We start from the raw sequence: 114,388 nt of genomic DNA on the forward strand, positions 1-114,388 counted from the left end.
ACAGGAGTTCAGCACCAAGCGCTTGCAGCGCGTCAGGCACGAAGTCATGGCGCCCCATGGAAACCGCGCCCGTACTGACGATCAGGTCCGCGCCCGCATCGCGTGCGCGCAGCACGGCATCGCGGTAATGGCTGGCGGTGTCATCCAGCGTCTCGCAGGACAGGACCTGCACGCTTGATGCCGCCAACGCCGCCATCAGATAGGGACCGTTGGAAGAGTGGATTTGCTCGTCGGCGAGTGGCCGGGTCGGGTCCGCCAGCAATTCCTTGCCGGTACCGATGATCGCGACGCGCGGCCGGCGCACTACCTCGACCGACGTCACGCCGAGCGCTGCCAGCAACATGACATGGGCAGGATCGATGCGCGTACCGGCAACGGCCACCACCGCGCCCCTGGCGACATCGCTGCCGGCATAGCGCACGTTGTCGCCGACGGCGAGCGCATCGAGCAGTCGAATGCGCGCGGGCATGCCGTCGTCGCCGCGCGCCAGCAATTGAGTACGCTCTACCGCAACCACCGCGTCCAGGTCGGCGGGCAGGCGCGCGCCGGTCATGATTTCGCAGGCGTTGCCCGAGGACGCAGGCGCCGCATCGCCGGCAGCCTGGGAACCCACGACGGCATGCTCCGAGCCGGCGGCGAGCGGCTCGCGTGCACGCAGGGCATAGCCGTCCATCGCCGCATGATTGAACGATGGCAGGTCTATCGGACTGACCACATCACGGGCCAGCACGCAGCCCAGCGCGTCGACCGGCGTACGGGACTCGGCCGGCAGTCGACGGGCGCGGGCCAGCAGTCGTTCCAGGGCCTGGTCATAACTGATCATGGTGCGAGGCAACGCATCCTGCCTACCTGAGCGGGGAGACCCGCATGCTCGACGCGCACGCCCGGCGATGCAAGAGGCGGGCAAGCTTTTGCGCCAACGCGTTGCGGTGCAGCAACCAATCGAGCGCCAAAGGCCTGATGATCGGCCGTGGGGAAGTCAGTGCACACGGTAGCCGGGCGTTCGACTTAAGTAGAGTGGCGCGCCGGGCGCGTCCGCTCGACTATCGCGCCGGTCGCCAGACTATGGGGTCGTCTTACACACTGGGGGGAGATGCTTGTGAATAGCGTACCTGCAGCAGACGTTCTGAGCCCGGCGCCAGGAAGCGCGCCCGGAGTACTGTCGAGGGAACGCACCATCGCAGGATCCCGCTTCAATCGCTGGCTGGTGCCACCGGCGGCCCTGGCCATCCATCTCAGCATCGGCATGGCCTACGGCTTCTCGGTGTTCTGGCTGCCGATGACCAAACTGGTGACCGAGGCCGATCCGGCCATGTGCGCCAACCTGGGCTTCTTCGCCCAGCTGTTCAGCACCGCCTGCAACTGGACCGTGCCCGCGGTCAACCACATCTTCGAAACCTTCATCGCCATGCTCGGCATTTCCGCCGCGATCTGGGGCGGCTGGCTGGAGCATGCCGGGCCGCGCAAGGCCGGCTTTATCGCCGCACTGTGCTGGGGCGGCGGACTGGTGATCGGCGGCATCGGGGTCTCGATGCATCAACTGTGGCTGGTCTATCTCGGCGCCGGAGTGCTGGGAGGCATCGGCCAGGGCCTGGGCTATATCTCGCCGGTCTCCACCCTGATCAAATGGTTTCCCGACCGGCGCGGCCTGGCCACCGGCTTCGCCATCATGGGCTATGGCGGTGGCGCGATGATCGGCGCGCCGATTGCCGTCGCCCTGATGCAGAAGTTCACCCAGGGCAGCGTACCGGGCGTGGCTGCCACCCTGGTCTGCATGGGCGTGATCTACTTCATCGCCATGTGCGCCGGTGCCTTCGGCTTCCGCGTGCCGCCGACCGGTTGGCGCCCGCTGGGTTGGACGCCGCCGGCGGAGTCGTCCAACAAACTGATCACCCATCGCCACGTGCACCTCAGCCGCGCGTGGAAGACGCCGCAGTTCTGGCTGATCTGGATGATCCTGTGCATGAATGTGACGGCCGGCATCGGCGTGCTGTCCATGGCCAGCCCGATGTTGCAGGACGTGTTTGGCGGACGCCTGCTCGGACTCGATAGTTCGACGGTACTGAGCACGGCGCAGAAGGCTGCCATCGCCGCCTCCGCCGCCGGCCTGGTCGGACTGATCAGCCTGTTCAACAGCCTGGGCCGCATCTTCTGGGCATCCACTTCCGATTTCATCGGCCGCAAGACCACCTACTTCGTGTTCTTCGCGCTCGGCGTGCTGTTGTATTGCAGCCTGCCCAGCCTGGGTCATCTGGGGCTGGCCGCCGCCTTCGTGGCGGCGGTGTGCATCATCCTGTCGATGTACGGCGGCGGCTTTTCCACGGTGCCCGCCTATCTGTCCGATATCTTCGGCACCCAGATGGTGGGCGCGATCCACGGCCGGCTGCTTACCGCCTGGTCGGTGGCCGGCGTTGCCGGCCCGTTCCTGATCGCGGCCGTGCGGCAAGCGCAGCTCGATGCCGGTGTGGCCAAGAACCTGGTCTATGACCGCACGCTGTACATCCTGGCGGTGCTGCTGGTGGTGGGCATGATCTGCAATTTCCTGGTCAAACCGGTCAAGGAGAATGCCCTCATGACCGAACAGGAACTGGAGCACGAACGCTCGCTGCAGCACGAGGCGGCGGCCATCTCCGCCCATGCGCAGGACGCGGCGCGTGGGCGCTTCGGCGCCACCGGTCTCATCGCCTGGACACTCGTTGGCATTCCCTTCCTGATCGGAGTATGGATAGCCATTACCAAGGCCGCAGCATTGTTCTGAAAGGCGCTCGCACGGTGAACCCATGAAACGCGCAGTGAATAGCGCCGCGATGCCGAACATCCCGGACCATGTCCGGGATGTCGTGCTCGAAGTCACTGGCCGCTTGAAAGACACGCCCGGTGCCCTGCTCCCGGTCCTGCACGGCGTGCAGGCGGCGCTGGGTTACGTACCGGAGCAAGCCGTGCCGCTGATCGCCCGCGAGATGAACCTCTCGCGGGCCGATGTGCACGGCGTCATCAGCTTCTATCACTTCTTCCGCCAGCAGCCCGCCGGACGGCATGTCATCTACCTGTGCCGGGCGGAATCGTGCCAGGCCATGGGCGCCGCGACGCTGGAGCACCATGTCAAGCAACGGCTGGGGGTGGACTTCCATGAGACTACCGCCGATGGCAGCTACACGCTGGAGCCGGTCTATTGCCTCGGCAACTGCGCCTGCTCGCCGGCGATGATGGTCGACGGGGATTTACAGGGGCGCATGACCCCCGAGCGCTTTGACGCCTGGCTGAAGACGGAGGCGCCATGAGCATCACCGTCTATGTGCCGCTCGATGCCAGCGCGCTCTCGCTGGGCGCCGAGGCCGTCGCCAAGGCGATAAGTGCCGAGGCCTCGCGGCGTGGCGCCGACGTGCGCCTGGTTCGCAACGGTTCGCGCGGCATGTATTGGCTGGAACCGCTGGTCGAAGTCGAAACGACGGCTGGCCGCGTCGCCTACGGCCCGGTGCAGGCGGAGGATGTGCCCTCGCTGTTCAATGCAGGCTTCCTGCAGACGGCACAGCATCCACTCGCCCTCGGGCCGACCGAATCGATCCCGTATCTGAAGCGCCAGCAGCGCCTGACCTTCGCCCGTGTCGGCATCGTCGATCCGCGCAGCCTGGATGATTACCGTGCCCACGGGGGTTATCGCGGCCTGGCGAACGCGCTGCGCATGAGCGGCATCGACATCGTGCAAAGCGTGCTCGATGCCGGGCTGCGCGGCCGTGGCGGCGCAGCGTTCCCTGCCGGCATCAAATGGAAAACCTGCCTGGACGCGCCCCCCGGGCAGAAGTACATCGTGTGCAATGCGGACGAAGGCGACTCCGGCACCTTCTCCGATCGCATGATCATGGAAGGCGACCCCTTCGTGCTGATCGAGGGCATGACCATCGCCGGCCTCGCCGTCGGCGCCACCCGCGGCTACATCTATCTGCGCGTGGAATACCCGCACGCACAGCGTGCCCTGCTGGCGGCCATCGCCGCTGCCGAGTCGGCGGGCTATCTGGGCGACAACGTCTGCGGCAGCGGCAAGGCATTCCAGCTGGAAGTCCGCATGGCCGCTGGTGCGTATATCTGTGGCGAGGAAACCTCGCTGCTCGAATCGCTGGAAGGCAAACGCGGCCAGGTCCGCTTCAAGCCGCCGCTGCCGGCGATCCAGGGCCTGTTCGGCAAGCCGACGGTGATCAACAACGTGGTCACGCTCGCCTCGGTGCCGATCATCCTGGATCGTGGTGCCGGCTTTTACCGCGACTACGGCAGCGGCAAGTCGCGCGGCACCTTGCCGATCCAGCTGGCCGGCAATCTGAAGCAAACAGGTCTGGTGGAGTTGGCGTTTGGGGCCACGCTACGCGAGCTGATCGAAGATTTCGGCGGTGGTACCGCCAGCGGTCGTCCGCTGCGGGCGGTCCAGGTCGGCGGTCCGCTCGGTGCCTATATTCCCCCGTCGCGGCTGGACACGCCGATCGACTACGAAGCGTTTGCCGCCATCGGCGGCATGCTGGGTCACGGCGGCGTGGTGGTCTTCGACGACACCGTCGACATGGCGGCGCAGGCGCGTTACGCGATGGAGTTCTGCGCCATCGAGTCTTGCGGCAAATGCACGCCATGTCGCATCGGTTCCACCCGCGGCGTCGAAGTGATCGATCGCATGCTTGCCGGCAACGCCATCGAGCGCGAACGCAACGAGGTCCTGCTGCGCGATCTCTGCCAGACCATGATCGACGGTTCCCTGTGCGCCCTCGGCGGCATGGCGCCTTTCCCGGTGCTCAGCGCGCTGGACCATTTCCACGAGGATTTCGCAGGCGCCGCCGACAAAGCGGCGCACTGAGGAGGTAACGCACCATGCTGTCCATCGTCGAGATCGACTACGGCACGCCAAAAGCGACGTCCACTACGATGGTCGAGCTGGAAATCGACGGGCGTAGCGTGCAAGTGCCGGAGGGCACCTCGGTGCTGCGCGCGGCCGCGCAGATGGGCATCGGCATCCCCAAGCTCTGCGCCACCGACATGCTCGAGGTGTTCGGCTCGTGCCGGCTGTGCCTGGTGGAAATCGAGGGTCGCAAGGGCTACCCGGCTTCCTGCACCACGCCGGTCAGTCCCGGCATGAAAGTGCATACGCAGACGTCCAGGCTGGCCGAGATCCGGCGCGGGGTGATGGAGTTGTATATCTCCGATCACCCACTCGATTGCCTCACCTGCCCCGCCAACGGTCATTGCGAGTTGCAGGACATGGCGGGCGTGGTCGGCCTGCGCGAGGTGCGCTACGGGTACGACGGCGCCAATCATGTCCATGCCGAGAAGAAGGACGGCAGCGCCAATCCGTTGTTCGCAGCCAAGGACATATCCAACCCCTACTTCACCTTCGACCCATCCAAATGCATCGCCTGCTCGCGCTGCGTGCGCGCTTGCGAAGAGGTCCAGGGCACGTTCGCGCTGACCATCCAGGGACGCGGCTTCGAGTCCAAGGTGGCAGCCAGCCAGGACAACCGCTTCCTCGATTCCGAATGCGTCTCCTGCGGCGCCTGCGTACAGGCCTGCCCGACCGCGACGTTGTCCGAGAAATCGCTGATCGACATGGGCCAGGCGGAGCACAGCGTCGTCACCACCTGTGCGTATTGCGGCGTCGGCTGCAGCTTCCGCGCCGAGATGAAAGGCCAGGACATCGTGCGCATGGTGCCGAACAAGGATGGCCACGCCAATCACGGCCACTCCTGCGTCAAGGGACGCTTCGCCATTGGCTACGCCACGCACCCCGATCGCATCACCACGCCGATGATCCGCGCCCGCATCTCCGATCCCTGGCGAGTGGTCAGCTGGGACGAGGCGATTGCCCATGTCGCCAGCGAGTTCAAGCGGCTGCAGGCGCGCTACGGCAAGCACTCGGTAGGCGGCATCACTTCCTCGCGCTGCACCAACGAGGAAACCTACCTGGTGCAAAAGCTGGTACGCGCCGGTTTCGGCAATAACAACGTCGATACCTGTGCGCGCGTCTGCCATTCACCCACCGGCTACGGGCTCAAGGCAACCATGGGCGAGTCGGCCGGCACGCAGGATTTCGACTCGATCGAGGCTACCGACGTCGTGCTGGTGATCGGTGCGAATCCCACCGACGCCCACCCCGTGTTCGGCTCGCAGATGAAACGCCGCCTGCGTGCGGGCGCCAAGCTGATCGTGGTCGACCCACGCCGCATCGACCTCGTGCGCACGCCGCATATCCAGGCTGACTACCACCTGCGCCTGCGGCCAGGCACGAATGTAGCGGTGCTCGACGCGCTGGCCCACGTCATCGTCACCGAGAACCTGGTCGACGAGGCCTTCGTCGCCCAACGCTGCGAAGCAGTGGCGTTTGCCAAGTGGCGCGCGTTCGTGGCGCAGGACAAGTACAGCCCCGAAGCGATGGAGTCGGTGACCGGCGTGCCAGCGTCCATTGTGCGCGGCGCCGCGCGGCTGTACGCCACCGGTGGCAATAGCGCGATCTACTACGGCCTGGGCGTCACCGAACATGCGCAGGGTTCCACCGCGGTGATGGCGATTGCGAACCTGGCCATGGCGACCGGCAATATCGGCCGTGAAGGCGTTGGCGTGAATCCGCTGCGCGGACAGAACAACGTGCAGGGCTCCTGCGACATGGGCTCGTTCCCGCATGAGTTCCCCGGCTATCGCCACGTCGGCGACGATGCCGTGCGTCACTCGTTCGAACAGGCCTGGGGCGTGCCCCTGCTCAGCGAACCGGGCCTGCGCATCCCCAACATGTTCGAGGCGGCTCTCGACGGCAGCTTCAAGGGGCTCTATATCGAGGGCGAGGACATCGCCCAATCCGATCCCGACACCCAGCACGTCACCGCGGCCCTCACCGCGATGGAATGCATCGTGGTGCAGGATCTGTTTCTCAACGAGACCGCCAAGTACGCCCACGTCTTCCTGCCGGGCAGTTCGTTCCTGGAGAAGGACGGCACCTTCGTCAACGCGGAGCGGCGCGTCTCCCGCGTGCGCAAGGTGATGGAGCCCAAGGGTGGCTATGCCGACTGGGAGATCACCCAGCTGCTCGCGCAGGCCATGGGCTACCCCATGAACTACACGCACCCGACGCAGATCATGGATGAGATCGCGCAACTCACGCCCACCTTCCACGGCGTCAGCTTCGACAAGATCGACCAGCTGGGTTCGATCCAGTGGCCGTGCAATGACCAGCATCCGCTCGGCACGCCGGTGATGCACGTCGACGAGTTCGTGCGCGGCAAGGGCCGCTTCATGCTTACCGAGTACGTACCGACCGCGGAAAAGGTCAACGCCGAGCATCCGTTGATTCTCACTACCGGCCGCATCCTCAGCCAATACAACGTAGGCGCGCAGACCCGGCGCACGGCCAATGTGATGTGGCACGACGAGGACCGGCTGGAAATCCATCCGCATGACGCCGAGGAGCGTGGCATCAACGAAGGCGACTGGGTCGGCATCCAGAGCCGTGCCGGCGACACCGTGCTGCGCGCGATGATCTCCGAGCGGATGCAGCCAGGCGTGGTCTACACCACCTTCCACTTCCCCGGCTCCGGCGCCAACGTGATCACCACCGAGAACTCCGACTGGGCCACCAATTGCCCCGAGTACAAGGTCACCGCCGTGCAAGTGACCCGGGTCACCCAGCCGTCCGATTGGCAGAAGCGCCATCGCGCCTTCTCGGATGCGCAGGAAGCACTGCTGAACCCGTCGACGAAGCCGGCCTGATGAAGCCGTTGCCTGATGCAGCGCAGGCGGGTTTCGTGCTGCGGCCCGTCGAACGCTGGCGCCACGGCACCGTCATCCGCGAGGACGATTGCATCGCCGAGGAAGTACCGGTAGCCATGGTCTACAACGGCGCCACCTTCGCCGTGATGATGGCCACGCCGCACGACCTGGACGACTTCGCCCTGGGCTTCTCGCTCAGCGAAAGCCTGATCGATGATCCGGCGCAGCTGCTCCAACTCGAGCAGAACTCATTGCTCGAGGGGATCGAACTGGCGATGCAGGTCGCCGAGGATGCCCCCGGCGCGCGCATTGGCCCCGAGCGCGAACGCCTGCTGCCTGGGCGTAGCGGCTGCGGCATTTGCGGCACGCGCGAACTGGAACAGGCGATCCGGCAACACCCGCCGGTTGGCGCCGGCCGCACCTACACGCGCGACGCGCTGGAGCGCGCACAACGGGAACTGCAGGCTCGGCAACCAATGAACGAGGCCACCGGTGCGGTGCATGCCGCGGCCTGGGCCACGCGCGACGGCGAGATCGCGCTGGTGCGCGAGGACGTCGGGCGCCACAACGCTCTGGACAAGTTGATTGGCGCCATGCGCCGCGCCGAGATCGACCCGGAGAACGGCCTCGCACTGGTCACCAGCCGCGCCAGCTACGAAATGGTCACCAAGGCAACCAGCGCCGGCATCACCATGCTGGCCGCGATCTCCGCGCCGACCGCCCTGGCGATCGAGCTGGCGCGCAGTGCGGGGATCACCCTGGTGGGCTTTACGCGTCCCGGCAGCCACAACGTCTACACCCATCCCGATCGCCTGCTCCCGGTGGCAGGACAGGAGTCGCCATGAACATCGAACGGCTCGTCACCATGGCGAACGACATCGCGACCTTCTTCGAGGTCGAGCCCGATCACGAGCTGGCGGTGAGCAGCGTGCGCGACCACCTCAAGCGGTTCTGGGACCCGGTCATGCGCCGCCAATTGAAGGTCCATCTTGGCGCAGGCGGTGAAGGCCTGCTGCCGCTCGCCAGGGAAGCCGTGGCCGGACTGGACGTACCACCGGCAGACGCTGGCTGATCAGGGCTGGTCCGTCGACGAGCCGTCGACGATCTCGATGGCAGCGACGCTGCGAACCCAACGCGCGGGACGCTGATCGCCGCCAACCACCAGCCGAAAAGGTCCGTCCTCGGCCAGTGGCTTGCCGTCCTTCTGGTCGGCCAGGATCACCTGCGTGTTGCCCAGCGACGGATCGAGGTCGGCAAGGCCAAACACCACCTGGTAGTGATCGGTCGCCGTCACCCGCACGAAGTTCGCCAACGCCTTGCCGCGCAGCGGCTTGTCCAGCGGCACGCCCGCGCGCAGCAGGATGTCCCGCAGCGCCACGCCACGCCAATCGCTGGGCGACTCATCGTGAGCCGCCGCCCGGATGCCGGTATGCGGCATGGCGGCGAGCGCAGACGCCTCGAGCGTCAGTGCCGGCTTGCCTGGCAGCAGCAGGCTGACCGCCTGAGCCCGTACGACCGGTGAAGTTGGCTCCGCGGCGCTTACCGCAAACGCAAGCAGGCAACCGATCGCCAGCCATCCACTTCGAAACGACGCCACCGCCTTGCTCGCCATTCGTCATCCTCGCAGGAAAAGGTTCACATGACTTTCACGCACCGCAGGGCAACTCCCTGCAGGTGTTCGCGGCACTCTATATCGAACGTCCTGCGCCTGGGTCCGCGGCATCAATCGAATGCGTCAAAACGCCGGAGAAAGCCAGGGAGCGGCGATGTACACTGGCGTAACGGTTTCCGCCGCGTCTTCTCTGCCTCGCCGAGGTCCAGATGGAAGCGTCACCCGAGACGATTACAAAACAGCAGGAGCGGACGGTTTTCCTGGTCCTGACTGTGGCCTTGTTCCCTGCCCTGGCAGTGGCGATTGTCGTTTCCTATGGGTTCGCCGTCTGGGTGTGGCAAATGTTCAACGGCCCGCCGGGAACTTGAGCATGATCGTCGACGCCTCTTCCCATGCAAGCTACCTCGCGACATCGGTTGCGCCGCAAGTGCGTGCAAACGCGACAGCTTGTCGAGCCCAGGCAGGTGCCGCGCCATGAACGACGAGCAACATATTTCCAGCCTCGTGCTGCTGCATCGTCATGAAGCTTTGCCGGCCATCAAGGCGCTGGTGGAGGCGCATGCTGGACTTGAAATCGCGGCGCAAGGCGATTGCCGTTGCGTCGTGCTCTGCGAAACGAATGATCAACGCGCACTGATGGACCATATTGACGCGCTGGAATTACTGCCTGGCGTGCTGAACGTGTCACTGATTTATCACCATGTGGAATCGCTTGGCGAGCTTGACCAGCCGATGGAGCCTGGCTTGTCGAGTTGAGGAGTCGACGTATGACCATGACGCGACGGGAATTCATCCGCAACACCGCCGTGGCGGTTGCGGCGAATGTGGCGGGACTGGCATTGCCGGCCGCGGCGAGCAATGTGCTGCTGGAAGGCGACCTCACCCAACTGAAATGGAGCAAAGCGCCCTGTCGCTTCTGCGGCACCGGATGCGGCGTCAACGTGGCCGTGAAGAACGGTCGCGTGGTGGCCACCCACGGCGATGAGCTGGCCGAAGTCAATCGGGGCATCAACTGCGTCAAGGGCTACTTCCTGTCAAAAATCATGTACGGCGCGGATCGCCTGACCCAGCCCCTGCTGCGCAAGAAGAATGGCACGTACGCGAAGGACGGCGACTTCACGCCGGTGACGTGGGACGAAGCCTTCGATGTCATGGCGGCGCAATTCAAGCGCGTGCTGAAGGAAAAGGGGCCGGAAGCGATCGGCATGTTCGGCTCCGGCCAATGGACGATCTGGGAAGGCTACGCCGCCAACAAGCTGTTCAAGGCCGGCTTCCGCAGCAACAACCTCGACCCGAATGCACGCCACTGCATGGCCTCGGCCGTGATGGGCTTCATGCGCACGTTCGGCATGGACGAGCCCATGGGCTGCTACGACGACATCGAAGCGGCCGATGCGTTCGTGCTGTGGGGCTCCAACATGGCGGAGATGCATCCGATCCTGTGGACGCGCGTCACCGATCGCCGCCTGTCCAATCCCCACGTCAAGGTCGCGGTGCTGTCCACCTTCGAGCATCGCAGCTTCGAACTGGCCGACCTGCCGATCGTGTTCACCCCGCAGACGGATCTGGTCATCCTCAACTACATCGCCAATCACATCATCAAGAGCGGCCGCGTCAACAAGGACTTCGTCAACCAGCACACCAGCTTCAAGCGCGGCAATACCGATATCGGCTATGGGCTCCGCCCCGACAATCCGCTTGAGCTGAAAGCCAAGAACGCCAAGGACCCCAATGGTGGCGAAGTCATCGACTTCGACCAGTTCGCTGCCTTCGTCGCGCCTTACACCATCGAAAAGGCGGTGGAGATGACCGGAGTGGAGCGTGGCTGGCTGGAGAAGCTGGCCGAACTCTATGCCGACCCCGCGATCAAGGTGACGTCGTTCTGGACCATGGGCTTCAACCAGCACACGCGCGGGGTGTGGGCCAACAATATGGTCTACAACCTGCACCTGCTGACCGGCAAGATCGCCCAACCCGGCAATAGCCCGTTCTCGCTGACCGGACAACCGTCGGCCTGCGGCACCGCGCGCGAAGTCGGCACCTTCAGCCATCGCCTGCCGGCCGACATGGTGGTGACCAATCCGGAACACCGCAAACACGCGGAAGAGATCTGGAATATTCCCCAGGGCATCATCCAGCCCAAGCCCGGCTTCCACGCGGTGGAACAGAACCGCAAGCTCAAGGACGGCGTGCTCAACGCCTACTGGGTGCAGGTCAACAACAATATGCAGGCCGGCGCGAACCTGATGCAGGAGACGTATCCGGGCTATCGCGATGCAAGAAACTTTATCGTCGTATCCGACGCCTATCCCACCGTCACCGCGCAGGCAGCCGACCTGATCCTGCCCGCTGCGATGTGGGTGGAAAAGGAAGGCGCCTATGGCAACGCCGAGCGGCGCACCCAGTTCTGGCACCAATTGGTCCAGGCACCGGCGGAGGCGAAATCGGATCTCTGGCAGCTGATGGAGTTCTCCAAGCGCTTCACCACCGACGAATGCTGGCCCGCAGAAATCTTGGCAGCGAATCCGCAGTTCAAGGGCAAGACCCTGTTCGACGTGCTGTACCGGAACGGCAAGGTGGATCGATTCCCCGTGTCGCAGATCGAGGAGGGCTACCAGAACGACGAGTCCGCTGCGTTTGGCTTCTACGTGCAGAAGGGCTTGTTCGAGGAATACGCCGAGTTCGGCCGTGGCCACGGGCATGACCTCGCCTATTTCGACGAGTATCACAAGGCACGCGGCCTGCGCTGGCCGGTCGTCGAAGGCAGGGAGACGCGCTGGCGTTATCGCGAGGGCAGCGACCCTTATGTGAAGGCCGGCACCGGCTTCCAGTTCTACGGCAATCCCGACGGGCGCGCGGTGATCTGGGCCCTGCCCTATGAACCGCCGGCGGAGATGCCAGACGCCGAATACGATCTATGGCTGTCAACCGGCCGCGTGCTCGAACATTGGCACTCGGGCTCCATGACCATGCGAGTGCCCGAGTTGTACCGGAGTTTCCCCCAGGCGGTCGTGTTCATGAATCCCGACGACGCCAAGGCGAGGGGCTTCAAGCGCGGCGACGAGGTGAAGGTGGTCTCCCGTCGCGGTGAAATGCGCTCGCGCATCGAGACCCGCGGCCGCAACCGCATGCCGCGCGGCGTGGTCTTCGTCCCCTGGTTCGACGCGGGACAGTTGATCAACAAGGTCACCCTGGACGCGACCGACCCGATCTCCAAGCAGACCGACTACAAGAAGTGCGCCGTCAAGGTGCTGGCGGTCTAGGAGGACACAGACATGCGCGACAAGCCTCTCATGCTCATTGCTGGTGTGGTCGTCGTGGTGGTGGCCGCCATCGCCTTCGTGGCCGGGGAAAAGCTGGGGCACAGCGACAGGAGCGGATCGCATGCCATGGTCGGCATGCCGGCATCGGCGCCGCGGCCTGCAGCCCCTGCAGCGCCTGAAGCGCCGCCGCCAGGCCAACAGATCGATGCGCTGCGCCGTGGCGTACCGATCAGCGAGGAAGGTCCGCCACCGCCGATGGCGCGCGTGGAGAATACGGATATCCGGCGCAACCGCGCTTATCCCATGCAGCCGCCCACGATTCCGCACTCGATCGACAACTACCAGATCGACAAGAATTCCAATCGCTGCCTGCTCTGCCATGCGCGCGCCAATGCGGACAAATTCCAGGCGCCGCCGGTCAGCGTCACTCATTACATGGATCGCAACGACCAGTTCCTCGCCACCATCTCGCCGCGCCGTTACTTCTGCAACCAGTGCCATGTGGTGCAGACCGACGCCAAGCCCCTGGTCGCGAACACGTTCAAGGACATCGACACCGTGCTCTCCGAAGCAAAGGGGAACTGACCATGTGGGCGCGGATCAAGCCGTGGGTGGCGACGTTCTGGCGCATTCTGCGCAAACCAAGTGTCCACTACAGCCTCGGCTTTCTCACTCTGGGCGGCTTCATTGCTGGCGTGGTCTTTTGGGGCGCATTCAACACCGCACTTGAAGCGACCAACACCGAGGCGTTTTGCACCGGCTGCCACGAAATGCGTGACAACGTGTTCCAGGAGCTGAAAACCACGATCCACTACAGCAACCGATCCGGCGTGCGCGCCACCTGCCCCGATTGCCACGTACCGCATAACTGGACCGACAAGATCGCGCGCAAGATGCAGGCGTCCAAGGAGGTCTGGGGCAAGATATTCGGCACGGTGAACACGCGCGAGAAATTTCTCGACCACCGCCTCGTGCTCGCCGAACACGAGTGGGCGCGACTAAAGGCAAACGATTCGCTGGAATGTAGAAATTGCCACAACTACGCATCAATGGATTTGACCCGACAATCGACGCGAGCCGCACAGATACACCAGCGCTGGCTGGTCACGGGCGAAAAGACCTGCATTGATTGCCATAAGGGCATCGCACATCACCTGCCTGATATGACGGGGATACCGCAGGGCTGACGACTCTTGCTCTGGAGTCCCGTAGAGCTTTCGGACGCGATCCTCACCCCAAGCAACGTCAAAAGACTCGTCATTCCCGCGAAAGCGGGAATCCAGCGACTTTCAATCCGTTGAAAACTAAGGCACTGGATTCCCGCTTTCGCGGGAATGACGATCAAATGCATGCTCTTTCCCAATTCGCTTTGGCTGTGTCAGGCATGTTACAGCGCACGCCGTCGCTACGAGTTATTCAGTCCTCGACTTGAATAAAAAAAGTCCTCCAAGCACACGACTGATTCAAGATTGAAACATATAGACGTCCAAGGCCATCGCCATGGAAATATTGCCAATTGACGGGTCAAAATGCAGCGCGTAGCGTGAAAATCACCAGCTCAATCACCCCGATCGAGGAGATGACCCGTGAAGCGCATCACCATGCTTTTCATGTCGCTGCTGATTTTCGCCGCCGTGGGATCGGCCTATGCGCAGGATGCGAAGGCTTATAAGGAGGGCCACGTAACTCGGGTCAGTTTCGTCAAAGTCAAACCCGGGCAATTCAATAATTACATGAAATATCTGGCCGGGCCTTATAAAGCCCAAATGGAAGCGTTGAAGAAGGCCGGCCTGATCACCGGTTACGCGATTTACAGCGAGGAAGCGCGCACGCCGCAGGATGCCGACCTGGTCTTGACCATCACCTACCCGAACATGGCCGCGCTCGATCGCACCGATGAGTCCGACGCCATCGCCACCAAGACACTCGGCCCCATGGACGCACGCGACAAGGCCAGCATGGACCGGGAGTCGATGCGTGAACTCCAGGGCAGCTTGTTGACGCGCGAGTTGATCCTCAAATAATCGCGCGGGCGGCTGATGCCGGCAGGTCGACATCAGCGCAAGGCTCCATCGCGCTTCGGAGAGGCCCTCGCCTGGCGAGGGCCTTCAGCCCATCTCAACGATGGCCGTCGATGGACCTCAGCGAAGCGGACAGGAAGCGCCCACCGTTAAGCACGCTCTGCACCGCGTCGACCAGCTCCTCGCCCGCAGACGCCTTCAGCACGTAACCTCGGCCAATATCGAGCGCCTTGCGCACCAGGGCCGGATCGTCGTGCACCGTCACGAAGACCACAGCGAGTGCCGGGCGCTCGCTGATCAGCTCGCGCGCCGCCTGCATGCCATCCATGCCCGGCATGCTGATATCGGTGACCACGACATCCGGGTGCAGGCGCAGCACAGCCTTGACCAGGGCTTCGCCATGCCCGACCACGGCGAGCACGTCGAAATCCTCCGCAAGCAGATGGCACATCTGCTCGGCGATCGGAGGGTGGTCTTCCGCCAGGATGATCGTGGCTCGACTCATGCCGCTGCGCACGCTTGCTATCGCAATAACGTGAGCATCAGCGAGTTCTTGCCAAATTCCTAGCGAAAATGAACCGTGTCTTCACTAAGTAGAATTACGCCGCTTGCGTAGGCAGCCGTGTGAGACACGGGCTGAAACGGCTGGATATACCGTCTCACAGCAAAAGACCCAGCTCCTCCGAGCGCCTCACCAGCTCCATGGTGGAATGGACGCCGAGTATCTGCATCATCACGTACTTGTGCGCCTCGACCGTACGCACGGACAGCTTCAACTCATCCGCGATCTGCTTGGAGCGCATGCCGCAACCCACCAGTCGCAAGACTTCGCGTTGCTTCACCGTGAACTGTTGCAGGTCCTGGATGCGGCTGCTGATGAAATGCGCCCCCAGGGACGGCGTGACATAAGTGCCACCGGCAAGCACCTGGTGGGCCGCCGTCAGCAAGTCCTCGCCGGCTGCATTCTTGAGCACGTACGCACTGGCGCCGGCCCGCATGGCGGAGGCCGCGAGCGCGGGTTCCGCATGCATGGTCAGGAACACGAACACCGTGCGATCGCCCTGCTGGCGCAGCCGCTTCAGCACGTCCAGGCCGTTCGTGCCTGGCATGTTGATGTCGGTCACCACCAGGTCGGGGCTCAACCGGCACACCGCCTCGAACAGGGCATTGCCGTCGGACTCGATCTCCAACAGCTCGAAGTCATCACCGAGAATGCGTTGAATGCCCTCGGCGACCATGCGGTGGTCGTCCGCAATGATCAGCCTGGGACGGATGCCTCTGGGTGCCGTAGCGGAATACGAATGCATAGCTGCGTCCCTTTCCCTAGTGTCGACATCAAATGAAGTTCGCCATCCAGCGACCTCACTCGTTCATCCATGCTCAAGAGGCCAAGCCCCTTGGCCATTTCCCCATGCTCATCCCCGGATAGTTCAAAACCCTTCCCATCATCCATGACGTCCAGTTCCACGTGGGTCACGTTCATATCCACGGCAACGCTGATGCAGCGGGCGTGGGCGTGACGCACGGCATTGCTCAAGGCCTCCTGCGTCACCCGATACAGACACAAGGCCACGTCCTGCGATAGTTCGCCGACGTGCGGGGAAACCCGCAGGTCGACCCTCGGTCCATTGCGCTGGCGCTGCGCATGGCAGAGTTCGGCAAGTGCAGCGGTCAAGCCCGTATGACTAAGCATGCTGGGATGAAGGTCGTGTGAAAGATGTCGCACATCGTCGGACAGTGCGATCAGCTCGTGCTGCAGGTGACTGATGTCGTCCTGGCTGTCCTTGCCGACCTTGCGCCGGATCGCACTTAGCTGGATCGAGGCCAGGGCGAGCCGCTGGTTGATGTCGTCGTGCAAGTCGCGCGCGATACGCGCCCGTTCCTGTTCCTGGGCCACGATCAAGCGGCCCGCCAGCTCGCGAATCTGCCCGCTACTGTCGAGCAGCGCGCGCTGCGTCATGCGTCGCTGTTCCACCAGGGCGGCAAGGAACAGCCCGGCCAGCGACATGCCCAGCGTCCACAACTGCACGCTCAACGTCGTCGTCGCCATATCCGTGCCCAGAAACGGCCCGCGCCCTTCCAGGCTGATCTGCATGGCGACCACGCCGAACAGCAGTATGGCCACGCTGGTTCCGGGTATCTGTGTGCGCAAGGCGGCGAAGATCACCATCGTCAGTGGCAGCAGCAACAAAAGTGGTCGCAGCAAGGGGGCGTGCCCGAAATAACGCCATGCCAGCCACAGCAGCGCGAACGCACCGATCGCCGCCAAGGTGACCAGCCAGCCCGGCGTGCCCTCCTTGCGGATGATGGATTTCGGATCCGCCAGACTGATCAAGGCAGGTACCAACAGCACGTAACCCAGCGCGCCGGCGAGCGCCAGATGCATCCAGCTATGCAGCGGTCCCGCTTCACCGGGAGTCAGGGTTTGCTCCAGGCCAGCGATGACGAGGGCCGAAAAGAACGGTAGCGCAAACCCGCCAATCGCGAAGAACGCGGCGAGCCGCCCGAAGTCGTCGATGCGACGCCCTGGGCACACCCTTCGCAGCAGCCAGGCCGCGGCCAGGATCAGCGCAACCAGCGGCAAGGTCACTGCGGCGAGGTTGGCCAGCGTCCGCGGAAATGCCACCGACGACGCCAGCAGCCCGATCACCCAGCCCCCGACGCAAGCGGGCCAGAACGTCTCCTCCTGACATAGCAGCGCGGCCAGCAGGACGCCTCCGGTAAACCACACCATCGGCGCGTCGCTTTGCTGGCTCCATAGCACCGCGGAAATCAGCTGTGCCCCGAGGCTCCCCGCGAACAGTAGAGCCGCTTTCGTGACCTGCGGAGGAACTCCCTTTGCAGTGCTGCGTAGCATGCGCCCCCAATCACCACGTCACCATGTTGTGGCGCTTAGCCAGTTCTCCCCTCTCTGCCTTCATAGAACCAGCCGCGTGAAGAGGCGATGATTCCCGAGCTCGACGGCCAGCCCTGATTTCGGAAATAGACGCTTTCTTTCATGCAGTTACACGACATTCCTGAGACCTTCGAGCGGCCCGTCGATGCGTAGAATTACCGGCAAATCAACGGTATTTCCTCCACGTACCGTCGAACGCCATGCCGGCGACGACGCCATCGCGCCAGCCGCGCGAACTTCGCAGGGCCGTCTCATGCCGCACGCGCCCGTGCGACTCCTGCCTGAAGTGTCTAAGTAGAAATACGCAGAAATAGACCGTGCTTCTTCGCTGCCAAAAGCGCGCCATTGCGGCCAGACTTGCTGTCGCAGCGTACGCCGAGCCCAACCTGTTCACCCGACCGTCAACCATGCCGGAAAGTGGTGCTGATGCGCATACGATCATTCCTGCCATGGATCGTCGCGTGGGTTGCGATCGGGTCATCGAATGGCCGCGCAGAGTCGCCACCGGCGCGACCACCGCCTGAACCCGGCTGCATCGGCCTGGTGCTCGGCGGCGGCGGCGCTCGCGGCGCCGCCCATATCGGTGTGCTGCAAGTACTGGAACGCGAGCACATACCCATTTGCCGCGTCTCGGGCACCAGCATGGGCGCCATCGTGGGCGGGCTCTATGCCGCCGGCTACAGCCCGGATGAAATGGCCCATATCGTCACCACGCTGGACTGGAAGGACCTGTTCTCCGACGATCCGGCGCGCGTGGACATGCCCATGCGTCGCAAGGATGCGGACTATCGCTACCTGCTGAACTTCGAAGTCGGTTATCGCGACGGACGCATCATCACCCCCGCAGGCTTCGTACAAGGACAGAAACTGCTGCTCCTGCTGCGACGCCTGCTGATTTCCACCTGGGATGTCCACGACTTCGACCAGCTCGCCATTCCTTTCCGCGCCGTAGCCACCGACATCGTGGCCGGCAAGCCTGTGGTGTTTGGCAGCGGCGAACTGCCGCTGGCCATTCGCTCCAGCATGTCGGTGCCCGGTGCCTTCGCACCGGTCAATGTGGAAGGCCAGCTGCTGGTGGATGGCGGCGTGATGGACAACGTGCCGATCGATGTGATTCGCGAGATGGGCGCGCAGCGACTTATCGTGGTGGACGTAGGTTCCCCGCTTTCAACACGGGAACAACTCACCAATCCGGTGGCCCTGCTCAGCCAGATGGTGAGCGCGCTGATGGATGAGAAGACACGACGCCAGCTGGCCACGCTGACGCCAGACGACATCCTCATCCGCCCCGCCCTGGGTGATATCACCGCGGCGCAGTTCAATCGTGGCGAAGAGGCCATTGCGATCGGCAAGGCGGCCGCGGAAGCCGCACTGCCGCGACTGCGCACACTGACAGCCTCGCCAGCCGACTGGCAGGCATTCGAGGCCCGCCATCGCATGCGCGACTTCGATCCGGCCTTGATCGCATTCCTGAAGGTCGATGGCACGAACACGCAGACCGCGCCGTTCGTCAAGAACAGCATGGCCTCCGAGGTGGGCAAGCCGTATGACGCGGATCGGCTCGATAACCAGATCGGCTCCGTCTATGGGCGCGGCAACTACCAACAGATCGACTATCGCTTGCAGGAGCAGGACGGGCAACGCGGCCTGCTGATCATTCCGGCGGATAAACCCTGGGGCCCGGTCTACGGACGCGTGGGACTGCAACTCGACAACGATTTCAACGGCAACAGCCAGTACCTGGTCTCCGGCGAAATCAACGCCACCAATATCAACCGTTACGGAGCCGAATGGCGCAGCACCCTGTGGGGCGGACGCATCGGCGGCATCGCCAGCGAGTTCTACCAACCCCTGGGCCAGAACGCGACCACCTACGTGCAACCCTTCGTCCTGTTCCGCAAGGAGGATCTGCCCATCTTTGACAGCAGCGGTAGCCGCCAATTGGCCGACTATCGTGTTCGGCGCGACAAGCTGGGGCTGGAAGCCGGCTGGTCACCGGTCAGTTACTGGCGGCTGCTGGCGCAGTTCACCCGCGGATACGATAGCGCCAACCTGACCGTCGGCAGCCCCACCGACTTTCCCGCTCAGACGTCCAATTACTCGATGTTCAAGGTCGGCGTGGACTGGGACAGCCTGGACAGCGCGCAATTTCCGACACAGGGCGCGCACGTTCAACTGGGCTACGAAATGTATCGGACGGTGCTCGGCGGCCAGGTCAGCGGCGACGTCGCGCGCCTGACTGCCGATTGGGTGCCGCGTTTCTGGGAGCCGGACAGTCGCTACCACCTGCTGCTCGGCATGCGCGTGTCCAGTGCGGTCGACAACGCGAACGTCTTCGAGACGCAGGACTTCCTGGGTGGCTTCCTCAATCTTTCCGGCTATACGGAACGTGCCCTCTACGGCAACCAGTCGGCCTTGTTGCGCGCCGTCATCTACCGCCGCACCGGGCGAATGGATGCGATTTTCTCGACGCCGTTCTATATCGGCGGCAGCCTCGAGGCCGGCAATACCTGGCATAGCAAGAACGACGTGCGGCTGGACTCGTTGATCTACGCCGGCAGCATTTTCGCGGGCCTGCAGTCACCCCTGGGCCCGGTGTTTCTCGGCTACGGCTATGCCGACGGTGGGCATAGCGCGATCTACCTCACGTTCGGCTCCCTGCTGCGCCCCCGCCCCTGAGCCTGCCGGGGGGGGGCTTCCGTAGTTTTACTGGAAAACTACCAGTGGAAATTCGCTTACCAGGCGGGCGCGATCGGGCCAATCTTGCGCTGGGTGACCGCGACCAGCGACGAGGGATCACTTCATGCCAAGACGACCTCTGCCCGCCCTGCTGGTTGCCCAGTCGCTCGCCGCCGCCAGCCTGTCGCTGGCGACCGAACCCGCGACATGAGCATCTCGCTCTAGGCCATGCATAGCTCCCGCCGACAGCACGGTCGATACGGACGCAAACCACGGCTGCTGCTGGCCGACGATCACCGCTGCATTGCCGAGGGGCTCGCCGGCCTGCTCGCCCCCATCACCGACTCCGTGGCCATCGTGCATGACGGCGAGTCGCTGGTGGACAGCGTGCTGGCCGGAAACATCGACATGGTCGTCTCCGAGATCGGGCTGCCCTTGCTTGGCGGCATACAGGCCCTGGGCAAGCTGCGTACACAAGCTTGTCACGTCCCCTTTATTGTACTTACCGCGCACGATGAGCCATTGATCGTCCGCCAGGCGCTGGAGACGGGCGCCAACGGCTATGTGCTCAAGCAATCGGCCAGTGCGGAGCTGTACGCGGCGATCGCGGCTGTCGCGGGCGGCGAGCACTACATCAGTCCGAGCCTGATGGCATCACTGCTGCAGGAACCGGTGATGTCCCGCACGCTCACCCATCGTCAACGACAAGTGATCGATCGCATGGCAGGAGGACGACGGACTACCGAGATCGCTGCGGAGCTTGGCATTTCCGTCCGCACCGTCGAAAGCCACCGGCAGGCCCTGCTCGGCCTGCTTGGCGTGCATAGCAGCGTGGCGCTGATCCGCGAAGCGGAACGCCTCGGCCTGATCGCCCCCGGTTCATCAGACGAAAGCAACCCAGCGCCTTTCGCGACGGACTTACTGGATGAGTAGCTAGCGTTTTTTCGCCTTTGCCTATCGCACGACTAAAGCCGCCAGCGGATGGCAGCCCCGTTTTCTCTTGCGAGTCACACCATGAGAACCAGAGGATCACGGCCATGAAACTGCTAAGCGTCGCTGCATTGGGCCTGCTCATTGCGCTGGCCGGGTGCTCAACGTTACGAATCACCAACGAATGGCGCGACCCCGGTTGGCCCGGTCCGCCCGCTACTCATATCGCGGTGATCGGCATTTCCAATAGCGACAGCACGCGCCGGGTGTTCGAGGACACCTTCGTGCAGGAGCTACAGACCGCCGGCGTCACCGCGACGGCCAGCTATACGCAGATTGGACCGAACGATACGTCCGTCAATGTCGAGAATCTGATCAAGTCCTCGGGGGCCGATGCCATCCTGGTCACCCGCGTGCAAAGCGTGGAGCAACGGATCAACGTCAGTCCGGGTGCGCCGGGACGTGCCTGGGGCAGCCCCTGGGGCGGTCCAGGCTGGGGTGGTCCTGGCTGGCGGGGCCCGCCCGGCCGTCGTGGCTTCTATGGCTGGTATGGCAACGCCTGGCAACAGGCGCCGGTGGTCACCGTCACGGAACAAGTCACGCTTGAAACCAGCATCTGGGATGCACGCACAGAGACCGTGGTGTGGGTGGTCTCGACCCAGGGCGTTGCCAGCAACAACGTCCCGCGGATGACCCGCAACCTCGCCAGCACCCTCATCCCGCGGCTCAGGCAGAACGGCATCATCCACTGATGGCGACATCGTGCGGACGCGCCCGCCCGTCCCGGATCGGACCATGGTCATACAGAAGCCATGGCGGGCGCATCCACTAGCCTTCATGGCTGCTCCGGCGTCAGCGCCGGTGGAGCAGGCTGGTTGCAGCGTCCATGCGCACTCGGTAGCAGAGCGGTCAAGCAAGTGGCTTCACGGATCGGCGAGTTGCCAATGAGCTTTACCGACAGCGTGGGCTACCGACTGGCCTCCCACAGCGCTGGGCCACATGGAGGTGCTTACCGCTTCGTCATCACCGCGCTGCTTTCCGCGCGAGCACAGGAGCCGGACCATGCATACCTCACTGAAACTTCTCACCGCCCTGCTCGTCTGCGGCACCAACGTGGCCATAAGCGCCCAGCAGCTCCCCGCAGCCTACCCCGCCCAAGGCCAGAATGCCGAGCAGCAGGCTGCCGATAAAAATGCCTGCGCTTCATGGGCGCAAAGCAACGCCGCCACCCAACCCGTACCAGCACAGCAGACCGGACCCGCGGTCGGTGGTGGCCAGCGCGTCGCGGGCGCCGCCCGCGGTGCGGCCGCCGGCGCCGTCATCGGTGGTGCCGCCAATGGCGATGCCGGACATGGCGCCGGTGTCGGTGCAGCGGCAGGCGTGGTCGCCGGCGGCGTGCGCGCACGACAACAGCGCCGTGCCGACAACGCAGCCTCGGCGAACACGCAAGCGCAGAATTCAGCAGCCTACGGCCAGGCATTTGGCGCCTGCATGAAGGGCAAGGGCTATACCGTCAATTGAATGCGCTCCCTGCATGCATGCGACGCGGTCCTTGCCTGCATGCACTCGATTCAGCTCCCTGGCCAGTTCGGCTCGACGAAGGGTAGCTTCTATCCACCCAAGCTACCCCTTGCGCGCGCCGGCTCCATCGTCACTTCTCGTCGTCCTTGACTTCCTCCCAGCTGCTGTCCGGGTCAAAGCGCTTGATGGTCTGCACCAGTTTGTCGGTGTCCTTGCCGAGATCCTTTTCGAAGGTCTCGCCATCGTGGCTGACCATGAAAGTCATCACACCGGTTTCGCCGTATTTGATCGGCCACGCCACCAGGGCGAAACCACTCGTCATGCGGCCGCCCACGATGTAGTTGTAGGCACCACCGGGCGCAGAAGGACCCTGCGCCGTGAGGATGCGATAGCGATACCCGTGATAGCCCTGACCTGGCGTGACCTCTGCGAACAGCGGACCCAGCGGGCTTTCGGGTTCGTCGCCGCTGACGGGCCAATACAAGCCATCGTGCTTGCCTTGCGTGCTCATGAACTTCTGCGCGTACTGCAACACGCCATCGCCCATGCGATCCTTCGACGCGAAGTCGCGTTGCGCGTCGTAGTACGCAAGCATCGCCTTCTCTGTCGCCAGCTCATTCGCGCCGATATGCCGCGTGCGGATCTCGCCCTGCGCCGTCTTGACGTCGAAGTGCCAACCGGACGGCCCCTGCACGATCGGAATCGGCAAGGTCCAATCGTCCTTGCCTACGGCGAGATGTCCGCTCTTGGCGTCGCCGTCGATCCGATGGGCTTCATCGAATCGGGCAAGAAACACATCCACGTCGGAACGATCGATGCCGTCCGTGGGGATGTAATCCTTCCAGTTGGCGCCGAGCACCTTGGCCAGCGCGACCTTGTCGTTATTGCGCAAGGCGTCCACGAAGGCCTTCGCCGCTGCATCGGCGCTGGGATAGTTCGCCTCTTGCGCGAGCACGCCGGCTGAAAGCGCGCAGCCAACGGCCAACGCGAAGCAAAGGCAAAGGCCACGTCCGGAGAGTGTCAGATTCATGGTCATGCTCCCAATCGCCGACGACCGCCACCGCCGCCACGGCTAGGTGCTGGACGTGACATTTGCCGCCCGCCGCCACCGCCGCCGCGCGAACTACCCATGGAACGCTGGCTCGACTGGCCGCGATTCATTTGCGTGCGCGAGCTACCTGGTGACTGCACGCCACCGAACGCGTTGTCCCGCGCCTGCGGCCTGTTGCCGCCACCGCGCTGGCCAAAATTGCCGCCGCCACCACGGTCCCCACCGCCGACGCCGCCCGCGCGATTGCCGCCTCCAGCATTGCGATCCCCAAGCCCGCCTGCCCCCTGGCCACCTCGGTCGAAGCCACCATTGCCAGCCATCCGATCACCGGGTGCTGCCCTGGCAGGTCCGGCTGCACCACCATTTGCTCCGCGCCGCGCAGACGGCGACGAACCGTTGTTCGTCGTGCGATCAAAACTCTGCATCGCGCGCTGCCGATCGGCGTTTGCCGCGCCGTCGCGACCGCGGAATCCCTGCCGCTGATCGGCACCACCTACGCCTTGACCAAAACGATCCCGGCTGCCCGAGTCGCGGTAAGGCGTGCCGCGTCGATTCTGCGGATTGTGGTTCCAACGCGTATTGCCACTACCGCTGATGCGATTGCTCGAGCGGTTGATGTTGTTGTAGCGGTTGGTGTTGATGTTGACGTCGCCGCCGCCCCAGTTGAAGCCGCCCCATAGCGAATTGGTGATCGCGATGCCGGCACCAAACATCAGGCCCGCCGCCAGGGCGCCACCGTAGGGGTAGTAAGCCGCCGGTGGTGGCCAGTAGTAAGGCGGATAGCCTGGATACGCCCAACTGCCGTACACCACGGTGGGATTGTAGGAAGGCACGTAAACCACTTCAGGATTGGTCGGCTCGATTTGGATGATCGTGGTGCTCGGCGCGGCAGCCTCCGCAGGCGCCTGTTGCACCACGACTTTCTGTTGGTCGTTCGATTTCAGGTTGCCGGCCTGTTGTGCCTTCGCGCGCAAACGCTGCACCGAAGCCATCACCTGATCCGGCTCGGCAAGGAAGGCATCGCCGACGTTCTGCACCCAATCGGGACGATCCTTCATCTGTATCAGTACCTGGGGAAAGGCGACCAGTGACTGCACACTGGGATCCCATGGCTTGTCCTCCACCTGCTTCACCGCCGCGTCGCCTTGCGCCTTGGGGTTGGCTGCCGACCAGGCGGCGGCCTCGGCCACGTCGCCGGGATAGGTGGTCGCCATCAGGATTTGCGACAGCAAGGCGTCCGGATACAGGGCTACCGGCGCCAGCATCTGGTCGAGCTGCTCAGGCTTGAATACCTGCTGGCTGCCTTGCGCCGGCTGGCCACCCTGCGGTGGCGGCGCATTCTGGGCGACCGCCCAGCCTGTAAAAAATACCCACACCGGCAGCAGAAAAAACTGCACCCATCTAGACCGAGTCGCCGTTTTCATTGCGTCGCTCCCGGAAATCGCGCACTTCCCAGCTTGCCACCAACGCGCACAGGCGCACAGCGCATTTATGCGGTGTTTGCACTAAGCAAAAGTACCTAGTCGCTACGAAGGGCGCGCACCGCGGCAGGCGACTTCGTAATTCTACTGAGTTGCAGCTAGGTAGTAGTTCGCTGGGCAGCGCGGACAAGACACCTCACTATGCAAGCGGGCTTGACTTCAGGAAGAGCTGCCATGCAACCCCGTCTCATTTCCCGCACTGCCCCGCGCATCGCCGCGCTCGCCCTGGCCCTGTTCTTCGCGGGCATCGGCTGCGCTCAGGCCGACCAACCGGATCTGTGGGATGGCAACTGGCATTTCTCCCTCACTCCCTACGTCTGGTTACCGGGTATATCCGCGAGTACGCGTTACCAGGTGCCGGGAACCGGCACCGTGGAGAACAGGACGAATAACGACATCTTCAGCTACCTCAGCGGTGCGTTCATGCTCGAAGGCGTGGCGCGCAAAGGGCAATGGGGCATTTACAGCGATGTCGACTGGGTCAATTTCACCAATGAAAAAGGCCACTTCACCCAGGTCGGCGGCGCCCGTTTCGGAGGCAGCGCCTCACTGAATACGAGTTGGGATCTGAAGGGCGGCCTGTTCAACGTGGCCGGCCTTTACTCGGCGGCACATGGACAGAACGGCTTCATCGATGTCCTGGTTGGTCTGCGTTATCTCTGGCTAAAGGGCAATGTCGACTGGGATTTCACCCTTAACGGCAACGCTGGACAAGTGAATCTGGCCAACAGCGGTCGTCTGCGTGGCCAGACCAATCTTACCGACGGCATCATCGGCGTACGCGGTATCTGGACACCGTTCGCCAATAAGGACGTCTTTTTCCCCTACTACGTCGACATCGGCAGCGGTGGGTCAGACACCAGTTACCAGGCCAAGCTTGGCGTGGGTTATGCCTTTCATTGGGGTGCGATCGCGCTGGTCTATCGCGATGTCGAATACCACCAGAGCGGGGGCGACAACTTCCTGCGCAAGGCGCGGCTGAGCGGCCCCTCACTTAGTGCAACGTTCCAGTTCTAGGCGCTCGACTTCGGCCACTTTCGACCGTCCACGATGGTTAGCTGCCGCCATCACTCGGTGCGCGCGACGCAACGATGAGCGTGTTGCGTGCTAATCCACGATCGGCCACGCCATGGACGCCGCCTTCATTGATCGCTCGACCGGATCAAGGCGAGCCCTGCCGGCGTGAGCTCGAGTGGCACGGCGCTTTCAGCGATCCGCTCCGGCTGGCGCACGAGTCCGGCGCTGCGCAGACGCTCCAGCGACGCTTCCGAAACAAGGTCCGGCCTGCCGACGGCTACCCAGCCGAGGCATTCGAGATCTCTAGAGTCCAGGTTGGTGAAACTCGTCATCGTGGTTTATCCGTAGCAACTTGAAGCGCGAGCCACATGGGTACAGCCCCACCACCCGCGGACCACACCCAACCAGCGCAGGGTTGAACATGACTGAGACCGATCATACGGTACGCGCGCGCCCTTACGAACCCACCGGCCATGCCCCCAACCCAGCGCCTATGGGGCGCTGCTCCTCGCCCCAACCACCGGGCAAGCGGAAGCTGCCCGCGCGGCGGCGTTTCACGTCTCGGTAAAGCTGCCAAGAGCAGCATTTACCGTGCCTCCCGCCGTGAGAACCTCGCCGTGAAGAGATGCTCCTGTACAGGACGCCACACGCGGTCACGCCGGGAAACCGGACGGGCCTAGGGAGAGACTGGCGATGAGCGCACGCAAGACGGGGTGGGCAATCTTCATTGTCGCGTGCCTGGTGGCCGTGGGTGGCCATGCACTGGCACACCATGCGCTGGGCGAATGCACCCGGGACACGGTCGATGAACTGACCCGGGACCAGGTTACCGGCCTGACCATGGACGGCGCACCCATACCAGCCGACAAATTTCCCGTTTCGGCCAAGGTCGCCCTGCCCTTCGTCGTCGACGTGTACTACGACGTGCCGCTTGGCATCCGCACCATCCGGCGCGGCAATCGTTATTTCGTGCTGCCTGGATACACGATCAAGAGGCCGCTTCCCATGCTCCGCTCCCTGCCACTTTCGGCCCAGGGCGGACAACTCTAGCCAGGCGACGTCTCGGCGTCCTGGCGTCTAGCCATCCAAACCCGTGGCAGAATCACGCGCACGATCCACCGTCGCCGTTACTGGGGATACGCTGATGCGCATCGCAAGCATGGGACATGCGGTCTTTGCGGTAACCATGATCGCGCTCGGCATCCTGGGCCTGAGCACAGGCGATTTCACCCCTGTATGGGCACCGGTACCGAAGGATGTACCCGCACACGCGATGCTGGCCTATCTTTGCGCCTTCATCTCGCTCGCCTCGGGCCTGGGCCTGCTCTGGCAGCACGCAGCTACATCCGCGGCCCGCGTGCTGCTCGCGTGGCTGGTGCTCTGGTTGCTGCTATTCAGGGCAGTCGCCCTCGTACTCGCGCCCACGTCGCAGGACTCCTGGTCGGGTTGCGGTGAAACCGCCGTGGTCGTGGCCGGCGCCTGGGTACTGTATGCATGGTTCGCCACCGAGCGGGATCGGCGACGCTTTGGCTTCGCCACTGGCAACAACGGCCTGCGCATCGCCAGGGTGCTCTACGGTCTGGCCATGATCCCTTTTGGCCTCGCGCATTTCCGCTATGCCCGCGAGACTGCCGCGCTGGTGCCAGGCTGGCTGCCATGGCACCTGACCTGGGCGTATTTCTTCGGCTGCACCTTCATCGCGGCTGGCGTGGCGGTGCTCATCGGTGTGTATGCGCGACTGGCCGCCGCGCTGTCGGCACTACAGATGGGCATCTTCACGCTGCTGGTATGGATACCGATCGTGGCGGCCGGCGCCAATGCGTTCCAATGGAGCGAGACTGTGATCTCCTGGGTGCTCACGGTCAGCGCCTGGGTGGTGGCCGATTCGTATCGCGGCACGCCGTGGCTCGCCGTGCGCGTGCGCCAGTGCTGACAACGATGGTGCTGCGCACGCCTGGGCGAGCCGCTTGAGCCCTCCGCGACGACGTGACACGATCGATGCGATGACCAGCAAACCTGCCAGCGCGCCATCACTGCGTGACCTCGCACGACTGCGGCGCGTGCGCGACCGCATCGACCGGGAGTACGCGCAGCCGCTGGATGTGGAGGCGTTGGCCCGTGGCGCACATATGTCGGCCGGCCACCTCAGCCGCCAGTTCAAGCTCGCTTACGGCGAGTCGCCTTACGCCTATCTGATGACACGGCGCATCGAGCGGGCGATGGCCTTGCTGCGCCGTGGCGACCTCAGTGTCACCGACGTGTGTTTCACCGTCGGCTGCGCTTCGCTGGGCACCTTCACCACGCGCTTCACCGAGCTGGTCGGCATGTCGCCGGGCGCCTACCGGCGCCAGGAGGCGCAGGCGACCGCGGGGATGCCGTCGTGCCTGGCGCGACAGGTGACGCGACCGATCAGGAATCGAGAAGCGCCCGCCCGCGAGCCGGAACTAGACTGATCGCCGTGGACCTCACCACCTATCGAGAGAGATTGCCTTGGACATCACCATTCACTCCAGTTTCCTCCCGCAGAATGACCCGGACGCGGCCCTGGCCTTTTATCGGGACACCCTCGGCTTCGAAGTCCGCGGCGACGTCGGCTACGGCGGCAAGCGCTGGATCACCGTCGGCCCGGCGGGCCAGCCCGCCACGTCCATCGTGCTGTATCCGCCGGAAGCCAGTCCCGGCATCACCGACGACGAACGCCGCACCATCGCCGAGATGATGGCCAAGGGCACCTTCGGCATCATCCTGCTGGCCACCCGTGACCTCGCCGGCACCTTCGAACGCTTGCAGGCCAGCGACGCCGATATCGTGCAGGAGCCGACCGACCAGCCGTACGGCGTTCGCGACTGCGCCATCCGCGATCCTGCCGGCAACATGATCCGCATCCAGCAGCTGCGTTGAGTTTTGAACTGAGGGAGGTCGGGGCTTAGTACGCCTTCTTTTGCTCGTCATCCCAGCGAAGGCTGGGCTCTCAACAGCCGAAGGGCTGGTCATCCAGCGCCTTCGGCACCCAACAAAGACACTGGATCCCAGCTTTCGCTGGGATGACGAGTCAATTAAACGCCCTAACCCATTGCCATTCGATTTGACGAACAGAGTCAGGGAGACGCCATGAATCCATCGGAACGCATCGACCAATTGATCGCAGGCATCACGGACTGGCGCGGCAAGACCCTCGCCGAAGTCCGCAAGGTCATCCTCGACGCTGACAAGGCCATCGTCGAGGAGTGGAAATGGATGGGAAGCCCGGTGTGGAAGCGCGATGGCATGATCGCCGTCGGCAACGCCCACAAGGAAAAGGTCAAGCTGACCTTTTCCCACGGCGCGAAGCTCGCGGATCCCGACCAGTTGTTCAACGCAGGGCTCGACGGCGGCACCTGGCGTGCCATCGATTTCTACGAGGGCGACAAGGTCAACAAGCGCGCACTGAAAAACCTTGTCCGTGCTGCGATTGAGTACAACCTGACGAAATTGAAGAAGAACGCACCCGCGAGCGCTCGTACCAAGGCGAGCAAAAGCAAGACAGCGTAAATGCATGGCATGGTTTCGCCCATTGCGAAAGCCACACGGAAAGCATGCAGGTGCAAATCCAAGTGCCAACGGGATTTGCACCACCGTGCCATGCCCACCCATGCAACAGCCGCGATCCAGCTACATAACGATACAAATCTGTTGATAACACCTTGATCCCGGTGGGCTATAGTACGTTGGCCATGTCCGGACGTTTCCACCTCAATCGCCGTCGCCGCATCCTCTGGATTGGGACGGCGCTGTTTTGCCTGCTGTTCCAACAGCTGGCCATGGCGAGTTACATCTGCACGCTACCGGCCGTGCCGGCAGATGCGGCATTGACCGGCGACTGTGCTGCGATGGGCATGGCCGCGAAGGTGCCGTCTGCATCCAGGCACACTCCTGCGAGTCCGGATCCTCGGTGCACCGAGCACTGCAGCAGTCACGTGACGTCGACGCCTGACGCGCGCGTACCAACGGTTCCGCCGCTGCTGTTGCCGCCGGCATCGCCCATGCTGGTAGGCACGATCGTGCATACACCTGGGCAAGCCGCCTTGCCGGATCTTGCGCTGCTTCGTCATGGTCCACCACCCACGTTGCAGTTCTGCTCGCTGTTGATTTAGCCCTCGATCGCTGACCACTTCACGGCCATGCCTGCGCGCTTGGCCCGTACGGTTTTGTGATCGGAGCTCGTCATGTTTTCGCATCGAATGTTGACGCGTGCCTTGCCGGCACGCCGCTGGCTGTGCCATGGGTGCATAGCCCTGTTTCTCGTCGCCTCTTCCGCCTGGGCGGACCAGCCCACAACGGCCCTGTCATTGGAAGCCGCGACGCGGCGGGCGACGGAGCACGCGCCCCTGCTGGATGCGCGCCTTGCCTCGCAAGATGCCGCCCGCGAGGAAGCAGGACGCGCAGGTGCCTTGCCGGATCCCCAGCTTGCCGTCGGCATCGAGGATCTCGCCATCCATGGGCCGGGCGCGTTTACCGCCGGCGGCGACCCCCAGACCCAACGCACGGTCGGGCTTACCCAGGTGCTGCCGTCGCGGGCCAAGCGGCAGGCACAGCGAGACCTCGCCGGCGCCCATGTCGAACAAGCCACGTCGACCACGGTAATGACCCAGCTCGCGATCAAGCAACAGGTCGCCGCCGCCTGGATCAACGCGTGGGGCGCTCACCACGAAATCGAGATGCTGCAGGCCATGCGGCGCGAGTGGGCGGTAGACGTCGCGGTCGCCGAAGCACGATTGCGGGGCGGCACCGGCTCTGCCGCCGACGTGCTGGCCATGCGCACGGAAGCGCTGGATCTGGAAAACCGCATCGATGATGCGACCTCGCGTGAATACCAGGCTCGCGCGGCCTTGGGGCGATGGCTGGGTACGCCGGTCAAGGAGCCGCTGGCCGACGCGCCGGACTTCAGCGTGCTTCCGCACGACGAAGCTTCCTTGCTGGCCAGCCTCGATCAGCAAGGCAACCTGCTCGACTGGCCCGCTCGCGAACACGCTGCCGAAGCTGCCGTGGAGGTGGCCAAGGCCGAGAAGCATCCCGAGTGGAGCGTTGGTTTCACCTACGGCTCGCGTGTTCGCGGCCTGTCCGACATGGTGTCGTTGCAGGTCGGCGTGAGCTTGCCCTTGTTCACGCACAATCGACAGGACCGCGGCATCAGTGCGCGTGCTGACGACCTCGATGCCGTGCGTGCCGAGCACGACGATGCGCGGCGGCAGCAGGCCGAAGCGGTGCAGGCCGCCTGGGCGCAATGGGACGCACTGGGCCGGCAAGCGCGTCGGCACCTCGACCAACTTTTGCCGCAAGCAAACGATCGCGCTGCGCTGGCCTTGGCTACGTATCGCGGTGGCGGTGACATCCAGCCCTTGCTGGAAGCGCGTCGCGACGAAATCTCCCACCACACCGACTATGCCCGCATGCTGACCGAATACGGTCGCGCCTGGGCAGCCTTGACCTATCTGCTGCCCGAGGGGAATACCCCATGAAACGCGCACTCTTGATCCCCTTCACGCTCGCCGTGCTGCTGGTCACCGCCATCGTCGCCTACTGGGCTGGCCGCCACGGCAACGGTTCGGCAGCAACTTCCGCCGATCAGTCAGCCAGCACTGGATCGCCAGCGCCGGCTGCAAGCGCCAAGCCGTTGTACTGGTACGACCCGATGATTCCCGCCGAGCATCACGACAAGCCTGGCTTGTCGTCGATGGGCATGAAGATGATCCCCAAGTACGCCGATACCGGTGCCGACCAGGGCGTCGTACGCATCGATCCAGCCACCGTGCAGAACCTGGGCGTGCGCATCACGGCGGTCGAACGTCGTGCCTTGCCAGCGAGCGTGCAGGTGCCGGGCACGATCAGCTGGGATCTGCGCCAGGCCGTCGTCGTCAGCGCACGCGTGGACGCGGTGGTGAGCAAGCTGTATGCACGCGCGCCGTATACGAACGTCGCTGCGGGCGCCCCACTGGCCGATTTGCTCGCCCCGCAATGGAGCAGCGCCGTGGCCGAATCACAGGCCTTGCAGCACGTGCAATCGGACGAGGCCAAAGCATTGCGCGGCGCAGCGCAACAACGACTGCAGGCCCTCGGCCTGTCGCCAGCCGATGGCCGATCGATCGGCCGTGGCGGCCAGATCACCTTGCATGCACCGCAAGCAGGCGTGATCAGCACGCTGGACGTGCGTGAGGGCCAACGCGTCAACGCCGGGCAAACACTGATGACAATCAACGGACTATCCACCGTGTGGGTCGAGGCAGCCTTGCCGCAAGCCGTGGCTGGCACGGTGCACGCGGATACACCCGTCACCGTCCACGTCGATGCCCTGCCCGGACAAGTGTTCCACGGCCACGTCGAAACGCTGCTGCCCGATATCGACATGACCACGCGCACGCAGCGCGCACGCATCGTGCTCGCCAACCCGGATGGCGCGCTGAGTCCCGGCATGTTCGCCACCGTGCAGCTCAATCCGAGTCCGGGCCAGGCGGTGCCGGTCGTGCCCGACGATGCGCTGATTTCCACAGGCGAGCACGCGCGGGTCATCGTCGCCGAAGACGGCGGACGCTTTCGCGCCGTCGCCGTACACGCCGGACGTGCAGCCGGCGGCTATACCGAGATTGTCGATGGCCTCACCGGTGGCGAGAAGGTGGTGATATCCGGCCAGTTCCTGATCGATTCGGAGGCCAGCTTGTCCGGGGCGCTGGATCGCTTGAATGACCCCGCGGCGAAGCCCGCACCCGCGACCGGTGCACCGATGCCGGGAGACCACCCATGATCGCCGCCCTCATCCGTGCCGCGATCAAGCATCGCGTGTTCGTGCTGCTGGCCGCCCTGGCGTTGGCGGTGGCCGGCGTGTTCGCGGCGACGCAGACCCCGATCGATGCCCTGCCCGATCTGTCCGACACCCAGGTGATCATCCAGACCAACTGGTCGGGCCAGTCACCCCAGGTGATCGAGGATCAGGTGACCTATCCCCTGGCCACCACCATGCTCTCGGTACCTGGTGCCAAGACGGTCCGCGGCTTTTCGTTTTTCGGCGGCTCCTACGTCTATGTGTTGTTTGACGACAACACCGATCTCTACTGGGCGCGCTCACGCGTATTGGAGTACCTGAGCCAGGTCCGCGATCGCTTGCCAGCCGGTGTCAGCCCTTCGCTGGGCCCGGACGCCACCGGCCTGGGCTGGATCTACGAATACGCCCTGGTCGATCGCACGGGGCAACACGACCTCGGTCAGCTGCGCGCCTTGCAGGACTGGTTCTTGCGCTACCAGCTCAAGACCGTACCGGATGTGGCTGAAGTCGCCAGCCTGGGCGGCATGGAGCAGGCCTGGCAGGTCGTGCCTGACCCGCAACAGCTGGCCGCGCGCAATGTCACGGTGACCCAACTGGTCGAGGCCATTCGTGCCGCCAATGGCGCGAACGGCGGCTCGGTGATCGAGCAAGCCGAAGCCGAATTCATCGTGCGCAGCGAAGGCTACCTGCGCAGTCGCGAGGACTTCGAACGCGTACCGATCACCGCCAACGCCGGTGGCGTGCCGGTCCTGCTACGCGATGTCGCCTCGGTGCGACGCGGCCCCAGCTTCCGGCGTGGCATCACCGAACTGGACGGCCAAGGCGAAGTCGCCGGCGGTGTGGTCGTGTTGCGTACCGGCAAGAACGCCAAGGCCGCGATCGCCGCCGTCAAGGCCAAGCTCACCGAACTCAAGCACAGCCTGCCGCCCGGCGTGGAGATCGTGCCGACCTACGATCGCTCACAACTGATCGATGCGGCCGTGGAGAACCTGTGGGGCAAGCTGCTGGAGGAATTCATCGTTGTCGCCCTGGTCTGCGCGCTGTTCCTTGGCCACATGCGTTCAGCCCTGGTGGCCGTGATCACGCTGCCGCTTGGCGTACTGGCCGCCTTCATCGTGATGCACCTGCAAGGCGTGTCGGCGAACCTGATGTCGCTCGGTGGTATCGCCATTGCCATCGGCGCGATGGTCGACGCGGCGGTGGTGATGATCGAAAACACCCACAAGCATCTGGAGCATTGGCGTGATGCGCACGCTGGACAGGAGCCCCAGGGCGCCGCGCACTGGACCCTGGTGGCCGAGTCCGCAGCCGAAGTGGGTCCGGCACTCTTCGTCAGCCTCCTGATCATCGCGCTGTCGTTCGTGCCGGTGTTTGCGCTGCAAGGCCAGGAAGGCAAGCTGTTCAAGCCACTCGCCTTCACCAAGACCTATGCGATGGCCGCAGCCGCCGGCCTTGCCATCACCCTGGTGCCGGTGCTGATGGGTTATCTGGTGCGGGGACGCATTCGTGCCGAGCGCGACAATCCGCTCAATCGGGGCCTGATCGCGCTGTATCGACCGATCCTGGAAGCCGTGCTGCGTTATCCGAAGGCAACGCTGTTACTGGCTGGCATCCTGTTTCTCAGCGCCGCAATTCCTTTCAGCCGCCTGGGCAGCGAATTCATGCCGCCGATGGATGAAGGCACCCTGCTGTATATGCCGACGGCGCTACCCAGCCTGTCGGCCGGCAAGGCCTCGCAACTGGCGCAGCTCACCGACCGCATGATCAAGACCGTGCCCGAGGTCGACCACGTGTTCGGCAAGGCCGGACGCGCCGAGACCGCCACCGATCCGGCACCGCTGGAAATGTTCGAGACCACGATTACCTTCAAACCAAAGAACCAGTGGCGGCCGGGCATGACCATGGACAAGCTCAAGCTCGAACTGGACAAGGCCGTGCACGTGCCCGGATTGACCAACCTGTTCGTGCCGCCGATCCGCAATCGCATCGACATGCTGGCAACCGGCATCAAGAGCCCGATCGGCATCAAGGTACTCGGACCCGATCCGTCCACGTTGCAAACCGTGGCCGACCAGATCGAAACGGTGGCCAGGCACGTGCCCGGCGTCAGCTCCGCGATTGCCGAGCGCGCCGAAGGCGGACGCTACGTCAATGTGCACGTACGTCCCGATGATGCAGCCCGCTATGGCATGACCCAACAACAGGTGCAAGAGACCATCGCCACCCTGGTGGGCGGCGATCCGATTGGACAAACCGTGCAGGGACGGGAGCGTTATCCGATCGTGGTTCGCTATCCACGTATCGAACGTGATTCGATTGCGGCCTTGCGCCAGTTGCCGATTGTCGCCGGCAGTGGTGCGCAACTGACCCTGGGCCAGGTCGCCGATATCACCCTGGATGTCGGGCCGCCCATGCTGAAAAGCGAGAATGGGCAACTAGCGACCTATGTTTACGTGGATACGGTCGGCCGCGATCTCGGTGCCGTCGTTGCCGACTTGCAGCGCACGGTTGCGCAACAGGTGACCCTGCCGCCGAGCATCACCTTGGCCTGGTCGGGGCAGTTCGAATACCTGGCCAGTGCCATGGAGCGCCTCAAGGTCGTCGTGCCCATCGCGCTGGTCATCATCTTCGCGCTGATCTATGCAGTGTTTCGCCGAGCCAGCGAAGCGGCCATGATCATGGCCAGCGTGCCGCTCGCCCTGGTCGGCGGACTATGGCTGATCTGGCTGCTGGGCCACGCCGTATCCGTGGCGACCATGATTGGTTTTATCGCCCTGGCCGGTGTCGCCGCCGAGTTCGGCGTGGTGATGCTGCTGTACCTGCGGCACGCCTGGGAGCATCAGCTCGCGCGCAATCCCAAGGCAGGCGCCACCGAGCTGGACGATGCGATTCGCGAAGGTGCCGTGCAGCGCGTACGCCCAAAGGCGATGACTGTCGCGGTGATTCTCGCCGGCCTCTTCCCCATCTTGCTGGGTCACGGTGCTGGCTCCGAAGTCATGCAGCGCATCGCGGCACCGATGGTGGGCGGCATGCTCACGGCGCCGCTGCTATCCATGCTCGTGATCCCCGCAGCATTTCGTCTGCTGGTCCTGCATCGCTTGCGCAAGGCCAGCAAGGCAAACGTCGCACTGACGCCGAGCCAGGGAACCACCCCATGAAGAGCCCCCGTCCTCCTACAAAGGATCAATGGCAGCAGGAACCTTCCTGCTGCTTCGGTGGGCAAGGCACCGTGCCGTAGGAGCAGAACACGCAACAGTCGCCCTCCTTGGGCCGCAGCCATTCGCCGCAAGCGAGGCAGTCGTAGAAGAACAGGCAACTGTTGGTGGGCATCTGCTCGATGGCGTGATGCCCGCAGAACGGGCAAGTCACCGTGCTTTGCAGGACGAGTGTCTGTTTGGCATCCAACGTCGTACTCCAGGAGTGACCGGTCTCAAACCGAACCGCAGCCATGCCGATGTCAGCACATCGATGCCACCCCGCGCAAAGAGCAAGGCAAGCAGCGTCCCAAAAGCCGGATCGAGCCACGCCCAGCCGGTCCAGGTGATCAAGGCTATCCACCGGCTGCCTGTTGACTTATTTCGATAATTTCGGAATTATCGAATCATGGAAACAAAAGCCGCCCTCGAAGCCCTCAGCGCCCTCAGCCACGATTCCCGGCTGGCGGCATTTCGCCAGCTGGTTCAGGCCGGCCCCGGTGGCATGTCGGTGGGCGAGCTGCGTGAACTGCTGGACCTGCCCCCAGCCACGCTCACGGCGCACCTCAACATCCTCCGTGCCGCCGCCCTGGTCCACGACGAGCGCGAAGGCCGCGTGATCCGCGTACGCGCGAACTACCTGCAAATGAACGCCCTGCTGGCCTACCTCACCGAGAACTGCTGCGAAGGCAAGGTCAGTTGCGATCCCGTATCCGTCTGCAAGCCCAGCCATTCAGGAGCCTCCCGATGAATCGCTTTCACGTCCACCTCAATGTGTCTGACCTGGCGTCCAGTGTGCGTTTCTATTCCAAGCTGTTCGCAGCGGAACCGACGGTGCTCAAGTCCGACTACGCCAAATGGATGCTGGAGAATCCGCGCGTCAATTTCGCCATCTCCAACACCGGGCGCGCGCCTGGCGTCGATCACCTCGGCATCCAGGTGGACAGTGAAGGCGACCTCGCCGAGCTCGGCCACCGCCTGGATGCAGCCGGTGGCGCTGTCGTGCCCGAAGAGGCCACCATTTGCTGCTACGCGCAGTCCGACAAGCTGTGGACTGAAGATCCGCAAGGCACGCGCTGGGAGACTTTCCACACCCTCGGCGATGCCACGACCTACTACGCAGCCGACGCCGCCTGTGCCACGGACGGAGCCGCCTGCTCCCCCGACGTCCGCAGCGTGAAGCCCAAGGTCGACAAGGGTACCGGTTGCTGCGCACCGCAGTCCGGTTGCTGCTGAGCAGCCGCCATGGATAGCACGCCATGACCGAAGCCGCTTACAACGCGCTCTTCCTATGCACCGGTAATTCTGCGCGCAGCCAGATGGCGGAAGCCCTGCTCAATGCGATGAGCAAGGGGCGCATACATGCCTACAGTGCAGGCAGCCATCCAACGGCACATGTTCAACCGCTCGCGGCTCAGCTCATCGCAGACCTGGGCATGCCGACCCACACGCTGCGCACCAAGAGCTGGGACGAGTTCGCCCAGCCCGGTGCCCCGGTGATGAATTTCGTCATCACCGTCTGCGACGACGCCGCTGGCGAAATCTGTCCGGTGTGGCCAGGTCATCCTGCAATGGCGCACTGGGGAGTACCCGATCCCGCACGGACACCAGACGATCCTCAGGCCTTCAAGAACGCCTGGCAGATCCTCCGCCGCCGCGTCGAGCTGCTGCTGGCGCTCCCGCTCGGCAAGCTCGATCAATTGGCGCTTGAGCAGCAGCTGCACAAGATTGCCCAACAAACACCACACTCCTGATGGCCACCATGAAGCGCGTCCTCTTCGTCTGTATCGAAAACTCCAATCGCAGCCAGATGGCTGAGGCCTTTGCGCATATCCATGGCGGTGACCACATCGAAGCGCTGAGCGCCGGCTCAAAACCATCGGGGCAGATCAACCCGAAAGCCATCCGCTTCATGTCTGAACTGGGTTACGACCTGACAACCCATGACTCGAAGTCGCTCGAAGAGATCGACGGCGAGTTTGATGCCGTCATCACCATGGGCTGCGGCGACAACTGTCCGTGGGTGCCGGCCAAGCGCCGCGAAGACTGGGGGCTGCCCGATCCCAAGCACATGGATGACGATGGCTATCGAGCGGTCCGCGACGAGATCTCCGCTCGTGTGAAGGCCTTGTTGGTGGCGCTGTGATGTCGCTATCGCGCAAGCTTCTGGCCGAGTTCCTTGGCACCGCGCTGCTTCTGGCCACCGTTGTTGGCTCGGGCATCATGGGTGTGGCGCTTTCCCACGGCAATGATGGCATCGCGCTGCTAGCCAATGCGGCGGCAACGGCCGGTGCCCTCTATGTGCTGATCGTGCTGTTTGGTCCGATCTCGGGGGCGCATTTCAATCCCGCCGTGACGCTCGCCATGCGGCTGCGTGGCGAGCTTGGCAACCGCGAAGCCGCGGCCTATATCGTCGTGCAGGTGGTGGCGGCCGTGGCCGGCGTCCTGCTGGCGCACGCCATGTTCGACCTGCCTTTGCTTCAGCCCGGCACGCATGAGCGCACGGGCCTGGCGCAGTGGCTCAGCGAGGCGGTTGCCACCTTCGGCCTGCTGCTGACTATCCTGCTCGGCGCAAGGCATCGGCCCACGGCGATTCCCGCGCTGGTGGCAAGCTACATTTTCACGGCCTACTGGTTTACTGCCAGCACTTCGTTCGCGAATCCGGCCGTGACCGTGGCACGCTCACTGACCCAGACCTTTGCCGGGATCCGTCCCATTGATGTGGCCGGCTTCGTGGCGGCGCAGCTCCTCGGCGCGCTCGTGGCTTACGCTGCAGCGAGCCTGCTGATTCCATCCCAAACAAACACTCAAGCTGACGGGATGGAACCCGGCCGGGCTTTGCCAAGTAGTGTCTCGCGCCCGCCAAGCAAGCAGCGCCGCCGAAAGGCGGCACTGTAGCCATCAAACGTGGGCGCGGGATTCGCTATGGGTGTTGCGGCAGCGTGTTCTTGTAGATCTTGCCGTCCTTCATGATCACCACGAAATTCTTCGCGGGGTCGGCGACAAGCTTGATGTTGGCGATCGGATCGCCGTCGACCAGCAGCAGGTCGGCGAGCGCGCCCTCCTCCACTACACCCAGCTTGCCCCGGTAGGGGCTACGCTCGCCCGATAGCGCCAGCAGTTCCGCGTTGGTACTGGTGGCCATGGTCAGCGCCTCGGCCGGCGTGTACCACTTGGTGAGGCTTGCCAGCAGCGCACCTTGACGCTTGGCCAGGTCGGGCGAGAACAGGACGTCGGAGCCGAAGGCCGTCTTGAGGTGATATTTCTTCGCGAGCTCGTAGGCACGATCCGTCCCCTTCATCACCTCGAGCGCCTTCTCGCGTTCGTCGGAGCCGGGCGGGAAGATTTTCTCCATGCCGTCCGGGAACGGCTGGATGCTGAGCCAGACTCCCTTTTCGGCCATCAACTTCGCGGTAGGCTCGTCCATCAATTGCCCGTGCTCGATGCACTGGACGCCCGCCTCAACGGCACGCTGCATGGCCGGCGGCGTGTACGCGTGCGCGGTGACATAGGTGCCGCGGTCCTTCGCCACTTGCACCGCAGCGGTCAGCTCGGCCGGGGTGAACGTGATGACATCGATCGGACTGTGGGGCGACGACACGCCGCCGCTCGCCGTCAGCTTGATCTGTGACGCTCCCAGCAACACTTGCTCGCGCGCACGCCGCGTCACCTCGTCGGGCGAATCGGTGACCTTGGCGGCGCCGAGCTCCTCCATGCGCGCCAGCGGCATGCCTTCGATGCGCGGCACCTCGAACAACTGGCGGAAGTCACCGTGGCCGCCGGTGACCGTGAGGATGGCACCCGACGGAAAGATCCGCGGGCCCACCACTAAACCGTCGTCGATGGCACGCTTGAGGGAGAAGGCCGGGCCGCCCAGGTCGCGTACGGTGGTGAAGCCGCGCATCAGCGTATCAGTGGCCTCGGCGGCGGCGAGCAGCGTGGTGTAACCGAGGTCGGCGGTCAGCGCCTGCGCGGGTGAGGGCCGCACCAACATGGCGTGCCAGTGCGCGTCGATCAGCCCCGGCATGAGGGTGCGGCCGCCGCCGTCGATGATCGTGGCGCCCTTGGCGGCGTCCGCCGGGATGGCCGTGGTCGAAATCTTCTCGATGCGGTTGCCGCGTACCAGCACGTTCGACGGGCCCGACAGCGATGCACTCTTGCCGTCGAAGACATGCACGTTGTTGAACACCACGGCCGCAGCCTGCTGCGCCTGTGCGGCCAGCGGCGCGGCGAGGCTCAGAGCGAGCGCCAGGACAGACGTCAGCAAACGTCCCCTGCGGACGGTCCGGTGTTGCGGCGTAGCCGTATGCATGCGGAGACTCCCCTATTCCTGGTTCATGGAGGAACGGAACTTTGAGACGGCGGGACCGATAGTAAGTGCGCACTCTGTCAAGAGCGTGTGCAGAGTTCTTGTGAAGGCGGGATTGGCGTTGCGGCTGAGGGATACGCCCCTGGAACGGGGCGGCAGAGCGGTTGAGTGCGGCCCGCCACCGGAAAACCTCAAGGAACTCGTCATTCCCGCGAAAGCGGGAATGACGGGGAAAAGCGGTTTTCGAACCCACCACCGATGGCTAGCATCTATTTCCTGCGGATGCTCCGCTTGGCAAGGCAGCGCAGCCTGATCAGCCGCTTGAACAGGCCGTCCCCACCATCAAACCGCCGCATGACAAGGATTGTCTTATGGGCCTGCGGGCCCTTTTTCCCCAACCCAATCCGCCCACCGCAAAATCCCACACGCGGATGAGGCTTTCCCTATTTACAGGATCGACTCCAGGCACGGATGTTGGCGCTCCAGTAAATGTCCCGCCCTTTAGGAGCCGCTCAACCTGGGTTGTTGCACGCGCTCCCGTTGGTCGAAGCACGGGTACCGTGAGCCGCACTTGGTCACTTCGGTCTTAGCCCAGGGAGAGTCCACTGGCGCATTGCCAGTCGCCTACGCACCATCGGAGAAGACAGTGGAGATTATTGCCTACGCCATTCGCGCCTTTCTCAATATCACCGCCTCAGGACTCATGCTTCTCATTGCGGTAAGTGTGCTCATCCCAGCAATGGATTCATCCGCGGACAGCCCCAGTTGGAAAAATGCTGACGTGGGCGGCGCGCTTGTACTCCTGGCGTTGGCAGTCTTCAGCGGCTATCTCGCCGTACGTTTCTGGCGACATCAACCCAAGGTCAACTCATTGGCCACATGCGCGATCCTAAACGGACTTGCGTGCATGGCATTTCTGGGTGTCTTGGCGATGTACGTCCTGAATCACTGAGGTGAACCTCACACCGCTCCTCAATACGCCACCGGAAATTAACGCCATCACTTGCCAGGCAGACAAAGCTTCCGGCACCGGAGTCGAAAATGGCGATTGACATCTCTCTCCAGGCCCTTAACGCCAAGACTCTGTCCAGTTTCCTGGTCATCGCCATCCTTCCGCTCGTCATCGTCGGTGTCGTCACCTTTTCCATGGCTGACGGCAAGTCCCAGCGAATAGTCATAGGGGGTAGCCTCCTCCTCTTGGCCCTCGTGCTCTCCACGGCCTTCTACTGGCAGGCGTCAGCGATTCGAATCAAGGCCACGCCCGATGAGTTGACCGTGGGAGGCGGCCTCTATCAGGTCTCGCTTCCTATGAGTCAAGTCGAAACCAAAAACATTCGGGTTCGCGCCAAGGACGACAAGAATCATCGCGTCGGCCCGCGTACAAATGGAATCGGCATGCCCGGGTTCTCTCTTGGCTGGCATAGAACAACTGGCGACGTAAAGGCGTTTGTTGCGATCACCGTCAGCGACAAAGTTGTCGTCATTCCCACCCGAGCGGGTTATGACATCCTCGTGTCGCCACCCGATCCCGATACCTTCGTCGCTGAAATGAGAAATCTCTAGTCCATAAGAAGCGGATTTAGGCTCACAGCTATCGCTAGACTTCAATCGGAAGAGTGAACCTGGCCGCGCTCTTCCGGGACGAACACGACTGAGGCCCGACGCGAAAATCGCGTCGGGCCTCTCCGTAGTTATCGCAATCCTGACCTATCAATCGTGCGATCTTGCCACCACGCTGCCATCGTTAGGATCGACCTTCAGGTTCACGTCGCCACCTCTCGTGCTCCTGGCCTCGGCATTCCACAGCCCGTCCTCGAACTTCACATGCTTGATGTCCTGAAAGCCGGCGGAAGTCAGCTGGGCACTCACCTCGTTCTTATTGAGCTTGGACGGTCCATCGGCTGGGTAGATCCTGCCGTTGATGGGTCCAACCGCTAGCTTTGCCCATTGCTTGTTGCCGCCGCGGGCCTCGGTGCGCCACACACCATCCTTGAACTCCAGGCCCTTCACTTCCTTGTAGCCAGCATTGGCGATCGCCGTCTTGATGGCATCCTCCGTCAACGCACCCATGGGCGGTTTGGACGTCCACGTCGTCACCGTCGTCGTGGTCTGGGTCGTTTCGGTGGCACTGCTCGCGGATTGCGCGGTGGCAGGAAGATGTTGAGCGGATGCGATGCCGCAAATTGACAGTCCAATCACTAAAGGAAGCATGCGCTTGACCATGATGAACTCCTTCTGCTGTTGACACAGATGGTGTTGTAAGCGTGCGCACGCCCCATTGAAGCCACCATGAACTGGCGGCCTGCACTTAGCGTCTATTCATACGCACATGTGCGTTCGCTCATTTAGGCAACAGCTGGCTTCGGGCGACTATCCTGAGCGGCGAATCAGAGCCGGAGGTGGCGCCATGACCGCTGATACGAAGACTCCATTCGACCACGTCAACGATGTCGTTGCACAACTGAAAGAGATGCGTCACTACGCGAAGAACAACGTCGAAACGCTGACGGCACAGTGGCTTTTGTTCGATGGCGAGCTACGCAAGCTCAAGCACGTTGAACCTATCGAGACATTGATGTCGCGCCAAAGCGAGCTTCACGATGCTTTCAACGACGAAATCGCCGCGCTTGAGGATCTGGCAGTGACGCTGCGGCCGCCTCCGGAAGAAGCTTAGCCGGCTATCGGGGTCGCCAATGGGGAGCAGGTTTAATTTTGCAGTCGGCCGCTGGCAAGTGAACCTGACTCCATTTCTTCCTTTCAAGCCGCTGCGCGCTTTCTCGTGGCAGGTGTCTTCACGGTTTGCTTCTGCTTTTTCAAGAGCGCAGCGCCCGCCGAGTTCTGGCTGGCGACTCTGGCTTGCTCGGCTTCAGCGGCTTACGAGGCTGCGCTTGCGCCACCTCTTGCGCAAGCGCCTCCTCGAGAAGCCTGTTCATGCTCACGCCACGCGCGGCGGCTGCATGAGCGGCGCGCTCATGAAGTTCCGGCGAAATGCGCGCCTGGAACTTGCCGGAAAAGTGCTTTGTCGGCTCGATTCCGTTCGCTGCGCATGCCTCCAAGAAGACACGCAACGATATAGCACCCTCACGCTGCAAACCCTTGACGTCGGCCGCGTAAAAATCTGCACCGCCATTGAGGCCGATGAACTCACCACGAAACATGCTGATTTCAGGGTCAAACACGATGACGGCCTTGTGGCCGTCGATGTTCATGATGTTGTTCATGCTCTAACTCCATTCTCATCCAACCACTTGCGGATGCTTGCGACCGGGCCCTTATCCGTGTCGGGTTTCGCGTGCGGGCGGTGAAAGACGCGCACTTGGTCGAACAACACCACGGTAACGCGCGAACCTTCCGCCTCGGTAATGGTTGCACCAAGCTCTTTGAACAGCGCCTCCACGTCCGACCACTTGACGTTGCCCGATGCAGGTCGGGCAAAGATCAGATTCAGCGTCCGTGCGTGCTTGTTCTTCACGAGATCAATGGTACCATTTTTCAGTACCACTTCAAAGTGACCTAAGCGCCCAAAACAAAGCCCCTGCATCACTGCGGGGGCTCGGTGGTTCGCTGCTGACCTAGGTCAGGGCTATCGAGGTCAGGTTCACTTTTGCAGCTGGACCGCGAGCAAGTGAACCTGACGTCGCTTATCGTCCTATGCCTTTCATTCGTCCTATGCCTTTCATACCTATCTGGTGTTGCCTGGCTGCTCTGGCGGGGTAAGCGACCGCCAGTATTTCCTTTGGCTTCGCATGGTGCCGCCTTAAAGATCCACCTCCCCAAGACGACTACCAGGCGTACTTGGCCCCCAACCGCACGATCGTGGCGCGGTAGTTTTGATTGCCCCATTGGTAACCTAGATTGGTCCAGGCCGACCAGCCGTGGCTTAGTTGGAGGTTGATGCCGGCCTTCGCTTCGTAGCGGTCCTTCGGATAGAGATCCTTGAGCACGACTTGGTTGAACGCCAGCGCGTTGTCCACGCTGTCGTGCCACCAGTTCAAGGTCAGGTAGGGCTGCAGGCGCTGGCCGTCATCGGTCACCCAGTTGTGATACGTCCTCAGCCCCAAACGTGAGATCCAGCCGCTTCCGTCGCTACCGCTAACGTGCGTGCCGTTCACTTCGTCCACGTCGTCCTGACCGTAGTTGACGTAGATGAGCTGCGCTTGCGGCTCCAGCATCCAGTCGCTTCCTTGCCGTATGCGCAAGGCATAGCCGGTCTCGCCGGAAAGGTTCAGCGCATGGGAGTCGTAGCGAACATCGGGCAGCGTGTCGCCCTCCACCGTGTTTCGGAACCAGCCGTAGGTACCCCAGGTGTCGACGTACCAGCCGAGCTTGTCCTTGTCGTCCTGGTACCAGGTGCCGTAGGCGCCCACGCTCCAGCCGTGGATATCGCCTCTGGCACGCGCCGGGTCCCCGGCGGAAACGGTGTCGCTGCGCGCGCTGCCGTAGCCGACCATGATGCCCAGATGCAGGCGGCCACTCTCGCCACCTACGTCCCAGCGCGTCAGGTCGCCACCTCCCTGAATCAGCGTGCTGTCGGTGTCGACCGCGAAATTGCCATCGCGACTGGTCGAATCCGTCGTCCTGCCGACCACGCGCAGCCACGCCGAGTTCGATGGGTCGCCGGGGCTGGCGCCCTGGGTTTCGATCCATAGGGGCTCGCCCGCACGGTCATGCAGGCTGTGCACAAACATCTCGCCGGCCTGGCGCTGATCCGCCAGATAGGCGGCCACTTCTGGACGGTACAAAGGTACCTCCGGCCCCTGCGGAACCACGCCCGGCTCTTCGGTACCCACCTCGGGTTCGCCGGGGCCCTCCTCGGGTTCCTGGGGACCCACCTCAGGGCCCTGGGGGACCACCTCCGGTTCTTCTGTACCTGGGTCCAGCGGCGGCACCACGGTCGAACGCCCTGAGCGTAGGTACCAGGCCTGGGCGTTGCCCGGATTGCGGCTGCCGCGAGCCAGCAGGTATTCGTACGGCCCTTCAACGACGCGCTGGCTCAGCGCGAACGCTTCGTCGTCGGTGCTGCCGCCGTTGAGCGTATCGACGACCAGGATGCCGTTGCCCAAGGTGGCCGCACCGGGGCCACCCGCACGAACGATGCGAAGATAGGTCTGCCCAGTTGCCGTGCCGCCATCGATGACCAGCCGATCCGAGGGCGAGTTATCGTCGCCCAGGTACGTGTTGAGGCTGATGGTGCCGCGCTGGCCGAGATAGCTGTTGGTCGTGAGCCGCGTGCCCGGCGAAGTGCCGCTGCCCATGTTGACCAAGCCCGCATTGCTGAGGCTCGCAACCGTCTGGTTGAAACCGTTGAGATTGAGCGTGCCGGCAGCCTGGACGGCGTAGCTGGCATTCGGACTGAAGGCGTTGGCGATACCGGCGGAAAGTACGCCGCCATAGATCGTGGTGGGGCCCGCATAGTTGCTCGAAGCGCTCATCACGGTATTGCCGCTGTAGACATCCACGGCGCCCGTACCGGTAATCACTGGATCGAAGACGTAGTTACCGCTCATGTCCGTATGATTGAACACGATCCGGCCGTCACCACTCCCAAAGACCAGCGTCGGCGGGTCCAGCGTGCCAGGCGGCGGAATCGGGGTTTGGCCAGCGGGCGCGCCGATGTCCACCGTGCCTACGGAGCCGGCATTCTGCGCGATGGTGACCGCATCGGCGAGCACCTCGCCGCCATTCGCGACGATGAGCGTGCCGGCGCCAAACTGACCGATAGCGAGCGTCGTGCCGGCATTCAGTACCGAGCCGGCGCCGCTCACCGTGACAGCGCCGCTTCCCCCTTGCAGTGGCGTGGGACAGAACGCTGGCAGGCCAGAGCACTGGCCTCCGATGGAGGTGCCACCCGTACCGGTGACGGTAACGGTTCCTTGATTGGAGATCGTCAGCGCGCCATTGCCCTGTCCGCCCACGATCAGGTTGTTGTTCTGAACCGTAAGGACCGCACCCGCACCGCCAACCTCTACTGAACTCGTGGCTGCATCGGCCCCAATAATCGTCCTGCCGCTGATCGTCACGGCGCCATGTTGCTGGACCTGCAAATCCCCTGCACCACTGAAACCCACCACCAGCAGCGGCGAGGTCAGTGACCCGCCGTTCGACACCGCGATCGTTCCGCCGGAGCCAGGATTGAAAGCGAGATACGTACCACTTCCACTCGTGGCCGTACCGCCATTGGTAATCGTCAAGACGTTACCGCTCGACCCGACACCCACGCCAAGATAGCTTCCGGCAGAAACGCGACTGCCCGTGCCACTGACCAGCGCCGTAGCGGTAGCACCACCCCCGATTTGCAGCGTCCCTGTTGTGGTGGAGACGACACCGCCATTCGTGACACTCAGTTGTCCCGTACCGCCGTTCGCGACGACAAAAAAGCCCGCGTTCGTATACGTCGACCCTTGGCCATCGACCGTGAGCACGCCGCTGCTGCCGCCGTTGTAACCGACATAACTCTGCGAAGCACTGAAGACGTGGCCGCCGTTGCTGACGTCAAGCTCGCCCGAGCCGTTGAAGCCGATGTAGTACTGCGACTGCGGGTTGTCGGTTGAAATACTCCCGCCGTTCACGGTGACCAAGCCGGTGCTATTGGGCGCAAAACCCGCAAAGAGACCACTCAGCATGACACTCGCGCCGGTCGGCACGATGTATGTCCCGCCCAGAACACCGTTGACCGTCCCACTGTTGAACCCCGCCACGACGTTGCGCCACGTCGATGTCGTGCCAACGGCCGCGGTCTCGCTGACGTTACCGTCAATGTGAAGATCGGGAGGAACCTGAGCGAGGCTCGTCATCGGCGCCATGGTCGCGCAGCAGACCCATAACGCTGCCCCTGCGCCGAAGGGCTTCACGCGATGGGCGATAACACGACGTCGACCCAGTCGGCCCGATCGGTCCAGAGGATTGACGATGCGCCGCCTCACCTGTCGGCCTGAGCCTGGGAGAATGGAGGCGCCACCCCGGCCACAGCCATCGCCGCAAGATGGAACAGGCAGCGCAGGCTCGACAGCACGGCCGATCTGGGCAGCCATCGCTGCCCGGCCACGGGCGACAGGCGCGCCCTCATCGCTTTGCTTAGTCATACGCCCTCCTTGCGTCCAACAGTTCAATGCCGCAAACATCCTCTCCCGCCCCGCTCCCACGGCGTGTCGGGCAGATTGCGGCCACAGTGAGTGCCTTCGAGACCAGCGCCGTAGCAAGCGAGGGGTCGGCGCGTGCAAGTAATCGGCATCGTTGGAGCGGGTGATTGTCACGGCCGGTGCCGCCGCGGGCATCAGGCCGGTAGGTTCTGCCATGAACATCACGCGGCGACTGCCAAACATGCCGCCGCGCGCGATCATGCGCCATCGCCCTGCCATGAAAATGTGAAAGCCCCTCGGCGCTCGAGTGAATCTTGAGGGATTTTGCACGGCCATCCCTGCCACGCCATAGCGCCGGCATAGGCTTTGTCTGTGGTCAGCAGCAAGCCACCCAAGCGGCCCACCGATGCTCAACAGATCAGCGACGGCCACCGGCTAGACGCTTACCCCGTTTTTTGCATCGAAACCCGGCGAGGCGGACAAGCGCTACTTCATCGGGGTGAATCGGTCGTGGCAAGGGCGCATCGTGGCTCGCATGGATATGAACGTCTTTAAGACGTGTCCTATTGTCGCGCCCTTGCCACCGGGGCACACTCACAGCCCGTTTTGCGGAGTTTTCCTGCGGATCATGCGGTGAGCGTCGTCATGGCTGCCTGCCGCCTTGGCCGCTCTTCCTCCTAGCAACGACGGGACTCGACATCGCCGGTCGGCACAAGAATCCCTTCGATGTCGAGCAGATTGCAAACGTGTGCGAGTCGGACAGGAACGGTCGAAACATAGCAACACGCTCGCCCATGGCGAGCCAAGGAAGGCGCGATGATTGAAATCACCGACCACACGGGTCGCAGACACTTTGTGGCCTTGGTCGCCATCAGCGATATTCGCGAAATCACAGATTCGACAACCGGCGACGGCATCCTTTCGCACGTGCGACTCATGCATGGCCGCGTCATCCAATCGCGCGATGACGCCGCGGCATTGGCCATGGCGATCACTCACCTAAAAGGCCAGCATCTTTAAGGGATGCCCGGATCTCTACGTCGCGCCACCAAGCCAGAAGATCGCAGTGCGATAGCGCTCGCGGCACCTTTAGCGCAAAGGCCCTTACGCGGCCACGCCGAGCCACGCCCCGCCTATCCAAGTGACTAAGGCTGCCATCGACAAGACGCCAGCTTGCCGATCGCTTCCGAGCGAGTTCAAGCGACATGCGCTCGCCCTCTTCGCCTGCACTGCAAGGGGCGGCCTCCACGCCGCCCCTCTCAGCAGTGTGTCACTCAAAGGCGGGATGGTCAGGCAAGGGCTGCGTCAACGCCTCGGCCTCCTCGCCCAGGAAATACAACGCGGCAAACAGGCCTTCGGTGATGTCGCCCTGGAGCGGCCAATGCCCCGGCTCGGTCGATTGGCAGGTGGTCTGCAACTCACGAAACGCATCGCTGTTGGCGAGAATCCGCGAGACGGCGTGGATGCCAAGGCATATACCGCCAAGACGCGCCGCACGGCGTTGCTTGCCATTTTCTGCCAGGGTCAGCGTCCAGTAGGGACGGCCGAGTGGGTTGCTGGGGTGTGCGCCTGAGGGCTGGGAAGCCTGCGCGTTTTCCGTATGATCGGACTTATCCATTATCAACTCCTTGAAGTTGGTGGTGGCTAGCGGGTCGTGTGAGTTGTCGCTCACACGGCCCGCGCTACTTCATTGCCATGTTGTCGCTGGTGACCAAGCTTCGAACCAAAACCACCACGACTGGGCGACGATCGCACACGACAACGGCCCTGTCCGTCAGGTAAATATCTGGAAACGGCCGAGGGGGATTCGGTTTGATGGGCCAGTGTCAGACAGGTAGACCAGTAAGCCTCAGTGGAAGATGGCGTGGGCAGGCGACGTCGTCCTCGGCCCTGAATCCCGACATGCCTCCGCTCCGCCCCCTTTGTACTTGGCCGTTGCGGCCGACAACCGAACCATGCGCTACTCCGCTGAGGCCTGGACCGATTTCCACAAATATCAGCGTCTGGCCGGCAAGCTCGACCTCAAGGCGTTCACGGACCTACCAACATGAGATCGTGGATAAGGGTGAAGGCGAAGACGGCGAATAGCAGCAACAATCCTGTTGATCCAGCGCAAACAACCTAGGAATCGAGCCCGTCCCACCATGACCGAAGCTACGCAGATGCAGGGAAAGTACAGCCCAGTGACGCTCCTGCCGGCACTGCGGTTATTTATCGACGCACGAAACAGAGCCAATGAAATAGGCTTTCCCGATAACGGAGGGGCTATTCACTCGGTTGAGCGAATCCTAGACATCCTGTGCCATCGAGTGAAGTATCCGTTTCTCAGGCACATCAATAGCCTAAAAACCCATCCAGATGCAGAGTGCAGTGTTGGCGCTCAAATGGCCCGTCAGCGCGGCGAGAAAGTGCTAATCGAGCATGTCATGCCGCAGCGTGACTTTGCGAAAGCGGTCATCAAGCTCGTTGGCGACGGCGCGACTAATGAGAAAGTTGTCTCCTTCATTCAGGAGCATTACCGCCTGGTGCTACTCAGCCAGGAGGAGACCACGGCATTGAACCGACTGAACAGGTCGCGTATGACGCCGAATAGGCTTGCAGACGCCGGAATTGAGATCTTCCGCCCTGATCGCACTCCATCACTGCCAGCCACTTGAGAGGAGGTAGCCGCATGACGCCGAGTAAGCACCAAGCTCTGACTGAAGGACTGGCACTCATATTCGACGGTATCAGTCGCCTACATTCTGCTTTTCCAAATCGCCACTTCACCATCGATGGTCGGTTGGTTGGTGACATTGGGGAGGTCATTGCGGAACTCGAATACGACATCAAGATCCACGATGTTTCGCAACCCGATTACGATGGCACGACCTCCGATGGGCGCAGGGTTCAGATCAAGGCGACCTTCAAGAACAGTTTGACATTCAAGTCCACTCCAGACTACTTCTTGGGGTTCAAGCTTCATGCAAACGGCACCTATGAAGAGATCTTCAACGGACCAGGCAAGCTCATTTACGACAGGTATCAGAAGCGCAAGGGGCTTGGCACTTCCTTGTTGTCGTTCCCGAACACTGTGCTCAGCGAGCTGGCGAAGACGGTTCCTCCAAGTGATCGAATCGAAAGGCGGCGGGACTTGTCTTGCGTAGCCGATTTCGCATCTCCCATATGGCCCTAACGGTGCGTTGAAGGCCATTCCCACGGCGATTTGGGAAGCCAAGAAATGGGGTCAGGTTTACTTCTATCGCCAGCATTCAATCCGAGAAGTGAACCTGACCCCGTTATCCAACCCAAGTCGATCACATTTTCGCGGCGCCCCATTGTGAAGGAGCTAAGCAATATCAACGTAGTGCGTTGAGTTCTTTGGATAGAAGATGTCGCGCTTCACTTTTGACGTTATGTGCCAGACGTAGATCTGGTACTGATTCGCCTTACAGTCGACTGGAAACGGATCAGTTCTACGTGCGATGACCCGGTGAGGGAATGCCGTCGACTGATACTTTGCGAAGATCTTCTTCATCATCGCCACTCTATAAGCAGCTGTCGGCGACAGATTCACTTGGAATTTGTCGTTCGTTTTGGTGTGCAAAATCGGGTTGTGAGGCAATTTTGGGCCAGTGAATATTTTCTGCTTGAAGTAAGCGTCAAGGGAACGCCTCATTCCACCCAAAACGAAGAAACATTCGGCTCCTTCGGTATGGGCTATCAGTTCGAGACGAATTAAGTCCCACATGATGCTTTGGACGCTTGGCTTTGTTTGACCGATCCATTTTGATTCCACAGCAACACTCACCTTCGGATACGGCTCAAGAACTACAAAGTCAACCGAAGGTTTCGCGCCGGGACCAGTCGCAAGGGGTGCAAGGACTGGATGATGGTACTCAGCATTTACGCGGGCCCGTGTATGGGCTGAAAGAATCTGACCAATTGGCTCGGCCAGATACCTTTCGCTGAACAGGCCACTTCGGTGACATGCGTGTTGATACTGAAGCCAAGATCCCACGCCCTCAGAAAGTTTCCGAGCAAGCTCCATTAACGCCAACCCTCTATATATAGACGCGAATTTCAAGAAATGGGGTCAGGTTTACGTCTATCGCTTGCCTTCAACCCGAGAAGTGAACCTGACCCCGTAATCCACTTGACCCAGCATCCACCACCATGAAGGTGGCCGACGCCGGCCCGGCAGCGAATGAGCTGCCGACCGATCGCCTGTGGACCAGCGACGACTGCGCGATGTATTTCCGCATCTCACGCTGGACGTTCGTCAACCGGCTGAGCAAGAAGCCGGGCTTCCCCAAGCCCCACATCGAAACCAGCCAGCGTATGCGCCGCTGGCTCCCGGAAGACATCAAGGACTACCGCTCCAAGCGTGGTCGCTAGATCCCTCTATCGACCGGCCGCACCTACGCTGGTGACGGCGCCCGCAAAGCAGGCAGCCGCGAGGGAAGTGAATAGCTCCAAGACCCTCTTCGGGGACTTGTCATTCAAATCAAGCTCGCGCTCGCCGTGCTTAGACACAGCACCTAGGTAATGGATAAACGGCAGCATGTCTTCATCCGTCAAGTGATAGTCCACACGATGACCGAGGCGATTGCGCAAAGTGTTCAAGTGCTTGATTGCCTGCACCGGGTTGAACGGCGGGCCTAACGACCATGTCGTTAGCAGGTTCACTCGCTGGCCGAAGGTTGGCTTGGCTGCATCCCAATCGAGGTCACCGTAGTGTGTTTTTAAGAAGACATCCATGTAGTGCTCGATAATCAGGTGGCACGACAGGAGGTATCCCATCAAGTCATAGTCAATGTCCTCAACCCTTATCCACGTCCGCTGACCATTCTCGATAGGACCGAACATTGGCGGCAATCGGGTCGTAACGGCGATCTTGGCGTACTGGTGTTCGGCTTCTTCTTCGCTCATGACCGGCCCTGTGTTTTTGAATGGATCGGTAGCTGGCGCTTTGGGAAAAACGGGGTCAGGTTCACTTCCATCGTTAGCCTTCAATCTGAGAAGTGAACCTGATCACCTTATCTATCTAACCTGACCTCGTTATCTATCTAATAATCAGCCAGTGCCGCATCCACTGCGCGTATACCAGCGGCAACAGCCCAACGACCTTTCCGCGACTCAGCATGCTCTAGACGTTATTCGACGGTTGGCGTTGATGCCGACTCTGCTACCTGCTTAGCTCCGGCCTTTGTTCCACCAGCGAGCCGCTCAACGGCAAGATTAGCGAGGCCGAAGATCCTATCCTTAAGGTCAGGGGCAGCGTCGAGAGCCTTCCCAATCGCTGGCGACGCCAGCAACTCGCTCCATGGGCTGCCATGATTTGCCTGGTCCACGAGGCGGATTGGAGCTTCGTCCAGACGCTTGAGTGCCGACGCGAATAGCTCCGCCTGGAATTTTTCGTCCAAGCTGATCGCTTCCTTACGATATCCTTCATATGCCATGGCGACCGACGCCTTGAAGGCGTAATCCTCGGCGATCTTGAATCGCTGAGCGATCTGTTTGGTTGCGAGCCACGCGAACCAGATCGGCGCGCCAACACTGATGACAGCCAGTCCGAGGTGAACCCAAAGCAATTGCAGGTTGACGTTCGGCTTACTTAGAAACTCGGATATGACGTTGAAGCGGTGCGCGCCAACGCCCGCACCGATACCTAGCGCAACCAACAGCAAAGCCACCCAGACGTAGAGCGAAATTTGCATCTCGAGCGCCTTCTTTGAAAACGACTGTGCTAGCCCCTTGGTGGTCGTGATTCGATAAGCCTCTTCGCACTTCGACACAATCTGTGCTGCCCGCCCTTCGTGTTCGGTGAGGGAGGCGACGACCTGTTCGACCTGGACGTTCTTCGCTAGGCTTTCATCGGCTAGCTTCTTGGCAAATTCTACGTTGCCGCGAACCTGTTCGCGCAGTTCGTTTACTTCCTCGATTGCTAGCGGCATCTCATCCGCTGTGACGCGCGCGCGATCAATCAGCTCGACATGGCCTTTCAACGCGTCGAGGCTTGGCATCAAATTGTTGAGGGTCGCGTTGGCCGTTCGGACGCGACGCGCGAGCTCGACCGGAAGCTCGGTTCTGTCAAGTTTCTGCCAGCCAACTAACGGTTCAATAATGGTGCGCAAGCCGAAAATGGTCGCCATCAAGGGAGCAATGGCGCCTTGCACATTTCCGTTGGCAATCATCGGCAGCGTGTTGACCTGGAACTGCTTGAGTTCGCTCGGAACCATCGAGATCCGTGCCAAGAGTGATGCGTCGATCTCCTGCGGATTTTTCTCGCGAAGCGCGTCGGCGAGTTGGGAGGGAATTGACGCAAGATCGGCCCTGCTCAACGCCGGGGCGATCCAGCCGTAAGTAATCGACAAAGGGTTGTCGTTCGGGATACTAGAACGGATGGAGGACGCAAATTCGTCCAGCGCGCTGCAAAGCAGCTCGACTTCCTTGAGCATTGGATGTCCCCTGTTGGAGGTCGGATGGTCTCACCAAGGCTGGACACGCGCAATCTGACGCTTGTTAGATCCACGGGCCAGTCGGGTTAAACCACCCTGCCTTGGCCGCTCCCGGTCTTTGGCTGCTGATAGGCAGCAGTCAGCCTTCGTCTAACGAAGCGGGCCGATTTTCGACTCCCGAACTACTTCGCATCCAGGAAACTTGATGGGGTGCCTACTTGCCCCCCGACTCAAGGAGGGAAGCTGTACAGCGAGCTTTGGCACTGCACAGGAACCGCCTTGGCATGTATAGGCTAAGTACACCCAAAACCACACCAAAAAGCCCAAGACCCCGTATTGGTCGATGAGACGCATAGAAACAAAAAAACCCGCAAAGTGCGGGTTTTTTGCGTTTCAGAAGATCTGCCGATACTTCCTGAAACTGTGTTGGTGCCCAAGGGGGGACTCGAACCCCCACGCCTTACGGCGCTACCACCTCAAGGTAGTGCGTCTACCAATTCCGCCACCTGGGCAGGTGTCTTACTGTGTTTTCTTTGCCGGTTCCGTCGCGGCGGGGACTTCACCTGCCGGCTTGGCCGGTGCGGTGGCTGCCGGGACTTCGCCCTGCGTGGCCGTCGGCTTGGTCGCCTGCGGGATTTCCGCGTTGACCGGAGCGGCGGGCTGCGCATTCTGCGTTGCAGCTGGCTTGTTGGCAATACCCGACATCACACCGAGATCGCTACCGCTCGCTGCCTGCGAAGTGCCGTGGCGGCTGAGGTAAATACCCATGCCAAGGCTGAGCAGGAAGAACAGCGCCGCGAGCACGGCCGTCGCGCGGGTCATGAAGCTGGCCGAGCCACGTGCACCGAAAACGGTTGCCGAAGCACCGCCACCGAAGCCCGAGCCCGCATCCGCACCGGCGCCGCGCTGAAGCAGAATCAGCACGATCATCGCCGCGGCGATCAGGATGTAAAAGACGCTGAAGATGACGAACATGTTTGTCTAAAGGGTCCGTTGCGCTTAGTGCGCCGCAGCGCAGATTCCCAGGAACTCGGCAGCTACTAGTGAGCAGCCTCCAATCAGTCCTCCATCCACGTCCGACTGCGCGAACAAGTCCGCTGCATTCGCCGCTTTGACGCTGCCGCCATAAAGCAGCCGAGTCAGACGGGCAATCATAGCATCTTCCTTTTGGAGTTGGCTACGGATGAACGCGTGAACCGCCTGCGCCTGCTCCGGCGAGGCCGTGAGGCCCGTGCCGATCGCCCAGACCGGCTCATAGGCAATGACCGCGGTATCGAAGCTGGCGATGCCATTGAGCTCGATCACGGCCTTGAGCTGGCGGGCGATCACCGCCTCGGTCAGGCCCTGTTCGCGCTCATCCAGCGTTTCACCGACGCAGAGAATCGGGGTGAGGCCGCCGGCGCGTGCGGCGGCGAACTTGCGCGCCACCAGGGCGTCGGTCTCGCCGTGGTACTGGCGCCGCTCCGAATGCCCGACCAGCACCCATTGCGCGCCCACGTCGGCCAGCATCGCGGCGGACACGTCGCCGGTATAGGCGCCCTGCCCCTCACGCTCGCTCACGTCCTGCGCACCGAAGCCCAGGCCGGAGCCGACATGCTGGCTGGCCAGTTCGCCCAGATACGGGAACGGGGGAAACACCGCCACGTCGATGGAGGAAGGCAGTGCGGCAACGAGGTCGCCCACCAGGGCAGCGGCCATGCTGCGGCTTCCGTACATCTTCCAGTTGCCGGCGACGAGTTTCTTGCGCATGTCATGATTCCCCTGCGTACAAACGCGAAATCTTAGCGACGGACCATGCCACTGGCAACGCAGGGCAGACAAGCCACTGCTCTGCCGAGAAAAATCGGCCAAACCACAACGAGACCACTTGATGCCACCAGCCCGCCCGCTCACCTTGATCACCGGCGCCTCCGCCGGCATCGGCGCTGCCTTTGCCCGTGACCTCGCCGCCCGCGGCCACGATCTGGTGCTTACTGCCCGCCGCACCGACCGCCTGGAGGCGCTTGCCGAGGAATTACGGACCCAGCATCGTTGTGCCGTCACTGTACTCACGGCCGACCTGGCCGAGCCACGCGCCGTCGTCACGCTTTGCGATGAACTGGTTGCACGTGGTCTTGCCGTGGACTGGCTAATCAACAACGCCGGCTATGGCGTGCCGGGCACGTTCGAGGCCGTGGATTGGCCGGTGCATGAGGCTTTTTTCCGGGTGCTGATGACGGCGCCGACCGAACTGGCCTGGCGGCTGCTGCCTGGCATGCGGCAGCGTGGCTATGGACGCATCATCAATGTGGCGTCGCTGGCGGGGCACGTGCCGGGCTCGGCCGGGCATACGCTGTATGCGGCGAGCAAGGCGTATCTGATCAAGTTTTCGCAATCGTTGGCGCTGGAGAATCGGCACCTTGGCGTGCAGGTGTGTGCGCTTTGCCCGGGCTTTACCTGGTCGGAGTTTCACGATGTCACCGGCACGCGTGCGCTGATGAACCAGCTGCCTGGGTTTATGTGGCAGACGGCTGAGGAAGTGGTGCGTGAGGGGTATGCGGCGGTTGAGCGTGGTGAGGCGGTGCATGTGACGGGGCGCGTGAATCGCTTTATCAAGGCGTTGATGAAGTTGCTGCCGGATCGGTTGACGTTGTGGTTGTCGGCGCGGGAATCGAAGAGGTATCGGGCGTTGGAGAATTTGCCGTGAGGCTCTCTTTGGATTGAGGCGCTGGCGCGGCTGGGAGGAAGAGCGCGGGGGTGGCGTTGATTTTTGGGCTTTGTCGCGAGCACCCGCCCCTCACCCCAACCCTCTCCCCGGAGGGGAGAGGGAGGTGCGGCGCGCGGCTCTTGGCTTTTACTTCCTCTCCCCTTTGGGGAGAGGATTGAGGTGAGGGGTGGGTGCTTGCGGAGGGGCTTCATCGAAGCTCGCTTTGAGGCGGCGTGGTCGCAAGGTTGGCCCCTCACCCCAGCCCTCTCTCCCACGGGGACTACCTTCGGGTCGCCCAGAGGGGAGAGGGAGCAAATGCCGCCTAGATCAGCTTGATCTCGCGGAGGCGCTGCATCAGGTATTCGTGCGAAGTGATGCTGGTGTCGTAGCGGCTCGGGTTGTCGGCGGAGATGGTCTGCGGCAGCGGGTCGAGCACGACGTCCGGGTTCGGGTGCAGGAAGTACGGCACCGAATAGCGCGGCTTGCGGGCGTTGTCGTTTTGCGGGTTCACCACGCGGTGCGAGGTGGAGGGATACACGTGGTTGGTCAGGCGCTGCAGCATGTCGCCGATGTTCACCACGATCGCGTCGCCCTCGGTGGTGATCGGCAGCCACTCGCCGTCGCGGGTCAGCACTTCCAGGCCTTCCGCACTGGCGCCGACCAGCAGGGTGATGAAGTTGATGTCTTCATGCGCGCCCGCACGCACGTTCGGGATGTTCTCTTCGGTGATCGGCGGGTAGTGGATCGGGCGCAGGATGGAGTTGCCCTGGTCGGTCTTGTCCTCGAAGAAGTTCTCGGGCAGATCGATATGCAGGGCCAGCGCACGCAGCACGCGCGAGCCGAGCTGGTCCAGCGCCTCGAACAGGCCGTAGCCGTATGGCTGGAAGTCCGCGATTTCGGACGGCCAGATATTCGGCGGCATCACCTCGGCAAACTTTGAATCACGCGGAATCTCGCGACCGATATGCCAAAACTCCTTCAGGTCGGCGTGCTTGCTGTCCTTGGCGGTTTCCACCTTGAACGGCGTATAGCCGCGCGCGCCACCCGTGCCGGGGACCCGATAGCTCAGCTTGGTTTCGGTCGGCAGCGCGAAGAAGCGCTGGAACGTGTCGTAAGCGCCGTCGATCAGTTCGCGCGGAATGCCGTGCCCGCTGATGCAGCAGAAACCGAATTCGCGATAGGCGGCGCCGAGTTCGGCGACAAATGCCGCGCGATCGGAGTCATAACGACGGATGTCGAGCGTCGGAACGTTCTTCATGGCTGGTCCAGGTTGTGCGTGCGGTCCACTTGATCCCGCCACCGCAGGGGCGGGGCACGTCGGGCCAATCCTTGGCGACCTGCTTACAGGCTCACGAACGTTCTGCGGCGGATTTTACGATATCGGCCAGCCAGCCTGCCATCTGCTGCACCTCGGCCTCGTCGGCCGCTTCCACTGTGACACGCACTAGCGGCTCGGTACCCGAAGCGCGCAACACCACGCGCCCACGTCCCGCCAGCGCCCGTTCCGTCTCGGCCAGCGCCTCGCGCACGGCATCGCTGTGCAGCGCTTCGCGGGCGCCATCGGCGCGCACGTTGATCATCACCTGCGGCATCTTGTGCAGGCCCTGTCGGGCCTGGGTCAGATCCATGCCCTCATGCACCAGCACCTCAAGCACGGCCAGCGCGGACACGATGCCGTCGCCAGTAGTGGCGCGATCCAGGCACATTACATGGCCGGAAGTTTCGCCGCCGAGGTTGCCGCCATGCTCCTTGAGCTGCTGCATCACGTAACGGTCGCCCACGTTGGCGCGGATCAGCTCGACGCCCAGCCCCTTCAACGCCAGCTGCAAGCCGTAGTTGCTCATCAGCGTGCCGACCACGGGCCCCTGCAGCAGCCCCTGCTTTTTCCAGCTGCACGCCAGCACGTACAGGATGTCATCGCCATCGGAAAGCGTGCCGTGGCGATCGACCAGCTGCACGCGGTCGCCATCGCCGTCGAAGGCGATCCCGATATCCGCACCGTGCTCCGCCACCGCGCGCATCAGCGCCTGCGGATGGGTGGAACCGACATCGCGATTGATATTGAAGCCATCCGGCTTGTCGCCGATGGTGGTGATGTCGGCGCCAAGCTCCGAGAACACCTTGGGGGCGACCTGATAGGTGGCGCCGTTCGCGCAATCGAGCACGATCTTCATGCCGCGCAGGCTGAAGTCCTCGGCCACAGTGGTCTTGCAGAACTCGGCATAGCGCGTCACGGCGTCGCCGACGCGGATGGCCTTGCCCAGGCGTTCGGACGCTACCGTGGTGAACTCCAGCTCCAGCTCATGCTCGATCGCCATCTCGACTTCATCGGACAGCTTTTCGCCATTGGCCGAGAAGAACTTGATGCCGTTGTCGTGATGCGGGTTGTGCGAGGCGCTGATCACGATGCCCGCATCCGCGCGCAGCGAACGCGTGAGGAAGGCCACGGCCGGCGTGGGCATCGGGCCGAGCAGGCCCACGTCGACACCTGCGGCGACCAGGCCCGCTTCCAGCGCCGACTCGAACATATAGCCGGACACCCGCGTGTCCTTGCCGATCAGCACCTTCGGCCGCGTCGGGCCACCGCGGGCCAGCACCACGCCGACGGCGCGACCCAGCTTCAGCATGAAATCCGCGCTGATCGGCCACTGGCCGACGAGTCCGCGAATACCGTCCGTTCCAAAATACTTGCGTTGCGTCATGGTTCAACTCCGGGGCCGCGCGTGTCGAAAGCCGCGCAATGCCACTTGAATGCAGTGATTACTCGTCGTCCGGCCAACGTGGCTGGGTGGGCTTGGTATCTCGGCGCTCGGGCGTATCGCCGGCCTGCACGGCATGCCATACGGCCAGCGCGTCCACGGTGGCGGCGACATCGTGCACACGCACGATGCGCGCCCCGCGTTGCACGGCAATCAGGGCGGCGGCGACCGAGCCGGCAGCGCGTTCCGCCGGCGCGGTCTTGCCGGTCATCGCGCCAATCATCGATTTGCGCGACAGGCCGACGTAGACGCCACTGCCCAGGTTCGCGAAGCGTTCCAGCGCGCGCAGCAGTGCCAGATTGTGTTCCAGCGATTTGCCGAAGCCGAAACCGGGATCGACCATCACCTTGCGCCGATCGATGCCGGCCAGCTCGCAAGCGAACAGGCGATCGGTAAGAAAGCGATGCACTTCACCGACCACATCGTCATAGTGCGGCTCAGCCTGCATGCTGCGCGGCTCGCCCTGCATATGCATCAGGCACATCGGCACGCCGAGCGCGGCCACGGCATCGAGCGCACCTTCGCGCCGTAGCGCATACACATCGTTGACCATGCCGGCGCCCGCCGCCACGGCGGCGCGCATCACTTCCGGCTTGGAGGTATCGATGGCCAGTGGCACCGTGGTGCGTGCAGCGAGCTGCTCCAGCACGGGCACCACGCGGCTCAGCTCGTCCTCGATCGACACATCGTCGGCGCCCGGCCGCGTGGACTCGCCGCCGATGTCGAGCATGTCCGCGCCCTCCTCGACCATACGCAGCCCATGCGCCACGGCCTGTTCCACGCTGGCATGGCTGCCGCCATCGGAGAACGAATCGGGCGTGACATTGAGGATGCCGACCACGCGCGGACGGTCGAGCCGCAAAGGCCGGCCAGCGCAGTCGAGTACGGGGGCGAACAGATCAATCGACATGGTTACTCCCCCATCCGGTAAGGCATGACACGCGACACGCAGCTTGAGCGCTCAGGACTCGCCGCCCAGCGGGCCCATGAACTGGCGGTAATAGCGCAGTTCGTCGATCGAATCGCGGATATCCGACAGCGCCGTATGCGCGGATTCCTTGGAAAAACCCTTGCCGATCGAAGGCGCCCAGCGCCGGGCCAGCTCCTTGAGCGTGGACACGTCGAGGTTGCGGTAATGGAAGAAACGCTCCAGACGCGGCATTTCGCGATGCAGGAAGCGACGGTCCTGGCAGATCGAGTTGCCGCACATGGGCGACTTGCCCTGGGGCACCCACACCTTGAGGAAATCGAGCGTGGCCTGCTCGGCGGCGGCATGGTCGTCGTCCGAGGCCACCACCTGGTCCCACAAGCCCGACTTGCGGTGCTGGTTGCGGTTCCACGCGTCCATGCCTTCCAGGCGCTCCAGCGGATGCCGGATCGCAAACACCGGCCCCTCGGCAAGGATGCGAAGGTCCCGGTCGGTGACGATGGTGGCGATCTCGAGGATGGAATCGGCATCCGTATCCAGCCCGGTCATCTCCAGATCGATCCAGATCAGATTTTCTTCGTTCGCTTGGCTCATGCGCCCTCCTGGACGCGCAGTCTAGCAGCAGGCGGCAAATAGCCGCCCCGACGCGGCCCCCGCCTACCGCCCGGGCCGTGCCGCGGGCGTGAAGCCCCCATCGACGGCATGCGATGATCGCGGCATGCAGACCTTCTTCTGGCATGACTACGAAACCTTCGGCGCCGACACCTGGCGCGACCGCCCGGTGCAGTTCGCCGGCATCCGCACCAATATGGACCTGGAGATCATCGGCGAGCCGGTGATGTTCTTCGGCAAGCCCCCGCGCGAGATGCCCCCGCACCCCGAGGCCTGCCTGATCACCGGCATCACGCCCCAGCAAGCCGAGCGCGAGGGCGTGATCGAGGCCGACTTCGCGGCGCGCGTGCACGAGCAGCTGGCCCAGCCGGGTACCTGTGGCGTGGGCTACAACTCACTGCGCTTCGACGATGAGGTCAGCCGCCAGCTGTTCTACCGGAACTTCTACGAGCCGTACGGGCGCGAGTGGGAGAACGGCAACTCCCGCTGGGACCTGATCGACCTCGTGCGCATGTGCCAGGCCCTGCGGCCGGAAGGCATCGTGTGGCCGCAGCGCGACGATGGCACGCCGAGCTTCAAGCTGGAGCACCTGGCCACGGCCAATCACCTGCAGCAGGAACGCGCGCATGACGCGCTCTCGGACGTACACGCGCTGATCGGCCTGGCCCGGCTTATCCGCATACGCCAGCCGCGGCTATGGGACTGGTATCTGAGCCTGCGCCGCAAGCAGCGCGCGTTCGAGCTGCTCGATGTGACCAGCATGACGCCGGTGGTGCACGTGTCCTCGCGCTACCCGTCCAGCCGGCACTGCCTGGCGGTGGTCGCGCCGCTCGCCGCCCACCCCAGCCGCCCGACCGAGATCATCGTCTACGACCTGGCCTCCGATCCGTCCGAGCTGCTGGCGCTGAATGAAGAGGAGATCGCGGACCGCGTCTTCACCTCGCGCGCCGACCTTCCCGAAGGCGTGACGCGCATCCCCCTGCGTACCGTGCGGGCCAATCGCGCCCCGGCGCTGGCACCGCTGTCGGTGCTAAAAGGTGTCGACCTGGAGCGCCTGCAGATCGACCTGGAGCGTATCCAGGCCCATCGCGACATGCTGGCGGCGGCCGACGGCCTCAAGGACAAGTTGCGCCGGGTCTTCCAACGCGCAGCCGAGCTGCCACCGCCGCAAGACCCTGAACTGGCGATCTATGGCGGCTTCCTGCCGGACTCGGACAAGCGGCTACTGGCAGACGTGCGGGCCACGCCGCCGGAGCAATTGAGCGAACGCGCCTTCCCCTTCCGCGACCCGCGCTATCCCGAGCTGCTGTTCCGCTACCGCGCCCGCAACTGGCCCGAGACGCTCAGCGCCGACGAACAGGTGCGCTGGAACGAGTTCTGCCGCGAGCGGCTGTTCAAGCCCACGCCGCTGACCAACCTCACCTTGGACGACTACTTCGCCCGCATCGCCGAGCTGCGTGCCGACGCTGCCAACCAGGCGAAGCTGCCCCTGCTGGATCAACTGCAGCTCTGGGGCGAGATGCTGGCCACCGAGTTCGCCCCTCTTTCCGTCTGATAGCCGATCAAGCTTATGCCGACTGCCTATTTCACCCCTGCCACCTTCCGTTTCCTGCGCTCGCTGGCGCGCAACAACAGCCGCGAGTGGTTCCAGGACCATAAGGACGATTACGAGCGCCACGTGCGCGAGCCGTTCCTGGCCTTGATCACCGACCTGCAGGCGCCACTGGCCAAGATCAGCCCGCACTACCGGGCCGACCCGCGCAAGAACGGCGGCTCGCTGTTCCGCATCTACCGCGACACGCGCTTCTCCAACGACAAGCAGCCGTACAAGCCATGGCAAGGCTCGCGCTTCTTCCACGAGCGCCGCCACGAGATTCCCGCACCCTCCTTCTACATCCACATCCAGCCGGGCGATTGCTTTGCCGGCGGCGGCATGTGGCATCCGGAGTCCGACGCCCTCAAGCGCATCCGCGACTTCATGGCCGACAACCCCGAGGCGTGGAAGCGCGCCACGCGCAGCAAGTCGTTTCGCGATCACTTCACGTTCTGGGGCGAATCACTCACCCGCCCACCACGCGGCTTCGACCCGAACCACGAACTGATCGACGACATCAAGCGCAGGGACTTCGCCTGCGGCGAGGGCTTTGATGAGGCCTTGGCCTGCTCGAAGGAATTGCTGCCCTGGGTTGTCGGGACCTTCCAGCGCGTGGCGCCGATGGTGGATTACTTGTGTGCGGCGCAGGAGTTGGAGTTTTAGGCCATCGATTCGCCACTGGAGTCCGTAAGCGCTGCGCTGTGCTCCTTCTTCCCTTTGGGGAGAAGGTCGGGATGAGGGGTGGGTGCTCGCGGAAGCGCGACAACTGAGCGTGATGGCCAGCGTGCCGCTTACGACCGAAGGAAGTCCCTGTGGGACGCAGCGGGCGTTTCGACTGCCTTCCGGCGGCTTGTGCTCCTTCTCCCCTCCGGGGAGAAGGCTGGGATGAGGGGCGGGTGCTCGCGGTCACGCGATGACCGAGCGATATCGCCAGGTTGCCGCTTACGCAGCGGGCGTTTCGACTGCCTGCCGGCAGCCGAGTCACTTTTCTTTGCTGGCCCAAAGAAAAGTAACCCAAAGAAATGGCCTTTAGAGCTGGTAGCACTCCGTTGGATAGAAGCGTTGGAAGGTCTGGGCGATCGGATCGTTTGCTACCCAAGGCCGCTACACAGCGGCTACACCGCAACGCGCCATAGCGGTGAGGACTTAAAGCAGGTCAGTCCTACGGTCGCAACGCCCGCGGCATCCCGACGCTCACCAGACCACGACACCACCCACGCTTTAAGCCCTCTGCGCTATGGCGCGTTGCGGTGTAGCCGCTGTGTGTCGGCCGTGGGCCGCCACCGATCTGGCTGGCCACACCCGTCAGGCTCGCATCCAGCGTAATGCTATGAGCTCTTCAGGCCATTTTCTTTGGGTTACTTTTCTTTTGGGCCAGCAAAAGAAAAGTGACCCGGACCGCGGCAGCGGTTCGGAACGCCCGCTGCGTAAGCGGCACCCTGGCGACAACGCTCAGTTGTCGCGCTGTCGCAAGCCCCGCCCCTCATCCCAACCTTCTCCCCGGCAGGGAGAAGGAGCCGAAGCAGCGGCGCCAGTCGACCTACCGCGCCAACTCCAGGTCCGCCGAAGGCGGCACCCGCATCAACCACACCGCCACCACTACGCTCACCACCGCCGTCATCGCCACATAGTGCGCTGGCGCCATCGGTCCCGCGCGCTCGGCAAGGTAGCCGATCAAGGTCGCCGTGCTGGCGCCAAACACGGCATAGGCCACGTTGTAGGCAAACGAAATGCCCGAGTAGCGGATCGGCGCGGGAAAGGCCGCCACCATGACCGTCGGGATCACGCCTACGGCACCGACAAGGAAGCCGGTGAGCGCATACAGCGAGAGAAAGTGCGTGCCGCCGGCCGCAAGATCCGCAAACAGCGCATACGTGGTGGCTACCAGTGCCAGCGACCCGACCAACAGCGCCCGCGCCGAGCCGATGCGGTCGACCAGCCAGCCATAGGCAAGACAGCCGATGCACAGGCCGAGTGCGGCCAGGCTATTGCCGAGGAACGCCGTATCGGCGGCGATGCCGAACGACTTCTGCGCCAGGCTGGGCAACATCAGGATCAACACCAGGATCGCCGCGGTGAGCATCCAGGTCACCGCCATCGACAGCGCCACGGCACCGCGATGGCCGGTGAGCACCTTGCGCAGCGGCAATTCGCGGCTCAGCGCCTTGCGTTCGCGCAACGCTGCAAATACGGGTGTTTCGCTAAGCCAGCGGCGCAGCCACACGGCCACAAAGCCGAACACGCCACCGAGCAGGAACGGCAAGCGCCAGCCCCAGCCCAGCACGTCGGCAGGCGACAGATGGTGATTGATCCATGCCGCGGTGAGCGAGCCAATGAGGATGCCCACGGTCAGGCCCGAGGTGAGACAGGCGCAGGCGAAGCCCACGCGCCCGCGGGGTGCATGTTCGGCCACGAACACCCAGGCGCCCGGCACCTCGCCACCAATCGCAATGCCCTGCACCACTCGCATCAGCAGCAACAGCAGCGGAGCCAGCACGCCGACCGACGCGTAGACCGGCAGCAAGCCGATCGCCAGCGTCGGCAAGGCCATCAGGAACACGCTCAGCGTGAACATGCGCTTGCGGCCCTGGCGATCGCCAAAATGCGCCATCACGATGCCGCCCAGCGGACGGGCCAGGTAGCCGGCGGCGAAGATGCCGTAGACCTGCAGCTGAGCCAGCCAGGGCGCGGTGTCATGCGGAAAGAACAGCTTGCTCAGTGGCAGCGCAAAGAACACGAACACCACGAAGTCGTAGAACTCCAGCGCGCCACCCAGCGACGCCAGTACCAGCGTCTTGATATCGCTGCCGCCCAGAGTGCGGTTAACGGCTGCGGGCGATGAGACGGGCGTGAAGACTTGCGACATCGGCGGTCCTGCAGGCTAGGTGAAGGCGACGCGAAACCATACACCAAGCACAGGCCCCAACAAGGCCCCGCCCGATGAAATTTTTCGTGAATTCGGACGCCTGCCAGCGGCATTCATGACCCGGGGAGCAGCAGGCAGCCGCTTCACCCATATGGCATCGCTAGGAACCTTCCTAGGCCGGATGTCATCGAGTTTTGCTAGCCTAGGCCCGCTCGGACCCATGTCCCTGCGCAGGCACCGAATCAGGACCGCAATAGGAAGTCATGCAGGACGCGTTCGACGTTCCCTTTGAAACTCTGGCAAGGAGAGTCCTTATGAGTATGGGCAAGCGTTTGGGGGCCGAGTTCTTCGGTACCTTCTGGTTGGTCTTTGGCGGCTGCGGCAGTGCGATCTTCGCTGCGGCCTTTCCCGAGCTGGGCATCGGCTTTGCCGGTGTCGCCCTCGCCTTCGGCTTCACCGTGGTGACCATGGCGTATGCCGTAGGCCACATCTCAGGCGGCCATTTCAATCCGGCCGTCACCCTGGGCCTGTGCGCTGGCGGCCGTTTTCCGGCCAAGGATGTAGTGCCTTACATCATCATCCAGGTGATCGGCGGTCTCGCCGCAGGTGCGGTGCTTTATACGATCGCCAGCGGCAAGGCTGGTTTTGATGCCAGTGCAGGGTTCGCCTCCAACGGCTTCGGCGATCACTCGCCCGGCGGCTATTCGCTGCATGCATGCATGGTGGCGGAGTTCGTGCTCACCGCGTTCTTTCTTATCGTGATCCATGGCGCCACCGACAAGCGTGCGCCCGCCGGCTTTGGGCCGCTGGCCATCGGCCTGACGCTCACCTTGATCCATCTGATCTCGATTCCCATCACCAATACGTCGGTGAATCCGGCACGCAGCACCGGCGTGGCGGTATTCCAGGGTAGCTGGGCGATCCAGCAGCTGTGGATGTTCTGGCTGATTCCGCTGATTGGCGGCGCGGTGGGCGGGTTGATTTATCGGTATGTGCTGGAGACGCGGGACTAGGCCGCGCCCCTTCCTATCCGTCATTCCCGCGTTCGCGGGGATGACGGGACTGAAGTAGGTCACTCGGTCGGGCATCAGGGAAGCCACCGCCGCACAGCTACTGCTCGTACAATTCGATCGGCAGCCCGTCCGGGTCGGCAAAAAACGTGAAGCGCCGCCCGGTGTATTCGTCCACGCGGATCGGTTCGCAGGCCACGCCGCGGTCGTGCAAGGTGGCGACGACGGCGTCGATATCCGGCACGGCGAACGCCAGATGGCGCAGCCCTTGCGCCTCCGGTCGCGACGGACGCGGCGGTGGCTGCGGAAAGGAAAACAACTCCAGACTTACCCCGGGACTCACTTCCAGGTCGAGCTTCCACGAATTGCGCGCCTCGCGATGCACCTCGCGGATGATGCGAAAGCCGAGCGTCTCGCTATAAAAGGCTTTCGAGCGCGCATAGTCCGAGCAGATCAGCGCCACATGGTGGATGGCCGGCAACAACGGCGACGTCACGCGATCAGGCCTCGGCAAACGGAAAGGTCAGCACGTCGGCAATCGCGTCGGTGCCGACCAGGCACATCAGCAGGCGCTCGATGCCCAGCGCCACACCGGCACAGTCGGGCATGGCGTCGAGCACCTCGAGCAGGCGTTCGTCGATGGGAATGGCCTGCTGCCCGCGCCCGCGTCGCACCTCGTTGTCGCGCTCGAAACGGCGGCGCTGCTCCGTCGCGTCGTTGAGTTCATGGTAGCCATTGGCCAACTCGTAGCGCCCCAGATACAACTCGAAGCGTTCGGCCATCGGCGGATCGCCAGGGCGAACCTTGGCCAGCGCGCACTGCGACGCCGGATAGTCATGGATAACGGTAATGCGATCGCGTGGAAACGCTGGCTGCAGCTTGTGCGTGATGATCAGGTCGAGCCAGTCATCGCGGGTCAGGCCTTCGGGGTCGATGTTGTATTCGTGCAGGACGGCATGCAGTTCATCGATGGGCGCATGCATCGGGTCGATGCCGAGCTCGTCGATGAACAGCTGCCGGTAGCCCTCGACCAGCACTTCGGCCCGCCGTCCCACCATCGCCAACGACGCTTCCACCAGCCCGATGGTCTCTTCCATCAGCTGATGGTGATCCCAGCCGACGCGGTACCACTCCAGCATGGTGAATTCGGGATTGTGGCGCCCGCCGGCCTCGCCATTGCGAAACACGCGTCCCAGTTCGTAGCAGTCACCCACGCCCGTGGCGAGCAGGCGCTTCAGCGGGTGCTCCGGTGAGGTACGCAGCCAGCGCTCTCGCGAACCTGCATCGACATGACCGCTGAACGCGGTGCTGAAGCTCTGGATATTCGGTTCGGTGTTGCCGGCGGCGGAGAGGATCGGTGTCTCCACTTCCAGCACGGCGCGTTCCGCAAAATACGCACGGATCAACGCATTCAGGCGCGCACGCAGATGCAGGCGTCCCGACAGATGCAGGCTCATGACGCGCCCTCGTGCCTGGCCAGCAAGGCAAGCAGCTGAGCCTCGTCCCAGACTTCCACGCCAAGTTCGTGCGCCTTGTCGAGCTTGGAGCCCGCGGCTTCACCCGCCACGACGAAACTGGTCTTCTTCGACACCGAGCCGGCCACCTTGGCACCGAGTGCCTCCAGCCGCTCCTTCGCTTCATCGCGACTAAGCGTGGGTAGGGTGCCGGTCAGCACGACGGTTTGACCTTCCAGTGGCGCGCTCGATGCGGCCGATGCGGCAGGAACGGCAGCGAGCAGTTCCTGCATGGCGGCATCGGCCTCCCGCAACGGCTGCACGTTCTTGTCGTCAGCGAGGAAGGCTTCGAGATGGGTCGCCGCCGCGGATGGCAGACCCGCCACGATCCAATGCGACGCTCCCGCAGCGATCAGCTTGTCCAGCGTGCGGAAATGTTCGCCCAGCAGCTTGGTGCTCTTGGGTCCCACCTTGTTGATGCCGGCCATGTCCAGCAGCACCGCCAGGTCGAGCCGGCCGCGCAACTTCGGCGACGGATGCGTCTCGTCAGCAAATTCGATGCCTGCGGCCAGCAAGGCGTCAACCACCTTCTGGTTGCCCTCTTGCGCGAAGAAGCCGGCAATCGATGCCGCCACTTCCTGGCCGATGTCGGGCAGCACGCGCAGGATAGTCTCTGGCATGCGGCGAATCATCGCCAGGCTGCCTAGCCATGCGGCCAGCGTCTTGGCCGTGCTTTCACCGATATGCATGATGCCCAGGCCGAACAGGAAGCGCGGCAAGGTGGTGCGCTTGCTGGCCTCGATCGCCTCGATCAGGTTCTCGGCCCATTTGGTGGCGACCTTGCCCTGCTTGACGGTTTCCGGCGTGCTGCCATCGCGCTCGTCCGCCCGACGCTTCATCTCGAGGAAATCCTCGAGCGTGAGGCGATACAGATCGGCCGGCGTATGCACATAACCGAAATCCACCAGCGCATCGACGAAGCGCTCGCCAATGCCTTCGATATCCATGGCCCGGCGTGCGGCAAAGTGGATCAGCGCTTCCTTGCGCTGCGCCGGGCAGATCAAGCCGCCGGAGCAACGCCAGGCGGCCTCGCCCTCTTCACGCAACAGGGCCGAACCACATACCGGGCAATGCGATGGCATATGCCAGGGATGCGTATGCGCTGGACGCAGCGCGGGCATCACGCGCACGACTTCGGGAATGACGTCGCCGGCGCGGCGCACGATCACCGTATCGCCCACGCGTACGTCGAGACGCGCCACCTGGTCGGCGTTATGCAAAGTGGCGTTGGTGACCGTGACACCCGCCACCTGCACCGGTGCCAGGCGCGCCACCGGCGTGGCGGCGCCGGTGCGGCCGATCTGGATCTCGATGGCCTCGACCGTGGTGGTTTGCTCCTGCGCCGGGAATTTGTGCGCGATCGCCCAGCGTGGCGCGCGCGATACAAAACCCATCGCGCGTTGGCCGGCATAGTCGTCCAGCTTGTAGACCACGCCGTCAATGTCGTAGGGCAAGGCATCGCGTTTGGCGCCAATGCGCTGGTAGTACTTGATCAGCCCGTCGAAGCCGTGCGCCGTACCGACCTCGGGCGACACCGGAAAACCCCATTCACGCAGCGCGGCCAGCGTCTTCGAATGGGTAGGCGGCAAGTCGCCGCCCTGTACCTCGCCGACGGCATAGGCGAAGAAACTCAGCTTGCGCTTGGCCGTAATGGCCGGATCGAGCTGGCGCAACGAACCTGCCGCACCATTGCGCGGATTGGCCAGGGTCTTTTCCCCGGCAGCGCGAGCATGCGCATTGAAGGCCTCGAAATCCTTGTGCAGCATGATCACTTCGCCGCGCACTTCCAGCACACGCGGCCAGCCCTCGCCACGCAGGCGCAGTGGAATCGCCCGCACCGTACGCAGGTTGGCGGTGACATCCTCGCCGGTCTCACCATCGCCACGCGTGGCGCCCTGCATGAAGATACCGTCTTCGTAACGCAGGCTGATGGCCAGGCCATCGAGCTTGGGTTCCACCGAGAACACCGGACTGCGACGGTCGAGCGTCTGTTCGATGCGTCGCTCGAAATCGGCTACTTCGCGAAAACGCTCGCGCTCGCCCTCGCCTTCCTGTTCGAACGCGTTGTTGAGCGACAGCATGGGGATGGCGTGGCGGACTTCGGCAAACCCTCCCTGCGCCCGCGCACCCACGCGGCGCATGGGCGAGTCGGACGTCGCCAAGGCAGGATGTGCTTCTTCCAGCGACTCCAGCTCGCGCAGCATGCGGTCGTACTCGAGATCGGTGATCTCCGGATCGTCGAGTACGTGGTAACGATAGTTGGCGCGTTCGATCTTTTCCCGCAGCTCGAGCGCGCGGGCTTGCCATTCGTGGGCCGGGTTCTGGCTCATGCGGAGGTCCTCATGCGCCGAAGTTTAACGAGTCGCGGCCCGTTTCTGCTTCATCGCCGGTCCGATATCCGGGCTTTCCACACGAATACACATGATCGTCACGCCAATGGCGGGCCTAGCGATGCAGATCGCCGGCCGCCTCCGGCTGGTACGCGATCTCCAGCACGCGGAGCCGGCGCTGTTGGCCATCGGGCGTGGGCCAGTCAATCTGCTGACCTCGGGTCAAGCCAAGCAGGGCGCTGCCGATCGGCGCCAGGATGGACACGGTGCCGTCGGCCCGTACCGCGGAGGGGTAGACCAGACTCACCGTCAGCTCTTCGCCAATGCCTTCGTCCTTGAAGGTGACCACCGAGTTCATGGTCACCACGTCCGCCGGCACCGCCGTCGGTTCAACCACGTCGGCCCGATCCAGTTCGCCGCGCAAGGCGTCGTACTGGGCGGCTTGCGCGGGCGGCATGCGCTCCAGCAGCGCTTCGATGCGCTCCAGGTCCAGGCGGGAAACAACGATGGATGGCTTGCTGCTCATGATGACTCCTGTCCGTTGGCGCAAACGGCGCCGGCGTGCCGGTGATCACAAAAGACGACGCGTCGGGACGGAGCCGCCCCGACGCGCCTGGTCGATGTGATCGCTTGCGATCTTGATCTGTCCGCCGTGACGGCCATCGAAGCAGCCACAGCGAACTGGTTCTAAACTGAAACAGCCATGACTTTGGACGTGGCGTTGTGCAAAAGCAAGCCGCCGCAGCAGGTATCATAAGAGGCCATGCCCGAGAACATCACCGCTACGGAGGCAGCCCTGCCCGTCTCGCCATCACCGGAAGACGCGGGACCGCAAACGACCACCGAACCCCTGTCATCGCGGGAACGGTATCGCGGCCTGATCTGGCTGGTGGCAGCCGCCTTCTTCATGCAGGCGTTGGACTCCACCATCGTCAACACGGCCGTACCCGCCATGGCCCAGGCGCTCAAGGTCACGCCGCTGGGCATGCGCACTGCGCTCACCAGCTATGTGCTGACCCTGGCCATCTTCATTCCGGCCAGCCCCTGGCTATGTGACCGTTTCGGCACGCGACGCATCTTTGCCGCGGCGATCGCCACCTTCACCATCGGCTCACTGCTCTGCGGCATTGCCCAGACCCTGCCGCAACTGGTGGCCGCGCGCGTGCTGCAAGGCCTGGGCGGCGCGGCGCTGATGCCGGTGGGGCGTTATGTCCTCGTGCGCAGCATCGACAAGCGCGACTTCGTGCGCTCGATGAGCACGGTGGCAACCGTGGGATTGCTGGGCTCGGTGCTCGGCCCCCTGCTCGGCGGCGCGCTGGCGCAGTACGCGACCTGGCGGCTGATCTTCCTGATCAACGTGCCGGTCGGCCTGATCGGCATGTGGATGAATCGACAAAGCATGCCGGACTACCGCGTCGACGACGTGCATCGCTTCGACTTCATGGGCTTCCTGCTGTTTGCCGCGGCATCCGCCATGTTGCTGACCGCCTCTGAAGTGGCCAGCGGTGGTGGCGGGCAATGGCTGTGGATTGCCACGTATGGCGTGCTGGCCATCGTCTTCGGCGCCATCTATGTATGGCATAGCCGCCGCACCGACCATCCGGTGGCCGACCTCAGCTTGTTGCGCGTATGCAGCGTATGGGTATCGTTGGCTGGCAACCTGTTTACCCGCCTGGGCGTGTCGGGCATGTTCCTGTTGCTGGTGCTGTTCCTGCAGATTGGATGCGGCTGGTCGCCGCTGATGGCGGGCCTGATGATGGTGCCGCAGGCCATGGGCTCGATTGCGGCGAAGTGGTTTATCAATCGCCTGCTCAGTCGCGTCGGCTACCGCCGACTGCTATTCGCGAACACCCTGATGGTGGCGCTGCTGCTGGCATCGTTTGCCTTGCTCGGCAAAGGCTCGCCGATGTGGCTGATCGCATCGATGGTCTTCGTCTACGGTGGCTTCATGGGCATGCAGTACACCGCCATGAACACGCTGATCTACAACGACCTGGATGTGAAATACGCATCGATGGCCTCGTCCATGGCCTCCACCGCGCAGTACCTGTCGATGAGCTTCGGCATCGCACTGGCCTCGTTGCTGATGGAAGCGTTGCTGAAAGGCCACACACCCGAAGACTATATCCCGGCATTCCGCTGGACCGTGCTGCTACTCGGCGTGGTGACGGCCACTGCCAGCTGGGTATTCAGCCGCCTGCCTGCGGAACGTTCTTCGCGAGGGGCTCGCGCTGGCGAATAGACCGCGATGGCCGTCCAAGCATGTAGCATGCGAGGCATAGTCCAGCTGCCAAGTTCATCTGCATGCACCACGCCGGCGACATTCTGCTTACGCTCTTCATCGTGTTCGTGGCTGCCCAGATCGGCAGCGAGATCGCGCAGCGACTGAAGCTCCCTGGCGTCGTCGGCGAGATTGCGGCGGGCTGCGTGGTCGGCCCCTCGGTGCTCGGCTGGATCGTGCCCGAGCAGATCGCAACAGGCACACCGCTCGACGTGCTGGCCGAAGTCGGCGTCGTCCTGCTGCTGTTCTCGGTGGGCCTGGAAACGCGCCTGGAGGATCTGAAGAAGGTCGGCAAGGTGGCCTTCCTGGTCGGCGTGCTGGGCGTCCTGGTGCCGTTTGGCATGGGCAGCCTGTGGGCGCATGGCAGCGGCTTCGACTGGAGTCGCTCGTTGTTCGTCGCCGCGGCGTTTGTCGCCACATCGGCGGGCATCACGGCTCGCGTGTTACAGGAACTGGGGGCACTGCAACGCGTCGAGAGCAAGGTGATCCTGGGCGCGGCAGTCATTGACGACATCCTCGCCATGCTGCTGCTTGGCGTGGTGGTGTCCCTGCAGGGCGGCGAAGGCTTCGACCTGCTCCACCTGCTGACGGTGCTGGTTGGCGCGATCGGCTTCATCGCGGTGATTGGCATCGGCGGCGCCCGCGTGATGCGCTGGAATTCCGCCTGGCTGGACAAGCCACGGAATCCGCAGTCGGCGCTGGCCATCGTGCTGGCGCTATGCCTGGGCCTGGCTTATGTCTCCACCCGTTTCGGTCTGGCCGCCATCATCGGCGCGTTTCTTGCCGGCATGATCGCGTCGGAGACACGCCAACAGCACACGCTGGAAAAGCAGACGCAGCCACTGCTCGCCCTGCTCACGCCATTCTTCTTCGTCGTCACCGGCAGCAAGATCGACCTGCACCTGCTGGCCAATGTGGAAACCGAGATCATGTTGCTGGTGGTGACGTTGATCGCCATTGCCTCCAAGTTGATCGGCGGCTTTCTCGGCGCGCTATCGCTAGGCCGGCGCAGCGCCACCATCGTGGGTTTCGGCATGGTGCCGCGAGGCGAAGTGGGCGTGGTCATTGCCAGCCTCGGCTTGACCGCCGGCGTGTTCACCGACCGCATTTACGCGATCATCGTAGCCATGTCGCTGCTCACGGCGATGGTTACGCCGCCGGTGCTGGCGTGGCTGCTTCGACGCGGTGACGCCGCCAAGAAGCGCGTCGAGATACCTGAGACGAAAGGCTGAGCTAGCCGCCGCGCATGCTGCGATAAGCGTCGAGTGCAGCGACGCGCGTGGCGCCCAGATCGACCATGGGCGCGGGGTAACCGCTGCGCTTGAGTAGCGCCGCGTCCTTCCACGGCTCGTGCAGCAGGGGTGGCGGCGCCGTGGCAAGCTCGGGCAGCCATCGGCGCAGATACTGCCCCTGAGGGTCGAACTTCTGCGCCTGGGTCACCGGATTGAACACACGAAAGTACGGCGCGGCATCGGCGCCACTTCCCGCCACCCACTGCCATCCCAGCGTGTTGTTGGCCAGGTCGGCGTCCACCAGGGTGTCCCAGAACCAACGGGCGCCGTGACGCCAATGCTGCCTGAGGTTCTTGCACAGGAAGCTGGCGACGATCATGCGCACGCGGTTGTGCATCCAGCCGGTATGCCAGAGTTCGCGCATACCGGCATCCACCAGCGGAATGCCGGTGCGACCGCGCTGCCAGCGCTCCAGCCATGCGTCATCCTGCGCTGCCCAATGGAAGCCGTCGAAGCGTGGATTGAAGTTCGCCGTGGGCGTGTCTGGAAAGTGGTAAAGCAGATGGTGTGCGAATTCGCGCCAGCCCAGTTCGCGCAGATAGGGCTCGATGTCCGGGCGACGCCGGGCATCCGTGGCCGCTACCCGATCCGCCAACTGGCGATGAATTTGCCGCGGCGAGATTTCGCCGAAATGCAGATGCGGCGACAACCGCGAGGTGCCGTGGCGCGATGGCAAATCACGTGCCTGCGCATAGTCGGCGATGGCATCGTCGGCAAAGATCTCCAGCAGTTCCTGTGCGCCCTGCTCGCCCGGCCGCCACGCTTCACCCAGGCCACGGTCCCAGGGAATCCGTGGCAATAGCCCCAAGGCCTCCAACGGCGTGCCACCCGCCACTTCCATGCCACGCAAGCTTGATGGCACCGGCAAGGGCTGGGGGTTGCCCAACTCGGTGCGCAGGCTGCGCCAGAAAGGCGTAAATACGCGATACGGCGCCTGCTGCTTCGTTTCGATCTGCCAGGGCTCGCACCAGAGCGCGGCATTGAAGCTTTGCGCTTGCACCCCGTGTTCGCGCAGGGCCGCCTTGATGTCACGGTCTCGTGCAATGGCGGCCGGCTCGTAAAGCCGATGCCAATACACCGCCGTGGCGCCGGTTTGCGCGAGCAGCTGCCGGAGCACGGCAAGGCTGTCGCCTTGTCTTATATGCAGCGACACGCCCCGCTCAGCCAGCTGCGCCTGCAAGGCGGCCAGCGAGTGATGCAGCCACCATTGGCTGGCGCCGCCGGGCCTCCAGTCGCCTTCTTCCTCCGGCGCATGGATATACAGCGGCAACACAAGATCATGCGCGGCACAGGCGGCGCTCAGCGCAGGATGGTCGGCGAGACGCAGGTCGCGGCGGAACCAGACGATGGCAGTGGTCATGGGCGCAGCTTAGCTTTTGGGGCGCTGGACGTGCGGTCTATTGATCCTGCGAGGAGGATCAGAGCACCCTCACCGTCATTCCCGCGAAAGCGGGAATCCAGTGCCTTTTGTCTCAAACGGGTCGAAAGCCGCTGGATTCCCGCTTTCGCGGGAATGACGAGCTTTTTTGTGCGGATTCTCTCAAACGTCGATCAAAGCTCGACGCAGTCGAAACGACGATCGGCGCTGACGTCTTCCTCGTAGTTCACGTCTGCGCGGCCGAAGCCGAACAGGCGCAGGAAGTCCTGCTTGTAGCCGGCGTAGTCGGTGAGCTGCGGGAGGTTCTCGGTGGTGACGGTGGGCCACATCGCCTTGCAGGCCTGCTGCACATCGTCACGCAGCTCCCAGTCGTCGAGACGCAGGCGACCTTCGTCGTCCGTGGTCGGCGCGTTGTGGTCCTTGCGATACAGGGACTCGCGGAACAGGCGATTGATCTGCTCGATGGTGCCTTCGTGGAGGCCCTTTTCCTTCATGATGCGGAACACCATGGAGACGTACAGCGGAATCACCGGGATCGCCGCGCTCGCCTGGGTCACCACCGACTTCATCACGCCGACGTAGGCTTCGAGCCCTTCGGCGGCGTGGCGCTGCTTCAGCTGACGCGCGGTGTTGTCCAGGTGCTGCTTGGCCTGGCCCAGGGTGCCGTGCCAGTAGATCGGCCAGGTGATCTCGGTGCCCACGTAGCTATAGGCCACGGTCTTGGCTTGCTTGGCCAGCACGCCGGCCTCGCTCAACGCGTCGATCCACAGCTGCCAGTCCTCGCCACCCATGACGGTGACGGTGTCCTTGATTTCCTGCTCGGTGGCCGGCTCCACCGACACCTGCACCACGGTGTCCTTGTTGGTGTCGATCGAGGTGGCGGTAAACGTCTCGCCGATGGTCTTGAGCGAGGAGCGCACGACTTCACCGGTATCCGGCAGCTTGCGCACCGGCGAGGCCAGCGAGTAGACCACGAGGTCGATCGGGCCGCCCATCTCGTTCTTGATCAGTTCGATCGCGCGGGCGCGGGTCTCGTTGGAGAACGCATCGCCGTTGATCGACTTGCTGTACAGGCCAGCCTGCTTGGCCAGCTTGTCGAACGCGGCGGAGTTGTACCAGCCGGCCGTGCCGGTCTTGGTCTCGCTGCTGGGCTTCTCGAAGAACACGCCGAGCGTGGCCGCGCCATAGCCAAAGGCTGCGGTGATGCGCGAGGCCAGGCCGTAGCCGGTGGAGGCACCAATCACCAGCACGCGCTTGGGACCGTCGCCAAGGCTGCCTTGCGCCTTGGTGATGTCGATCTGTTCAAGCACATTGCGCTCGCATCCGACCGGATGAGCCGTAATGCAGATAAAGCCACGCACCTTGGGATTGATGATCACTCGCTAGCTCCTGGTAGCAAACCGCAAACCGGCATGATAACCCGGGCCCCGGGCCATGCGCTGCCGTAGGGATCCGGCTGCGAGGTGCCTGCCCCGCGAGGGAAGCCTCACGAAAGTCCTCGTCATTCCCGCGAAAGCGGGAATCCAGTGCCTTTGGCTTCGTGGGGCTGAAAGTCGCTGGATTCCCGCTTTCGCGGGAATGACGGGGGGAGGCTCGGCTTTCTTGAGGTTCCCAAGGGTGGCCTATGCAGACATCAGGCGTTGTAGACCCGCCCCTTCCACTGCGACCGCACGCCACGCCAGTAACGGATGGCCGAACTCCAGGTCATGGCGAGATAGAGCGTCGCGCTGAGCGGCAGCAGCAGGGCCCACAGCGGGGACATCCGGTAGTAGCGGAGCATCGGCAGGTAGCTCGCGGTCATGGCCAGCCACGCGGTCAAGGCCAGGGGCCAGACCTGCGGCGCGGCGAGCAAGGCCAACGGCGCGCCATAGGCCAGGGCAAAGACGGCCGTCACCGCCAGCAACAGCAAGGTGGAATAGCCAAGCTGGGTGAACGCCGAACGGGCCACCATCTGATGGATCGACCCCAGGCTGCCGTAAGGGCGCAAGCTCACCACATCACGGCTCAGCCCTAGCCAGGTGCGATAGCCCGACTGTTTGACCTGGCGCGCCAGGGTGCAATCGTCGATCAAGGCATCACGCAGGCTGGCAAATGCACCGATACGCTGCAGCACCTCCGTATCCACCAGGATGCAGCCGCCTGCCGCCGCCGCAACCAGTCGACTCTTTGAATTGGACAACGCAAACGGATAGAGCAGCTTGAAGTAGTAGACGAAGACGGGCAGCAGCAGGCGATCCCAGAAACTGGTTCGTCGCAGGTCGGCCATCAGCGACACCAACTGACGTTGTTCGCGGCGCTTGTGCGCCACCAGGGTGGCCAGCATGCCCGGCCGCAGCTGGATATCGGCGTCCAGCAGCAAGGTCAGCGGCGTGCGCACCTGCTTGCTGCCCTGCTCCAGGGCCCATAGCTTGCCGGCCCAGCCTTCCGGCAAAGGCTGGCCGCTGATCACGCGGGTACCTGGAAAGGCAGCAGCGATGCTGGCGGTGGCGTCGGTGGACTGGTCGTCGACCACGATGACCTGGAGCCCCTTCCCCTGCGCTTGCAGACCCGCGAGGGTGACGCCAAGCACGTCGCCCTCGTTGCGCGCGGGAATCAGCACGGTGACGTCGCTGAAATCGAACGCCTGGCCCGCGGCCGGATCGGCCTCGAGATGCTCGCGCGTGCTCCAGGGCCGCCAGGGCACCAGCAGCAGACCCAGCCACATCAGGGCGGGCACTAGGGCACACGCAAGCATGAACATCGGCGTCAGTGGCCGGCATCCGCTCCGGTAGTGGCGCTACGGCGTTGAATGGCGCTGATCGGGATGTGCACCGCGGTGGCGTCGGCACGCTCGCCATACAACACCGGCAGATCGGGAGCCATCGCTCCTTCGGTGCGCGGGCCAAACGTCGCCACGCGGGCAGCCTTCAGCGGATGCGCGAAGGTATCGTTCACCGCGCTGCCTTCGAAGCCGCAGTGCGCCATGCAGTTATCGCACTTGGGATTGATGCCGACGCCGTACTTGTCCCACTCGGTGTCTTCCATCAACTCCTTGTAGGTCTTGGCATAACCCTCGTCGACCAGCAGATAGCAGGGCTTTTGCCAACCGAAGATGTTGTAGGTGGGATTGGACCAGGGCGTGCACTGGTAGCTCTGGTTGCCGGCAATGAAGTCGAGGAACATCGACGACTGGTTGAATACCCACTTGCTCTTGCGTTCCTTGCCGAGCCTGAAGATGTCGCGGAACAGCTGCTTGCTTTCGGTACGCCCCAGGAACACGTCCTGGCGCGGTGCATGCTGGTAGCTGTAGCCGGGTGACACGGTGATGCCTTCGATGCCGAGCGACATCGCGAAATCGAAGAAGTCCGCGATCTCTTCCGACGGCTCGCTATTGAACAGCGTGCAATTGATGGTCACGCGGAACCCGCGCGACAAGGCGAGCTTGATCGCGGTCACCGCCTTGTCGAATACACCATCCATGCATACCGAGGCGTCGTGGCGCTTCTCCAGGCCGTCGAGATGAATTGACCAGGTGAAATACGGCGAAGGCGTGTATTCGTCGATGTGCTTCGGCAACAGGATCGCGTTGGTGCACAGATAAACGAACTTCTCGCGGGCGATGATGCCCTGGACGATCTGCGGCAGCTCCTTGTGAATCAGCGGCTCGCCTCCGGGAATGGAAACGACCGGTGCATCGCACTCGTCCACGGCGCTCAAGGCGTCCTCGACGCTCATGCGTTTCTGCAGGATGTCTTTCGGATGATCGATCTTGCCGCAACCGGCGCAGGCCAGATTGCACTGGAACAATGGCTCCAACATCATCGCCAGCGGATAGCGCGACTGGCCGCTGAGTTTCTTGCCGACGATGTAGCTGGCGATCTTGACCTGCTGAATAAGAGGAATGCCCAACGGAATCTCCTCGTAGCGTATCGACCGACCTCTCCGACACTTCGCCATAGCCATGGCGGAAAACAAGTGCCGGAGCCGTCATGCGTAGGTATTGAGTATATCCATCCAATTAACCGTGCTGCCCTCAGGACGGAAGCAGTGCGGGTGGCGCCATGGCGTGAGGATACTCCCTACGCAGGCGTTCCCATTCAATCTTGAACCAGGGCGTAAAGGACTGCGGCTGCGCCGCGATTTCCTCGTCCAGCGCCGCTGGCGACACATAGCGCAATCCGGAAATCTCGTTCACGTTGGCGACAGGCAAGGCATCGCTATGGCCCACATAAACCCAGCACAACTCATGCTCGGCGCCTTCGGCATCGAACTGCGCCTGATACTGGAACTTGAACTGGAAGGCCAGCTCGCACTGCATACCGAGCTCCTCGGCGAGTCGCCGATGAATCGCCGTCTCCATGGCCTCGCCACGACGCGGATGACTGCAGCAGGTGTTAGACCAGAAGCCTGGCCATAAGCGTTTGCCGGGAGCGCGCTGCTGCAGCAGCAACTCACCCTGGGGATTGAAGATGAACAGTGAGAAAGCCCGATGCAGGATGCCCTGCCCGCTGTGCGCGGCAGCCTTGTCGAGGAATCCCATCTCCTGGTCGCGCTCGTCGACCAGCACCAGCGGCTCGTCATGAAAGGACACGACACTGCTCGACGACTGTCCTTGGTAGTAATCCAACTCTCGGTTAGTCAAGGTCGAACCTCTCTCACCCAGCGGACGGAACTCGGTTTTGGTCTTCACGTCGGCATCACATATACGCTAGCCAGGAAGACAGCCCGTCAAGGGCGCGGGGTCAGGCTAACAAATGATGGCATTGAATGAGTAGCCCTCGTCCTCCGTGAGTCGACGGCCTCGCGATTTGCCCGCCTGGACATCCCGGAGGATTTTCCCTAAGGCGGCCCAGGACCATTCACGCGGGTCCACACCGTATTGCCGCCTAGCAGGCTGACGCCGATATAGCCGCGCAGGCTCAGCTTGTCTGCGCTGAGCAAGCGGATCTGGCAGTGGTAAACCTTGCCGTTGTTGGAGTTGTAGACGCGCCCGTCCACCCACATACGACGATCGGGGTCATAACGCAGGCCCCATAGCAGACGCAGCCCCGTCAACGGTCGCGAACGCAACGCCGGGTCGGGATTATTGCGGTCCGTGACGGTTTTCCCCTTGAGCTCAGGGCCGTCCTCCGGGCCGTACTTGTCGTGCAGCTGCCAGGCAATATGCCCTTCGTATTGATCGCCAACCTGCTCGATCTGGATCACCGCGTCGCGGCTCTCAACCAGCCAGTAGCCCACGATGGTCGGTGCCGGCCTCGCTTGCTGCGGGCCTTCGCCAGCGCTGGCGGCAAACGCACTGCACAGCAGCAGCCCGAACAGACCTGGCACGAGGCATCCAAGCCACCGGCCCAGCGCAGCTTGCCTGCGCCGCGTCACAGTCGCGGGATGATGGCCAGCGCGAATTTGCGTTTTTGCCTGACTCATGGGGTAACTTTAGGAACAACCGTGGAAGGCGCCAAACCATCGCGACCATGCCGACCCTGCCTGTTACCGACATGCTTCTACTCTGGATCGGCACCGGCCTCAATCTGGCGGCCGCGGCTTATGCCTGCGTGAGCCTGTGGGCGTGGTTTCGCTGCCGCCACGCGCAGGCTGGGCGACCGGCAGGCCGGGCCATCCACCCGGTCAGCGTGTTCAAACCCCTGCATGGCGCCGAGCCGCGTCTCTACGAAAACCTGCGCAGTTTCTGCCTGCAGGACCACGCCAACTATCAATTGCTGTTAGGCGTACGCGAAGCGGATGATCCGGCCATCGCGGTGGTGGAACGACTGATCGCGGAATTCCCCGCGCTGCCCATCCGGCTGGTGGTCGACCCACGCATCCATGGGGCCAACCTCAAAGTCAGCAACCTGATCAATCTTCGGCCTCACGCGCAACACGACTGGCTGGTGCTGGCCGACAGCGACATCAGCGTGTCCGTGGATTATCTGTCGCGGGTGACGGCACCGCTGGCCGATGCGGACGTGGGCATCGTCACCTGCCTCTACCATGGCGTCGCCGAAGGCGGCTTCTGGTCCCGACTGGGTTGCCTGTTTATCGATGACTGGTTTGCACCGTCGGCACGGCTCGCGCATGCCTTCGGCTCCACCCGCTTCGCCTTCGGCTCCACCATTGCCTTGCGCCGCGAGACCCTGGACGCCATCGGCGGCTTCGAGATTTTATGCGACACCCTCGCGGACGACTTCTGGCTTGGCGAGCTGAGCCGCCGCGCGGGGCTGCGTACGGTGCTGTCCGACCTGGTGGTGGGTACCGAGGTCAGTGAGACGAGCTTTCACGCGCTGTGGACACATGAGCTGCGTTGGTTGCGCACGATCCGTGCGATCGCTCCGGCCGGCTTCGCCATGACCTTCGTATGCTTCACCTGGCCCGTGCTGGTGCTCGGCCTGGTGCTGGCGCCTACCCCGCCCAATGCCTTGCTGGCGCTGCTGGGCGGCGGCGCCAGGGTGGTGCGCTATGTGGCGCAACGGCGTGGCACGGCCCGAACCTCGCCTTGGCACGACCTCGGGTTGACCCCATACCGTGACCTGCTGTTACTGTTCGAGTGGGCGATGGCACTCACCCGCTGGCGGGTCGAGTGGCGCGGACGCGTATTGCATGCTCGCAAGCATGCGCCCACGCGGTATTCTTGAAAGCGATTGCGATAGTGCGACTAACAACTCATTGCGGATCTAGACTGAACTGCTGCAGGAGCTTGGTAATCCATGAAGACGCTATTTCTGCAAGCCCCGTCCTTTGACGGTTTTGATGGTGGTGCGGGCTCCCGTTACCAGTGCAGGCGCGAGGTCAAGAGTTTCTGGTACCCCACCTGGCTGGTCCAGCCGGCTGCGCTGGTGCCTGACTCGCGCGTCATCGATGCTCCGGTGGAAGAGCTATCGGTGGAGGCGACGCTGGACATCGCCGCCGACTACCCGCTGGTGATCATCCACACCAGCACGCCGTCCTTCCCCACCGACGCGAAATTTGCCGAACTGCTCAAGGCCCGCCGGCCTGACATCGTGATTGGCCTGATCGGCGCCAAGGTGGCGGTTGACCCCGTCGGGTCGCTACAGGCGACAACAGCCATCGACTTCGTGGCGCGCGAGGAATTCGACTACACCTGCAAGGAAGTCGCCGAGGGGCTTCCCTTCAGCGACATCAACGGCATCAGCTACCGGCTGGCCGACGGCAGCATCCAGCACAATCCGGCGCGCGCGACCATCGAGAACATGGACGACCTGCCCTTCGTGGCACCGATCTACAAGCGCGACCTGAAGATCGAAGGTTACTTCATCGGTTACCTCAAGCACCCTTACGTTTCGATCTACACCGGTCGCGGCTGCCGCTCGAAATGCACGTTCTGCCTGTGGCCGCAGACCGTCGGCGGGCATCGCTACCGCGTACGCTCGGTCGCCAACGTGCTCGCCGAAACGCAGTGGATCAAGGACAACATGCCCGAAGTCCGCGAGCTGATGTTCGACGACGATACGTTTACCGACAGCGCCAACATGGAACGCGTGCACGAGATTGCCCGCGGGCTGCATGCACAAGGTTGGACCTGGAGCTGCAATGCCAAGGCCAACGTGCCCTATGAGTCGCTGAAGATCATGCGGGAAAACGGTTTGCGCGTGCTGCTGGTGGGCTACGAGTCGGGCGACGACCAGATCCTGCACAACATCAAGAAGGGCCTGCGCACCGATATCGCGCGCACGTTCGCGGAAAACTGCCGCAAGCTCGGCATTCGCGTGCACGGCACCTTCATCCTCGGCCTGCCGGGCGAAACCAAGGAAACCATCGCCAAGACCATCGAGTACGCCAAGGAGATCAACCCGTTCACCATCCAGGTGTCGCTGGCCGCGCCGTATCCCGGCACGACCATGTACAAACAGGCGATCGAGAACGGTTGGCTTGAGGCGAACAAGGCCATCAACCTGGTCGACGACAAGGGCGTGCAGATTGCGCAAATCAGCTATCCGCACTTGTCGACGGAAGAGATCTTCCACGGCGTGGAGACGTTCTATCGCAGCTTCTACTTCCGACCTTCGAAGATCTGGGAGATCGTCAAGGAGATGGCGGGCAGCTGGGAGATGACCAAGCGACGATTGCGCGAAGGCGTGGAGTTCTTCCGTTTCCTGCATGCGCACGAGGCTTGAGCGGGCAGCTCTCGCTGCAGCCATGAATGCCGCGCTGGCACCGACTCGACCGCGTCTGATCGTGACGGCCGATGATTTCGGCCTGCACGAAGCGGTGAACGAGGCGGTGGAGCGCGGCTACCGTGAGGGCGTACTGCGCGCCGCTAGCCTGATGGTGACGGCGCCCGCCGTGGCAGACGCGGTGGCCCGCGCGCGCAATTCGCCTGGCCTCGCCGTGGGTTTGCATCTGGTGTTGGCGGACGGCCAGGCGGCCTTGCCGCCAACGCAGATCCCGGACCTGGTCGATGCCCAGGGTCGTTTCGGCAGCGCCATGGCGCGCGACGGCGTTCGTTTCTTCTTCCTGCCGCGCGTGCGACGTCAACTGGCGGCCGAGATTCGAGCCCAGTTCGAGGCCTTCGCCGCGACTGGCCTGAGCCTCGACCACGTCAATGCGCACAAGCATTTCCATCTGCACCCCACCGTGCTCTCGCTGCTGCTTTCCATCGGCCGCGATTACGGCCTGCGCGCGGTGCGCTTGCCGGCAGAGCCAGGCATGGGGCCATGGCTGCAACCCTGGCTGGCCCTGATGCGCCGACGCCTGCGTCGGGCCGGCGTGCTCTGCAATGACCATGTGTTCGGCATCCGCCACAGCGGCGGCATGGACGAGAGCGCGCTGCTGGAGGTGCTTGGACACTTGCCGGAGGGTCTGTCGGAGCTCTATCTGCACCCCGCCGTGCACGGCCAACTGACGTCAAGCATGGCCGACTACCGTCACGCGGATGAGTTGGCCGCACTATTATCCCCACGTGTGCAACGGGCCATCGCGGAACGTTGTTTGTTGTGTCATGGCTTTGGGGATCCGGCGGCTGCATGAAATATCTCGTTTATCTCGCCGGCCTGCTCGGCCTCGCTGCTGCCATCGTATTGGTCGTGCACCAGGACTGGGGCGCCATTCGCAATGCGTTCGACCACGCGGGCTGGGCGCTGCTCTGGCTGTTGCCGTTCCACGCCGTGCCGCTGCTGGTGGACGTGATGGGCTGGCGCGCCCTGCTGGCACCACGCGATCCGCAACGACGTGCTGGCGTGCCCTTCCTGTTCTGGGTGGGCGGCGTCCGCGAGGCCTGCAATCGCCTGCTGCCGGTGGCGAATATCGGCGGCGAGATCGTCGGCATCCGGCTGGTCAAATGGCGCGGCCTAGGTGGCGCGGTGGTGGCCGCGAGCGTGGTGATCGAAGTGCTGCTGACCCTGGTCAGCCAGTACATCTTCGCGGCGCTGGGCATCCTCATGCTGATTGGCTTGACCAGGCATATCGGCACCCTGAATTCGGTCGTTGGCGGCCTGGTCGCCAGCCTGCCCTTGCCCATCGTGCTGATTTACCTGCTGCGTCATGGCCAGCTGTTTTCGCGCCTGGAAGCGTTCGTGGAAAAGACCATGGGCGGCCCCTCACGCTTTACCGAACTGCTCGACGGCGCGCGCCTCGACGAGGAAATCCGCGCGTATTACCGCGAGCCGCTGCGCCTCGCCGTGGCCTGCACGTGGCAGCTCGCCGGCTTCATCCTGGGCAGCTTCGAGACCTGGTTCGCCCTGCTCCTGCTCGGCTATCCGATCACCGTATGGGATGCCGTCGCGATCGAGGCGGTGACGCAGTCGCTGCGCCATATCATCTTCTTCGTACCGGCGGGCCTGGGCATCCAGGAAGGCGGCCTGGTCCTGTTCGGCAACATCATCGGCCTGCCGGCCGACGCTGCGATCGCATTGTCGCTGGTCAAGCGTGCGCGCGAAGTCGGCTTCGGCTTGCCCATGCTGATTTCGTGGCAATGGGCCGAAGCCCGCCGCCTGCGCCTCGGTTGGCGCGCGCGCAGCGCCACCGCACTCCCGGATGCGCAAAACAGCAAGCCTTCATAACCATGAGGTGACCGATGTCCAACGACGCTACCGTCGCTGCCGCCGACCATGCCATGCGGCATTGGCTGGGCACCGAACCCGGTCGCATCAAGATCGGCTCGGATGCGCACAAGCGGCTGTTCTGCCGCATGTTGCTGGACACGCACAATCCGTACAAACCGGCCGTGATCGATTGGCCCAGCTTGAGCCCGGATGCGCTGCAGCGCATCACCTCACTGCCGATCTGGGACATCGCCGTGCAGACCGAGGGCCGCGCCACCCTGCGCGTCGAAACCTATACCAACACCGTCGACGATCCGCTGCTGCGCGAAGCGCTGATCATGGATGGCGGTGAAGAAGCTCGGCACAAGGTCGTGCTGAGCAAGATGGTCGAGGCCTATGGCATCGCGCTGGCACCGGAACCCGAGTACGAGGTACCCAAGGACCCCGAATGGGGCTGGCTGGTCACCGGCTATAGCGAATGCATCGACAGCTTCTTTGCCTTTGGCCTGTTCGAGTCGGCCAAGCGCACCGGCTACTTCCCGGTGGAACTGGTGGAGACGTTCGAACCGGTGATCCAGGAAGAGGCCCGCCACATCCTGTTCTTCGCCAACTGGGTGGCCTGGTATCGGCACCAGCTGCCGTGGTGGCGGCGCCTGCCGTTCGAGCTGAAGGTGATGCGGGTATGGATCTTCCTGATCTGGGAGCGCATCGGCATCGCCAAGGGCCTGGACAGTGCTGGCGAGATGCAGGATGCCAATTTCACCCTGACTGGCCACCAGCAGATCGGGCTGGACCTGAAGCTGGGCGAGATGATCGACATGTGCCTGAGCCAGGACAAGTACCGCATGGACGGCTACGACGAACGCCTGCTGCGCCCCACCTTCGTGCCGCGTATGGCCCGCCTGGCGCGTCGCTTCGTACGCTAGGCACTCAGTGATGCAGGCTGAACCAGGCCACGGCGTCCTCCAGGGCGAGCCGGACCGGGCCTGCCGCATAACCGAGTTCGCGCTCGGCCTTGGCGCTGGAGAAGAACATGCGCTTGCGGGACATGCGCACTTCCTCGACCGTGGCGATGGGCTGGGTGCCGCTCACCCTCGCCCATGCCTCCGCCACATACGCCACCGGCATTACCGCGGCGTGCGGCAGCCGCCAGCGCGGTGGCTCGCGCCCGACGATGTCCGCAATCTCGGTCAACAGTTCGCGCAGGCTGAGGTTGCTGCCACCCAGGATGTAGCGCTCTCCCACCACGCCATGCTGGAAAGCCAGCCAATGACCGTCCGCTACGTCGTCCACGTGGACCACGTTGAGGCCGGTGTCGACATAGGCGGGCAAGCGGCCGGCGACGGCGTCGCGCACGACCCGCCCGGTGGGCGTGGGCTTGATGTCGCGAGGGCCAACCGGCGTCGACGGATTCACGATCACCACTGGCAGCCCAGCTGCCGCATAGGTCCTGACCATGGCCTCGGCAAGGAACTTGGAGCGCTTGTAGTGGCCCACCATATCGTCGAGCGATACCGGCGTGCCTTCGTCACCGGAGCTGCCGTCCCGAGGAATGCCCAAGGTCGCCACGCTGCTCGTGTAGACGATACGCGACACACCTGCCTGCCTGGCCGCCTCGAGCAAGGCCCGCGTGCCATCGACATTGGTTCGATAGAGCTCATCCGGTTGCGGAGCCCACAGCCGGTAGTCGGCCGCCACGTGGAACACCGCGTCGCAGCCTTTGCACGCGCTGGCGAGCGACGTCGCATCGGTGAGATCGCCTTCGACCACCTCGACGTCGAGCCCTTGCAGATTGCGACGATCCGAGCCGGCACGCGCCAGCACGCGGACGCTGTGGTTCTCACGCAGCAGGCGGCGGGCAACCGCCGAGCCGACGAAGCCGGTCGCTCCGGTGACCAAGGTCTTCATGGTGGTGTCGCCACCAGGCTGCGCCTGCGCATCGCCAGCATGAACCCTGGGTACATAAGGCTGGTGATCCATGACCACGGGGGAAGGTATGCGCGCATTATGGATGAACCACGCGCCGTTGGCGCAAACGCAGCGACGCACCCCGGCGCCGGCTTCCTTTCCCCTGCCTTTCATGGGCAGGAGCAGGCCTCCGGCGCAGCCTCGACACTTCAAAGACATTCCGTTTGGTCAGATGGCTGCGTCCTTCAAGATCGGGGTGCTAACATGCCTGCGTCGTACGTTTTTCTGTATGTGAATACATAAGGAAAGCCGAGGCATGTCAATGTTTGAATCAAAGCACGTCGCTGCGATCGCACCAGCCAACGCTAGTGCTTATCAGGAAGCCATACTTCCGCGCGTATCCAGGACGTTCGCATTGACCATACCGCAGCTGCCGCCTGCACTTCGCGAGGTGGTTGCCAACGCCTATCTGTTGTGCCGCATTGCCGACACCATTGAGGACGAACCGACGCTCTCGGTGGACCAGAAAGGTGTCTACGAAAGCGCCTTTGTTGACGCCGTCATCGGCCGCATCGATGCACAACGCTTCGCAGCCGAACTGGCGCCGAAGTTGTCCGAGGCAACCTCTGCAAGTGAGCGTGAGCTGTTGTCCCGACTCCCGCTCGTGCTGGAGGTCACGCAGACCTTCAATCCGACCCAGCACACGGCCATCGTCGACTGCCTGAAAACCATGTCGCAAGGCATGCACGACTTTCAGTGCGTGGTTGGCCTGCAAGGCCTGGCCACGCTGCGTGACCTGGACCGCTATTGCTACTGCGTGGCCGGCGTCGTGGGGGAAATGCTGACGAAGCTGCTGATCAACTTCGAGCCGGAGCTGGCGCCGCAATCGAAAACCCTGATGCGCCTGGCGGTGTCATTTGGCCAAGGCCTGCAGATGACCAATATCCTCAAGGACCAGTGGGAGGATCGCAGCCACGGCGTGTGCTGGTTGCCGCAGGATGTCTTCTCCCGCCACGGCGCGCGCCTGCACGATCTGCGTCCCGGTTATCAGGACGCCAACTACGCCAAGGCCATGATCGAACTGATAGGGGTGGCGCACTCGCATCTCTGTCGTGCGGTGGACTACACGCTTATCGTGCCAGCCAGGCACGCCGGCTTCCGCCGCTTCTGCTTGTGGAGCATCGGCCTGGCCGTACTGACCCTGCGCAATCTGCAGGACCGGCTCGATTTCTCCTGCGGCACGCAGGTCAAGGTCTCCCGCGCGGCCGTCGCCCAGACCATGGGCCTGACCCGACTCACCGACAAATACGATACCGGCGTGCGCTGGTTGTTCACGACCGCCGCGCGCAAGCTGCCGCTGACGCCGCTGTCGCCCGAGTGGGACGAGCCCCAGGGTCCCCCGCACACATGGCCCAGGCGCAGGGCCTCGTATTTGAATGGCATTCCCTCCCGGCACGATGCCAAGAACGCACGATCACTATGACGGAGACTTCAGCTCCTGTTGACGATGCGGCCCGCCCGGCCCATCGCGATGAAGAGCCTGAGACCACCCGAATCGATCAGGCCATCGAGCGCGCGCGCAAGGCCTTGCTTGCACGGCAGCGGCCTGACGGGCACTGGTGCTTCGAGTTCGAAACCGACTGCACCATCTCGGCCGAATACATCCTGATGATGCACTTCCTCGATGACATCGACGAGGTGTTGCAGGAAAAACTCGCGCGTTACATCCGGCTCAAGCAGCGCCTGGATACGCACGGCGGCTGGCCGCTCTACCAGGACGGCGCCATCGACCTGTCCTGCACGGTCAAGTCCTACTACGCTCTGAAGGCCGCCGGAGACCCCGCCGAGGCGCCGCATATGCAGCGCGCCCGCGACGCCATCCTGCAACGGGGTGGCGCTGCCCGGAGCAATGTGTTCACGCGCATCCTGCTGGCAATGTTCGAACAGGTGCCCTGGCGCGCGGCGCCGTATGTGCCGGTGGAGATCATGTTGTTTCCGCGCTGGGCACCGTTTCATCTGGACAAGGTTTCGTATTGGGCGCGCGCCACCATGGTGCCGCTGTTCATTCTTTGCTCGCTCAAGGCCCGGGCCAAGAATCCGCGCCGTGTCGGCGTGCCCGAGCTGTTCGTCACGCCGCCGCAACAGGAACGGCACTATTTCGCCGTCGGCGGCTTCGCCAGCCGGTGCTTTCTCGTGCTGGACAAGCTCGGGCGCGCGTGTGATCCGTTGGTCCCCAGGGCATTGCGGCAAAAAGCGGTAAAGAAGGCCGAACAGTGGTTTCTGGCGCGACTCAACGGCGAGGACGGCGTGGGCGCCATCTTCCCGCCGATGGTCAATACGCTGGAGGCGCTGGACCTGCTCGGTTACGCGAAGGACCATCCCGCGCGCGCCACCTGCCTCAAGTCCTTGCAGAAGCTGATCGTGCAGAGCGCCGATGGCACGGCGTATTGCCAACCCTGCGTTTCGCCCGTGTGGGACACCGGCTGGGCCGCCATGGCCTTGCTGCGCGCCTCGGGTGACGCGGCCACGCAAGCCGCGGTGACACGTGCGCTGGACTGGATGGCGCCGTTGCAGGAGCTGGAAGTGAAAGGCGACTGGGCGGCACAGGCGCCCGACCTGCCGCCCGGCGGCTGGGCATTCCAGTACGCGAATGCCTACTTTCCCGACCTGGACGACACCGCGCTGGTCGCCGGCCTGCTCCACGTGGCTGTGCTGGGTACGCCGCAGGAAGGCATGTACCGCGCGCGCATCGAGCGCGCTGCCGACTGGCTGGTCGGTATGCAGTCCGACAATGGCGGCTTCGCCGCCTTCGATCGCAACAACACGCACTACCACATCAACCAGATTCCGTTCGCCGACCATGGCGCCATGCTCGATCCGCCCACCGAGGATGTGTCCGGTCGCGTCCTCGCCTGCCTGGGTGTACTGCGGCGCCCGCAGGATCGTGTCGCCATCGCGCGCTGCGTCGCCTACCTGAAAACCGCCCAGCAGCCTGACGGTTCCTACTGGGGGCGCTGGGGCACCAACTATATTTACGGCACCTGGTCGGTGCTGGCCGGACTGGCCCTGGTGGGCGAGGACCTCAGTCAGCCGTGGATCCGCAAATCCATCGACTGGCTGGTCGCCAGGCAGCACGCCGATGGCGGCTGGGGCGAGACCAATGACAGTTATTTCGATCCTGCGCTACGCGGCAGCAACGGCGGCATCAGCACGGCGCACAGCACGGCCTGGGCCCTGCTGGGCCTGCTCGCGGTCGGCGAGCACCGCTCCGAGGCGGTTCGCCGGGGCATTCAATGGCTGCTCGACGACCAGCAAGCCAGCGATGAGCGCGAAGCAGGGTTGTGGTATCACAGCAGCTATAACGCGCCGGGTTTTCCGCGCGTCTTCTTCCTCAAGTACCACGGCTATACCGCCTACTTTCCGCTATGGGCCTTGACCCGCTATCGGCGCCTGATGCAATCGACACCCTCGCCGGGGACGCAGTGAACCCTCACTCCGTGGGCATCGTGACGGCGCTTGCGACCGAGGCGCAGGCACTTACTCGCCAGCGCTTGCACCCGCAAAGGCTGACCCCCGTCGGGAAGGACGCCAGGCTGTGGCTGAGTGGCATGGGCCAGGAGGCGGCACGACAGGGGGCGCTGGCCTTGATCGACGCAGGCGCCACCGCCCTGGTCGTGTTCGGCGTCGCGGGCGCACTGACGCCAGGCTTGCGCAGCGGCACGCTGCTTTGTCCGCAGCGCATCTTCGACGAGCGGGGGCGCGACTATACGCCGACGCCGTCGTGGCGCGCGGCGCTCAGCCAACGCCTTGAGGCAGCCGGACTGGCCTTGACGATGGAAGGAAGCCTGCTGAGCCTGCCGGCGCCCTTGTGGAGCGCCGCGCAGAAGACCGCCATGCGCGACCGCCACCTGGCCGTCGCCGTGGATATGGAGAGCGCCGCCGTCGCGGCAATTGCGAGTGAACGGCAGCTGCCTTTTCTGGTGTTGCGCGCCATCGTCGACGAAAGCGATGACGAGATCCCGCTGGCGTTGCAGGCCGGCATCGACGAGTGGGGACGCGCGCGCCCATTGAGCATGCTCCTGGTGATGGCGCGCCATCCTGGACTGCTGAAACGCTTGCCCGGCCTCGCCAGTCGCATGGGCAAGGCCACCCGCGCCCTGCAGGCTGCCGTGGTCGCGGCAGGTACGGACCTGGCGCGCGAAGCGCAGGGCCCCTGCTAACCTTGACACATCGTTTTCGGAAGTCAGGCCTGGCCTTGACGTACGGCCGGTCGAATCCAAGCTAAGGAGATACGACGGCGTGTTCAGAGCACTGCACAAAGGTCTGGTCTGGCTGGTCGACCAAAGCGGTCGCCATCACTACATCGTGTTGCTGCTGGCGGCGCTGCTGGCGGCGCTGAGCCTGATGGCCGCGTCCCATCATCTGAGCATCGATACGAATTCCGACCACCTGTTTTCCGAGCAGTTGCCCTGGCGCCAGCGTAGCGAAGCCTTTGCCCGGCAGTTTCCCCAGTTCAGCGATACGCTGACCGTCGTCGTCCGCGCGCCAACGGCCGAGGAAGCACGCATTACCGCCAAGGCGCTGAATGAGAAGCTGGCGGCGGACCCCAGCCACTTCCGCTCGTCCACCACGCCTGGCATCAGTCCCTTCTTCGATCGCCAAGGCCTCGTGCTGCTGCCGCCGAAGGATTTGTCGGACACGATCAGCAGCATGCTGCAAGCGCAGCCACTGCTCGGCCCGCTGGCGACTGACGCGTCGGCACGCGGCCTGTTCAAGGGCATCGACCTGATGGTCGAAGGCGTCCGCCACGGCATGACCGACGATCTATCGTCGTATGACGCTGCACTCGGCAATGTGGCGGATGCCATGGAAGCGGCCCTGGCCGGGCATGCGTCGCCGCTGTCCTGGCAAGCCTTGCTGACGCCGAATCTGGTGGGCAGCCACGGTGGCCAGGAGTTTGTGCTGGTGCATCCGGTGATGGATTTCCGTGCCCTGGAGCCTGGGCGTGCGGCTACCGAAGCGATGCTGAGGCTTGCCGCCGAGTTGCCCGCCGTCAAGGCGGGACGCGCGAAGATCAACTACACCGGCTCGGTGCCGCTGGCCGACGAAGAATTCTCCTCGCTCACCGATCGGGCCGGACCCATCGCCATTGGCAGCAGCCTGCTGCTGATCTTCTGGCTGGTGCTGGCGCTGGGCACCTGGCGACTGATCGTGCCGGTGGTGATCACCCTGGTGGTCGGACTCATCTATACGCTGGGTTTCGCCGCGCTCGCCGTCGGCCGCCTGAACCTGGTTTCGGTGGCGTTTGCCGTGCTGTTCATTGGCCTGGCCGTCGACTTCGGCATCCAGTTTGGCGTACGTCTGCATGCCCGCCAGTACAGCGACCGTACGTTTGACGATTCGCTGCACGAAACGGCGCATCGTGTGGTGAGTCAGGTCGGCCTGGCGGCGCTGGCGACCGCCTGTGGTTTCCTGGCGTTTTCACCCACGGATTTCACCGGCGTGGCCGAATTGGGCACCATCGCCGGCGTTGGCATGCTGCTGGCCCTGCTGTGCACGATTACCGTGTTGCCGGCCCTGCTGCGCCTGCTGAGCAAGGGTTCGCCCCACGCGGAAGTGGCCTTGCCGGGCGGTGCCGCCGCGGATGGCTGGCTGGAGCGCCAACGCAAGCCGGTGCTGGTGGTGTTCGCCTTGCTGGGCTTGGCCGGCCTGTGGGGCGCGATCACCATTCCATTCGATGCCAATCCCTTGCATACGAAAAACGCGAACAGCGAAGCCATGCGCACGCTGACCTCGTTGATGGACGATCCCAACACCAATCCGTTCACCATGGACGTGCTGGTGAAGGACCTCGCCACCGCACAACAACTGAGCGAGCGCCTGGGCAAACTGCCCGAGGTGGCACAGGTCGTTTCGGGTGTCGATTTCGTACCCGCCGACCAGGCGGACAAGCTCGACCAGATCGCGCAAGCCTCGGACTTGATGTATGCGGTGCTGAACCCCGGTGAAAAGGTGGCGCCGCCCAGCTATGCCGAAATGCGCGAGACGGCCAAGGACACCAGCGAGGGTATTGCCAGCGTGGCCGACAAGCTCGCGCCCAACTCGCCCTTGCGGCGCATTGGCAAGGCCCTGGGTCGACTGGCGCAGGGGACGGACGAACAGATGGCCACCGCCAACCAGTCCTTGACGCAATTCCTGCCGTACACGCTTAACCAGTTGGCCGACTCGTTGTCGGCCCAGAAGATCACCATGCAGAGCCTGCCCGCGGATCTCAAACGCGACTGGTTCACGCCGGACGGCCAGGTACGCATCCAGGTCACGCCGACGGCCAAGGCGCAGAACACGGCCGGCTTGCGTCGCTTCGTGAAAGTCGTGCAGGACGTGGCACCGGAAGCTGCTGGTTCGGCCGTCGACACGATCAAGGCCGCGGACACGATACTCGACGCCTTCCGCGAAGCCGCTGTCTACGCCACGCTCGCCATCGGCGTCGTGTTGATGTTGGTGCTGCAGCGCTTCCGCGATGCCGGCCTGGTGCTGGCCACGTTGCTGATGTCCGCGCTGCTCACCGCCTTGCTGGCGCGGCTGCTGGGCATTTCGATCAATTTCGCCAACATCATCGCCCTGCCCTTGCTGCTTGGCGTTGGCGTGTCCTTCAATGTGTATTTCGTGATGAACTGGCGCCACGGCATGCACCATTTCCTCGGTTCGCCGACGGCGCGCGCGATCCTGTTCTCGGCGCTTACCACCGGCACCGCGTTCGGCAGCCTGGCCATTTCCCGCCACCCGGGGACCGCCAGCATGGGCCTGGTCTTGTTGCTGAGCCTGCTCGCCGTGCTGCTGTCGACCTTCGCCTTCCTTCCCGCCGTGCTGTATTCGATCCGACCAGCCGATTCGACCAAGACAAGCGCGCACTCGCGCCCTGCCTAACGCCTCGCCACTTCAACCTGGAGTCTGCATATGGGTTATCAGCGCCGATTCGCGATCGTCGTCCTCACTCTCGCCGGCATGTTCATGAGCATCAGTGCGAGCGCGCACGCGATTCTTGTCGACAGCACGCCCAAGGCCAATGGCAGCATGGCGGCGGGCCACGCTGCACTGGTGCTCAAGTACAACAGCAAGATCGACCAGGGACGATCCCGCCTGGTCCTGGTCGGACCCGATCACAAGGAAACGCCGCTTGCCATCTCGGCCAGCGCGGACCGGCCCAACGAGCTCGACAGCAGCGCGGAACTGAGTCCGGGTGCCTATGTGATCCACTGGCAGGCGCTGGCCCTGGATGGGCATATCACCCGCGGCGACCTGCCTTTCACGGTGAGCGCCAAGCCGTAAGCCTGCACGTCCCCGTGTTGCAACCTCCTGCTGTATCCACCGATCATCCGTGGGTGATTCCGTGACCCTGCTCGTCGATCTTTTCGGCTATCTCAGCGTGATCCTGCACAGCATGGTCATCGTGGCCCAGTCCATGACCCTGGGTGGCCTGCTGTTCCTGGTCTTCCTGCTGCATCCACTGGCCCGCACGTTGACGAAGGGCGACGAGCTGCAGCAGCGCGTGGTGCGCCTGACGCGCTTCAGCGCCTTGGGCCTGGTCGTTGCCGAGCTTGCTGCCACGGCCTTGCAGGTCTCCGTGCTGGTGACGACGGTCGATCTGCCGCTATCGAATGTGCTGCAGGCAGCGTTCGCGGTGTCGGGCGGGCTGAAGATGCTCAGCGCCGCACTCATCTTCCTGTGCCTGGGCGAGCGCACGCTGGCCGGGCGCCGCTCCCGCCTGTTGCTGCTGTTGTTCGGCGTCGTTGAGCTGGCCGCGGCCACGGTCACCACCCATGCCTATGCACGGCTTAGCGACAACCTGCTGCTGCTCTTTGTGGAAGGCCTGCATCAATTCGGCGCCGCCGTCTGGATCGGCGCCATTCCCAGCTTCGTTCTCGTCTTGCATCATCTGGAGGACGCCGAAAGCCTGCGCCTGGTCGGCACGCGCTTTTCCCGCATGTCGATGCTTGGCGTTACCTGCATCCTGCTGTCCGGCGCGCTGATGTGCGTGTTCTACATCGGCGACCTGCAGGGGTTTTATGGCACGGCCTACGGCGTCATGGTGGGCGCCAAGATCGCCATGTTCCTCGCCTTGCTGGGGCTGGGCTTTGGCAACTTCCGCGTCACCGAGCGCCTGCGCAAGGGGCAACCGGCGCAGGTGCTGCGCATGCGCCGCTTCGCCGAAGTGGAAATCGGCATCGGCTTCACCATCTTCTTTGCGGCCGCATCGCTGACCTCCGTGCCACCCGCCATCGATCTCACCACGGATCGCGTGAGCCTGCACGAAATCGCCGAACGCAACGCACCCGCATGGCCCCGCTTCAGTTCACCGGACCACGACCAGCTGGCGGTCTCGCAATTGCAGGCGCAACTCGATCGCGACGCTGCGCGCGAACACCAGGTGGCGGCATCGGCCACGCTGCCGGGCTCGGGCATCGCGCCGCCACGCAATGCGCAGGACATGGCGTGGTCGGAATACAACCACCATTGGGCCGGCATGTTCGTCCTGCTGATCGGCCTGCTGGCCCTGCTCAATCGCGCCGGCGTCGGATGGGCCAAACACTGGCCCCTGCTTTTCCTGGCCATGGCGGTGTTCCTGTTGCTGCGCTCCGACCCGGAGGTATGGCCGCTGGGCCAGGAGGGTTGGTGGGCGGCGTGGCGCGACGTGGAGGTCGCCCAGCATCGCTTCTTCGTGCTGCTGATCGTGCTGTTCGGCTACTTCGAGTGGTCGGTGCGCACGGGGCGCCTGCGCAACGAACGCGCTGCCCTGGTGTTTCCGTTGCTGGTGGCCGTCGGTGGCGCGATGCTGCTCACCCACAATCATCAGATCTCCAACGTCAAGGACCAGATGCTGATCGAGCTGACGCATACGCCGCTCGCGTTGAGCGGCGTGGCAGCAGGCTGGGCACGCTGGCTGGAATTGCGCCTGCCGGGACGCGGCGGTCGCATCGCCGGCATCGTGTGGCCGCTCTGCTTCATGCTGATCGGCGTCATCCTGCTGTGGTATCGGGAAGCCTGAGTCGAACCCCACAGGTTCGACTTGGTACGAGCGCTTCGCCAACAGGCAAGGTCAATGCACGCGATGGACCACCATGTCGACCAGCGCATCCAGATGCGCGGCCGCTGCACCAAGCGGCGCCAGCGCAGCGTGGGCGCGCTCACCGAGTTGCCGTGCAAGCTCACGTGATTCTTCCAGGCCCAGCAGCGAAACGTAGGTGGGCTTGTGGTCCTGCGCATCCTTGCCCGGCGTCTTGCCGAGCGTGGCCGCGTCCATGGTGACGTCGAGAATATCGTCCACCACCTGGAATGCCAGGCCGACCGAGCGCTGGTATTCGTCCAGTGCCGCCAGCATGTCGGAGGTGAGCGGCTCGGGTCCACAGTGGGCGCCCATGAAAACCGCTGCGCGCAACAACGCGCCCGTCTTCATCCGGTGCATGCGTTCGAGTTGATCGCGCGGCAGGATGCTGCCGACGCTGGCCAGGTCGATGGCCTGCCCACCCACGAGCCCGAGCGAACTGCTTGCCTTCGCCAATTCCTGCATCAGGGCCACCCGCTGCGTGGCTGACGCGGGCGCGTCAGCGATCACCGCGAAGGCCTGCGCCTGCAAGGCGTCGCCCACCAGGATGGCCATGGCTTCGCCATAGCGCACATGCACGGTGGGCTGGCCACGACGCAGCAGATCGTTGTCCATGGCTGGTAGATCGTCGTGCACCAGCGAATAGGCATGGATCATTTCGATCGCACTGGCGGCAGCATCGAGGAGTGACGGCGCGGCGCCCACCAGTTCGCCGGCCGCGTGGCAAAGCAAGGCACGCACGCGCTTGCCGCCGCCCAGGGTGGCGTAGCGCATCGCGTCATGCAGGGTCTCGGGTGGACTTTCGGCCGACGGCAAATAAGCCGCCAGCGCGACTTCAGTGCGCTGGACGATGCTTTTCACCCAGCTTTCGATTGGCTCGGCACCCAGGACTGGAGCAGACGACTCGGGCCAGAGCTGTATAGCTTCACTCACTGAAATCTCCCACTAGTGAACGGCAACCCGCTGCGCCCCAAAGGCAGGCAGGTGGCGGATGATTTGTTGGGCCATGGCACGTGCCGCGGCGTCGGCTGCAAAAATGTCTTCGAGTTGATGGTGCGCGGCAAGGGGCGGCAAGCGGTGCAGTGCCTCCTCCACGACCTGGGCGATCGCGGTGAAGCGAATCTGCCCCTGCAAAAAAGCTTCCACTGCGATCTCGTTCGCTGCGTTGAGCGTCACGCTGGCGGCGCATCCATCGCGCAGCACCTCCAGCCCCAGGCGAAGACAGGGGAAGCGCGACAGATCCGGCGCGGCAAAGCTCAGGTTGGCCATGCGGGTCAGGTCCAGCGGCGCCACGCCGGAGTCGATGCGCTCCGGATAAGCCAGGGCATGCGCGATCGGCGTGCGCATATCGGGGTTGCCGAGTTGGGCAAGCACGGATTGGTCGGCGTAAGCCACCATCGAATGAATCACGCTCTGCGGGTGGATCACGACTTCGATGCGCTCGGCTGGCATGTTGAACAGCCAGTGCGCCTCGATCGTCTCCAGCGCCTTGTTCATCATGGTGGCCGAATCGACCGAGATCTTGCGACCCATGACCCAGTTCGGATGGGCGCAGGCCTGATCGGGCGTGACCTCATCGAGGCTATCCAGGGCACGGGTGAGGAACGGCCCGCCCGAGGCGGTGAGGATCAGGCGCTCGACACCAGCGCCGGACTTCAGGCAGGTTCCCAGGCACTGGAAGATCGCGTTGTGCTCGCTGTCCAGCGGCAACAAGGTGGCGCCGTGCTCGACCACCGTGCGCATGAACAGCGCGCCCGACATCACCAGGGCCTCCTTGTTCGCCAGCAGGATCTTCTTGCCCGCACGGGCCGCGGCCAGCGAGGAAGGCAGGCCGGCGGCGCCGACGATGGCCGCCACCACGGTATCGCACTCTTGCGAACTGGCGACGGCGCACAGCGCGTCCGCGCCATAAGTCACTTCAGTATCCAGGTGCGCTGCCCGCAACTTCTGTTCGAGCCGGGCGGCATCCGCTGCCTCGCCAACAACCACCAGGGCCGGTCGAAAGGCCAGGCACTGATCGTAAAGCCGGTCGATGCTGCGATGAGCCGTCAGGGCGGTCACCGTGAAGCGATCAGGATGGCGTGCGACCACATCCAGCGTACTGCCACCGATCGAACCCGTGGAGCCAAGGATGGCGAGACGCTGTGTTCCATGCGATACGGTTGGGCTACTCATGACGCGACCTCCAGATGGCACGCACGTCGAGAAAGTCGTCAGTTTCGTTTCACTTTTCGACGAAAGCGCGCTCGATCACATAGTCGCCAGGCTCGCGGGTGCGAGGTGATGCCTGGAACCCGCGACCATCGAGCAGTGCGCAGGAATCGTCCAGCATGGCCTGGCTGCCACACAGCATCACCCTATCGGTCTGCGGGTTCAACGGGGGCAAGCCGGCGAACTGGCTCATGCTGCCTTCGACGATGGCATCCGTCAGTCGTCCGCGATGGCGGAACGGTTCGCGCGTCACGCTGGGGTAGTAGACCAGCTTGTCCCGCACCAGCTCTCCCAGGTATTCGTGCCTGGGCAGCGTTTGCTCCAGGTATTCGGCGAACACGAGATCGCTGATCCTGCGCACGCCATGCGCGAGCACGATCTTGTCGAAGCGGGCGTAGGTTTCCGGGTCGCGCACGATGCTGAGAAACGGCGCCAGGCCGGTGCCCGTACCGAGCAGGTAGAGATGCTTGCCTGGCTTGAGGTCGTTCAGCACCAAGGTGCCCGTAGGCTTGCGGCTGACCATCACCGGATCGCCCGGGCGCAAGCCTTGCAGACGTGACGTCAGCGGGCCATTGGGCACCTTGATGCTGACGAACTCCAGGTGCTCTTCGTAATTCGCGCTGGCGATCGAGTAGGCGCGCAACAGCGGTCGCCCCTCAACCTCCAGGCCAATCATCACGAAATGGCCGCTGTCGAAGCGGAAGCCTGGATCACGCGTGGTGCGGAAGCTGAAAAGGTTGTCGTTCCAGTGGTGTACGTCGATCACGTATTCCGTCGCCAATGCCACCATACCAGCCACCGCCCCAGTGATTGAGAGTGAGGAATCTTTGCGACCTTCCGACCGAGCAAGCTGGCAGACACCGGATCTCGTCGGTCCTGTCCAGGTTCACCGGCCACCTGCGCCCACGTCGGTCATCGTCTTAGTGCCAGTTTCGACAAACATAAGTCAATGAGAAGTGCAGCTGGCCTCCTGGGACGCGGCCAGCCGAACAGCAGCAAGCCCGACTCCGTTTCGAGTCGCACGCCGCGAGCCCGACATGGCCACCTTAGTCCCATCAGCTACCGAGCAGGGGGCGCAATTGCTCCAGCTCCGCGCGCAATCGAGCGACCTGGGCGTTCGCCTCATCGCGCTCACGCAGCACTTGCTCGTAGATGACCGTGGGCACCGACTGCACGGCCTGCAATTTGCGCTTCGCGCGGTAACGCCGCGCCCGCTCCGCCGCACTCAACGCATCCGCTTTTCGCGGCCGACCGCGGCGGCGCTTGAAGATCAGGGGCATCGCAATCGTCCCGGGATCGAAAGGGTCAACCATGGCCACTCCTCCTCGTTTTGGCGGGCATATTTTATGTGACGTCACTTAAATAATCAAGCAAAAACCTGTTATTTCGCAACAACTAAGCGAAACATGTTCGAGCGATAGCAAGGACTTGGGCACGACGTGGCGACCACCGGCGTGGCCGCCAGGCGTTCACGCAACAAGGAGACGCCAACGGCTACCGTCACCCAAAAAGCGCCGCACCACGACGAACGCGTCGTCCGGGTGCCGCCCCAATCCCCATCGGGCAACGAGGAAGAACCGAACATGGACTCGCTGTATGAGTGGTCGTCGCGAGCGATTCGCCGTGTCTACGACGCTCGCATCAAGACACCGCCCGTACTGGACGTCGACACCTGTTTTCCCGATGGCAGGCGCTTCGTGGCGGCATGGCCGCAGATTCGCCAGGAAGCACTGGCCATTCTCGAAGGCGCCCAGGCGATACCGCGATTCCACGAGATCATGCCCGCGCAGGCGGAGATCTCGGCGGCTGACGGCAGGGATTGGCGCATGTTTCTGCTGAAAGTCTACGGCCAGGCGATCGAGGCCCATATGGAAGCCTGCCCGATGCTGGCGCAACTCGTGTCGTCATCGCCCGACGTGCTCTCGGCCACCCTCTCCTTCCTGGCCCCGCACAAGCACATTCCGCGTCATTGCGGACCCTTCCGCGGCATCCTGCGCTTTCAGCTCAACCTGGAGGCACCCGTCGACGCGTGGGGACGGCCAAGCAGCGTGCTCTGGCTCGCCGGCCACGAACACCGGCTCGGCAATGGCGAATGCCTGCTATGGGACGACACTTATCCGCACGAAGTATGGAATCACAGTGAACAGACGCGCATCGCCTTGCTGCTGGACGTGCGCCGCCCCGATATGCCGCTGAGACTGCGCCTGTTGTCGCGCGCCGTTACGACCGGTGTTGGCATGGTGGCGCGCTGGCGAGGCTTTGCCTGATCGCCAACACCCGCCAGTGTAGGAGCGCACCCAGTGCGCGCCCCAACTTGCCGTAATCCCGCATCGTCGCTTCGTAGGTTTTTCGCGCACTGGGTGCGCTCCTACAAGGCCCGGCCTTCTCCCTGGCGGGGAGAAGGCGCAGAAGCGCAGCGACTAAGCGCGACGCCCCGTCTCGAACAGGAACCATACGCGGCGTTCGGCTTCGTCGATCCAGTTTTCAAGCAGGCTGGCCGTGGCCACATCGCCATAGCCGTCGCATAGTTGATGGGTGGCGCGCATATAGGCCGCGAGCTGGATATTGTCCTGGCGCAGCTCGGCCAGCATGTCATCGGGCGTGACGAAGTCGGCGTCGTTGTCCAACAGGCGCTGCGTGCGTGATGCCTGTCCGACCGAACGCAGGGTCGTGCCGCCCAATTTGCGCACCCGCTCCGCAATGGGATCGAGCGTGGCGTAGATCTGATCCGACTGCTCGTCCAGCAGCAGGTGATAGTCGCGGAAATACGGGCCCGACATGTGCCAGTGGAAGTTCTTGGTCTTGATGTACAGCGCCAGCACATCCGCCAGCAAGGTGTTGAGTTCGGCGGAAATATCGCGCGTGGCGTCTTCGCCCAGCGCGGATGGCGTGGCGAGCGCAGCCTTGCGGCGGGTCTTGGCCTTGCTTGTATCGTTCATGACTTGCCTCCGGGGTACCACATGGTGGGGGGAACACGATTCGACTCACGTCGGCGCAACGGGCAGCGCTGCGTCCTGATGCCTGAGATAAGCGCCTAGCGCCAGCAGGGCTGGCACCACGAAGCACCACATGCCGACCAACGCATAGAGCAACGCCCCTGCGGCGCAGCCCACCGCGAAAGCCAGCACCGCGGCCAACATGCGCGCCAGCCGCGTTTGGACGGCTGATTGTTGTTCCGCGGGAATGCCATGAATGCGATCGGCGATATCCAGCATGATTTGCGTGGTTGTGCCCGTCATCAGCGTCGAAGGTGGTGCGCCGGCCAGATGGACCCGATGCAAGCCATTCTGGATCGCCATCGCGGCCACCAGGGTCATGCCGGTGAGCGTGCCCGACCAGCTGTCGCCGGCGCCAAAGGGACCAAAACGCAAGGCCATGAGCGCCGCGGCAACTAGCAGGATCAGCTTGATCAGCAGCATGGTCCGCAGCACCGCTGTCCCCCGCGCGACCAGGCGATAGCTAAGCAGGCGCGCAAGCATGATCACCACGCAGAACACCGGCAGCGCCAGCAGCTTGGCGATGATTCCCGACGTCCCCATCACCAGCGCAGCACCAATGGTGACGAAGTTTCCGGTGACGTGCGCGGTAAACAGGCCATGCAAGGCCAGGAAGCCGGCGGTGTCCACGTAGCCTGCGTTCAAGCTGAGTATTGTCGGCAGAATGGGCTTGTCAGCCATGATGTCTACGCGCTCCAGCGGTAGGTAAGTCGATCCGAGGTCATGTCGCACTTCACCACATGTACTTCAGTTCGACGCCGAGATAGTCGCCGTCACGTCCGCCGACCTGACGGATGGCGCGACCGACATCGAAGTGCACAGCTTCCACTGCGCCGGTGAAGTTCGCGTTGAAACTGTAATCCGCACGCAGCTGGCCATAGGCGCCGGTCCAGTGCCCACCTTCCCCGGCCGTTCCTGGCAGCGGAATATTCGGCTGCAGGTAGATTGCATCGCTGGTGACCTGGCGCCACTGAAAGCCGACGCCACCAGTCAACGTCAAACCCACGATGGGTTTGATGGTCAGCGCCGGCTTCACGTGCACCAGGTTCGTATAGCCGGTAAAGCCCGCCAGGGTGAAGTAATAGCCATTGGGGAACAGCGGATTGAAGGTGCCAAGGGTGTTGTCCTTGGGGTGACGATCACCCGAGGCCGCGTCGAACTGAATGCCCAACCTCGGATGCCATGACGGCCGCTCCCAGGTAAAGCCGACGCGCGCACCGGTGCCCCAGGCATCGATGTCCTTCGAGCCGACATGCCCACGTTGCTCCATGCCTTCCAGGTCCCAGTCCAGCCCAAGCGCCGAACCTGCAAAGCGCATGTCATACACGTCGCGGCGCTCGTCGCCGGCGGCGTCGAGATACCTGACGTTGTCCCTGCTGTAGAGCGAGTAATAGGCGGACAGTTCGTTATGCCCCCACACCAGGCGCTCCACGCGCAAGGTATTGAAACGGAAGCGGTGATTGGACACATCGTCGAAGGGGTGCTCGTCCCTGTATTGCACGGGCTGGCTCATGAAACCGATAAAGCGCCACTTGCCGGTTTCCCAGTCCGCCCAGATGGCGTCGAACGACTGCCGCACATTGGGTCCGTCACGCAGCGATACGAAGCGCTGCAAATCGAAGGCAAAATCCTGCCGACCTATGCGCGCCTTGAAGGTGCCGGCCGCGAAACGCCTCGTATAGGCCACGAAGGCCAGCCTCAGGTCCCAGGGATTGCGATCGGCCCCGCCAATGACGTTCTTGTTCACGGTGCGGGCGTCTTCGATCTGCACGAAGCCTTGCCAATGTTCGTCGAGACGTAAATCGGCATGCACTTGCAGGCGCTGCAACAGATAGGTGTTGTTGGCGCTCCCGCCCACACCGAAGTTGGGCGCATCCAGCATTTCAACGCGTTCGCGCAGATTGGCGCCCAGCGAAAGGTAAGCCTTGGGGTCATCCGCGCTCAGCGACAGGTACTTGAGCGCATCGCCCCAGTCCGTGCGCAAGGACGGATCCGCCAGTGGCGACCAATCCTCCTGCCATCGGTTGCTGCTCAGCTTTGGGCGCGTCGCGGCATCCTGTGTCGGCGTGTCCTGGGTCGATTCGTTGCTGGCGTCTTGCGCCCATGCCTGGCCCGGGCACAGCAAGACGCTTCCCACCAGCGAAAGCCAGGCCGCACTCCACCCCAGGCGATGACCGGAGCCGTCGATCCGCTCCCGCACGCGATGGCACGACGCCCCCCGCTCCCCCATGGCGTTATGGGCCAGCGTTGGCGTGGATCTCCGCCACGTAGCCGCCCGGGAATTGCACGACGACGGACTCGCGTCCTTCGCTGGTGAACGGCTCGACCAACACCTGTGCGCCATTCGCCTTGGCCTTGGCCAAGGTATCGGACAGCTTGGCCACTTCGTAGCCGGTCACCTCACGCCCGTAGGGGTACGGCAGATGTCCATCGGTGACGTGGACGGTCATCTTGCCGAAGGTCGACTCGATGCGGACGCGCCGATACGTGTCGTTCGGTCGGCCGATCTCCACGCCCGGCGCCTTCGCCTCGTCGGAAACCACCTTGCCGTGCGAGAACTTCACGAAGCCTTTGACCAGCGCATCGGCACGATCGGGCGATACATACACCCGATTCTCGGGAATGCTCTGGAACGGTGCATAGGACGGCGCCGTGGTGTGCCAATACAGCTGCATGTTGAGGCCACCCGGCCATTGGATGACGGCGTCGCGGCCGATCGGATCGGGGAACGGCGACACCATCACATCGGCGCCCGCAGCCCGTGCCGAGCGAATGGCCGTGTCCATGTCGGTGACCAGGTAGCCCGTGCGCTCGTCGCCGAACGGGAACGGGATCGGCGTCTTGAAGCCGAACAGCGACACCGTGCCCACCGGCGTCTGCAACAACTGCGAGGTAGTGCTGCTCGGCGTCGGAGTTACGGTAGCCACCACCTGCTTCGTGCTCTGGCCACCGAACGTGCCAATGAAGCTGCTGACAAAACGATCGACGTCGGCAGGTGCCACATAGACGTGGGTGGTGTCGTATTGCGAGCCGACCGCGACCATGGGGGCGCCGACTTGCGTCGACTCCTTTGCCTGCACCGCGTCCATGGCGGTGAGTGAGACAAGGCCGAACAACCCCAGGCCAAAAACGGCGGCCACTGCCTTTGACGAAATGCGCATGGGTGACTCCCTGAAAACGTGCTTAGAGTGAATGACAAGACGATCGTGGAATGGACCCGAACCGCGACGCTATTCCGAGCCCAGCCGGACGGCCGCCACGCGGCTGCGCAGGTCGTACCAGGCCACCAGCAGGAAACCACCGACCAGCCCCAGGTGTTCGAAGAACGCGTTGGTCAACATGAAGCGCTCGGGCATCGGCGCATCCCAGAAGCGATTCGCCAGAAAGGTCGCCATCAAGGTAAACCCAGCCAGCAGGATGGCGCCCAGCCAACGGTAGTAGCCCAGCAGGATCAGCAGCGACGCGCCCAGTTCCAGCACGATGGTCGCCAGCGTGATGGGACCCGCCGGCGCCAGGCCGAAGTGCGCGGTCTCGGCCGTGGCGGCGCCGAGGTCCATCGCCTTCTGGATGCCGCCCTGGAGATAAGCCGCGCACAGTCCAAGCAGTGCCAGCCAATGCACGGGCCGTGTCGCGAACACCGACGCCAGTCGTGCCATACCGCCCGATCGAGCATGAATCGTGTTCACCGTCTGCTCTCCCAGCTCAGGATGTGAGCGATGGCGCCGCAGTGGCGCCGCCTCATACCGCCCAGCACGAACAACCCAGCGCACCCCAGAACGATTTCAGGTCCGACGCCGGCATCTGCTTTGACCAGGCGCTGGCATGGTCGTGACCATGAACACCGCAGTCATGGCGACAAGCGCAACTCGCCTGCACTGCAGCCTGCTGGGCCGGGCCACGTTGCTGTGCCCACGCGCCATAGCCGCCATAGGCTCGCACTGGTGACCATTCTGGCATCGCTGCCGGCACCTTGACATCGTCCAGCGAGGAAAACTCGCCGCTGCCATAGACCACGCGACCACCCACGATCGTCAGCAGCGAGGTGGTGTCGGCGATATCGTCCTCGGGGCAACTGAAGTAATCGCGATCCGGCACGATCAGATCGGCCAGCTGTCCTACCTGGATGCGACCCTTCTTGCCTTCCTCGTTGGAGAACCAGGTAACGTTCTCAGTCCACATGCGTAGCGCCGTTTCACGATCAATGCAATTGCGGCGCGGATACAGCCCCAGGCCACCGACGGTCTTGCCGGTGGTCAGCCAGGCCAGCGACACCCATGGGTTATACGAGGCGACGCGCGTGGCATCGGTACCGGCCGAGGTCTTGACGCCCTTCTCCAGGATGCGCGCCACCGGTGGCGTAGCCTGCGCCGCCGCGGGGCCATAGCGCTCCACGAAATACTCGCCCTGGTAAGCCATGCGATGCTGCACGGCGATGCCGCCGCCCAGCGCCGCGATGCGATCGATCGAACGCTCCGATATCGTCTCGGCGTGATCGAAGAACCAGTTTAGCCCTTGCAGCGGAATGTCCCTGTTCACCTTTTCGAACACGTCCAGCGCACGGCTGATGGTTTCGTCGTAGGTCGCGTGCATGCGCCACGGCCAGCGGTTCTCGGCCAGAATACGCACAACCTCTTCCAGCTCGCCCTCCATCTGCGCGGGCATGTCCGGACGCGGCTGGCGGAAGTCCTCGAAATCGGCGGCCGAAAACACCAGCATCTCGCCGGCGCCGTTGTGGCGGAAATAATCGTCGCCCTGCTTGTATTTCGACGTGCGCGTCCAGTTCAGAAAGTCGTCCTTTTCCTGCTTTGGCTTTTGCGTAAACAGGTTGTAGGCCAGCCTGATGGTGAGCTCACCGTCGGCCGCCAGCTTCTCGATGACCGCGTAATCATCGGGATAATTCTGGAAACCGCCGCCCGCATCGATCGCACCGGTCACGCCCAGGCGATTCAGGTCGCGCATGAAATGACGCGTGGAATTGAGCTGGTAATCGAACGGCAGCTTGGGACCCTTGGCCAACGTGGCGTAGAGGATCGCAGCGTTCGGCTTGGCCAGCAGCAGACCGGTTGGATTACCCGCACCATCGAGGACGATCTCGCCACCCGGTGGCGCCGGCGTGTCCCTGGTATAGCCCACCACGCGCAGTGCCGCCGCGTTGAGGATGGCGCGGTCGTACAGATGCAGCAGGAAAACCGGTGTTTCCGGCGCGACCGCATTCAGTTCCTCGATGGTCGGCAGGCGCTTTTCGGCGAACTGATGCTCGGAGAAACCACCCACCACGCGCACCCATTGCGGCGATGGCGTGATGGCGACTTGCCGCTTGAGCATGGCCATGGCGTCGGCGAGCGAGCGGGCGCCGTCCCAGCGCAGCTCCATATTGAAGTTCAAGCCACCACGAATGATGTGAAGGTGGTTGTCGATCAGGCCGGGCAAGGCACGGCGCCCTTTCAAATCGACGATGCGCGTGTGCGGCCCGGCCAGCGGCATGATTTCCGACGCAGCACCCACCGCGACGAACTTCCCATCCGCGATGGCAACCGCGTCGACCTCGGGACGCGAGCGGTCCAGCGTGGTGAAACGCCCGCCATGGAGGATGAGGTCTGCCTTGGTCGACTGGGCGTTCATCGTTGGACCCTCGTGTTTTCAGCCACATTCGAGACGGGCCGGGCCTTCGGCAGTTCGCCAAAGACATGCGGCTTGACCTGTTCGCGAATCCAGTTGGTCGCGGCAATTTCGCGGTGCCACAGGTTTTTCAACAAAGGGGGAACCTGCTCACCGATGAGAATGCCGAGCAACCCGACCAACGCAATCACCGGTGGCGCCGGCGACCGCACATTCACAAGGCTATAAATGACGCCGACCAGCAAACCGGCGGCAAGAGATAGCAAATAAGGTTTCATCGGTATGCCCTGCGAGTCGATTCCTGCTTGCGGTCGGCAACCGCAAGCGCGGTGCACTTAGCCTTCGTGCGCGCCGAACATGCTCTTGGCGTAGATGATGCCAAGTCCATAAGAGCCACCGAAGCGTTTGGCGATGCCGGTCGTGCTGTCGTAGCTATCGACGCGGGCCCAGTCTCTCTGCAGTTCCAGCAGGTACTGCACCGCGGTCATCGGTCGGACACCGGCCTGGATCATGCGTTCCATCGCGCGGTTGTGCGCCTCGGCCGAGACGTCACCGCAGGCGTCCGAGATGACATACACCTCGAAGCCCTGCTCCAACGCCGACAGCGCCGGGCCGACGATGCACACCGAGGTCCACAAGCCGGCGAGCACGAGACGAGTCTTGCCGATCTCGTTGACGCGCTTGATCACGGCCGCGTCCTCCCAGGTATTCATAGACGTGCGGTCGAGCAAGGCCTGCCCCGGGAAAGGATCAGTCACCTCGCTGAACATGGGGCCGGAGAAGCTCTTCTCGGCCACGGTGGTGAGGATGGTTGGCACGTTGAAGCTGGCCGCCGCGTGCGACACCAGCGCGGCATTGTTGCGCAGCGTGATGGCATCGATGGAATGCGTCGCGAAGGACATCTGCGACTGGAAGTCGATCATGATCAGCGCATGATCCTTGGGTGTGATCAATTGCTTACCGGGCGTTGGGGTTGCGGTAATCGCCATGCGTGTTCTCCTGGGCAGTGCAGCGTCGATGGATCGGCCACGCAACCCGCGGCCGATCCGTTGGCGTCATCAAGAACGAATGAAGGTCAGCAGATCTTGGTTGACCTGGTCCTGATGGGTAGCAGTGAGACCATGCGGTGCACCCGGATAGACCTTGAGCGTCGCGTGCTTCACGATCTTGGCTGAAAGCCTGCCCGCGTCATCAATCGGTACGATTTGATCATCATCGCCGTGAATGACGAGTGTGGGCACCTCGACCTTCTTGAGATCGGACGTGTAGTCCACCTCGGAGAACTGCTTGATGCATTCGTACTGGCCCTTCAGGCCACCGATCATGCCCTGCAGCCAGAACGAATCGCGCATACCCTGGGAAACCTTCGCGCCCGCGCGGTTGGCACCATAGAACGGCGAGGAGAGATCCTTGTAGAACTGCGAACGGTCGGCCAGCACATTCCTGCGGATGTCGTCAAACACGCTGATCGGAAGGCCGCCGGGATTGTTTTCGCTCTTGACCATGATCGGCGGCACCGCGCCAATCAGCACCAGCTTGGCCACGCGCGCGTTGCCGTGCCGACCGATGTAATGGGCCACTTCGCCACCACCCGTGGAATGGCCAACCAGCACGACGTTCTTCAGATCCAGCTTTTCGATCAGCGTGGCGAGATCGTCGGCATAGGTATCCATGTCATTGCCCTGAGAGGGCTGACCCGAACGTCCGTGGCCGCGACGGTCATGTGCGATCGTGCGATAGCCGTGGGAGCTTAGGAACACCATCTGCGCATCCCAGGCATCCGCGGTCAGCGGCCAGCCATGCGAAAACACGACGGGCTGACCCTGTCCCCAGTCCTTGTAGAAAATCTCTGTGCCATCTTTCGTGATGATCGTGCTCATGGAGGATTGCCCGTGATGGGGGTTGGTGGGAGCGTTTGCTGCAAACGCGCGAGGAGCTGTTGCGAGACCTGCGATCGGTAATGCCATGGCTACGGAAGCAGTCGCGACGCCGCTCAAAAAGCTGCGCCTCGGTTGGTTGACGTCGTGGTCCGGATCGTTGATCGACATGTCGGCTCTCTTGATGGGTCGTGTGCCGGTTTTACGGGTGCTGGGACGTGCAAGGAGTGAGGCGCATTGACGATGCGTCACCAGACCACCTCGCTACCACATGCGGGATGGATAGATCGAAGCTTGTGCCTGGCGTGAACGTGCCCTCCATTCTTCCCAGATCGCGCCTGCTGCGAAGCCCTATCGCGGCAAATCTTGCATACCCGATCGGGTAAGACTGTCGATGGCAGGAGTGCGCCATGGAAGGCACCCGCCAGCACGTCGCACGTGCTGGATCGGGACCGTAGGCATGGGTTGGCCCGCGTCGGCCAGGACGCCGTGCGACGCTCCGCAACTCGGGTGGATCAGGCGTCGAAGAAGCCGCGATCCCGTGCAAGCGTGACGGCGTGGGTCCGATCCATGGCGCCGAGCTTGGTCATGATGTTCTTGAGGCGAGCCTTCACTGTGTCCTCCGAAATGCAGAGAACATCGGCGATACGCTTGTTGGTATGTCCGGTGGCGACCAGGCGCAATACGCTCAGCTCACGGTCACTGAGCATCTCTGACCAGGCGTGTGAAGCGATTTCACCGGCAACTTCCGATGCCACTACCCGCTTGCCGCTCATCACGGAACGGATAGCAGTGAGAATCTCTTCCCGTGTCGCCGTCTTGAGCAGGTAGGCGCAGGCGCCAAACGTGAGCGCACGCTTCACGCGGGCATCGCCCGGGTACGATGTAAGCACGATGATGCGTGCCGCCGGAAATTCGCCACAAATCGTGGCAATCGCCTGCAGCCCATCCACCCCAGGCATTTGCAGGTCGATCAAGGCCACGTCCGGCAGCAGCTCGCGGAACCGGACAATGGCTTCCGCCCCATCGGCGGCCTGTCCCACCACCAACATATCCGGCCCGGTTTCGATGGCGGCCGCAATCCCGTCCCGCATCACGGGGTGATCGTCGGCAATCAGCACCCGGACGCGTTCCGTGCCACCTGTCACGATGTCTTCTCCCGGTACATGCCTGATCTCGCCCCATCGGCGAACACTTCACCGTTCAGCGCGCGGGCCATCGGCGCGACTATCCGTCCCCCGCCCGCGCCGTTCAATGCCCGATCGGGTGATTCTTTGTTCGCGGAATGTGACCTGTCGGTGCCACGCCACCAGCGATATGCTGCCACGCGCAGAGACCGGCGTCTTGGACGACGTCGGCGATTCCACGGCGAGGGCAGCGTTTCCATGATATTCGAACGGCTTCGAAGGATCTGGAGAGTCACCAGGGTTCCGATCATCGCGTGCCTGCTCGCCTGCGCCTGCACCTGCGCGACAGCAACAGGAGCGGACGCCCCGGGATTCCGCCGCAAACTCTGGACCTCGGAGGCGGGAACCCCGGCCGATATCTGGGCGCTGGCACAGGGCCGGGATGGCTATCTGTGGCTGGGGACCGGCAATGGGCTGTATCGCTTCGACGGCGTGCGCTTCGAGCGCTTCGAGCCGCCCGCGCAAGAGCGATTCCGCTCCAACAACATCACTGCGCTGACCATGCTGCCTGACGGCTCGCTCTGGATCGGCTTCTACTACGGCGGCGCGAGCGTGCTGCGCAAGGGGCAGGTGCAACATTACGCCGCGGGCGATTCCTTTCCCAGCGGCATGGTGCTCACCTTCGGGCAGACCCAGGATGGCGCCGTGTGGGCTGCGGCCGAAGGCGGCCTGGCGCGGTTCGATGGACACCGATGGCAACGCGTCGGTGCGGACTGGGGCTTTCCCTCCAGGCGCGCCGATTGGCTGATCGTGGGTCACGATGGCACCTTGTGGGTGACCACCGGCGAGCAACTGGTCTTCCTTCGCCAGGGATCGCATCGGTTCGAGAGCACCGACCAGGGTGTTGCCAAGTACGCCATCGTCGCGCAGGCACCCGACGGCATGCTGTGGGTTTCGGATCATTCGCACGGCACCCGCGCCTTGCCCGGACTGTCCGCCGACCATCCACGCGTGGACCATGGCGCCACCCTGGCAGCGACGGAGTTCGCCGACTCCCATCGCCTGCTGTTCGACAGCTACGGGAATCTATGGGGTACCAACGCAGATGCCGGAGGCATCTATCGCGTGGCCGCGATCGGCCGGCTCTCCCACGGCATGCCGCTCAAACCGACCGATGTCACGGAAAGAATCGATCGCAACAACGGTCTTGTCTCCGATCGTGCCGTCCCCCTTCTGCAGGACGCCGAAGGCACGATCTGGGCGGGCACGAATATGGGCCTGGCGAGTTTCCACCGGAACAGTTTTAGCGTCCCGTCCCTGATCACGTTGGGCACCGCTTCCGATTACGCCATGGCGATGGACGCTCATGGCGTCGTGTGGACCGTCAATGGCGGAACCTTGTTACGTACGGATGGCAATGAGAGCGAAGTCATCCGCAGCGACCTTCCTGACGTCGGTGCTTCCCAATTCAGCGGCAACGGTGATCTGTGGTTCGTCGGAAGAAACCGGCTCCTGTTTCTGCACGACAAGACACTCGGCACGATACCGTTGCCATTACCGCCGACCACAACCAAGGTCGAGGCTTTCGCCATCGACGCGGAAGGTGAGCCATGGATTTCCCTGGACGAACACGGCCTGTATCACCGGCACGATGGCCAGTGGACGTCGGTTAAACCGGTCGATTCATTGGCCACCTCGACGCCAACGGCACTCGCTACCGACACGGCCGGTCGCCTGTGGATCGGCTACCCCGACAATCGACTGGCCGTGTTCGACGGCCACGCGGCGCGAGTCTTCACCGCGAATGACGGCCTCCGCGTGGGTAACATCACGATGATCAACGCGGTCGGCAAGGACGTGCTGATTGGCGGTGAACTTGGGTTGGCGCGACTGCGCGCGGACCGCATCGAATCCATGGTCATCGGCGACGACGTCTTCAGCGGCATCACCGGCATCGCCGAGACACCGACAGGCGACCTCTGGCTCAACGCCAGCAAGGGCGTCGTGCGCGTGGACGCCGCCGAAGTATCCGCAAGCTTCGAGCAAGCTGGCCACCATCCTGGCTATCGTCTGTTCGACTATCGGGACGGCTTGCCCGGCATCGCCGTCCAGGCCGCCATGGTGCCGTCGGCCCTGGTCGACGGCATGCATCGCCTCTGGTTCCTGACCAACCAGGGGCCGGCATGGATTGACCCGCAAGACCTGCGCACCAATACCCTGCCACCGCCCGTAGCCATCCTTGGACTTCAGGCCGACGGCAGGCGATACGCGGTGAACGCAGCGCCACGTCTTCCCAAAGGCACCGACAATCTGCAACTGGAATACACCGCTGCCAGTCTTGCCATTCCCGATCGCGTACGTTTTCGCTACAAGCTCGACGGTGTCGACACAAACTGGCAGGACGCGGGCAATCGTCGCGTGGCTTACTACTCCAACCTCGCGCCAGGTCGATACCGCTTTCACGTCATGGCCGCCAATGACGATGGCATCTGGAACACGCAAGGCGCCGAAGCCGGCTTCACCATCGCGCCCTGGTTCTTCCAGACCCCATGGTTCTATGCGCTGTGCCTGCTCGCCGGCATGGGCCTCCTGGCAGGATTCTTTGCCTGGCGAACCCGTCTCGCGGCAGCGCGCGTGCACCTGAAATTGACTGAACGCATGAGCGAGCGCGAACGCATCGCGCGCGACATCCACGACACCTTGCTGCAGGGCGTGCAGGGGTTGTTGCTGCGCCTGCAGGCCGTTCTTGCAAGCCTGGCACCCGAAGACAAGCGCAGCCACGTACTCAAGGCAGCCATTGGTCAGGCCCGTGACATGGTGATCGAGGGACGCGGCAAGATCATCGACCTGCGCGGCGATGGTCCGCAGTACACCGAGCTGGTGCAGTCGATCCTCGCGGTCGGCGAAGATCTCGCCTCGTTGTATCCATCGACCCGCTTCCACCTGACGACCGAAGGCGAGCCGCGCGCCATCCTTCCCAATGCATTCGATGAAATTATCGATATCGTCCGGGAAGGTATTCGAAATGCGTTCGTGCATGGCGGCGGAACGCGCGTTGACGTTCATGTGGCCTATGAAGTGCGTTCGCTGCGCGTCCAGGTGACTGACGACGGTGGCGGCATTGATGAAGCGATGATCCGGACCGCGTCGGAACTGGGCCACTGGGGCGTCGTCGGCATGCAGGAACGCACGGCAAGACTTGGCGGCCAGCTTAGCTTGCGGCGACGCCAACCCCACGGTACTGAACTGCGACTTTCCGTACCCTGCCGTGCGGCTTACCGCCCGGAGAAACGCAAATCCAAATGGCGTCGCCCTTCCGTGACGCCATGAGCCATCGCACGACTCACGCGCATCACGGAAGAAACGGCGCCCGCCGAGGCTATTTCGCCTCTTTCTCCATCAACTTGTCGACCAGGTTGGCCGGCACTTCCTCGTAGTGGTCGAACTCCATGGTGAAGGTGCCGCGTCCACGCGTCGCCGAGCGCAGGAAGTTGATATAGCCGAACATCTCCGCCAGCGGCACGAAGCCCTGCACGAACGCCTGCGTGCCTTTCTGGCCCTGGTCGCTGACCGTGCCACGGCGCCGATTGATATCGCCAATGACGTCGCCGAGGTAGTCGGCCTCGGTCACCACTTCCAGCCGCATCACCGGCTCCAGCAACTTGGGCTTGCTCAGTCGCTGCGCTTCGCGGAAACACTGGCGGGAGGCGATTTCGAAGGCGAGCGCCGAGGAGTCGACATCATGGAACTTGCCGTCGATCAGGCGGGCCTTGAAGTCCACCACCTCGTAGCCGGCGATCTGACCTTCGCGCGACTCCACCGTCACTGCATGCTCCACCGCGGGAATGTATTCGCGCGGCACGCGGCCACCGACGATTTCGTCGGCGAACACCACCCCACTACCCGACTCCAGCGGCTCGAACACCATGGTGACTTCGGCAAACTGCCCTGAACCACCCGACTGCTTCTTGTGGGTGTAGGTGTGCTCGACGCTGCGCCCGAACGCTTCGCGGAAGCTCACCTTGGGCTTGCCCATATTGGCATCGACACCGAGTTCGGTGCGCATGCGGTCGATGGTGACCTCGAGGTGCAACTCGCCCATGCCCTTGAGCACGGTCTCGCCCGTTTCCTTGTCCACTTCGAGTCGCAGCGAAGGATCGGCCTTGACCATCTTGTAGAGCGCGGTGGAAAGCTTGTCGACGTCGTTGCGGTGCTTGGGCTCGACCGACACGCTGATCACCGGGTCGGGGAAGCGCATGCGCTCGAGCAGGGCCGGATGCGCGGGATCGGAGAGCGAATC

General features: G+C 63.4%; 108 protein-coding genes and 1 tRNA gene (2 of these 109 running past the window's edge). 57 read left to right on the plus strand and 52 right to left on the minus strand.

Annotation, left to right across the window (positions count from 1 at the left end):
- Positions 1-823, minus strand: partial view of a molybdopterin molybdotransferase MoeA gene (locus tag OUZ49_RS06170; RefSeq protein ID WP_266149170.1) — the 5' portion only. Its footprint begins 437 nt before the window's first position; 823 of the gene's 1,260 nt are visible here — the first part of the coding sequence; it begins with the start codon at positions 821-823; its stop codon lies off the left edge, out of view.
- 423 nt (positions 824-1,246) lie between these two features.
- On the opposite strand from OUZ49_RS06170, the gene OUZ49_RS06175 reads away from it, so the two are divergent.
- Genes OUZ49_RS06175 through OUZ49_RS06200 form a run of 6 tightly spaced genes read left to right on the plus strand, consistent with a single transcriptional unit; the run spans position 1,247 to position 8,806 of the window.
- Positions 1,247-2,758 (plus strand): OFA family MFS transporter, encoded by a 1,512-nt coding sequence (locus tag OUZ49_RS06175; RefSeq protein ID WP_266149396.1) that lies wholly within the window; start codon positions 1,247-1,249, stop codon positions 2,756-2,758.
- A gap of 22 nt (positions 2,759-2,780) precedes the next feature.
- Entirely contained in the window at positions 2,781-3,281 is a 501-nt protein-coding gene (locus OUZ49_RS06180; RefSeq protein ID WP_266149171.1) for a formate dehydrogenase subunit gamma, read from the plus strand.
- The gene (locus OUZ49_RS06185) at positions 3,278-4,837 is read left to right on the plus strand and encodes a formate dehydrogenase beta subunit (RefSeq protein WP_266149172.1); all 1,560 of its coding nucleotides are present in this window, start codon (positions 3,278-3,280) and stop codon (positions 4,835-4,837) included. The genes OUZ49_RS06180 and OUZ49_RS06185 overlap by 4 nt, the downstream gene beginning before the upstream one ends.
- A 14-nt stretch (positions 4,838-4,851) precedes the next feature.
- Entirely contained in the window at positions 4,852-7,734 is a 2,883-nt protein-coding gene (fdhF, locus tag OUZ49_RS06190; RefSeq protein ID WP_266149174.1) for a formate dehydrogenase subunit alpha, read from the plus strand.
- The gene (gene fdhD / locus OUZ49_RS06195; RefSeq protein ID WP_266149176.1) at positions 7,734-8,579 is read left to right on the plus strand and encodes a formate dehydrogenase accessory sulfurtransferase FdhD; all 846 of its coding nucleotides are present in this window, start codon (positions 7,734-7,736) and stop codon (positions 8,577-8,579) included. Before fdhF ends, fdhD begins: the two co-directional genes overlap by 1 nt.
- Complete coding sequence (locus OUZ49_RS06200) at positions 8,576-8,806, plus strand: formate dehydrogenase subunit delta (protein ID WP_266149178.1); 231 nt, start codon at positions 8,576-8,578, stop codon at positions 8,804-8,806. Before fdhD ends, OUZ49_RS06200 begins: the two co-directional genes overlap by 4 nt.
- On the opposite strand, the gene OUZ49_RS06205 is transcribed toward OUZ49_RS06200, so the two are convergent.
- Positions 8,807-9,346, minus strand: coding sequence for a molybdopterin-dependent oxidoreductase (locus OUZ49_RS06205; protein ID WP_266149179.1), 540 nt, complete (start codon positions 9,344-9,346; stop codon positions 8,807-8,809).
- Between the two features lie 209 nt (positions 9,347-9,555).
- Here OUZ49_RS06205 and napE point away from each other — a divergent pair, with 209 nt between their 5' ends.
- From napE to OUZ49_RS06235, 6 genes are all read left to right on the plus strand, one after another.
- Positions 9,556-9,714: a periplasmic nitrate reductase, NapE protein gene (napE, locus tag OUZ49_RS06210; protein ID WP_266149180.1), complete on the plus strand. Its 159-nt coding sequence runs from the start codon at positions 9,556-9,558 to the stop codon at positions 9,712-9,714.
- 106 nt (positions 9,715-9,820) lie between these two features.
- A complete protein-coding gene (locus tag OUZ49_RS06215; RefSeq protein WP_266149181.1) occupies positions 9,821-10,102 on the plus strand; it encodes a chaperone NapD in 282 nt (93 codons plus the stop codon).
- Positions 10,103-10,113: 11 nt separating this feature from the next.
- Complete coding sequence (gene napA, locus OUZ49_RS06220; protein WP_266149182.1) at positions 10,114-12,609, plus strand: periplasmic nitrate reductase subunit alpha; 2,496 nt, start codon at positions 10,114-10,116, stop codon at positions 12,607-12,609.
- 12 nt (positions 12,610-12,621) lie between these two features.
- Positions 12,622-13,194 carry a nitrate reductase cytochrome c-type subunit gene (locus OUZ49_RS06225; RefSeq protein WP_266149183.1) on the plus strand — a complete coding sequence of 191 codons (573 nt, stop codon included), beginning with the start codon at positions 12,622-12,624 and terminating at the stop codon, positions 13,192-13,194.
- Between the two features lie 2 nt (positions 13,195-13,196).
- Positions 13,197-13,796 carry a cytochrome c3 family protein gene (locus tag OUZ49_RS06230; RefSeq protein ID WP_266149185.1) on the plus strand — a complete coding sequence of 200 codons (600 nt, stop codon included), beginning with the start codon at positions 13,197-13,199 and terminating at the stop codon, positions 13,794-13,796.
- Between the two features lie 399 nt (positions 13,797-14,195).
- Positions 14,196-14,633: a hypothetical protein gene (locus tag OUZ49_RS06235; protein WP_266149187.1), complete on the plus strand. Its 438-nt coding sequence runs from the start codon at positions 14,196-14,198 to the stop codon at positions 14,631-14,633.
- Between the two features lie 94 nt (positions 14,634-14,727).
- On the opposite strand, the gene OUZ49_RS06240 is transcribed toward OUZ49_RS06235, so the two are convergent.
- The 3 genes from OUZ49_RS06240 to OUZ49_RS06250 all read right to left on the minus strand — a co-directional run bounded on the left by OUZ49_RS06240 (position 14,728) and on the right by OUZ49_RS06250 (position 17,487).
- Positions 14,728-15,135 carry a response regulator gene (locus OUZ49_RS06240; protein WP_266149188.1) on the minus strand — a complete coding sequence of 136 codons (408 nt, stop codon included), beginning with the start codon at positions 15,133-15,135 and terminating at the stop codon, positions 14,728-14,730.
- A 154-nt stretch (positions 15,136-15,289) separates the two neighbouring features.
- Positions 15,290-15,937, minus strand: a complete 648-nt coding sequence (locus OUZ49_RS06245) for a response regulator (RefSeq protein ID WP_266149190.1) — start codon at positions 15,935-15,937, stop codon at positions 15,290-15,292.
- Entirely contained in the window at positions 15,889-17,487 is a 1,599-nt protein-coding gene (locus tag OUZ49_RS06250) for a sensor histidine kinase (protein ID WP_266149192.1), read from the minus strand. Before OUZ49_RS06250 ends, OUZ49_RS06245 begins: the two co-directional genes overlap by 49 nt.
- Before the next feature lie 465 nt (positions 17,488-17,952).
- On the opposite strand from OUZ49_RS06250, the gene OUZ49_RS06255 reads away from it, so the two are divergent.
- From OUZ49_RS06255 to OUZ49_RS06270, 4 genes are all read left to right on the plus strand, one after another.
- Entirely contained in the window at positions 17,953-20,205 is a 2,253-nt protein-coding gene (locus OUZ49_RS06255) for a patatin-like phospholipase family protein (RefSeq protein WP_266149194.1), read from the plus strand.
- Between the two features lie 228 nt (positions 20,206-20,433).
- The gene (locus OUZ49_RS06260; RefSeq protein WP_266149195.1) at positions 20,434-21,138 is read left to right on the plus strand and encodes a response regulator; all 705 of its coding nucleotides are present in this window, start codon (positions 20,434-20,436) and stop codon (positions 21,136-21,138) included.
- A gap of 104 nt (positions 21,139-21,242) precedes the next feature.
- A complete protein-coding gene (locus OUZ49_RS06265) occupies positions 21,243-21,887 on the plus strand; it encodes a hypothetical protein (protein WP_266149197.1) in 645 nt (214 codons plus the stop codon).
- A 310-nt stretch (positions 21,888-22,197) separates the two neighbouring features.
- Positions 22,198-22,656 carry a hypothetical protein gene (locus tag OUZ49_RS06270; RefSeq protein ID WP_266149199.1) on the plus strand — a complete coding sequence of 153 codons (459 nt, stop codon included), beginning with the start codon at positions 22,198-22,200 and terminating at the stop codon, positions 22,654-22,656.
- A gap of 130 nt (positions 22,657-22,786) precedes the next feature.
- Here the strand turns inward: OUZ49_RS06270 and OUZ49_RS06275 are convergent, their stop codons facing one another.
- Positions 22,787-23,686, minus strand: coding sequence for a DUF2950 domain-containing protein (locus tag OUZ49_RS06275; protein WP_266149201.1), 900 nt, complete (start codon positions 23,684-23,686; stop codon positions 22,787-22,789).
- Positions 23,687-23,688: 2 nt separating this feature from the next.
- On the minus strand, positions 23,689-25,104 hold the full coding sequence (locus OUZ49_RS06280) for a DUF3300 domain-containing protein (protein ID WP_266149203.1): 1,416 nt from the start codon (positions 25,102-25,104) through the stop codon (positions 23,689-23,691).
- A gap of 258 nt (positions 25,105-25,362) precedes the next feature.
- On the opposite strand from OUZ49_RS06280, the gene OUZ49_RS06285 reads away from it, so the two are divergent.
- Positions 25,363-26,205 carry a hypothetical protein gene (locus OUZ49_RS06285; RefSeq protein WP_266149205.1) on the plus strand — a complete coding sequence of 281 codons (843 nt, stop codon included), beginning with the start codon at positions 25,363-25,365 and terminating at the stop codon, positions 26,203-26,205.
- A gap of 125 nt (positions 26,206-26,330) precedes the next feature.
- On the opposite strand, the gene OUZ49_RS06290 is transcribed toward OUZ49_RS06285, so the two are convergent.
- Complete coding sequence (locus OUZ49_RS06290) at positions 26,331-26,537, minus strand: hypothetical protein (RefSeq protein WP_266149207.1); 207 nt, start codon at positions 26,535-26,537, stop codon at positions 26,331-26,333.
- A gap of 361 nt (positions 26,538-26,898) precedes the next feature.
- On the opposite strand from OUZ49_RS06290, the gene OUZ49_RS06295 reads away from it, so the two are divergent.
- The 9 genes from OUZ49_RS06295 (at position 26,899) to OUZ49_RS06335 (ending at position 36,159) form a co-directional block, all read left to right on the plus strand.
- Positions 26,899-27,255 (plus strand): hypothetical protein, encoded by a 357-nt coding sequence (locus OUZ49_RS06295; RefSeq protein WP_266149208.1) that lies wholly within the window; start codon positions 26,899-26,901, stop codon positions 27,253-27,255.
- A 94-nt stretch (positions 27,256-27,349) separates the two neighbouring features.
- On the plus strand, positions 27,350-28,138 hold the full coding sequence (locus tag OUZ49_RS06300) for a DoxX family protein (RefSeq protein WP_266149210.1): 789 nt from the start codon (positions 27,350-27,352) through the stop codon (positions 28,136-28,138).
- A 70-nt stretch (positions 28,139-28,208) separates the two neighbouring features.
- Positions 28,209-28,658 carry a helix-turn-helix transcriptional regulator gene (locus tag OUZ49_RS06305; RefSeq protein WP_266149212.1) on the plus strand — a complete coding sequence of 150 codons (450 nt, stop codon included), beginning with the start codon at positions 28,209-28,211 and terminating at the stop codon, positions 28,656-28,658.
- A 37-nt stretch (positions 28,659-28,695) separates the two neighbouring features.
- Entirely contained in the window at positions 28,696-29,106 is a 411-nt protein-coding gene (locus OUZ49_RS06310; RefSeq protein WP_266149214.1) for a VOC family protein, read from the plus strand.
- A 237-nt stretch (positions 29,107-29,343) separates the two neighbouring features.
- Complete coding sequence (locus OUZ49_RS06315) at positions 29,344-29,736, plus strand: DUF1801 domain-containing protein (RefSeq protein ID WP_380004189.1); 393 nt, start codon at positions 29,344-29,346, stop codon at positions 29,734-29,736.
- Positions 29,737-29,918: 182 nt separating this feature from the next.
- Positions 29,919-30,338 (plus strand): hypothetical protein, encoded by a 420-nt coding sequence (locus OUZ49_RS06320; RefSeq protein WP_266149217.1) that lies wholly within the window; start codon positions 29,919-29,921, stop codon positions 30,336-30,338.
- 72 nt (positions 30,339-30,410) lie between these two features.
- On the plus strand, positions 30,411-31,703 hold the full coding sequence (locus tag OUZ49_RS06325; RefSeq protein WP_266149218.1) for a TolC family protein: 1,293 nt from the start codon (positions 30,411-30,413) through the stop codon (positions 31,701-31,703).
- A complete protein-coding gene (locus OUZ49_RS06330) occupies positions 31,700-32,983 on the plus strand; it encodes an efflux RND transporter periplasmic adaptor subunit (RefSeq protein ID WP_380004192.1) in 1,284 nt (427 codons plus the stop codon). Before OUZ49_RS06325 ends, OUZ49_RS06330 begins: the two co-directional genes overlap by 4 nt.
- A complete protein-coding gene (locus OUZ49_RS06335; RefSeq protein ID WP_266149219.1) occupies positions 32,980-36,159 on the plus strand; it encodes an efflux RND transporter permease subunit in 3,180 nt (1,059 codons plus the stop codon). Before OUZ49_RS06330 ends, OUZ49_RS06335 begins: the two co-directional genes overlap by 4 nt.
- Positions 36,160-36,184: 25 nt before the next feature.
- Here OUZ49_RS06335 and OUZ49_RS06340 read toward each other — a convergent pair whose 3' ends face one another.
- Positions 36,185-36,406: a GDCCVxC domain-containing (seleno)protein gene (locus tag OUZ49_RS06340; protein WP_266149220.1), complete on the minus strand. Its 222-nt coding sequence runs from the start codon at positions 36,404-36,406 to the stop codon at positions 36,185-36,187.
- Between the two features lie 198 nt (positions 36,407-36,604).
- On the opposite strand from OUZ49_RS06340, the gene OUZ49_RS06345 reads away from it, so the two are divergent.
- Genes OUZ49_RS06345 through OUZ49_RS06365 form a run of 5 tightly spaced genes read left to right on the plus strand, consistent with a single transcriptional unit; the run spans position 36,605 to position 39,093 of the window.
- Positions 36,605-36,946: an ArsR/SmtB family transcription factor gene (locus OUZ49_RS06345; RefSeq protein WP_266149221.1), complete on the plus strand. Its 342-nt coding sequence runs from the start codon at positions 36,605-36,607 to the stop codon at positions 36,944-36,946.
- On the plus strand, positions 36,943-37,431 hold the full coding sequence (locus tag OUZ49_RS06350) for an ArsI/CadI family heavy metal resistance metalloenzyme (protein WP_266149222.1): 489 nt from the start codon (positions 36,943-36,945) through the stop codon (positions 37,429-37,431). Before OUZ49_RS06345 ends, OUZ49_RS06350 begins: the two co-directional genes overlap by 4 nt.
- Before the next feature lie 23 nt (positions 37,432-37,454).
- Positions 37,455-37,949, plus strand: a complete 495-nt coding sequence (locus OUZ49_RS06355; protein ID WP_266149223.1) for an arsenate reductase ArsC — start codon at positions 37,455-37,457, stop codon at positions 37,947-37,949.
- Between the two features lie 8 nt (positions 37,950-37,957).
- Positions 37,958-38,341, plus strand: coding sequence for an arsenate reductase ArsC (locus tag OUZ49_RS06360; RefSeq protein WP_266149224.1), 384 nt, complete (start codon positions 37,958-37,960; stop codon positions 38,339-38,341).
- Positions 38,341-39,093, plus strand: a complete 753-nt coding sequence (locus OUZ49_RS06365) for an aquaporin (RefSeq protein ID WP_266149225.1) — start codon at positions 38,341-38,343, stop codon at positions 39,091-39,093. Before OUZ49_RS06360 ends, OUZ49_RS06365 begins: the two co-directional genes overlap by 1 nt.
- A gap of 25 nt (positions 39,094-39,118) precedes the next feature.
- On the opposite strand, the gene OUZ49_RS06370 is transcribed toward OUZ49_RS06365, so the two are convergent.
- Positions 39,119-40,387: a metal-dependent hydrolase family protein gene (locus tag OUZ49_RS06370; protein ID WP_266149226.1), complete on the minus strand. Its 1,269-nt coding sequence runs from the start codon at positions 40,385-40,387 to the stop codon at positions 39,119-39,121.
- Between the two features lie 763 nt (positions 40,388-41,150).
- Between OUZ49_RS06370 and OUZ49_RS06375 the strand changes: the two genes are divergently transcribed.
- Both OUZ49_RS06375 and OUZ49_RS06380 read left to right on the plus strand, forming a co-directional pair.
- Positions 41,151-41,456, plus strand: a complete 306-nt coding sequence (locus OUZ49_RS06375; protein WP_266149227.1) for a hypothetical protein — start codon at positions 41,151-41,153, stop codon at positions 41,454-41,456.
- A gap of 89 nt (positions 41,457-41,545) precedes the next feature.
- Positions 41,546-42,067 carry a PH domain-containing protein gene (locus OUZ49_RS06380; RefSeq protein WP_266149228.1) on the plus strand — a complete coding sequence of 174 codons (522 nt, stop codon included), beginning with the start codon at positions 41,546-41,548 and terminating at the stop codon, positions 42,065-42,067.
- Between the two features lie 147 nt (positions 42,068-42,214).
- On the opposite strand, the gene OUZ49_RS06385 is transcribed toward OUZ49_RS06380, so the two are convergent.
- Positions 42,215-42,727 (minus strand): PepSY domain-containing protein, encoded by a 513-nt coding sequence (locus OUZ49_RS06385; protein ID WP_266149229.1) that lies wholly within the window; start codon positions 42,725-42,727, stop codon positions 42,215-42,217.
- Between the two features lie 184 nt (positions 42,728-42,911).
- Between OUZ49_RS06385 and OUZ49_RS06390 the strand changes: the two genes are divergently transcribed.
- Positions 42,912-43,178, plus strand: coding sequence for a hypothetical protein (locus tag OUZ49_RS06390; protein WP_266149230.1), 267 nt, complete (start codon positions 42,912-42,914; stop codon positions 43,176-43,178).
- A gap of 139 nt (positions 43,179-43,317) precedes the next feature.
- Here OUZ49_RS06390 and OUZ49_RS06395 read toward each other — a convergent pair whose 3' ends face one another.
- From OUZ49_RS06395 to OUZ49_RS06405, 3 genes are all read right to left on the minus strand, one after another.
- Positions 43,318-43,725 carry a type II toxin-antitoxin system HicB family antitoxin gene (locus OUZ49_RS06395; protein WP_266149231.1) on the minus strand — a complete coding sequence of 136 codons (408 nt, stop codon included), beginning with the start codon at positions 43,723-43,725 and terminating at the stop codon, positions 43,318-43,320.
- Complete coding sequence (locus OUZ49_RS06400) at positions 43,722-44,045, minus strand: type II toxin-antitoxin system HicA family toxin (RefSeq protein ID WP_266149400.1); 324 nt, start codon at positions 44,043-44,045, stop codon at positions 43,722-43,724. The genes OUZ49_RS06395 and OUZ49_RS06400 overlap by 4 nt, the downstream gene beginning before the upstream one ends.
- Positions 44,046-44,286: 241 nt before the next feature.
- Positions 44,287-47,298 carry an autotransporter outer membrane beta-barrel domain-containing protein gene (locus OUZ49_RS06405; RefSeq protein ID WP_266149232.1) on the minus strand — a complete coding sequence of 1,004 codons (3,012 nt, stop codon included), beginning with the start codon at positions 47,296-47,298 and terminating at the stop codon, positions 44,287-44,289.
- A 1,101-nt stretch (positions 47,299-48,399) separates the two neighbouring features.
- Here OUZ49_RS06405 and OUZ49_RS06410 point away from each other — a divergent pair.
- Positions 48,400-48,603: an RNA-binding protein gene (locus OUZ49_RS06410; RefSeq protein ID WP_266149233.1), complete on the plus strand. Its 204-nt coding sequence runs from the start codon at positions 48,400-48,402 to the stop codon at positions 48,601-48,603.
- 250 nt (positions 48,604-48,853) lie between these two features.
- On the opposite strand, the gene OUZ49_RS06415 is transcribed toward OUZ49_RS06410, so the two are convergent.
- The gene (locus OUZ49_RS06415; protein ID WP_266149234.1) at positions 48,854-49,201 is read right to left on the minus strand and encodes a hypothetical protein; all 348 of its coding nucleotides are present in this window, start codon (positions 49,199-49,201) and stop codon (positions 48,854-48,856) included.
- 526 nt (positions 49,202-49,727) lie between these two features.
- On the opposite strand from OUZ49_RS06415, the gene OUZ49_RS06420 reads away from it, so the two are divergent.
- Entirely contained in the window at positions 49,728-50,240 is a 513-nt protein-coding gene (locus OUZ49_RS06420) for a hypothetical protein (protein WP_266149235.1), read from the plus strand.
- Between the two features lie 14 nt (positions 50,241-50,254).
- Positions 50,255-50,758, plus strand: coding sequence for a DUF6998 domain-containing protein (locus OUZ49_RS06425; protein WP_266149236.1), 504 nt, complete (start codon positions 50,255-50,257; stop codon positions 50,756-50,758).
- A 153-nt stretch (positions 50,759-50,911) separates the two neighbouring features.
- On the opposite strand, the gene OUZ49_RS06430 is transcribed toward OUZ49_RS06425, so the two are convergent.
- Positions 50,912-51,613, minus strand: a complete 702-nt coding sequence (locus OUZ49_RS06430) for a hypothetical protein (protein WP_266149237.1) — start codon at positions 51,611-51,613, stop codon at positions 50,912-50,914.
- A gap of 125 nt (positions 51,614-51,738) precedes the next feature.
- On the opposite strand from OUZ49_RS06430, the gene OUZ49_RS06435 reads away from it, so the two are divergent.
- Positions 51,739-51,960, plus strand: a complete 222-nt coding sequence (locus OUZ49_RS06435) for a helix-turn-helix transcriptional regulator (RefSeq protein ID WP_266149238.1) — start codon at positions 51,739-51,741, stop codon at positions 51,958-51,960.
- A gap of 6 nt (positions 51,961-51,966) precedes the next feature.
- Here OUZ49_RS06435 and OUZ49_RS06440 read toward each other — a convergent pair whose 3' ends face one another.
- The 5 genes from OUZ49_RS06440 to tpiA form a co-directional block, all read right to left on the minus strand.
- Positions 51,967-52,494, minus strand: coding sequence for a hypothetical protein (locus OUZ49_RS06440; protein WP_266149239.1), 528 nt, complete (start codon positions 52,492-52,494; stop codon positions 51,967-51,969).
- 224 nt (positions 52,495-52,718) lie between these two features.
- Entirely contained in the window at positions 52,719-54,023 is a 1,305-nt protein-coding gene (locus OUZ49_RS06445) for a hypothetical protein (protein WP_266149240.1), read from the minus strand.
- A gap of 427 nt (positions 54,024-54,450) precedes the next feature.
- Positions 54,451-54,535, minus strand: a tRNA-Leu gene (locus tag OUZ49_RS06450).
- A gap of 7 nt (positions 54,536-54,542) precedes the next feature.
- Positions 54,543-54,998, minus strand: coding sequence for a preprotein translocase subunit SecG (secG, locus tag OUZ49_RS06455; RefSeq protein ID WP_266149241.1), 456 nt, complete (start codon positions 54,996-54,998; stop codon positions 54,543-54,545).
- A 24-nt stretch (positions 54,999-55,022) separates the two neighbouring features.
- Complete coding sequence (gene tpiA / locus OUZ49_RS06460; RefSeq protein WP_266149242.1) at positions 55,023-55,772, minus strand: triose-phosphate isomerase; 750 nt, start codon at positions 55,770-55,772, stop codon at positions 55,023-55,025.
- A gap of 121 nt (positions 55,773-55,893) precedes the next feature.
- Between tpiA and OUZ49_RS06465 the strand changes: the two genes are divergently transcribed.
- Positions 55,894-56,709, plus strand: coding sequence for an SDR family NAD(P)-dependent oxidoreductase (locus tag OUZ49_RS06465; RefSeq protein WP_266149243.1), 816 nt, complete (start codon positions 55,894-55,896; stop codon positions 56,707-56,709).
- A 322-nt stretch (positions 56,710-57,031) separates the two neighbouring features.
- Here OUZ49_RS06465 and OUZ49_RS06470 read toward each other — a convergent pair whose 3' ends face one another.
- The 4 genes from OUZ49_RS06470 to orn form a co-directional block, all read right to left on the minus strand.
- On the minus strand, positions 57,032-57,967 hold the full coding sequence (locus OUZ49_RS06470) for an isopenicillin N synthase family dioxygenase (RefSeq protein WP_266149244.1): 936 nt from the start codon (positions 57,965-57,967) through the stop codon (positions 57,032-57,034).
- Positions 57,968-58,058: 91 nt separating this feature from the next.
- Complete coding sequence (glmM, locus tag OUZ49_RS06475; protein ID WP_266149246.1) at positions 58,059-59,411, minus strand: phosphoglucosamine mutase; 1,353 nt, start codon at positions 59,409-59,411, stop codon at positions 58,059-58,061.
- 58 nt (positions 59,412-59,469) lie between these two features.
- Positions 59,470-60,378, minus strand: coding sequence for a dihydropteroate synthase (folP, locus tag OUZ49_RS06480; RefSeq protein ID WP_266149248.1), 909 nt, complete (start codon positions 60,376-60,378; stop codon positions 59,470-59,472).
- A 51-nt stretch (positions 60,379-60,429) separates the two neighbouring features.
- Complete coding sequence (gene orn / locus OUZ49_RS06485) at positions 60,430-60,990, minus strand: oligoribonuclease (RefSeq protein ID WP_266149249.1); 561 nt, start codon at positions 60,988-60,990, stop codon at positions 60,430-60,432.
- Positions 60,991-61,114: 124 nt separating this feature from the next.
- Between orn and sbcB the strand changes: the two genes are divergently transcribed.
- On the plus strand, positions 61,115-62,563 hold the full coding sequence (sbcB, locus tag OUZ49_RS06490) for an exodeoxyribonuclease I (protein ID WP_266149250.1): 1,449 nt from the start codon (positions 61,115-61,117) through the stop codon (positions 62,561-62,563).
- A gap of 15 nt (positions 62,564-62,578) precedes the next feature.
- Positions 62,579-63,265, plus strand: coding sequence for a DUF2461 domain-containing protein (locus tag OUZ49_RS06495; RefSeq protein ID WP_266149252.1), 687 nt, complete (start codon positions 62,579-62,581; stop codon positions 63,263-63,265).
- 877 nt (positions 63,266-64,142) lie between these two features.
- Here the strand turns inward: OUZ49_RS06495 and OUZ49_RS06500 are convergent.
- Positions 64,143-65,468 (minus strand): MFS transporter, encoded by a 1,326-nt coding sequence (locus tag OUZ49_RS06500; protein ID WP_266149254.1) that lies wholly within the window; start codon positions 65,466-65,468, stop codon positions 64,143-64,145.
- Positions 65,469-65,782: 314 nt separating this feature from the next.
- On the opposite strand from OUZ49_RS06500, the gene aqpZ reads away from it, so the two are divergent.
- On the plus strand, positions 65,783-66,481 hold the full coding sequence (gene aqpZ / locus OUZ49_RS06505) for an aquaporin Z (RefSeq protein WP_266149256.1): 699 nt from the start codon (positions 65,783-65,785) through the stop codon (positions 66,479-66,481).
- 97 nt (positions 66,482-66,578) lie between these two features.
- Here the strand turns inward: aqpZ and gloA2 are convergent, their stop codons facing one another.
- The 4 genes from gloA2 to rnk form a co-directional block, all read right to left on the minus strand.
- Positions 66,579-66,974 (minus strand): SMU1112c/YaeR family gloxylase I-like metalloprotein, encoded by a 396-nt coding sequence (gloA2, locus tag OUZ49_RS06510; protein WP_266149258.1) that lies wholly within the window; start codon positions 66,972-66,974, stop codon positions 66,579-66,581.
- 4 nt (positions 66,975-66,978) lie between these two features.
- Positions 66,979-67,935 carry an EF-P lysine aminoacylase EpmA gene (gene epmA, locus OUZ49_RS06515; RefSeq protein WP_266149260.1) on the minus strand — a complete coding sequence of 319 codons (957 nt, stop codon included), beginning with the start codon at positions 67,933-67,935 and terminating at the stop codon, positions 66,979-66,981.
- On the minus strand, positions 67,932-70,322 hold the full coding sequence (gene ligA, locus OUZ49_RS06520; protein ID WP_266149262.1) for an NAD-dependent DNA ligase LigA: 2,391 nt from the start codon (positions 70,320-70,322) through the stop codon (positions 67,932-67,934). Before ligA ends, epmA begins: the two co-directional genes overlap by 4 nt.
- 115 nt (positions 70,323-70,437) lie before the next feature.
- Positions 70,438-70,848, minus strand: coding sequence for a nucleoside diphosphate kinase regulator (rnk, locus tag OUZ49_RS06525; protein ID WP_266149264.1), 411 nt, complete (start codon positions 70,846-70,848; stop codon positions 70,438-70,440).
- A gap of 237 nt (positions 70,849-71,085) precedes the next feature.
- Here rnk and OUZ49_RS06530 point away from each other — a divergent pair, with 237 nt between their 5' ends.
- Together OUZ49_RS06530 and OUZ49_RS06535 are read left to right on the plus strand one after the other, a co-directional pair.
- Positions 71,086-72,564: an MFS transporter gene (locus OUZ49_RS06530; RefSeq protein ID WP_266149266.1), complete on the plus strand. Its 1,479-nt coding sequence runs from the start codon at positions 71,086-71,088 to the stop codon at positions 72,562-72,564.
- A gap of 62 nt (positions 72,565-72,626) precedes the next feature.
- Entirely contained in the window at positions 72,627-73,835 is a 1,209-nt protein-coding gene (locus OUZ49_RS06535) for a cation:proton antiporter (RefSeq protein WP_266149268.1), read from the plus strand.
- A gap of 1 nt (position 73,836) precedes the next feature.
- Here OUZ49_RS06535 and OUZ49_RS06540 read toward each other — a convergent pair whose 3' ends face one another.
- The 6 genes from OUZ49_RS06540 to OUZ49_RS06565 all read right to left on the minus strand — a co-directional run bounded on the left by OUZ49_RS06540 (position 73,837) and on the right by OUZ49_RS06565 (position 80,580).
- Positions 73,837-75,255 carry a cryptochrome/photolyase family protein gene (locus tag OUZ49_RS06540; protein WP_266149270.1) on the minus strand — a complete coding sequence of 473 codons (1,419 nt, stop codon included), beginning with the start codon at positions 75,253-75,255 and terminating at the stop codon, positions 73,837-73,839.
- A gap of 191 nt (positions 75,256-75,446) precedes the next feature.
- Positions 75,447-76,652, minus strand: coding sequence for an enoyl-ACP reductase FabV (gene fabV, locus OUZ49_RS06545; protein ID WP_266149271.1), 1,206 nt, complete (start codon positions 76,650-76,652; stop codon positions 75,447-75,449).
- 254 nt (positions 76,653-76,906) lie between these two features.
- Positions 76,907-77,989 (minus strand): glycosyltransferase, encoded by a 1,083-nt coding sequence (locus tag OUZ49_RS06550; protein WP_266149273.1) that lies wholly within the window; start codon positions 77,987-77,989, stop codon positions 76,907-76,909.
- Between the two features lie 29 nt (positions 77,990-78,018).
- Complete coding sequence (gene hpnH, locus OUZ49_RS06555) at positions 78,019-79,161, minus strand: adenosyl-hopene transferase HpnH (RefSeq protein ID WP_266149275.1); 1,143 nt, start codon at positions 79,159-79,161, stop codon at positions 78,019-78,021.
- 124 nt (positions 79,162-79,285) lie between these two features.
- The gene (gene idi / locus OUZ49_RS06560; RefSeq protein ID WP_266149277.1) at positions 79,286-79,942 is read right to left on the minus strand and encodes an isopentenyl-diphosphate Delta-isomerase; all 657 of its coding nucleotides are present in this window, start codon (positions 79,940-79,942) and stop codon (positions 79,286-79,288) included.
- Positions 79,943-80,091: 149 nt separating this feature from the next.
- Positions 80,092-80,580, minus strand: a complete 489-nt coding sequence (locus OUZ49_RS06565; protein ID WP_266149279.1) for a DUF2147 domain-containing protein — start codon at positions 80,578-80,580, stop codon at positions 80,092-80,094.
- Between the two features lie 167 nt (positions 80,581-80,747).
- On the opposite strand from OUZ49_RS06565, the gene hpnI reads away from it, so the two are divergent.
- From hpnI to OUZ49_RS06590, 5 genes are all read left to right on the plus strand, one after another.
- Complete coding sequence (hpnI, locus tag OUZ49_RS06570; RefSeq protein WP_266149280.1) at positions 80,748-81,881, plus strand: bacteriohopanetetrol glucosamine biosynthesis glycosyltransferase HpnI; 1,134 nt, start codon at positions 80,748-80,750, stop codon at positions 81,879-81,881.
- Positions 81,882-81,953: 72 nt separating this feature from the next.
- Positions 81,954-83,381, plus strand: coding sequence for a hopanoid biosynthesis associated radical SAM protein HpnJ (hpnJ, locus tag OUZ49_RS06575; protein WP_266149281.1), 1,428 nt, complete (start codon positions 81,954-81,956; stop codon positions 83,379-83,381).
- Positions 83,365-84,234 (plus strand): hopanoid biosynthesis-associated protein HpnK, encoded by an 870-nt coding sequence (gene hpnK / locus OUZ49_RS06580; RefSeq protein WP_266149282.1) that lies wholly within the window; start codon positions 83,365-83,367, stop codon positions 84,232-84,234. The genes hpnJ and hpnK overlap by 17 nt, the downstream gene beginning before the upstream one ends.
- Complete coding sequence (locus OUZ49_RS06585) at positions 84,231-85,265, plus strand: flippase-like domain-containing protein (RefSeq protein WP_266149284.1); 1,035 nt, start codon at positions 84,231-84,233, stop codon at positions 85,263-85,265. The genes hpnK and OUZ49_RS06585 overlap by 4 nt, the downstream gene beginning before the upstream one ends.
- 14 nt (positions 85,266-85,279) lie before the next feature.
- Positions 85,280-86,173, plus strand: a complete 894-nt coding sequence (locus tag OUZ49_RS06590; protein WP_266149286.1) for a ferritin-like domain-containing protein — start codon at positions 85,280-85,282, stop codon at positions 86,171-86,173.
- A gap of 4 nt (positions 86,174-86,177) precedes the next feature.
- Here the strand turns inward: OUZ49_RS06590 and hpnA are convergent, their stop codons facing one another.
- Positions 86,178-87,329, minus strand: coding sequence for a hopanoid-associated sugar epimerase (gene hpnA / locus OUZ49_RS06595; protein WP_266149288.1), 1,152 nt, complete (start codon positions 87,327-87,329; stop codon positions 86,178-86,180).
- A gap of 148 nt (positions 87,330-87,477) precedes the next feature.
- Here hpnA and OUZ49_RS06600 point away from each other — a divergent pair, with 148 nt between their 5' ends.
- From OUZ49_RS06600 to OUZ49_RS06625, 6 genes are all read left to right on the plus strand, one after another.
- Positions 87,478-88,638, plus strand: coding sequence for a phytoene/squalene synthase family protein (locus tag OUZ49_RS06600; protein WP_266149402.1), 1,161 nt, complete (start codon positions 87,478-87,480; stop codon positions 88,636-88,638).
- On the plus strand, positions 88,635-90,641 hold the full coding sequence (gene shc / locus OUZ49_RS06605; RefSeq protein ID WP_266149290.1) for a squalene--hopene cyclase: 2,007 nt from the start codon (positions 88,635-88,637) through the stop codon (positions 90,639-90,641). The genes OUZ49_RS06600 and shc overlap by 4 nt, the downstream gene beginning before the upstream one ends.
- Positions 90,638-91,375 carry a phosphorylase family protein gene (locus OUZ49_RS06610; protein WP_266149291.1) on the plus strand — a complete coding sequence of 246 codons (738 nt, stop codon included), beginning with the start codon at positions 90,638-90,640 and terminating at the stop codon, positions 91,373-91,375. Before shc ends, OUZ49_RS06610 begins: the two co-directional genes overlap by 4 nt.
- A 79-nt stretch (positions 91,376-91,454) precedes the next feature.
- A complete protein-coding gene (locus tag OUZ49_RS06615; RefSeq protein WP_266149293.1) occupies positions 91,455-94,082 on the plus strand; it encodes an MMPL family transporter in 2,628 nt (875 codons plus the stop codon).
- A 30-nt stretch (positions 94,083-94,112) separates the two neighbouring features.
- Positions 94,113-94,484 (plus strand): copper resistance CopC family protein, encoded by a 372-nt coding sequence (locus tag OUZ49_RS06620; RefSeq protein ID WP_266149295.1) that lies wholly within the window; start codon positions 94,113-94,115, stop codon positions 94,482-94,484.
- Between the two features lie 61 nt (positions 94,485-94,545).
- Positions 94,546-96,201 (plus strand): copper resistance D family protein, encoded by a 1,656-nt coding sequence (locus OUZ49_RS06625; protein ID WP_266149297.1) that lies wholly within the window; start codon positions 94,546-94,548, stop codon positions 96,199-96,201.
- A 51-nt stretch (positions 96,202-96,252) separates the two neighbouring features.
- Here OUZ49_RS06625 and OUZ49_RS06630 read toward each other — a convergent pair whose 3' ends face one another.
- From OUZ49_RS06630 to OUZ49_RS06645, 4 genes are all read right to left on the minus strand, one after another.
- On the minus strand, positions 96,253-97,119 hold the full coding sequence (locus tag OUZ49_RS06630; protein ID WP_266149299.1) for a polyprenyl synthetase family protein: 867 nt from the start codon (positions 97,117-97,119) through the stop codon (positions 96,253-96,255).
- Positions 97,120-97,203: 84 nt separating this feature from the next.
- On the minus strand, positions 97,204-98,433 hold the full coding sequence (ispC, locus tag OUZ49_RS06635; protein WP_266149301.1) for a 1-deoxy-D-xylulose-5-phosphate reductoisomerase: 1,230 nt from the start codon (positions 98,431-98,433) through the stop codon (positions 97,204-97,206).
- Positions 98,434-98,482: 49 nt separating this feature from the next.
- Entirely contained in the window at positions 98,483-99,259 is a 777-nt protein-coding gene (locus tag OUZ49_RS06640) for a ferredoxin--NADP reductase (RefSeq protein WP_266149303.1), read from the minus strand.
- A 265-nt stretch (positions 99,260-99,524) separates the two neighbouring features.
- Positions 99,525-99,782, minus strand: a complete 258-nt coding sequence (locus tag OUZ49_RS06645; protein WP_266149305.1) for a hypothetical protein — start codon at positions 99,780-99,782, stop codon at positions 99,525-99,527.
- A gap of 126 nt (positions 99,783-99,908) precedes the next feature.
- On the opposite strand from OUZ49_RS06645, the gene OUZ49_RS06650 reads away from it, so the two are divergent.
- Positions 99,909-100,736, plus strand: a complete 828-nt coding sequence (locus tag OUZ49_RS06650; protein ID WP_266149306.1) for an aspartyl/asparaginyl beta-hydroxylase domain-containing protein — start codon at positions 99,909-99,911, stop codon at positions 100,734-100,736.
- Between the two features lie 153 nt (positions 100,737-100,889).
- Here the strand turns inward: OUZ49_RS06650 and OUZ49_RS06655 are convergent, their stop codons facing one another.
- From OUZ49_RS06655 to OUZ49_RS06700, 10 genes are all read right to left on the minus strand, one after another.
- Entirely contained in the window at positions 100,890-101,408 is a 519-nt protein-coding gene (locus tag OUZ49_RS06655) for a Dps family protein (protein ID WP_266149307.1), read from the minus strand.
- A 45-nt stretch (positions 101,409-101,453) separates the two neighbouring features.
- Positions 101,454-102,146, minus strand: a complete 693-nt coding sequence (locus OUZ49_RS06660) for a YoaK family protein (protein ID WP_266149308.1) — start codon at positions 102,144-102,146, stop codon at positions 101,454-101,456.
- A gap of 52 nt (positions 102,147-102,198) precedes the next feature.
- Positions 102,199-103,665: an alginate export family protein gene (locus OUZ49_RS06665; protein ID WP_266149310.1), complete on the minus strand. Its 1,467-nt coding sequence runs from the start codon at positions 103,663-103,665 to the stop codon at positions 102,199-102,201.
- Positions 103,666-103,699: 34 nt separating this feature from the next.
- A complete protein-coding gene (locus tag OUZ49_RS06670; protein ID WP_266149312.1) occupies positions 103,700-104,626 on the minus strand; it encodes a glyoxalase in 927 nt (308 codons plus the stop codon).
- Positions 104,627-104,695: 69 nt separating this feature from the next.
- The gene (locus OUZ49_RS06675; protein WP_266149314.1) at positions 104,696-105,121 is read right to left on the minus strand and encodes a DoxX family protein; all 426 of its coding nucleotides are present in this window, start codon (positions 105,119-105,121) and stop codon (positions 104,696-104,698) included.
- Positions 105,122-105,203: 82 nt separating this feature from the next.
- The gene (locus tag OUZ49_RS06680; protein ID WP_266149316.1) at positions 105,204-107,087 is read right to left on the minus strand and encodes an amidohydrolase; all 1,884 of its coding nucleotides are present in this window, start codon (positions 107,085-107,087) and stop codon (positions 105,204-105,206) included.
- Entirely contained in the window at positions 107,084-107,362 is a 279-nt protein-coding gene (locus OUZ49_RS06685; RefSeq protein ID WP_266149318.1) for a XapX domain-containing protein, read from the minus strand. Before OUZ49_RS06685 ends, OUZ49_RS06680 begins: the two co-directional genes overlap by 4 nt.
- Positions 107,363-107,419: 57 nt before the next feature.
- On the minus strand, positions 107,420-108,073 hold the full coding sequence (locus OUZ49_RS06690) for a hydrolase (protein WP_266149320.1): 654 nt from the start codon (positions 108,071-108,073) through the stop codon (positions 107,420-107,422).
- Between the two features lie 69 nt (positions 108,074-108,142).
- Positions 108,143-108,964 (minus strand): alpha/beta fold hydrolase, encoded by an 822-nt coding sequence (locus tag OUZ49_RS06695; RefSeq protein ID WP_323134915.1) that lies wholly within the window; start codon positions 108,962-108,964, stop codon positions 108,143-108,145.
- Between the two features lie 512 nt (positions 108,965-109,476).
- Positions 109,477-110,082, minus strand: coding sequence for a response regulator transcription factor (locus OUZ49_RS06700; RefSeq protein ID WP_266149322.1), 606 nt, complete (start codon positions 110,080-110,082; stop codon positions 109,477-109,479).
- 264 nt (positions 110,083-110,346) lie between these two features.
- Here OUZ49_RS06700 and OUZ49_RS06705 point away from each other — a divergent pair, with 264 nt between their 5' ends.
- Positions 110,347-113,418, plus strand: coding sequence for a sensor histidine kinase (locus tag OUZ49_RS06705; RefSeq protein ID WP_266149323.1), 3,072 nt, complete (start codon positions 110,347-110,349; stop codon positions 113,416-113,418).
- A gap of 49 nt (positions 113,419-113,467) precedes the next feature.
- Here OUZ49_RS06705 and fusA read toward each other — a convergent pair whose 3' ends face one another.
- Positions 113,468-114,388 carry the 3' end of an elongation factor G gene (gene fusA / locus OUZ49_RS06710; RefSeq protein ID WP_266149325.1) on the minus strand. The gene runs 1,209 nt beyond the window's last position, so the window shows 921 of its 2,130 coding nt (coding positions 1,210-2,130); its start codon lies off the right edge, out of view; the stop codon is at positions 113,468-113,470.

The organism is Dyella halodurans (genome assembly GCF_026283925.1).
Classification (GTDB): Bacteria; Pseudomonadota; Gammaproteobacteria; order Xanthomonadales; family Rhodanobacteraceae; genus Dyella; species Dyella halodurans.

What these genes read in the sequence shown, in the direction of transcription:
- OUZ49_RS06175 (WP_266149396.1), top strand. Translation starts at nt 1,247, where the DNA reads ATGGCCTACGGCTTCTCGGTGTTCTGGCTGCCGATGACCAAACTGGTG.
- OUZ49_RS06180 (WP_266149171.1), top strand. Translation starts at nt 2,781, where the DNA reads ATGAAACGCGCAGTGAATAGCGCCGCGATGCCGAACATCCCGGACCAT.
- OUZ49_RS06185 (WP_266149172.1), top strand. Translation starts at nt 3,278, where the DNA reads ATGAGCATCACCGTCTATGTGCCGCTCGATGCCAGCGCGCTCTCGCTG.
- fdhF (WP_266149174.1), top strand. Translation starts at nt 4,852, where the DNA reads ATGCTGTCCATCGTCGAGATCGACTACGGCACGCCAAAAGCGACGTCC.
- fdhD (WP_266149176.1), top strand. Translation starts at nt 7,734, where the DNA reads ATGAAGCCGTTGCCTGATGCAGCGCAGGCGGGTTTCGTGCTGCGGCCC.
- OUZ49_RS06200 (WP_266149178.1), top strand. Translation starts at nt 8,576, where the DNA reads ATGAACATCGAACGGCTCGTCACCATGGCGAACGACATCGCGACCTTC.
- OUZ49_RS06205 (WP_266149179.1), bottom strand. Translation starts at nt 9,346, where the DNA reads ATGGCGAGCAAGGCGGTGGCGTCGTTTCGAAGTGGATGGCTGGCGATC.
- napE (WP_266149180.1), top strand. Translation starts at nt 9,556, where the DNA reads ATGGAAGCGTCACCCGAGACGATTACAAAACAGCAGGAGCGGACGGTT.
- OUZ49_RS06215 (WP_266149181.1), top strand. Translation starts at nt 9,821, where the DNA reads ATGAACGACGAGCAACATATTTCCAGCCTCGTGCTGCTGCATCGTCAT.
- napA (WP_266149182.1), top strand. Translation starts at nt 10,114, where the DNA reads ATGACCATGACGCGACGGGAATTCATCCGCAACACCGCCGTGGCGGTT.
- OUZ49_RS06225 (WP_266149183.1), top strand. Translation starts at nt 12,622, where the DNA reads ATGCGCGACAAGCCTCTCATGCTCATTGCTGGTGTGGTCGTCGTGGTG.
- OUZ49_RS06230 (WP_266149185.1), top strand. Translation starts at nt 13,197, where the DNA reads ATGTGGGCGCGGATCAAGCCGTGGGTGGCGACGTTCTGGCGCATTCTG.
- OUZ49_RS06240 (WP_266149188.1), bottom strand. Translation starts at nt 15,135, where the DNA reads ATGAGTCGAGCCACGATCATCCTGGCGGAAGACCACCCTCCGATCGCC.
- OUZ49_RS06245 (WP_266149190.1), bottom strand. Translation starts at nt 15,937, where the DNA reads ATGCATTCGTATTCCGCTACGGCACCCAGAGGCATCCGTCCCAGGCTG.
- OUZ49_RS06250 (WP_266149192.1), bottom strand. Translation starts at nt 17,487, where the DNA reads ATGCTACGCAGCACTGCAAAGGGAGTTCCTCCGCAGGTCACGAAAGCG.
- OUZ49_RS06255 (WP_266149194.1), top strand. Translation starts at nt 17,953, where the DNA reads ATGCGCATACGATCATTCCTGCCATGGATCGTCGCGTGGGTTGCGATC.
- OUZ49_RS06260 (WP_266149195.1), top strand. Translation starts at nt 20,434, where the DNA reads ATGCATAGCTCCCGCCGACAGCACGGTCGATACGGACGCAAACCACGG.
- OUZ49_RS06265 (WP_266149197.1), top strand. Translation starts at nt 21,243, where the DNA reads ATGAAACTGCTAAGCGTCGCTGCATTGGGCCTGCTCATTGCGCTGGCC.
- OUZ49_RS06270 (WP_266149199.1), top strand. Translation starts at nt 22,198, where the DNA reads ATGCATACCTCACTGAAACTTCTCACCGCCCTGCTCGTCTGCGGCACC.
- OUZ49_RS06275 (WP_266149201.1), bottom strand. Translation starts at nt 23,686, where the DNA reads ATGAATCTGACACTCTCCGGACGTGGCCTTTGCCTTTGCTTCGCGTTG.
- OUZ49_RS06285 (WP_266149205.1), top strand. Translation starts at nt 25,363, where the DNA reads ATGCAACCCCGTCTCATTTCCCGCACTGCCCCGCGCATCGCCGCGCTC.
- OUZ49_RS06290 (WP_266149207.1), bottom strand. Translation starts at nt 26,537, where the DNA reads ATGACGAGTTTCACCAACCTGGACTCTAGAGATCTCGAATGCCTCGGC.
- OUZ49_RS06295 (WP_266149208.1), top strand. Translation starts at nt 26,899, where the DNA reads ATGAGCGCACGCAAGACGGGGTGGGCAATCTTCATTGTCGCGTGCCTG.
- OUZ49_RS06300 (WP_266149210.1), top strand. Translation starts at nt 27,350, where the DNA reads ATGCGCATCGCAAGCATGGGACATGCGGTCTTTGCGGTAACCATGATC.
- OUZ49_RS06305 (WP_266149212.1), top strand. Translation starts at nt 28,209, where the DNA reads ATGACCAGCAAACCTGCCAGCGCGCCATCACTGCGTGACCTCGCACGA.
- OUZ49_RS06320 (WP_266149217.1), top strand. Translation starts at nt 29,919, where the DNA reads ATGTCCGGACGTTTCCACCTCAATCGCCGTCGCCGCATCCTCTGGATT.
- OUZ49_RS06325 (WP_266149218.1), top strand. Translation starts at nt 30,411, where the DNA reads ATGTTTTCGCATCGAATGTTGACGCGTGCCTTGCCGGCACGCCGCTGG.
- OUZ49_RS06330 (WP_380004192.1), top strand. Translation starts at nt 31,700, where the DNA reads ATGAAACGCGCACTCTTGATCCCCTTCACGCTCGCCGTGCTGCTGGTC.
- OUZ49_RS06335 (WP_266149219.1), top strand. Translation starts at nt 32,980, where the DNA reads ATGATCGCCGCCCTCATCCGTGCCGCGATCAAGCATCGCGTGTTCGTG.
- OUZ49_RS06345 (WP_266149221.1), top strand. Translation starts at nt 36,605, where the DNA reads ATGGAAACAAAAGCCGCCCTCGAAGCCCTCAGCGCCCTCAGCCACGAT.
- OUZ49_RS06350 (WP_266149222.1), top strand. Translation starts at nt 36,943, where the DNA reads ATGAATCGCTTTCACGTCCACCTCAATGTGTCTGACCTGGCGTCCAGT.
- OUZ49_RS06355 (WP_266149223.1), top strand. Translation starts at nt 37,455, where the DNA reads ATGACCGAAGCCGCTTACAACGCGCTCTTCCTATGCACCGGTAATTCT.
- OUZ49_RS06360 (WP_266149224.1), top strand. Translation starts at nt 37,958, where the DNA reads ATGAAGCGCGTCCTCTTCGTCTGTATCGAAAACTCCAATCGCAGCCAG.
- OUZ49_RS06365 (WP_266149225.1), top strand. Translation starts at nt 38,341, where the DNA reads ATGTCGCTATCGCGCAAGCTTCTGGCCGAGTTCCTTGGCACCGCGCTG.
- OUZ49_RS06380 (WP_266149228.1), top strand. Translation starts at nt 41,546, where the DNA reads ATGGCGATTGACATCTCTCTCCAGGCCCTTAACGCCAAGACTCTGTCC.
- OUZ49_RS06385 (WP_266149229.1), bottom strand. Translation starts at nt 42,727, where the DNA reads ATGGTCAAGCGCATGCTTCCTTTAGTGATTGGACTGTCAATTTGCGGC.
- OUZ49_RS06390 (WP_266149230.1), top strand. Translation starts at nt 42,912, where the DNA reads ATGACCGCTGATACGAAGACTCCATTCGACCACGTCAACGATGTCGTT.
- OUZ49_RS06395 (WP_266149231.1), bottom strand. Translation starts at nt 43,725, where the DNA reads ATGAACAACATCATGAACATCGACGGCCACAAGGCCGTCATCGTGTTT.
- OUZ49_RS06400 (WP_266149400.1), bottom strand. Translation starts at nt 44,045, where the DNA reads ATGCAGGGGCTTTGTTTTGGGCGCTTAGGTCACTTTGAAGTGGTACTG.
- OUZ49_RS06405 (WP_266149232.1), bottom strand. Translation starts at nt 47,298, where the DNA reads ATGACGAGCCTCGCTCAGGTTCCTCCCGATCTTCACATTGACGGTAAC.
- OUZ49_RS06410 (WP_266149233.1), top strand. Translation starts at nt 48,400, where the DNA reads ATGATTGAAATCACCGACCACACGGGTCGCAGACACTTTGTGGCCTTG.
- OUZ49_RS06415 (WP_266149234.1), bottom strand. Translation starts at nt 49,201, where the DNA reads ATGGATAAGTCCGATCATACGGAAAACGCGCAGGCTTCCCAGCCCTCA.
- OUZ49_RS06420 (WP_266149235.1), top strand. Translation starts at nt 49,728, where the DNA reads ATGACCGAAGCTACGCAGATGCAGGGAAAGTACAGCCCAGTGACGCTC.
- OUZ49_RS06425 (WP_266149236.1), top strand. Translation starts at nt 50,255, where the DNA reads ATGACGCCGAGTAAGCACCAAGCTCTGACTGAAGGACTGGCACTCATA.
- OUZ49_RS06430 (WP_266149237.1), bottom strand. Translation starts at nt 51,613, where the DNA reads ATGGAGCTTGCTCGGAAACTTTCTGAGGGCGTGGGATCTTGGCTTCAG.
- OUZ49_RS06435 (WP_266149238.1), top strand. Translation starts at nt 51,739, where the DNA reads ATGAAGGTGGCCGACGCCGGCCCGGCAGCGAATGAGCTGCCGACCGAT.
- OUZ49_RS06440 (WP_266149239.1), bottom strand. Translation starts at nt 52,494, where the DNA reads ATGAGCGAAGAAGAAGCCGAACACCAGTACGCCAAGATCGCCGTTACG.
- OUZ49_RS06445 (WP_266149240.1), bottom strand. Translation starts at nt 54,023, where the DNA reads ATGCTCAAGGAAGTCGAGCTGCTTTGCAGCGCGCTGGACGAATTTGCG.
- secG (WP_266149241.1), bottom strand. Translation starts at nt 54,998, where the DNA reads ATGTTCGTCATCTTCAGCGTCTTTTACATCCTGATCGCCGCGGCGATG.
- tpiA (WP_266149242.1), bottom strand. Translation starts at nt 55,772, where the DNA reads ATGCGCAAGAAACTCGTCGCCGGCAACTGGAAGATGTACGGAAGCCGC.
- OUZ49_RS06465 (WP_266149243.1), top strand. Translation starts at nt 55,894, where the DNA reads ATGCCACCAGCCCGCCCGCTCACCTTGATCACCGGCGCCTCCGCCGGC.
- OUZ49_RS06470 (WP_266149244.1), bottom strand. Translation starts at nt 57,967, where the DNA reads ATGAAGAACGTTCCGACGCTCGACATCCGTCGTTATGACTCCGATCGC.
- glmM (WP_266149246.1), bottom strand. Translation starts at nt 59,411, where the DNA reads ATGACGCAACGCAAGTATTTTGGAACGGACGGTATTCGCGGACTCGTC.
- folP (WP_266149248.1), bottom strand. Translation starts at nt 60,378, where the DNA reads ATGTCGATTGATCTGTTCGCCCCCGTACTCGACTGCGCTGGCCGGCCT.
- orn (WP_266149249.1), bottom strand. Translation starts at nt 60,990, where the DNA reads ATGAGCCAAGCGAACGAAGAAAATCTGATCTGGATCGATCTGGAGATG.
- sbcB (WP_266149250.1), top strand. Translation starts at nt 61,115, where the DNA reads ATGCAGACCTTCTTCTGGCATGACTACGAAACCTTCGGCGCCGACACC.
- OUZ49_RS06495 (WP_266149252.1), top strand. Translation starts at nt 62,579, where the DNA reads ATGCCGACTGCCTATTTCACCCCTGCCACCTTCCGTTTCCTGCGCTCG.
- OUZ49_RS06500 (WP_266149254.1), bottom strand. Translation starts at nt 65,468, where the DNA reads ATGTCGCAAGTCTTCACGCCCGTCTCATCGCCCGCAGCCGTTAACCGC.
- aqpZ (WP_266149256.1), top strand. Translation starts at nt 65,783, where the DNA reads ATGAGTATGGGCAAGCGTTTGGGGGCCGAGTTCTTCGGTACCTTCTGG.
- epmA (WP_266149260.1), bottom strand. Translation starts at nt 67,935, where the DNA reads ATGAGCCTGCATCTGTCGGGACGCCTGCATCTGCGTGCGCGCCTGAAT.
- ligA (WP_266149262.1), bottom strand. Translation starts at nt 70,322, where the DNA reads ATGAGCCAGAACCCGGCCCACGAATGGCAAGCCCGCGCGCTCGAGCTG.
- rnk (WP_266149264.1), bottom strand. Translation starts at nt 70,848, where the DNA reads ATGAGCAGCAAGCCATCCATCGTTGTTTCCCGCCTGGACCTGGAGCGC.
- OUZ49_RS06530 (WP_266149266.1), top strand. Translation starts at nt 71,086, where the DNA reads ATGCCCGAGAACATCACCGCTACGGAGGCAGCCCTGCCCGTCTCGCCA.
- OUZ49_RS06535 (WP_266149268.1), top strand. Translation starts at nt 72,627, where the DNA reads ATGCACCACGCCGGCGACATTCTGCTTACGCTCTTCATCGTGTTCGTG.
- OUZ49_RS06540 (WP_266149270.1), bottom strand. Translation starts at nt 75,255, where the DNA reads ATGACCACTGCCATCGTCTGGTTCCGCCGCGACCTGCGTCTCGCCGAC.
- hpnI (WP_266149280.1), top strand. Translation starts at nt 80,748, where the DNA reads ATGCTTCTACTCTGGATCGGCACCGGCCTCAATCTGGCGGCCGCGGCT.
- hpnJ (WP_266149281.1), top strand. Translation starts at nt 81,954, where the DNA reads ATGAAGACGCTATTTCTGCAAGCCCCGTCCTTTGACGGTTTTGATGGT.
- hpnK (WP_266149282.1), top strand. Translation starts at nt 83,365, where the DNA reads ATGCGCACGAGGCTTGAGCGGGCAGCTCTCGCTGCAGCCATGAATGCC.
- OUZ49_RS06585 (WP_266149284.1), top strand. Translation starts at nt 84,231, where the DNA reads ATGAAATATCTCGTTTATCTCGCCGGCCTGCTCGGCCTCGCTGCTGCC.
- OUZ49_RS06590 (WP_266149286.1), top strand. Translation starts at nt 85,280, where the DNA reads ATGTCCAACGACGCTACCGTCGCTGCCGCCGACCATGCCATGCGGCAT.
- hpnA (WP_266149288.1), bottom strand. Translation starts at nt 87,329, where the DNA reads ATGAAAGGCAGGGGAAAGGAAGCCGGCGCCGGGGTGCGTCGCTGCGTT.
- OUZ49_RS06600 (WP_266149402.1), top strand. Translation starts at nt 87,478, where the DNA reads ATGTTTGAATCAAAGCACGTCGCTGCGATCGCACCAGCCAACGCTAGT.
- shc (WP_266149290.1), top strand. Translation starts at nt 88,635, where the DNA reads ATGACGGAGACTTCAGCTCCTGTTGACGATGCGGCCCGCCCGGCCCAT.
- OUZ49_RS06620 (WP_266149295.1), top strand. Translation starts at nt 94,113, where the DNA reads ATGGGTTATCAGCGCCGATTCGCGATCGTCGTCCTCACTCTCGCCGGC.
- ispC (WP_266149301.1), bottom strand. Translation starts at nt 98,433, where the DNA reads ATGAGTAGCCCAACCGTATCGCATGGAACACAGCGTCTCGCCATCCTT.
- OUZ49_RS06640 (WP_266149303.1), bottom strand. Translation starts at nt 99,259, where the DNA reads ATGGTGGCATTGGCGACGGAATACGTGATCGACGTACACCACTGGAAC.
- OUZ49_RS06645 (WP_266149305.1), bottom strand. Translation starts at nt 99,782, where the DNA reads ATGGTTGACCCTTTCGATCCCGGGACGATTGCGATGCCCCTGATCTTC.
- OUZ49_RS06655 (WP_266149307.1), bottom strand. Translation starts at nt 101,408, where the DNA reads ATGAACGATACAAGCAAGGCCAAGACCCGCCGCAAGGCTGCGCTCGCC.
- OUZ49_RS06660 (WP_266149308.1), bottom strand. Translation starts at nt 102,146, where the DNA reads ATGGCTGACAAGCCCATTCTGCCGACAATACTCAGCTTGAACGCAGGC.
- OUZ49_RS06670 (WP_266149312.1), bottom strand. Translation starts at nt 104,626, where the DNA reads ATGCGCATTTCGTCAAAGGCAGTGGCCGCCGTTTTTGGCCTGGGGTTG.
- OUZ49_RS06675 (WP_266149314.1), bottom strand. Translation starts at nt 105,121, where the DNA reads ATGGCACGACTGGCGTCGGTGTTCGCGACACGGCCCGTGCATTGGCTG.
- OUZ49_RS06680 (WP_266149316.1), bottom strand. Translation starts at nt 107,087, where the DNA reads ATGAACGCCCAGTCGACCAAGGCAGACCTCATCCTCCATGGCGGGCGT.
- OUZ49_RS06685 (WP_266149318.1), bottom strand. Translation starts at nt 107,362, where the DNA reads ATGAAACCTTATTTGCTATCTCTTGCCGCCGGTTTGCTGGTCGGCGTC.
- OUZ49_RS06690 (WP_266149320.1), bottom strand. Translation starts at nt 108,073, where the DNA reads ATGGCGATTACCGCAACCCCAACGCCCGGTAAGCAATTGATCACACCC.
- OUZ49_RS06695 (WP_323134915.1), bottom strand. Translation starts at nt 108,964, where the DNA reads ATGAGCACGATCATCACGAAAGATGGCACAGAGATTTTCTACAAGGAC.
- OUZ49_RS06705 (WP_266149323.1), top strand. Translation starts at nt 110,347, where the DNA reads ATGATATTCGAACGGCTTCGAAGGATCTGGAGAGTCACCAGGGTTCCG.